Genomic DNA, 100,890 nt, shown 5'->3' with positions numbered 1-100,890 from the left:
TGCCCTAAGGTGCGCATCCGCCCGCAGCGATCCCGGACGGCGACCCGAGAATATTACGTCGCAGTTTATGTCTTTTATGTAAACACACTAATCATTAAATCGGTTTCCAGATCCTCTCCTATGTTAAAATTAACTTACTTAACTAACATTGAAAGGATGATTGTATATGACAACTTCGGTTAAGCTTACTTCATTATCTTCAAAAGGCGGATGCGGCTGTAAAATAGGGCCGGCAGATTTATCACAGGTCCTGCGCTCACTCCCTCCCGCTGCTGCAAACCCAAATTTACTTGTTGGACTTGACACAAGCGACGATGCCGGTGTTTACAAACTTAACGATGATTTGGCACTTGTCCAAACAGTTGACTTTTTCACACCAATCGTTGATGATCCTTATGCTTTCGGACAGGTTGCAGCAGCAAATGCAATAAGTGATGTATATGCAATGGGTGGAAAGCCAATAACTGCTCTTAACATCGTCGCCTTTCCAATATCCACTTTGGACAAAAGTATTTTGGCTGAAATTCTGCGCGGTGCTGGTGATAAACTGGCCGAGGCTGGTGCAGCACTTGTCGGTGGCCACTCAATCGATGATAGTGAACCAAAATTCGGACTTGCTGTTACAGGAACAGTACACCCGGACAAAGTAAGAACGAATACTGGAGCAAAGCCAGGTGATAAGCTAATTTTGACCAAACCAATTGGGGTAGGAATTTTAACAACATCCATCAAAAAAGATTTACTCGAGGAAGATGAAATTTCCCGAGTAACAAGCGTTATGACAACGTTAAATAAATCAGCTGCTGAGACTATGGAGGCGTATGATGTACATGCTTGTACGGATGTAACTGGCTTTGGTCTGCTTGGACATGCTTCGGAAATGGCTAAAGGAAGTGACGTCGAAATCCAAATTGCCTATAATCAGGTACCTATTTTGCCTCGAGTTAAAGAATTAGCAGAATCTGGGTCCGTGCCAGGTGGAACAAAGAATAATTATGATCACGTAAAAGATATCGTATCTTACCCAGATACTATGGATCAATTTGATAGATGGATTTTGTGTGATGCAGTAACCTCTGGTGGTTTACTAATAGCAGCAGCTAAAACGGATGCCGAATCTCTGCTTGATGATTTAAAGGCAAATGGTGTTGAAGCAAACATAATCGGTGATGTAGTCGAAGGAAAAAGCGGACACATTACTGTGAACTAGTATACGTGTTAGGAAGTGACGAAATTTATGTTCCATGATATAGCACTACATGACTTATTAGCTTTACAAGATAAGGAGAACCATACAATGATAGATGTACGGTCTCCAAAGGAATATAACGATGCCACTATCCCAGGCAGCATAAATATCCCTGTGTTTTCAAATGAGGAACGCGCTGAAGTCGGAACTATTTATAAACAAGTGGGGCCAGAAGCGGCAAGGGACCTGGGTCTAGCAATCTTTTCAGCAAAACTGCCTGCATTTATCGCGGAGTTTAAACAAATTCAAACACCTATGACTGTCTTCTGCTGGCGCGGTGGCATGCGGAGCAAGACGGCTGCCACCGTTCTCGACCTCATGGGTATTAGTGCATATAGATTAAGTGGCGGAATTCGTTCCTATCGCCAATGGGTCGTACGTGTTTTGGAAAGCACAGAAATCAAATCAAACCTGTTTGTGTTAAATGGATATACGGGTTCAGGGAAAACTGCTATTTTAAAAAAGCTTGAGCAAAAGGGCCACCCTGTCATGGACCTGGAAGGGATGGCAAATCATCGAGGCTCTATTTTTGGCCAAATCGGGCTTAAACCGAATAATCAGAAAAAATTCGATTCTATGCTTGTACAGGAACTGCTGCGTTATATAAATGTACCATACGTTTTCATAGAAGGGGAAAGTAAACGGATTGGAAAAGTACTAGTACCTGATTTCCTCTATGATAAAAAAGAAAAAGGGACACAGCTGTTCATCACGCTTCCCATCGAGGAGCGCGTACGAAATATTTTAGACGACTATCAGCCATGGAATTTCCCTGGCAAGTTTATAGACGCTTTTCAGGTTATTAAAAAGCGAATCCATACACCGATTGCTAAAGCTATTGATGATCACCTGCGAAGTGGAGACTATTTCCAGACTGTTAAATTATTGCTTGAATATTACTATGATCCACGCTACCAATATACAGCTGATAAGTACCCGGATAATAGAAAGATCACTATTCAAGCAAAAACGGCTGATGAAGCCATTCACAAAATTGAGGAAGCAGTAACACATATGTATAAAGGGATTTAATCATCGGAAACCGAAATGATGTAACAAGTTATTCATACTCTGTTCATATTATTACTATATACTGCAGATTATTGGCAAGTAACGTCTGTAGACTATGAACTAGGGAGAGATTAATTTTGAATAAATATAGTAAAACATTACTTCGATTTTCCGCTTTATTTGCTTTAGTAGGAGCATTTCTTGGTTCCCATATGGCAGGTGCAGGGAGCTATGCATTCAAGACGGTTCATGCTCATATTCTTGTTGTCGGCTGGTTAACTTTATTTGCATGGGCAGTCTACTATAAGGTTTTCACTCCGGCTAGAACAATGGTTGCTACGTTCCATGTTGCATCTGCTATTATCGGTGCAATTGGCTTAACGACTGGTATGTGGTTCTATTATTTAAAACCATTTGATTTGGCAGATACCATAACAACCGTTTTCTTTATTGTCGGCGGATCGATTATGCTTTTAAGCTTTGTCTTCTTTTTCATTCTGACATTTATGAAGACAGAGGAAAACAACTAGAGGCAGCGATATCCGAATTAAATGAAAAAACACCTGCTGTTGGATGGATGAGCAGGTGTTTTTCCTTTTCCGGTGGTCAATCGGTTTTTCAGGGGAGTGATTCATGAGTTAAATCTTATACAAATTATTGTATTCGATTTATATTATATCTATGTGAACAATTGCCAATTGACTTGGCTACTCCCCTATGTTACAAGCACATTTTTCTATTATCCCAAGACGGTTTACCCATTTTTAATAGAAAACCATTAACATAGGGCTGCTTCCCATTGTTAATTTAGGGTTAATATCCCTGCCAAAAAACCCGTATAACTAAAACTACAATGTGCAGCCTGCAGCACACCACCCAGCGCAAGAAAGCTTCTCAGCCATCTTCGGGGTCGTGCAGTATAGACGGAATCCGGGGACCGGAAGCAATAAAAAATAAAACTATACATACCGCATTTTATATTTTTTATGTCAAAAGCACAGTTTAATAGAACGGTTAGCACACTCCACTATTACAATAACCTATTTATTTATCCTCTGCAGATAATCAACAATCCCAAGTGCACTGACCTGCATATCTAAATTAATTAATACGTACACTGGATGTTCATCCTCTATTAGCAGCGTTCGCAAGTATTCTTTTACCCGATAAAGCATTCGCCCTGCGAGTTCGTCATACCCTTTTCCTTCCGCTGTAACCTGATGCCCTTCCTTTTCAAAAACGCTGAGCCATTCAGCTGCCTGCCTGAGTGCTTCTTCTACTTTTTCCGTCATGCCGAAATGACCATAATAAATTCGGTCTACATTCATCGCCTGTATCCGATCTATTGCAGTCCGCATCGCATCAGGATCAAATTGATTCGGTGATGTTGACGGCAGAAACAAATCCACCCCATCCTGAACTAATTGCTCATAACGTATACCAACTGTGTCTCCAGTAAATATTCCGTTACTAACAGGATCATAAATGCTGAAATGATGTTTGGCATGTCCCGGAGTATCTAAAAATTCCAGACTGCATGCTTGACCAATTTGCAGAATATCCCCTTCCCCTTTTACCAGAAGTTTTTCTCCAGGGATTGGAACTACGGGCTCGAACAATTCTTCAAAGCTATCCCCATAGACTGCTCTTGCACCTTGTTTCAACCGTTTCGGATCTATTAGATGGCGTTCACCTTTTGGGTGTACTACAACCTTGGCATTTGGACATTCCCGCAAGAGTAATCCCGCCCCGCCGGCATGGTCTAGGTGAATATGGGTAACAATAATATATTTTACATCTTCTAACGAAAAACCGAGAGAATCCAATCCTTCCTTAATATATCGAACTGAAGGACTTGGACCAGTTTCCACCAGCGTCAGCTCTTCTTCATCAATAACATATATCCCGGTGCGCTCTGACACACCAAGATCAAACCCATCAATAATATGTATTCTGTCATCCAGCTTGATTGGACTTTTGCTTTTCCCCATTAGCGGCCACCCCTTAATTTATACGTGTTCTTCTTTCTATCATAGCATAATTCCCGTGGGACAAGGGGTCTGACCCCTTGTCCCATGACCCCTTGTCCCACTATGCTTATTCTGCCTGAAGTGTATTCCTTATCGATTGATTTAACTTCTCAATATTAACTGCATTAACCTTATCATTAGTAAGTTCATAATTTCTTTTTAACGCTATAATTCGACTAACACTTTCATCAATTCTTTCCTCAGTCAGCTCTCCACTTTTAACAGCTGATTTTATAGCCTCAAACACTGCAACTACCTTGTTGTAGTCATGTGCCACCAATATAATATCACTGCCAGCCTTTATGGATTCCACTGAAGCACGAGCAATATCAAAGTTGTCTGTTATTGCCTTCATCGTCATGTCATCCGTAATTACAACCCCATTGAAATCAAGCTGCTTCCTTAACATGTCTGTAATAACCCTTTTAGACATTGTAGCGGGGTTTTCTGAATCAATCTTTGGCAGCAATATATGGGCAATCATGACAACATCCGCCCCATTGTTTATCGCATGCTCAAACGGTTTAAGCTCAAGGCTTTTTAACTCAGGAATACTCTTATTGACCCTCGGGAGCTGTAAATGCGAATCAACTGATGTATCACCATGCCCCGGAAAATGTTTAACAACGGAAATAATATGCTGTGACTGAATCCCTTTCATTGTTTGTGTACCTAATTTACCCACAATCTCCGGATTACTCCCAAAAGAACGGTCACCAATTACCGGATTATCCGGATTACTATTCACATCCAGTACAGGCGCAAAATCTAGATTAAAGCCAAACGCACGTAGCTGCTCCCCTAGTAGAGAGCCGATTTCATAAGAATACTGTGCATTATTTAGTTCGCCAATCCTTTCATTTGCCGGAATTTCCATTAAATCTCCTGGCAGTCTGGAAATCTGGCCACCCTCTTGATCTATCCCCAATAAAAGCGGTAAATCATTATTTTCATTTGTTGTTTTAATTTGATTTAACAATTTTACAGTCTGTTTTGGATTTACAAGATTTTCTTTGTAAAAGATAATCCCCCCGACTTTATACGTATTGATCAAGCTTTTTGTTTCGGCACCCATTGCTTCACCAGAAATACCCGCAAAAATCAGCTGTCCAATCTTTTCATCCAAACTCATAACTTCAATACTCTCACCATCCGTATCCATTCCTTCTCCATCGTTCATCATTTGTGCCACAACGGAAATGTGATCAGTACCGGGATTCGGATTCTCTTCAGTCGGTCTAGGCAAAATCCATTTTAGCTGATAGCTGGAACCAATGTCGTAAACAAGAATGATTTGATCATAACTATCATCCTTATAGTAACGTACTTCATCCGGCTCCCCTTTTGCTTTTTTGATATCATCAAAATGGATGATTTGCAATTCAGGAGCAAAGGACCTCACATCAAAAACGACATCATTTTGAAACCCGAGATCTATTCGATGCCCAGGATAGCTGACATATCGTTTATTTTTCAAATTGGTTATTTCCCCCGGTTGCCCCCACATTTCATTTACTTCCTGTATTGCGGTTTTTCCTGCGATAAACGGGACATTTGGAACTCTTCCTTGCTCAGATAGTGCGAATACCTTATTCACATCAACATTATTGTCATCAGATTCTGTTTGGTCCTGTTCCTCATCAATTTCGGAATTGGTATCGTTGGTCTGATTAGTTTCATTGATAAAAACCTTTACCATAACAATGGCAATAAGTACAATCAGGAAGGAAATAGAAATTTTCTTAACCATTAGATGCCCTCTCTTCAGTTGGGTAAAATCACATATAAAAATAGTAGCCTTAATAAATTTCATCTATATAAAGAGACGTATTTTTATTGTAATATGTTACATTCATTTTCACGTTATTATTCCTGCTGCTAGTTGTAAATATCCACGATTTTTGTGATGTATTCAGATCATAGTTTTCAACCGTAATTCAACTATTCCAATCGTATTCCCGAGAGTCAGGAAACGTAAACCCCTAAGCAAGCAATTATTAATTTAAGGCAATAAAAAAATACACAACAATAAGCTAATCTGTTTAAGCTTATTGTTGTGTATTTTTGTATACTTTAATTATTACTATTCTGCACAAACCCATTCTCTTTTAAAAATCCTATAATCCCGTCCATCAGTCCATCTGCTAAAGGGAGATCCGGGTTAGTGTATGTTTCCATGTTTGCCTTTCTGTCCTTTGGCGCTTCTTTTAGTACATGATTCATTTTTTCAACTAGCAGCAGTTCAGCGTCATCCTTTGCGCTCTTCAGTTTTTCCGCATCACTAACCGGAACCTGTATATCATGTTTACCATTAACAAGTAATACTGGTACCGTTAGCTTTTGTATTTCCCGGACAGGGTCATATTTCATCCACGACGATAAAAACGACTGAACAGATGGGCGGAACACACTTTCCAATTCCTTACTTACCTTTTCAACATGCTCATCCTGCTTCAGGATTTCCAAAATTTGTTTACTTTCCTCCAATAACTTACCTGAAAGGCTTTCACTTAACTGCTTATAAAGAACCTCATTTATCGGTCTGCCTGCTCCGGCAATTGACACAAACACATCAGCATTCCCTGATTGTGCAGCTATCATTCCGACCAGTGCCCCTTGAGAATGACCTATTACACCGACATCAGAAAATTGTTCATCCTGCTTTAGACTGCTAATCCAAGACTCGGCATCTTTATTCAATTGATTAAACGTTAACGCTGTTTCAGGAATAGCTGCCCCTTGATTTTTCCCAACACCGCGTTTATCGTAACGAACTGCTGCTATTCCGCGATCCGCTAATGCCTCCGCTAAAAGTTTCAAACTATTATTTTTTCCCGGCAAGCCAACAGAATTCCCATCACGATCTGTAGGTCCTGACCCAGGGATAATGATCATTACTGGAAATGGACCTTTTCCTTTAGGCTTTTCTAATTCACCGTAAAGTGTTCCATTATCTGTTTCAACACTTAAAAAATCCCCTTCATCTTTTTCTGAGTTCTCCATCCCGCTTCTTCTTTTTAATTCAAATGGAAATGTCTGTCCATGCTGTGTAAAGGAACCCTCTATTGTTTCATCATTAATTGTTCCATCAAATAGAAGCTTTTGCCCTGGAATTTCCATTACAAATGCAATATTAGATTGATCGTATGTAATGTTATTCAAAGGATGGTCCTTCACACCCTGAACAGGAATGCTAATAGTTCCGGTCCATTCCTGGTCCTTTTTAAAAGATACGAGAATCGATAACGGCTGGTTTGGTACGTTAATCGCCCCACTCCATTCACCGGTTAGCTTCTCCACTGCTACTCCTCCCTTACGTTTCGATTTATCATCATCTTTATGTTTAGAATCATCACTGCATGCACTAACCAAAAGTAAAACGAGTAATGATAACACAAGCTTAGTCAACACCGTCTTCACCATATAACCTCCCAACGGTCTTTTCCTACCTTACGAAATACGGTTGTATTAAGTTTCATTAATCCCCAAAACATGTTGTATAAAAGCTGCAAAAAATACCATACTAAGCAAATAAAACCAATTTTGGAGGTTCTTAAATTGAAAAAAATACTGTACTTTATACTAGCAGCAGGGACATTACTATTGGCTGCATGCGGTGCAAGTAACGATGAACAATCGCAGCATAATCAGGAACAAAGGAAGCATGAAGTGGATAAAAATTTGTCTAATGATTCAGTTAGACAAGTCGATAATATGGTTACGCCTGACTTAACCAGCGGATTGGATCAAGTGTTAGCATCTATAGATGAGTTAAAAACTGCAGTTGAAAATACACCAAGTGAAACGGAAAAAATACATGCTGCAGGAAAAGCTGTTGAAGAAAGCTGGGATCAAATTGAAAAGCAAGTAGAAGAAGTAAACCTTAAAGAATACAGCAACATCGAAAACAGTCTCTACCCATTATTCGATGAGGTTACAAAAGATAAACCAGATGTAGTCAAGCTAAAACAATTAATCGATGAATCAATTCCTAAATTAAAAAATTTTAAAGAAACTTTAGGAAATTAATCAAACGTTTGATCAACATAAGCGGGCAATGGTCTCCATTCCCGCTTAATACCTTCTGGCTAACACTACAAGGTTAATAAATACGGTCATCATTAAGAGTGAGGATAATAAGCATACTGTTTGATATCCATCAAGCTGTAACAGATCAAATTGGAACAATGACATTAAAATAATCATATACCCCAGCATAAAAAAGTAACTATAAAACATACCTTTTTCACGTATTCTCCTGGAACGCTCATCGTTTTCTTTAAACTGGGGATATAAATAAGCAAGGCAGAAAGACATTACCGAAACTCCAATCATAACAAGCTCATGCCCCGCCGGAAATATACCAGTTGATATAGTAGCCATAGTAAATAATGCACTAAATAACAAAAACAGAATCCCAAATGTCAGGTACGTTCTTTGACCAGTTTTACTATCCAAAGTAATTCCTCCCTTTTAACACCATCATAACGTAAAGCCCCCTTTACTGTAAAGTCAACTTTACAAGCATGTATATTATTCCAATATTAGTTCAAAATAACGTTGATTAAAATTCAAGGAGGTTTATATAGAATGCTAAATCAAAATCAGAATCAGCAGCAAAACATGCAAGGAACGTCACAAATGCCTCCACAGCAGCATTTTGGCGGACACGATATGTTTGATGCACACGAAGCTTTGTCAACATTAATCGGTGGTATGGAGCATTATCTATTATATGATCAGCACGTTCAAGATCCAGAGCTCAAAACAATGATGCAAAAACATCGCACATTTTTCAATCAATTGTACAACACACTAGTTGATACATTTAAAACTGGTCAAGATCCTGCTGTTCCAACACAAAGCTATGAAATGCAGCAGGATAATAATGTCATATATGGAATGCAGCCATCACCACCGAAGACACCAAGCCAAAATGTAACGGAAATTAATGATCAATGCATTTCCGGTTTTATGTTAGGTCAATTAAAATCTTGTGCTTCAGCATTTACAATGACAGCATTAGAAATGACAAACCCTGTCATGAGACGCATATTTGCGGACAGTGTCCCAAATATGATTGAAATGGCTTATGAAGTATTTTTATACCAAAACAAAAATCACTATTATCAAGTACCACAGCTTAACCAGCAAGACATGCAAGCATTCCAAAACAGTTACGCACCAACCCAAGGCACAATGCCACACTAAAATAACCTGGGACACGGGGTCAGACCCCGTGTCCCGCCATTTAGTCTATTACCAATCATGGTAATAACTGTATAGTTCAAAATACCTCTTGCATAATTATTGCATCTTCGCTATAATACACTTTTGACATACAAGTCACAATTTATAGAGGTGAAAAAAATGAAGAAAGTTATTTCTTCTAAAATGGGGTTCTTTAGTATTGCAGTAGTCTTGCTTTGGCTAAAAACCTATCTAATATATCTATTCGAATTCAATTTAGACATTCAAAATACGTTACAACAATTTCTATTATTCTTTAATCCGCTTAGTTCAGCAGCAATTTTTCTAGGCTTGGGTTTATTTGCAAAAGGCAGAAAAGCTGGTATTTGGATCATTCTCATTGATAGTTTAATGAGTTTCCTAGTATATGCAAATGTCGTATTCTACCGTTTCAATACTGATTTTATAACATTGCCTACACTTACCCAAACTAGCAACTTTGGCAGCTTAGGCGGCAGTATTGCTAGTTTAGTAGCTTGGCATGATTTATTTTATGCTGTGGACATCATTGTACTAATTGCTTTATTTGTATGGAGCAGAAAAGGCTGGTCAACAGAACGCATGCAAATCAGAAAGCCTATGACAGTACTTGCTGCAGGTGTTATCGCCTTCACGGTTAACTTGGGATTAGCTGAAATTGATCGTCCACAATTGCTGGAACGAACCTTTGACCGCAATTACATTGTGAAATACTTGGGTTCTTATAATTTCGCGATCTATGACGCAATTCAAACCATGCAGTCATCTACGCAGCGCGTTCTTGCAGATAGCAGTGATTTAACAGAAGTTGAAAACTATACCAAAAATAAATTTGCAGAACCAGATCCAGAGCTTTTTGGTGCTGGTAAAGGCAAGAATATTATTAAGATCCATCTAGAATCATTTCAGTCATTTTTGATTGATTACAAATTACATGGTGAAGAAGTAACACCATTCCTGAATTCATTAGTACATGATCAAAGTAAAGATTTCACATACTTTGACAACTTCTTCCATCAAACCGAGCAAGGTAAAACAGCAGATGCTGAGTTTATCCTTGATAACTCCCTATACGGGTTACCACAAGGTGCAGCATTTGTAACAAAGGGCAATAACACCTATCAGGCATTGCCAGCAATACTAAAACAACAGCAAAATTATACTTCAGCTGTATTACACGGTGATAACAAGTCATTCTGGAACCGTGATGAAATTTATAAAGAATTCGGTGTCGATAAATTTTTCGACTCTAGCTATTACGATATGAGTGAAGGACAAGTAATTAATTATGGGCTAAAAGACAAACCGTTTTTTGAAGAATCGATGCCATTGCTTGAATCAATGGAACAACCATTTTATGCACACATGATGACATTAACAAACCATCATCCGTATAAAATTGATCCGGAAGATGCAACAATTGAGCCAGCAGAAACAGGTGATCCATCTGTTGATCGCTACTTCCAAACAGCAAGGTATTTAGATGAATCATTAGAGCAATTCTTTAAAGACTTAAAAGAATCTGGCATGTACGAGGATTCCATCATCATGATTTATGGTGACCATTATGGAATTTCCGAAAACCATAACCGCGCCATGGAACAAATAACAGGCGAAGAAATTACTGAGTTCAAAAATGCACAATTGCAACGTGTTCCATTCATGATAAAGGTGCCTGGTGTTGATGGAAAAGGAACTGTTCATGAATATTCTGGACAAATCGATGTAATGCCGACATTGCTTCATTTAATGGGCATCAAGGCACAAAACTATATTCAATTTGGTACGGACCTATTTTCAAAAGGACACAAGGAATTTGTACCATTCCGTAATGGAGACTTTATCACACCGGAATATAGTCTGATAGAAGGTACCTATTATGACACAAAAACTGGGGAAGAAATTGAACCAACTAAAGAAATGAAGGCGATGAAAGAAAAGGTTGGACATGAGCTAGAGCTTTCCGATGATGTTCTTTATGGAGATTTATTGCGCTTCTATGAACCAACAGAAGAATGGGAACCAGTTGATCCATCAAATTATATGTATGGTAAAGACGTTAACAGCAATTAAATTAAAAAGTAATCAGGTGGGGCAGCCCCTCCCTGATTACTTTTTTTATATTCAATCCAATAAGCGGTTCATTTCATCCACTTCCATTATTCGCGTAGGTTCGCCGCTATTTACTCCATCCCCGCCGCAAACACTGCAGCGATATTGCCAGCCTTCATCGTCTGCCAGCATCCCGGTACCTTCACAGGCTTTACATGTATTTTCCCTATCAACCATTTTGCAATCCTCCTATCTTTAGATCGTTTTCTTCTGCCGGTCTTTTACCCAATTTATGATGCCGCCTTTCAGCATAATTTCTACCTGGCGCTCAGAAAGCAGGTGCTGTACCTTAATCGAATGACCTTTTCCTTTTACTGCAATTGTAAATTCATTCCCCTGTTTAATCTTATTTCTTAAATCGGTGAGCTCAAGTACATCTCCTTGCTCTAACAAGTCGTAGTCATCTTCATTTATGAAAGTCAGTGGCAATACACCGAAATTCACAAGGTTCTGCCAGTGGATTCGGGCAAAATCTTTTACTAAAGCAACCCGCAATCCAAGATACCTTGGTGCCAATGCAGCGTGTTCACGGCTGGATCCTTGGCCATAGTTATAGCCGCCAACAATTGCATGACCACCTTTATCGACCGATTCCTTCCCGCGTTTATAGTACGTTGTATCAATAATTTCAAAGGAAAATTTACTGATCTCTGGCAAATTGCTGCGATACGGTAGAACGCGCGCTCCACCTGCTAGAATTTCATCTGTAGAAATGTTATCGCCCATTTTTAACAGAATTGGCACCTCTAATTTATCAGGCATTTCATCCATTTTTGGAATTGATGCGATGTTCGGCCCTTTGTGCAGCTCAACCTTTCTTGCTTCTTCTAGCGGCAAAGGCTTATCAAGCAGTTTATCATCAATTGTTGGGTTCTTCGGTTCCTTGATACTTGGGTATTTAATATCGAGTGTCCGCGGATCCGTAATCTTTCCTTTTAATACAGATGCAGCAGCTGTTTCCGGACTGCATAAAAATACACTATCCTCTTTTGTACCGGACCGTCCTGGAAAGTTTCTAGGAGTCGTACGTAAACTATTCCGGCCAGTCGCTGGTGCCTGCCCCATACCAATACATCCGTTGCAGCCTGCCTGATGCAAACGTCCTCCCGCTTGGAGCAGACTTGCAACATAGCCTTCCTTTACTAGGTCCGTTAACATTTGTCTCGATGTTGGGTTAATATCGAATGAAACCCCGTCGGCTATTTGATTATCTTTAACGACTTCTGCAGCAACAGCAAAATCACGAAATCCGGGGTTTGCGGACGAGCCAATATACGATTGATATATTGGTGTACCAGCAATTTCGGAAACCGGTACCACATTTCCAGGACTGGATGGTTTTGCAATGAGTGGTTCAAGCTCGGATAAATTAATTTCTTCATGAATATCATATGTTGCATCTTTATCCGCTACTAATTCGATCCAGTCCTCCTCACGCTCCTGTTCCTTTAAAAATCGCTTAATTTCTTTATCAGATGGAAAAACGGTTCCTGTTGCACCTAGCTCAGCACCCATATTGGCAATAACATGACGATCCATTGCACTTAAACTGTCTAGTCCAGGACCGTAATATTCAATTACCTTTCCTACCCCGCCCTTTACATCGTATTTACGGAGCATTTCAAAAATAACATCCTTGGCACTTACCCAATCAGGAAGCTTACCAGTTAACTTCACTCCCCAGACTTTAGGCATTTTTACATAAAAAGGTTCTCCAGCAATGGCAAGAGCAACATCAATACCGCCCGCACCCATTGCCAGCATTCCCATACAGCCATTAGCACATGTATGACTGTCAGAGCCAAGCAGTGTCTTTCCTGGTTTAGCTAAACGCTGCATATGCACGGGATGACTCACCCCATTACCAGGTCGGCTATAATATAGTCCAAACCGTTGTGTTGCACTTAGCAAAAACAGGTGATCATCAGGATTTTTACTATCTACTTGAATTAAGTTGTGATCTACATACTGACAAGACGCCTCGGTTTTTGCACGATCCAATTCCATTGCTTCCAGCTCGAGCATAACCAGCGTACCTGTCGCATCCTGTGTTAAAGTCTGATCAATTTTAAGACCTATTTCCGTTCCAGGAACCATTTCACCAGAAACCAAGTGCTCTTTAATTAACTTCTGCGTAACATTTAATGGCATGGTATTCCCTCCTATTTGATTTACTCTTATTTATATGGTTATAAACACTTTTTTATAAGTTTCCAATATCTGAAAAAACTATGCACACTATACCTATTTCTCAAATAGTAAATTATTAAACACTTGCCTGAAACATTACTGAAAAAAAAACGCCACCTAATGGCGACGTTTTTCCATCTTCTTATTTTACTACAGCTTTTGTCCATAATACTTGTCCAATGAGAATCCTCTTCCTAAAATTTCTGATGCATTAATAAAGATAACAAAGGTAGAAGGCTCCTCTTGTTGAAGTACACGTTTTAAATACACTGCTTCCGATTGTTCGGCTACGCATAATATCATTGTTTTATCCTTGTTCGAATACCCACCTACTGAGCGCACTTTCGTAAGACCCCGGTCAATACCATTTTTGATAAGTGATTGGATTTTTTCTTCTTCCTCTGTGATGATTAATATAAGCTTTGTTGATGACGTACGCAATTGCACAATATCAATCACCTTGCTGGTAACATAAATACACATAAGTGCGAATAAAGTAAGCTCCAAATTAAACACAATGATTGAAGAAATCACAACAAATCCATCAACAATTAATTGTGAATACCCACTCGATATGCCAGTAAATTTCTTCACAATCTGCGCAATTGCAGCTGTTCCTCCTGTTGATCCATTTCCTTTGTATACAACACCTAAACCAACACCAAGAACGATACCACCATACAATGCTCCTAAAAAAGGATTTGTAATCGTGTACGGAATATCTGCACTCAGCCAAATCATGAATGGCACCCAAAATGTTCCAACCAGTGTTTTCCCGCTAAAATCTTTACCTAAAGCAAGCCAGCCGATAATAAATATAGGAATATTCATCAGAAATTGTGTATATGCCGGGCTCAAATCATACAATTCATATAAAATTGTGCTAATTCCCGAAAGCCCGCCTGCAGCAAGTTTAGAGGGTAATAAAAATATATTATACGATAACGCCACAAGAGTAGCACCTGCAATAATAAGTAAATATTCGATTAAAATCCGTTTACCATCTCGTTGTTTGCTCATTTCTTTTTTCCTTTCTTCTATACGTACTGAAAAGCACACCCCTAATGATTGTAAATTTGTACACGCAACCTGTCAATTTTCCTAAGCAAAAACATGAAGGTATATACACATGAATTACAAGAAACATCACATACTATGACTATAAGGTGGTGGATACTTTGGGAAGAGATGAGCACAACCATACTAAGGGAAAAAGAAGCAAACTCCAACAAACACCCAAATACGAAAAACAATCCGATGGAAGAGACATAGAATTTTCCGAGGAATTTGCTGACCAGGAAGATAAAGAGGCACAAGCAAGAAGCAAGGCCGCAGATAAACGGGCAAAACCAGAATAAATCTAACCGGCTGTCAGTATGGGGCTAATTTTAAGCCCTCCTGACAGCCGAATATTTTTTAAATGATACTCCATGCGAACAAAGCTTGTGCTGTAAAATATGTTGACATGACAATGTATTCGGCACTTGGGAATGGATGTTTAAATCTATTTACTGCTAAAACAGCATCCGAAATATAAAATAAAAGTGAACCAAAAATAAGAATAGTAACTCCTGCTAAACACGCACTCCAAACCATTAATGAAATTATGGCTATATAACTGGCTACCGCAATCAATAATGCAATACCTCCATGTGTCTTAACCGAATCAGATAAAACTAATAAGAACCAAATTGCTATAAACAGCAGCACGGCCCCCGTTAGCACAGACGTTAAGGTTGTAACGCTTTCTTCAACATCAAAACCACCCCAAAACCCGGCAATATAAACTAAATGAGCGATTAAAAAACTTGCTAATCCGTGGACAAACCATTTTTCCTTCAGCATCAGAAATATATCACCAAGCAAAGAAAAAATTAATGCAATAACCACCCACCTGCTAAGTGTGGTGCCCAGTTCCGATCCATATACAGCTAATACGATGATCAGCACCATTGTACCTGGCTTTAAAATATATTTAGCAATTCTTAGCTTACAATATATCGCCAATAGAAGGTATAAAAGTGCGACACAAATAATGAACCAAAACAGAAATGTGATCAAAACGGAAACACTCCATTCGTTTTATTAAACTAGATAAAATTTCGCTTTTTACCCAAGGAAATCCTCTTTTTAATTGCACAAATCCATTCAACTACATACAATTGAATGGACAAATGGAATGGGGTGTTTAGTATGGCAAAGAAAAATGCTGAGGATTACTTGAATGAAGGAATATATGGAAAACGATTGCCAAAGCAAGGTGAACGGAATAAATTCCTAGGCACACTCAGGGAGCGAATTGTAATCGCTCTTACAAAAGGACAGGTGATGTCAGATAAAGGTTTACAAGCCTTGGAAAAAGCAATGAATGAACACCGGGACGCGAGGTTATTGTTCAATGGGCACGTAGCATACAGGTTTCTAAATGAGGAAAAGACATTAGCTAATAAATACAATATACCTTATACAATAATTACAAATGAAGACAGCGAAACAGATATTGGTGCTGTACTAACATATGATCATGCAGTTGATTTAGAAACTATTTATATGGAAGAAGAAAAATTGGAGGACACTGCTGAAAAAACAGATGAAGAAACAGATTCATTTTTATCCAAAGTTAAAAAGTGGTTTTCTTCATAAGGAACAAAAGCGGTTATTATAGAAAGCATACAATTTCCAAGGTAAATGATAATAAAAGAGTAGCATCACACTACTCTTTTCGTCTCATATCCCTTTTTGCCTCTTTAAAAAATGATGCGCCCATTAGTAAAATCACGATCGAAAATGGCAGTGCAGCAATGATTAATACGTTTTGAAGTCCTTGTGTTCCACCAAAGTAAACAACAATTGCTGCCATTGCTGCTTGTGCAAGTCCCCAAATGATTTTTACCGAATTCGACGGGTTGATAAGACCATTCGTACTGAGCATCCCGAGCACAAAGGTAGCTGAGTCGGCAGAAGTAATAAAAAAGATTGCCACTACCACAATTGTAATAAGAGACATTATCTCGCCTAACGGGTAATGCTGCAGAACACCAAATGTCGATGTTTCCAGGGAAAAATCTGAGATTGCTGCAATGCCGTTTTGTTCCAGGTTTAGCGCGGATACCCCAAAGACGGCAAAAAAGATAAAACATACGAATGCTGGCACAACAAGAACACCAAGCATAAATTCCTTTACCGTACGGCCTTTGGAAATTCTCGCGATAAATATGCCAACAAACGGTGCCCAAGATATCCACCATGCCCAATAAAAAATTGTCCAGTTATTGATCCATGCCCTATTTTCCCCATTCAATGGGGCCAAATGAAAGCTCATATCAAAAAAGTTTGTGATATAACTGCCAAGTGTACTCGTAAACATGTTTAAAATGTACAATGTCGGCCCAATAATAAATAGCATTAATAACAATACAAACGCAATACCCATGTTAATGTTACTGAGATATTTAATCCCTCTGCCTATTCCCGACCATGCTGAACCTACAAACAATACTGTTGAGATGGCAAGAACGAGTAATTGAACACCAAATGTAGCCGGTGTCCCGAATAAAAAGGATAGCCCTCCATTAATCTGGGCGGATCCAAAACCAAGCGTTGATGCCACTCCTACTACCGTTGCAAAAACTGCCAATGTGTCAATCAATTTACCTGGTGTACCCCGCATACTTTTTTCACCAAATACAGGAGTAAGTGTTGCACTGATTAATCCAGGTGCGTTTTTATAAAACTTAAAGTAAGCAAGGACTAAGGCAACTATTCCATATACAGCCCATGCATGTACACCCCAATGAAAAAAGGAGTATTGAAGTGCTTCTTTAATAGCCTCATTTGAACCAATTTCAGCTTCCGGTGCCTTTTTGAATGCATGGGAGATTGGCTCGGCTGTTGTCCAGAATACCAATCCCATCCCCATACCGGCACTGAATAACATAGCAAACCATGTTGGTAAACTAAACTCTGGCTTGTCATCCTTTTGTCCTAACTTAATTTTGCCAAACCGTGAAAATATTAAATACACACAAAAGATAAGCATCATTACAATAATTAATAAGTAATACCAACCGAAGTTCACTGAAATAAATGTCGTAACACTTGAAGTTACCGATTGCAATTGATCAGGAGCAACCGAACCCCATATGACAACCGCAGCGCAAATAATAATTGCATTCCAAAATACTATCGTTACATTCTTCACCGTTTCACCTCTCTGAAATATTTACTGTTTTGTAGATTATTATGAACAAGTAAAGAATTAGCATACCAAAAAGAAGCATTGCCTGTCACACCCTGGTCAAACACCTAGCTGCTGAAATCCTTAAACTATTCATAAAGAGACCCAATACAGGAAATAATAGTATCGGAGGTGTTATAATGAGCCAAGCATTACGATGTCCAAATTGCAAAACAAATCGCTCCAGGTTCAACATTATTGAACAAGTAGCAAAGCCAGTAAAATTAGATTCACAGTCAGGCGAAGTGATTAACGATTATACAAATGAAAATACGGAAGTGTTCCACATATCCTACAACGGACCAAAATTCAAAATTCAATGTGGTGTATGCGGATTGATAGAAAATGAAAATACGTTTATCAAATTTGCCGAGTATGATGGTAATTAATGAACCATACGTGAACAGCTCCCTTTCACTTACTAGAGGGAGCCATTTTTTATATCTCTCCCATTACAGAGTGCATGCACTTTACACCCGGAAAACGGTTTCATATAATAGTAGTAGTTATAATTTGCTACTAGGAGGGATTGGATGAATCAGACAAAAGAAGGAACCCTGCTCTGGGAACCGAGTGAAAATCGTAAACGACAATCTAATATCTATAACTATATGAAATGGCTTAACCAGCATAAAGACGTTAATTTCACTGATTACCATTCACTTTGGAAATGGTCCGTTAATGAACTTGAACTATTTTGGGAATCTATTTGGGAGTACTTCGATATTCAAGCAAAGAGGCCCTATCAAACAATCTTAACTGCACATAAAATGCCGGGTGCGAAATGGTTCCCTGAAGCAACAATCAATTATACGGAGCATATATTCCGCAATCGTGACAATAACAAACCGGCGATCATCCATTCTTCGGAAATACGGGAAACATCCGAAATTACTTGGGGACGGCTATACCAAGAGACTGCGGCTTTTCAGCAAACATTGAAAGAACTTGGCGTCAAAAAAGGAGATCGAGTCGTTGCGTATGCTTCAAACATCTATGAATCTGTCGCAGCATTTCTGGCTACGGCAAGCTTAGGCGCCATTTGGTCAAGTGCATCACCTGAATTCGGCACTCAAAGTGTCATCGATAGGTTCAAGCAAATCGAACCAAAAGTGATGATTACTGTTGACGGCTATCGATTTGGGGGAAAAGACTTCGATCGAATGAATATTGTTGAAAGTATCCAGTCCCAGCTTCCGACACTAGAGGCAACAGTTGTCATTCCATATTTACACGCTGATCCAGATTGCAGTAACTTGAAAAATACAACTAAATGGAATGATGCGGTTAAGGGTAACGGACAGACCGAACTCACGTATGAACATGTGCCATTTAACGATCCGCTATGGGTATTATTCTCTTCTGGCACAACTGGAAAGCCAAAGCCAATTGTTCAAAGTCAAGGTGGTATTTTGCTGGAACATTTAAAATCATTAACCTTCCATGTTGATTTAGGAGAGGATGACCGCTTCTTCTGGTACACTACAACTGGCTGGATGATGTGGAATTTTCTTGTGGGCGGTCTCCTTACAGGCAGCACCATTGTATTATACGATGGCAGCCCTGGATATCCTGACAAAAAAATGCTCTGGAAATTTGCAGAACAAACAAAAATGACCGTGTTTGGAACAAGTGCCAGCTTCATAACCGGTTGTATGAAAGATGAAATCAAACCAAAGGATGAATTTGATATCAGTCATCTGAAAAATATTAGTTCTACTGGATCACCATTGCCTCCAGAAGGGTTTCTTTGGTGCTATGAAAATGTAAAAAAAGATCTTTGGATTGCCTCAGTAAGCGGCGGAACCGATGTTTGCACAGCATTTATTTTGGGCTCACCAATACTGCCTGTTTATGCTGGAGAGCTTCAATGCCGAGGACTGGGTGCTAAAATCGAAAGCTTTAATGACAATGCACTGCCTGAAATTGAAGCTGTAGGTGAGCTTGTTTTAACAGAGCCTTTCCCATCGATGCCGATCTACTTTTGGAATGATGATGACGGCAGCCGTTTACACGATAGTTATTTCGATGACTTCCCAGGTATATGGAGACATGGGGATTATTTGAAAGTAACCGATCGCAACACATGTGTCATCTACGGACGTTCAGATGCCACGATTAATCGTGGAGGCGTACGAATTGGTACGAGTGAAATATATAGTGCCGTTGATCAGGTAAAGCAAGTAGCTGATAGTTTAATAGTGGATGTGCCAGACAGTAATGGTGATTCATTCGTTCCATTATTTGTTGTCATGAAAGATGATCTGGAACTGACTGAGACGATCAAAAAGGAAATCAAGAAGCAGGTTAAAGAACATTGCTCACCAAGACACGTACCATCAGCAATCTATCAAGTGACAGATATACCAAAAACGTTAAATGGAAAAAAACTCGAAATTCCAATCAAGAAGATACTAATGGGTAAATCCATCGATAAAGTAGTAAATAAAGGTTCATTAGGAAATCCAAAGTCATTAGACTACTTTGTTAAATTTGCTGATGAACACTTGAAATCGGAAGTATAGTGTATATCTAGAAAAAGTGCTTGTGTCTATAACACAAGCACTTTTTCTAATACTATTTTTACAAGAAAAGGCTAATAATCCAGCATACTTATCCAATCAGAATCAATACAAACCAATACAATACTAGTACCAATACCAAAGAGGAGAGTATGCATATGCCTGGCCCTAAAAAACATAATAGAAAACCATCAAATAAGCATGATCAGGATGGTCTGATCATAAATATCACCATACACAATACGATAAGCATTGGCAACAAAGAGATCCATTTCGAGCAGCGGGCAGAAGGTGGCCGGCAGATCAACAAAGATGTTGGTGTCAATGCAAATCAAGGTGGACAAAATGCCTTAGACCATAGCAGGACTAAAAATGATCATTCCCAATTTGCCGATGGAAATGGAAGAAGTGGAATTGCCGGTAATAATAATGATGAAGCAGGCGGTCAGCAAGGTATCAAAATTAGAAACAGTAAATTAGTCGACAGTGAAGTTACATCCGGTTCTGAACACAGTGAAAGTGATGGTGAACCACCCGAGGAATAACATATTTCCGTAAAGAAAATGGCATAGTGAAAATTCGCAGCATTCAAAGGGAACTGCGGATTTTTTAATGCTTGCTGTTAAAAGTAGTTAGCGGCTTATTATGGTGCAGCAGATCAATAAAGACCTCTAATGCTTTTGTTTGAAAAGGTGAAGTCGTGATAATTGAAAATTGACGCTTGAACGGAAGCCCTTTAACATGGAGCATTTTTAATTCTTCATTCCGCAGTTCCTTTTGGATCGCCCATTTTGATAATAAACTGATCCCGAGTCCCGCTTCTACCCCTTCCTTAATAGGCTGTGTGCTTCCAAAATTCATTACCTTTTTCGGTGTTATTCCTAAACTATGAAACATGTTGTCAGTTGCTTCCCGTGTACCGGATCCTTGTTCCCTTATAATCCAAGTTACATCTTCCAAATCATCCAGCTGCACTCGTTCCTTGTTGGCCAGTTCATGATATGGTGAAGCAACTACAACCATATGATCCTCGGCGAATTTATCTTCTTTTAATTGCTGTTGCTTGAATTTGCCCTCAACAATCCCAACATCTAACTGATGGCTTGTTACCAATTCCGCTATTTCCGTCGTATTTCCAATCGTTACAGCAGGTTCAATCTCAGGATATGTTTCCTGTAATTTGGCAATTAATTTGGGCAGCACGTATTCGCCAAAGGTAAAGCTTGCACCTATGGCCAGCGGACCGCTTGCATTATTTGTTAAATCGTCGACTAATTTTTGCATTTTTGTATAGAGCCCTACTATCTCCTTAGCATGATGATATACAATATCCCCTGCCTTCGTTAGTCGTACATATTTATTCGTTCGTTCCAGCAGCCTGGCACCAATGTTTTCTTCTAATGTACGTATATACTGACTTACGGCTGGCTGTGTCATATGCAGTTCCTCAGCCGCCCGTGAAAAATTCTTCTTTTCCGCAACCATCACAAAAACCTGCAAATACTGATCCATTATCCATTCACCCACCTTTTGGGACAAGTGTTGGTCCCTGGAACAAGGGGTCAGTCCCTTAGTCCCGCTCCATTCTATAATAGCATTTACTTATCATGACTATTATAATGATTTATTTTTCTTATGGAAAGTATTCCAGTATCTTAATTATAGGAGGTGTTTTAATGGCAGCGGCAAATACAAAACAGAAAGAACATCCAATGCAATTCCCTTCATTTCAAAAATGGGTCGGTGGAGTCCTTTTTACCTTTTTCATTGCATTATTAGGTTACTTACTAGCTTTATTACCTGGATTTGATCACGTTGGACAATTAGCGTGTGCTATTATTATTGCAATCATCTACAGGCAATTCTTTGGCTACCCGGAAACAATTAGGTCTGGTATAGCATTTTCATCTAAAAGGCTGCTGCGGGCTGCAATAATATTGTATGGTCTTAAATTGAATATTGATGTCGTGCTTCAGGATGGAATCGGATTACTCATTCGCGATGCTGGAGTCATTATTTTTGCCATCGGTTTAACGGTATTGTTAGCAAAGATTTTAAAAGCAGACAAAATGATTTCTTTATTGTTAGGAGTTGGGACAGGTGTTTGTGGTGCTGCCGCCATTGCTGCTGTTGCACCGATTGTAAAATCAAAGGATGAAGATACCGCAATTGGTGTAGGAATTATCGCAATGATGGGGACAATATTCGCCATTGGTTATACGATTTTGATGCCTTTTTTACCCATTTCGGCAGTTGATTACGGTGTGTGGTCAGGAAGCAGTTTGCATGAAGTTGCCCATGTGGCCCTTGCCGCTGCACCTGGTGGCGAGGATGCGCTGGCAATTGCTTTACTGGCAAAATTAGGCCGAGTATTCTTACTAGTTCCGCTCTGCTTTATCTTTATTTTAATCATGAAACGTAAGAATAAAAACTCTGAGCAAACCGATGCCAAAATTGAATTCCCATGGTTTTTAGTTGGGTTTATTGCGTTAAGTATTTTAGGCAGCTATGTATTCGGTCATTCCGTTCCTGTTCCCGATAGTGTTATGAATGAAGTCTCCATGATTACAACCTGGCTTTTGACTGCTGCAATGGTTGGACTTGGATTAAATGTCAGCCTAAGTGATTTGCGGACGAAGGCATTGAAGCCACTAATCGCAATGGCAATTACTTCTGTTTTTCTATCGGTAATCGTCTATTTTATTATTTAAATGTGCTGGGATTTAGTATTTCTAAATCCCTTTTTCACTATAAATTTCTACACCATTTAATGCCTGCGTTGCAAGCCGATCCGCCTCCTTATTTTCGTTTCGGCCAATGATTTCGCAGTTCGGCTGAATTCCCAGTTCCCCCATTTTCCCCTCAATACGATCCAGCCATGCATTTAAGTTTTCTTCATAGCAAGGCCACAAACCTTCTAACTGTTTTAACACACCCTGCGCATCTCCCTTAAATGTACAAGGAAGATGATGTATGCCCATTTCCTCCAATTGCATCAGTGCAAAATGCAACGCTGCATATTCTGCCTCATTATTTGTCTCCATTTCTTCTATTTGCTGATTAACCCGTAAACGGTATTGAACACTATCCTTTTTATAATAAATAACTGCACCCAACCCGGCAGTAGCTGTGTGCCGGTCAAAACCTCCATCAAAATATACAACGATATCATGTGGCTCTTGTTCAATCTGTTCCTTCAGTTTGCTAAATTCCTTCTGGGTCCATTCATTACCCATTTCATCTATAATAACTAATTCCTTTACACGTCCAGTTTTTTCAATGTCTGCTAGTAAAACTTCCATTGACTCCTGTGTTGTCCATGCTGATCCAAACGCAACTTCTTCCGTCTTTTTGCCTTTATAAATCCATCTCATTTTAACCTTCACTTCACTCGGATCCCCTTCCATAGCTTTCTGCCTCACTTGAATCCTATTATTCAACACGTGTCAGGGAAATATGTAAATACCCAAATGATGCTATACATGCAATCACACCGCCGATTAAAATAGTAGTATTGGTTCCAAATACCCCTGCAGTTATACCAGCTAAAAATGCAGCAAAAGGCAGCAGTATACCAGTCATAAATCGACTAGTTGCTTGTACACGTCCCAACAGATAATCCGGAGTCAACGTTTGCCTAATTGTAACGATACAGGGATTCATCATGGCAGCAGCTACAGTGCCCATCGCATTCAATAGAACCAATGCTTCATATGTATTTGCAAAGCTAAACAAAACAATAGACGTCCCTCCAGCAAAGGAAGCCAAAAACAAAATTCGTTGATAGGAAAATCGTTTTCTTAAAAAATTTGTAACGAGTGCCCCGCAAATAGCCCCTATTCCTCCTATTGACAGTAACCAGCCGATTTGATTCGTAGTTAATTGTATTGTATCTTTCAGATGAAAAACCATCATCGTAAGAAAAAGTGTAGTACCAAAAGCCGATGCTAACATTGCTAGGTTAGTAAATAATATCGGCTTCGTATTTATAACAAACTGGAAACCTTCTTTAATATCGCCAACAACATTTCTCTTATCTTTTTTTAAAGGAGATATTGTAATAGTTATACTCAAAATAGCTAAAAAAGAAATTAAGAAACTTAGGCTATTCACTAATAACGCATACCCTGGATTGTATAAACTTATAATAATTCCACCAAGCCCCGGTGCTATTAAAACAGCTGTATTAAAAATACCCGTATTAATTGAATTTACAACGTGCAAATCTTTCCTTCTGACTAAACTTGGTACAGATGCAAATTGCGACGTATTGTAGATTTGACTTAACAATCCTATGAGTAATGCTCCACTATACAACTGCCACATTTCTAACTGTTCCATTATAAAAAGCCCACCAATTAATCCAACAATCAAGCTCCTTCCAAAATCACATAACAACAGCAGATTCTTTCTGTTAAATCGATCCGAAAGAATCCCGGTGATTGGTTGTAATAGGACAGGCAGGCGCTCTAACGCTGCAGCAATTCCCATACTCAAAGGTGAACCAGTTATGGCAAGCACAATGAGCGGGATTGCAATCAGATAGATTTGATCACCAAAAAAGGATATAAGATTTCCGCCGATGAATCTAAAAACGGTATAGTTTCTTGAAAGCTTTGGAATTTCATCATTTTTTTCCAACTCTATTACTGGCATCCCCATTTTGAAGTCCCCCATTACTTCCATTCCTGCAGTGCATGATCCATCTTTCCTTGTCCATTATACACTTTCATTGTTATATTTTTTGATTTTTATAAAAATAAATCCATAAAAAAAGGATCCAGCCACTTGACTGAATCCCCTTTTCAAATTCTTCTATTCTTCCAAACTAACCTTCAACACTTTATCCGTAACATCCCGCATCACAAATGTTTTAGAAATCTCACCATTTGTCACAACTAATGTCACGTCTTTTCTTTTCAAAATATCTACCTGTTTTTTGTTTAGCAGCAACGACCTTGGTTTCTTCTCGTTGTAGATATTAATAACAACACGTACACCATCGTCAAGTGCTTTCAAATCCTTTGTATGAACCGTAGCCCTGCCATTGTTTTTCTTTGGCTCAATTTCTACTACTGGCTGCTCTTCTTCAGCAGTGCCTTGTGTTATACGTCCTTCTGGTCCATATTCAATAGGATTTGCTTCAGAACTGTTCAAGCTTTCCACAAAGTCTACTGTAGCATCTAAATCGGATGGTCCCATTATAGGATTTTTACCTAGTTCACCAATCGGCGCATATTTTTCACCAGTTGATGTTCCCATATAGTTATTCACCGTAAGTGTATATGTTTTATCCATATCAATTGGTGAACCATCCGGGAATGTCACTTCAACAACCTTCCCTGTATCCGGATCCCACTTATAATGAAATCCGCTTATACTATAATCTGGTCCATACACAGGAGAAAGTTGTGCTTCAATTATTGGATAAAGGTCAGCACCCTTAATTTCAAACATCATCAATGTATTTCCGAAAGGCTGAATGTTGTACAAATCGCCCCACGTTACTTCACCTGCAAGTAAGTCATCCCGAATTCCTCCACCATTCATCATGGCAAAATCACTGTTCATTGCATAATTCATACCATCCGCAAGCAAATTGCCTAGCCCATGATCACCATCATTGGAATAATCACCAGTCAAATCGGTTGCATTGTAGCCTAAAACTTCATTCATAATCGGCGCAATTTGCTCAGCATATTTGTCTAAAATTGCTGTCACAGCTGGGTCTGGCGTTACTTGAGCCTGATCGACAAACACCACTTCCGCTTCTTTTTTCACAATATCACCAGTTGCACGGTCAATCTCTAAATCGACATCGGCAAAAGCTTTTCCATATTCGGATGCTTGAACAATAAGTTTGTTATCAACAATTCCATCATTAACGACATGGTTATGGGCGGAAAAAATTACATCGACTTCATCATCAACAGCATTCGCTAAATCTGCTGCCTGACCTGTCACCGCATCCCCATTCTGTTCACCTGGAATGTGTGCCAATAAAACAATAGCTTCAACACCCTGTTGTTTAAGCTCTGCAACAGATTCATTCACAGCATTGGCGGCATTCGTAAACGCAATATCCTGAATTCCAGCGGGCATAACCATTCCAGCTGCTTCCTGTGTGATAACGCCGACAAAGCCTATATCCACGCCATCTACTTCTTCCACATAATACGGAGGCAGGAACGTATCACCCGTATCTTTATATACGCAATTTGCACATAGCAGCGGGAAATCCATTCCGTCATAACCTTCAGTTCCATTCGGATGCTCTCCACCATTAACCATGCGTAACAATTCATCCGTACCTTCATCAAATTCATGATTTCCTACCGTACCGACGTCAAACCCGATTTCTTCCATAATTTCAACAGTTGGTTCATCCTGTAGCAAGCCTGATACCGGTGAGCTTCCACCAATCATATCACCAGCATGCACAATTAACGTATTTGGATTTGTTTCCTCTCGGGCTTTAATCGCACCGGCAGTATAATCCATTTTTCCATACGTACCAAACGTTCCATCACCATCCGGATCTAGCTCATATTGCTGGTCAATTTTCCCATGTAGATCGTTCATACTCAAAAGCTGTACCTGCAAATTGCCTTCATCAGACCCGTCATCACCAACATACGTATAGCCGTAGTCCTGTGCTGTTTGTTCATCCCAGAAAAATGCTCTATTTTCTACTGGCACATCAGCCCAGTCATCTGGCAAAACATATTTCATCGTATCGGAATTTCCAACATATTTTGAAAAACCTTTTTGATCATCATTTGCCCGGAATTCAAATGGAAGCTCGAGTAACGGATCTTCCGGATTCCAAATCCCAAGTCCGGCATTCTTTGCTTGTTTGACCACATTTTGATAAGTAGGATATACTTCCTTATCGAATGGTGCGATAAAATAAGTCACCGCAAGTCCTTGCCTTACCATTTCAAGGTTTACATTTAAATTATCTTCTTTACGAATAACCTCGGCCAGCAATCTGCCATAATCATCAGTAGGCTCTTCCCCAATTTTTACTAATACCTCATCACCAGGCTGGAGAAGCTCATTCATATATTCCTTTGCTACCTCGCCAAAAGCTTTTTGATTTGCATTTATTTCATCTCTTGCAGGATCATCATTATGTGCTGTATACGTTTCAGCAGTATCCATATTTAAGAAACGTACTTTTGTCCCACCTAAAACCGGTGTCTCTAAATGAATCGTATCACCGTCTGTAACACTTTTAACAGTAGATTCATAAACCCCTGCCGCAGATGGCGGGTCAGGCTGTTCGTCAGCTAATTGAATGTCAGCTTGTTCCGTCGGGATTAACTGATAAGTATTATATTGACTGACGATAGCGGTAACGTCATACCATTTATTTTCTTCAATTAGTGAAATATCAAGTGCATTTTCCATTACGCGAAGTGTCGTTCCATTAAAATCTGCATCAATTAATGATACATTGTAGCCGCCGCCAGCTGGGCTTCCAGGGATATCGTTGATAAAACCTGTAACCTGTACCAATTCACCTTCGTAGGACTCCGCAATTGCAGGATCCTGGAGGTCTTGAAGTGTAATCGTCCGTACTTCCGGCAGTGCTTGCTCTTCCGCCACTATCTCAATCGAGGACGGTACAATTTCTTTTAAACCATTATAGGAATCTAATACACCAGAAACCTTTACCTTATCCCCTTTTTTTAAATCAGGTATATCCCCTTGTTCGAATGCAAAAAGATTAATGCCGCCTGTCTCATCTTGTATGTATGTCGTGAATTGCGCGCCATTACTGATTGCATTGTTATTTACTGTGACAATTCCCTCTACAGTTACAGCTGTACCGTCACTCAAATCGCGGGCATCACTTATTAGATATTCCTCGCCGGGTTCACCCGGTTCTTCTGGCGGATCTTCTCCACCTGCACCATCCATCGTGTGATTACCAAGATATGCGAATGTGTCTTTAGCATATTCAATCCATTCTGCATCATCATATGTTTCACTAGCACTGGTGACAGAAGGATCTCTTACTAATGTAACGTCTTTAGCAAAATCACTATTCGTGCCAATTTCACCTAACACATCAATCGCTTCATTGTTCTTCTGCAAAACAACTACATCATCACCATTAAAATTAACAACAGCAGAGTTTTCCAAATCGGTCTCAGCCATAATTTCCGGATCAGCACTTTGATGGGAAATGACATATACATCATTATGCTCCAACGTACCGGATAGTGTCACAGATTGACTTGGTTCCATTGCCCCATTACTATACAATTCTAATGTATAATTCGATAAATCTACTAAATCTCCTGTACCATTATAAATCTCGATTGCTTTGTTATACGAGCTGCCTTCAACGTATTCCGAAATAAATAAGTCCCTAGCTGCTACTTCATTACTTTCCGCATTTACAAGAATCATAGAATAGTTCATAAACACGAGCGTGAAAATAAGAAATAGGTTCAGCACTTTCCTAACAGTCGATTTCTTCATAGTACCCTCCTAGTTAATTAATATGACATAATTTGAATATGACACACTATTAATATGGCACACTGGAATAGCTGAGACAATTGGTTTTTTGTAAACATTTTGTAAATTGATACTATTGTAATAGCCATTTACATAAAACAGTAAAATAGACTTATCTAATCAATAGGTATTTAGGATTGTTTATAGACAGCAGCAGCAAGTAACATCAAGCCAACATAACGTTGGCTTGATATTTTAAATTTAATTCACTAATTTTGCAGCATTTAAATAGCCGTTTCCTTGAACATTGGGAGGTTGTCCTATATCTTCACAAGCGTCAATGAGTTTTTCCTTGACCTGTTCTGGGGAAAAATTCGGTTGATACTGGAGCAGCTGTGCAACAACACCTGCGCAGATTGGTGTTGCCATTGAAGTTCCTGATAAGGAGAAGTAGTTTGAATCGATACGTGCCCCTGCATTTGTTTTATCGAGGAAAGACCCCGGAGAGCGTAAAGATATAATATTCACACCTGGTGTTAACAGATCTGGTTTAGTTAATCCATCGATAGTTGGACCGCGGCTAGAGAATTCTGCTACCGTGTCATCTGAACGAGTAACTGTATTATTATCATTTGCAGCGCCTACCGTAATAACTTTGGGACTTATTCCAGGGCTGGCAATTGTTGACGGTGATGGTCCGGAATTCCCTGCAGCAACACATACAACGATTCCCCTATTCCATGCCTCCTCAACAGCCCTAACAACAGGATCATCTTTAGCAGATTGCTGCGCTTCTGATCCTAAAGACAGCGACAGGACATTAATATTGAGTTTCGATTGATTCTGAATACACCAGTCAACTCCAGCAATAACTGTAGAAAGTGAACCAGATCCCATTTTATTGAGCACTTTAACGCCTACCAAATTCGCATCACTAGCTGGTCCTTGATATTTCCCGCCAGATGCAGAACCATTACCTGCCGCATCTCCTGCACAATGCGTACCATGTCCATTATCATCATAAGGCTCTGTCTTGTTTTTAACAAAATCTTTAAATCCCGTAATCCGCCCTGCTAAGTCAATATGCGGGTATATACCTGTGTCGATCACGGCAATAGTTACATCCTTTCCAGTTAATCCAGACTGTTTTAACTGATCAGATTTAATCGACGGTGTAGCAGTATCCAGCAATGCTGTAACTTTTCTATCATAATATACCTTTTTGATGTGGTTACAGTTGTCTAGTAGATACTCTATCTTTTTAACTGATAGTTTGGCAGAACAACAGCCGATGGATGGGTATTGATGAAGGTTACGGCGTTTCATATCCTTAACGTCATTCATTCCATGTGCAAAACAATCCTGCTCAAATTCAATGATTAGCGGCAGCCTTTTAACCTTTTTCCTTACAAACTCTAATGGTCGATGCAAAAAGCATGGTACGGAACGAAAAGGGTGATAAAAATGAACGAGCTCCCGGCGGACGTTCTTATCTAGTTTATTCCCCATTCGCCGAACCAATTGAATAACAGAAAACCCTAGCATATTTTTCTTCCTCTCTTAGAATTTACGTGACAAGATAGCTTACGTATATTTCTAAAAGAGTAGTAATTAATTGGCGCAATAATAGTTAAAAGAGGCTTAAAACCAGGTAGATTAATAGGTTATACTTGTATATCCTGCAAGATTTGCTCTAACTTTTGTAAAGTAGATTCAACCATTCTTTCATATAGATTCAATATCGACTGCCCATAGTTGCTTCCAGGAACAGCCCATTTTCCATTTAATCCAATCCATTCAGTGGCGGAACCTCTCGTAACTAAATCAAAACGAGGATCAATTTTAGGATAATCAGCTGGCAGTGGATTAGTGGAAGCATATGCAAAAAGATGCTGCATGTGTGCACGTACGCCTTCTTCTGGTGTTGCAAAACTTGCACCGGGATTGTCTGGACCAGTTGCACCTAGCCCGCAAAAATTGTTCTGCTCTGGCTTCACTACGCCCGTAAACCTAAGATAATCCGTTTCATGCATTGCTTGGGCAAAAGCAATGTCCCCTCTAATCCCGTAAAATTCACCCAGCGTCGCATAATAGCTTCCTAACCTAGCAGCATTAGGGTTTATTTCTTTCACATATTGATTCATGTTTTCCGGGGATAAAAACGTTGGTCCCAATATAGAATACCCCTCCGCATTCTCCTTTCAAGGCTCACCTTCAACAGTTATAAACGCATCTTTAATACCTGCCTGCTTGACCTTTGCCAATCGTTGTTCTGCATTATCCCGATTTGCAAAAGCCCCAGCCTGAACACGATACCATCGTTCACCGGAAATAGTGGCGGCATATACAAAGGATTCAATTCCTTTAGAATGCAAGAAGGTTGCCCTTTCATCCGCATTTTCTTTTGACTTAAAGGATCCGGCAATTATCTTGTAAATAGTTCCGGAATCACCCTGTTTACGCTTTAGACTAAATGCCTTTGCAAGCCCATTAACATGACCCTGTGCAACTTTCTGGCGCCATGAAGAACTTTTCATCAGGGAGCCATCATGTCCATGATCAATAAAACCATTTTCAGTTAATAGCGCAGGCATAGTTGATTCTCGCAGAACATGGAAATTGGCCGATTTTCTTCCACGATCAATTAGCTGGTTAACCTTAATGACTTCCGCATGAATAATTTTCTGGTATTTAGCTGTTGTTGATGAGCCGGATAACCCGCTATAAATATAGTCTTCATATCCTCGTGCAGAACCATTAAATGCATTGCAATGAATCGACAGAAAGTAGTCTGCCCCCCAAGAATTTGCATCATTTGTTCGTTGGCTCAGACTTTTATAAACATCAGTGGTACGGCTCAATCTAACTACTGCGTTTTCATAATCGTTTGTCAAAATGCTCCGTATTCGAAGTGCAATATCTAACGTAATATCTTTTTCCTTCAACCCATTTCCCCCGGCACCTGGATCTGAACCACCATGACCCGGGTCCAAATAAAGCTTCATTAAATATCCTCCATTTCTATTAAATTGATATTACATAATATAGTATGTAAAATATTGATATTGAAATGGACAAACGCTTTTTTTATTGAAATTCAGGTGAAAAATAGTGTGATTTACTATTAAAAAATGAGCTTGTTACCTACAACCAAACCTTAGACCTAGATAGTTTAATAAGATTGCTATTGAAAAAGAACAGAATAAGTACTATAATTAGTATCGACTTCAAGGGGCATTAGCTCAGCTGGGAGAGCGCTTCGCTGGCAGCGAAGAGGTCAGCGGTTCGAGCCCGCTATGCTCCATTAAATTGAGACAGGGGAGGTGATTATCCCCCGTCCCCGTACGTACGGTCCCGTATACGGCAATTTCATCTAAGTTCAACGTAAAGTTTGATGTCTATAAAATAGACCTTTAGCCCTTGTTTTGACCAATACTGGTCATCAGGGGCTTTTTGTAAGATTGAGTTTTTAGCTACTCGCCAATATGTGTTTGCCCATTCACACGCTTTTCCTTTCTTAACTCTGCATTGAATGAGATTCTTATACTTTGTTTTAACTTTCTTCCGTGATCTAGCTTTTTTCCTCGGTATTATTGAAAAATTTGATTTGAATACACGTTTGTGAAATAAATCATAAATGGAATCCAGCATTGATTAATCAATGCTGGATTTTTACATTTATATGATAGTATCCTAATCATAAAACTAAATATTCCGTCTATTGGAGCTATTTTAAGAAATAAATAACTTTTCAAAGCGCCAATAATTTAGTATACTTTTCTTTGTGACTCAAGGAGGGGACAACATGAAGAATGATAATCAGAATTTTCGGAGTATTCCACAGAAGGGGTTCTTTGGACATCCTAAAGGGTTATTCACACTCTTTTTCACAGAATTTTGGGAGCGCTTTTCTTATTATGGAATGCGTGCAATTCTCCTATACTACATGTATTATGAGCTGTCAGAGGGCGGCCTTGGAATTGATCAGGGGAAGGCAATGTCAATTATGGCAATATATGGATCACTTGTATATATGTCAGGTATTATCGGCGGATGGATCTCCGACCGATTACTAGGCGGTACCCGTACTGTTTTTTATGGTGGAGTACTAATCATGTTCGGACATATTGTACTTGCACTGCCAGGAAGTATCACCGGACTATTCGTATCTATGGCATTGATTGTTCTTGGTACAGGACTATTAAAACCTAACGTATCAAATGTTGTTGGGGATTTATACAGTAAAGAAGACCCACGAAGAGACTCGGGCTTCAGTATCTTTTATATGGGAATAAACCTAGGTGCTCTTATTGCACCATTAATTGTCGGAACTGTTGGACAAGAATATAACTTTCACTTAGGATTTAGTCTAGCCGCAATTGGAATGTTTCTTGGACTAATCGTGTTTATCTTTACCAAAGGAAAATACCTTGGTTCTGCGGGATCAACCGTTCCAAATCCACTTACTAAGGGTGAAAGAAAGACTGTTTTCACTCGATTTGGAATTGGAGCCGTCATCATTATTATTATTGGTGCACTTACCATCCCGACCGGTATCATGACAATAAACGTATTTACAATGATTATCAGTATACTTGGTATCATTATTCCAACTGCCTACTTCATTGTCATGTATCGAAGTAATAAAACAACCGATGTAGAGCGTTCACGCCTGCTTGCATATATACCAATGTTTATCGCAGCTATCATGTTCTGGGCAATCCAAGAACAAGGTTCCATTATCTTAGCACTGTATGCAGAAGAACGAACAAATCTTAGCTTAGCGGGATTTGAACTGCAATCTTCATGGTTCCAATCATTAAATCCATTGTTTATTGTATTTTTGGCACCAGTATTTGCTTGGCTTTGGATCAAATTAGGCAAAAGCCAGCCATCAACACCGAAAAAATTCTCACTAGGATTGTTCTTTGCAGGTCTATCTTTTATCGTTATGATCCTGCCTGCTGCCATTAATGGAACTGACACACTTGTTAACCCATTATGGTTAGTGCTTAGCTTTTTCTTGGTTGTTCTAGGAGAATTATGCTTATCACCAGTCGGATTATCAGCAACAACAAAACTAGCACCTTCTGCATTTTCAGCACAAACGATGAGTCTTTGGTTTCTATCAAATGCATCTGCACAAGCAATTAACGCACAAATTGTAAAATTGTATTCACCAGATACAGAAATTTTATATTTCGGTGTTATTGGTGGAGTATCCATCCTATTAGGAGTAATCCTATTTGCAGCATCGAAGAAAATTCATACGTTTATGAGAGGGATTAACTAAGAAATCCTTACTCTTTGAAAAACCAGCTCTTGTATCGGACAAGAGCTGGTTTTTTTATTTATTTATTCCTTTCAGCATAAACTGCCATTGCATCACGCATAAATTCTGCCAACCCTTCACCGAATTGATCGATGTTTTTGGTGAAACGTTCATCATCGACATACATTTGGCCAAGTCCTTTGAACGCATCAAGTGAATAGTTCCCCATTCTGTTCAGGAAATCGTACCATACTTTAATTCCTTCTTGTGCCAATTCTGAACCTGGTGCCTCATGGCGAATCTCAGCTAACTTTCGATAAATACCATTAAACTCATCTTCAAAAGCTTTTTTCTCAGCTTTAGACATGCTGTTCATTTTTGCATTTGATTCGTCAACAGCTTTATCCCCCCAGCGTTCACGTGCTTCTTGTTCATATGGGTTATGGCTAAAGTCAAAGCCTTCAAATTTTTCTTTATCTGACATATTAATTTCCCCTTTCGAGTGTTTGATTGTTTTATCAATTGTCGAAATCATTATATCGAGGCGGCTCCTTTTTTCAAGCAACATTTTTCGATGTAACGTTAAAGCCTCTTCCCGATCAAATGACGGACTGCTGATAATTTCCTTTATTTTTTTCAAAGGGAAGCCAAGTTCTTTAAAAAACAGTATCTGTTGTAATGTCTCAAGGTCATTATTAGAGTATAGCCGATATCCTGATTCAGTTGTCTCTTCCGGAATTAACAACCCAATTTCATCATAATGATGCAGTGTGCGCACACTAATACCAACTAAATCTGCAACCTCTTTAACTTTCATTGCTGTAACCTCCCTTCAAACATTACTATAAGGCATAACGTAACGTGAGGGTCAATATGAATTTTAAATTTTTTTATAGATTTTATTGATGCTTATTTAAGCACCATTTCTAAGATAAGTGAAATTAAGCAAATCATCACATGGAACGTGAAAGATTTTAAACGTTTGGGATGCGGATTCTATACTTCGGAACAACTATTTCCATAACAAGAGCCACTATTCATAAGAACAATGGCTCTTGTTATTCATTTAACACTATAATGTTTTATATCATTCCTTATAAGCTCTTATTCATCCTCTGTTGATAATTCCCCTTCTCCCTTTGCCACCGCCCGATAAACAAACAATGACATGATAAATGCGATCGCCGATATACCAAATGTGATAAAATAGACAAGCTCTACACCCGATACAAGCGCCTCGCTTATTGTTATCGGGTCGGTTGGTTCAGAAGCTTTATCCAAATAGCTCTTTTGTTTTGCACTCATGATACTAATGAATACTGATACACCAATAGCACCAGCGACAGGCTGCAGTGTTGTCATAACAGCAGTTCCATGTGGATATAAATGTTTAGGCAATTGGTTTAACCCATTCGTCTCTGCTGGCATCATAATTGCCGAAACAGATAGCATCAATAAAATGTATCCAACGATGACTACCCAAAATGGTGTATTCATATCCAATCGACTCATCATAAACATCGTACCACTTAACACAATTGTTGCAGGAACCATCATTACTTTTGGTCCATATTTATCAAAAAGGGAGCCCATTACTGGTGACATTAGTCCGTTCAAAATACTTCCAGGAAGCAGTACCAATCCTGCTGTCGCAGCTGTCAATGCTAACGGCCCTTGCATATAAATAGGCAAAATAATTTCCGATGCAAACATAGCCATGATAATAATTAAAAACATAATTACCGCATGTGTATACATTGGAAATTTGAAAACCCTCAGATTCATAATTGGTTCATCCAGTCTTAACTGCCGGATTGTAAATAACAAAATCCCAACGAATCCTATTATTATCGGAATATAAGCATTCGGATTAAGAAACCCGGCCTCGCTTTGACCCGCAGAGCTGAATCCATATACAACGCTGCCAAATCCAATTGTTGAATACACAAGTGATAGTATGTCTATTTTAGGTTTTGTAACCTCTGATACATTGATTAGATATTTATATGCAAACGCAATTGAGAATACTGCAAACGGGATTACCGTGATAAATAAATAACGCCATCCTAAATGCTCCACAATAACTCCTGAAAGCGTCGGTCCGATTGCTGGCGCAAACATAATAACAAGACCAACAAGCCCCATTACCTTTCCACGCCTATGCGGCGGGTAAATAAGTAAAAATACATTAAAAATAATTGGAATTAAGAGTCCGGTCCCAATCGCCTGTACTAATCGACCGGCTAATAAAATCGGAAATGTAGGTGCAACTGCACAAATTATCGTTCCGACTGAAAAAACAGCCATCGTCCCTAAAAATAACTGTCTTGTAGTAAACCATTGCAATAACAGGGCTGACGCCGGAATTACAATCCCCATCATTAACATAAATCCAGTTGCCATCCATTGAACAGTCGTGACAGAAATATTGAATTGTTCCATTAATGTTGTAAGGGCAATATTCAATAACGTTTCATTTAAGATTGCAAAAAATGCACCAATCATTAATGAAATCATTATTGGCATCACTTTAACATTTGGATCTTCCGCTAAATATTCATATTTCGTTTGATTATCATTTGTCATACATTCGTACCCCTTAAATCACTTTTGATTTTAAAAATATGACTTTGCCTCAGTTTGCGGTAGTAAGGGATATCATAAATCCGCCCTTGTTATGGATAAATATTCCATTTATCTTAAACAACAAAAAACGAGGAAGACTCAGCTCTCCCCCTATTTATATACATTTTATATAGTTTTTAAAAGGCAGACTAATCCCGAATACTCCGCAAGCATGCAGAAGCCTTTGCGCTATTCAATTAGCCAAGCAAAGTAGTTAATCGGAATTTAATGAATGCCATTTTAAAAACCTCCGTTCGAAAATTGTAGAACAATATTATCATGCTTAATACATAATAGCAAGTGTTTTTGTATGCAATTAAAGTTGAAAGGGAAATAAATTGTTTAATGATACCTAAACCACACAAACCAGCCCTTTTCCTTACTTTTGGCCGCGAAAATTTGTCCTTCTAACGCACTTGCGCTTTTTCCTTCCCATTTAGGAAAATAGAATCTTGCTAACCATGACTTATCCGCAACTTCCTTTCCACAAAAATTCTTGGCCATTTCATAATATACCTCGTTCTTTTTATTATTGACGGTATTTGGAAAAGGAACGGCTGCTTTTACCTCCCATTCGGTGTACATCTCTGCATAATCACCTTGCTCGTAGATTTTGGGAACTAATTTCTTTAATGCATCAAGAAATTCTGTTTTATCCTTTGCTGGGACTTTTACAAGTTCACCTGACTTTGGACATTGAATAAATGATTGTGCACTAATTTCTACTCCGTTAAAAGAAATTGCAGAAAGAAAAAGTATAAGTATAAGTAATTTATTCAAGAACTTTCACCTCCATATGATTACTATCCCCTTATTCCATTGATAATTATTCGGTCAAGTGCCCATACCACAATAGACGAATAACCATATAGTGAAGAGAAGGATTTTTCGAGGGAGGAAGTTTTTCAAATGAATTATGATCAATACCCATATTATGAAGATGAGAGACAATTTAACATTCCCGGTTTTCCTAATAACCAATTTCCAGGCGGGGGACAATCAGGGTTCCCTGGCGGTGGTCCGTCTGGATTTCCCGGTGTAGGTCCAGGAGGTTTCCCAGGATTTCCAGGAAGTGGTCAATTTCCAGGAGGAGGGCAGCCTGGTCCAGGAGGGGGTGGATTTCCCGGTGGAGGTCAGTCTGCTAATGCACCAACCTCTCCACCGCCATCGTTCACGCCAGAACAGCCGCAATTTCAAACCTTTGCAGTCGACCCGGGAGCAATTAGAAGATGTTTATTCCGCTTCACTTATATTTGGCTAAGAAGAGATGCTTTTTGGTTTTACCCTGTTTTCCTAGGCAGGAATTCAATAGCTGGATTTAGATGGACCGGATTTCGGTGGGTCTACTTCGGAATAGATTTAGACAGGGTTGAGGCGTTCCAGTGCTTTTAATCCTTACTAATGGTTAAATTATGTGAGTGTGTATCCCTAAGCGTATACACACTCTATTTACCTCAAGCATGAACTTGTAATGCTACATTATTTTTCATTAGGTCTTCATTTGAATGAACTGGATACAAACTAAGGTTACCCTGATAAATTAGACGAAGCTGTTTCAATTTCATTAAATCTCCAGGTTTAATTAAATTTGGTGATTTGTTAAGTAAACCCCTTTTTTCCTTTAATATGGTTGCAACAAACTGAGAACAAAAGAAGGCATTTTTCCGACTCAAGTTTAAATTGAAAATGATTGCAAAAAGACCGAATAAATTATATTTATACATGTCTTTCTTTAATTCTATTTGCCTAACCTTATTGCGCATTTGTTCAAATTCTGATTCTGTAACTGTGCAGCTATATATTTTGCATACTGCCTTTTCAAACAATCCCATATCAATTTTTTCTTGGATAAATCCGCCAACAAAAGGATTTGAAGGGTTTAAACGACCAAAACTGTATATATCGTTTAGATGATCGCAAAAAGAAATGGATACATGATTATATGATTGTTTGGTGTACAACTTTATCAATCTTGTAAATAATGTTCCCGTATCCGTGAATAGGATATAAATCTCTTTCTCTCCCACAACCGTACAACCTCCAATCAGTTTTTCAAATTTCTTTTATACACAAAATAATACATACTTAATGGCCACCACAGCACACAAAATATCGGATAAACTGCCCAAATAGTATCTGGAGTCGAAACGGCATTTACAGCAATAAAAAATACACTAATAAAGATGCTTGCATGAATAGAGAATAGAAAGTACGTTTTCCTCTTAGCATGATATAAAGAAAGTGGCCACCATAACACGACGAAAGCTGGATAAATTGCCCATGGATATTGCGGTGACAGATTGATATTTAGGACAGCATAGTAAAGAATTATGCTGATACTTCCTATCCATGCAACAGGCATCGCCTTTGCACGTTTTCCCAAAAACACAAGGATTGGCCACCATATAATTGGGTAAACAATATATAGTACCCACGGGTGATCGGGTGAATTTGTATAATTCTCGAATATCAAATATGCAATTATGAGCACACTATAGCAAATTGACAGCAGTCTTTGTCTCTTCCTTTGGACACAATACAATCCGATTGGCCATAACAAAATGGCAAACGAGGGATAAATGAACCACAAATAACCTGTACCTGTCAAAAGATTAACGAGCACTAAAAAGACTATAGTCATTACACTTCCAGCAACTGCAAAACCTGCATCAAGTTTTTTCATTAGGAATCCCCCCTTACTTGCTGCGCTGCCATTTAAAATACATGGTTAACGGCCACCATAATACAGCAAATGTTGGATAAACAAACCAAATAATCTCTGGTGTGTAGTAAAAGTTAATAAAAACAAACAGCGAAATAATTAAAAGACTGCCCCATACGGAATAACCGAGATTTAATTTTGTATGATCCTTTTTTGCAGGCGTTTTAATACCAAGCTCTTTTTTCAAATCTCCAATATCACCAAAATCAACAATTGCTTTATTGATCGCATCTTCTTCTCCCTTTCCTTGTTCCATCAAATCCCACACTTTTTCTTCCAGGTTCTGCATCACTTCCTGCATAACTGCATTTTTTTGCTCACTTTCCGGAACATCCCGAAATAACTCCTGCACATGATTATTTAGCTTCCTCAATTTAATCCCTCCATAAATAGATCAATGATTTCTTTGGTTATTTCCCATTCAGCAACGGTTTCCTTTAAATATGCTTTACCAAGCGTGGTAATTCTGTAATACTTCCGCTTACCGCCTTTAGAAACCTTCCCAAAATACGACTCAATTAGTTCCTTTTTTTCCAGCCTCTGAAATACCGCATATAATGTTGCTTCTTTAATTTGAAATCGATTATCTGTACGTGTGCTGATTTCTTTAGATATTTCGTAACCGTATCTATCCTTTTCTAAGATTAAGCGCAAAATAATCGAATCCAAATGCCCGCGAATAATATCGCTTCTAATCATATTGACACTTCCTTACCTTTCACTATTCTACCTGATAGAGTAATCATACTTAATATTACTCTATCTGTCAAAGTAATATTTAAAAAATTGACACACAAGCACAGAAAGCAGCCCGTTCATAGATTATAAAAAGGAGGGAATGGTTATGCATCACTTAGCTTTAGTCTATTTATACTGTGTAGTGGCGGGGTTTGCACTTGCCAATGTTCCGACTTCGGCTGTCATAACTCCAGCTGTAGCCGATTTTCTTGGATTAGTTGGCGGAATTGCCATGGTTGTATTTTCTGCCGCACTGCTTGTACTTGGTGTAAAAGCATTGCTTAAACAGTAAGAAAGCTTAGGAAAGTGTTTTTAAATAAGCATCATCTGAAAACGGATTTGATGAAATTGGAGGATTGGCCGATTTCATCAAATCCGTTGCTATACTTTTAAAATAGCCTGAGAATCGACTGTTGGAACTGCCGTATCGGTCGATTGCTCTGCTTCTGGTATGAGAATTGAGAATCACCATCTCCCATCTTCAGACCGCCATTTGGGAAGTTCTATATATACCATTAAAACGCTTGGATATAATATCCAAGCGTTATCGTTTGCTAATTTTATTAATTACTCCTTTTTCCACTTCCGCTTTTTTGGTCAATTACCGGAACCAGTACAGCACAAATTATCGCAGTATAATATGGCAAAAATTTAATACCCATTGGTAGATCAAATAAAGTTAAACCAATAATCCCGATAAAGCTTGATAATGCAATCCCCAGAATGAATCCCCCAAATAAACCAATGATAACAGCTAAAAACAATCTCATTTTAATTCTCACCTTCTCCTTTATTAAAAATAAATTTCCATGACTGTGATACCATTACACAGGACTGGAAGAATAATAATGCAGCTATTACTGGATGCACCGCACCTATCCACGGAAAATCAGCGATCATATTCGCTGTGAAATACATTGAAAAAATGAGTACGAGCAGACCAAACACCTGCCAATATGCCCATCTTGGCAGCCCTCCTATAAATGCAAACAAAAGCATAAAAATAGGGATATTGAATCCAAACAAATGAATAAAAGTGGTATGGCGCATCCAGTTCAAAGGACTTACAAAGGTTGCAGCTCCAGCTAAAAAGAACTGTAATACAACACTACAAGTAAACAGGATTGCTAATAGAAGATAGATGGTTCTCCCAACACCAATTTTTGTAAACCTTCCCATGAGCGTTGTTCCTCCTAATAATATGATTAATGATGACTTGTTTCCTAACCCTTTTTATAGCTTACAATCCATTTATAAAATAACAATTAGATATTTATTAACTATTTCTTAAGAATGAATGGCACATTAATTCATGAAAAAACACGGAAGCTCAAAGTTGAACTCCCGCGTTTTTCCAGTCATATTATTTTTTAAAGCGATACCCAACACCCCATATTGTTTCAATGTATTTTGGGTTAGACGGATCCGCTTCAATCTTTTCCCTGATTTTTCGAATGTGTACGGTAATTGTTGAAATATCCCCCATCGAATCAATTCCCCATATCCGTTCAAAAAGGTGGTCTTTACTGAATACTTGATTTGGATTTGTCGCTAAAAAGGTTAATAAATCAAATTCCTTTGCAGTAAATATTTTCTCTTCCTCGTTAACCAGCACCCTTCGCGAATTACGGTCAATAAATAAATCTTTAACCTGAATATCACCCTGCTTTTTTTCGCGGTTGGTTAAACGATTATATCTTGCTATATGAGCTTTCACCCGTGCGACTAATTCATTAGGGTTAAATGGTTTTACGACATAATCATCTGCACCGCGATCAAATCCCCTAATTTTGTCAATGTCCTCCTTTCTAGCTGTTACCATTAAAATAGGAATATCGACTGACTTCCTGATTTTTTTACAAAGCTCGAAGCCATCTATTCCCGGAAGCATTAGATCCAGTAGAATCAAATCATAGGATTCTGCCAATGCTTTCCTTAATCCCTCCTCACCCGTCATGGCAATATCACTGGATAACCCGTTTACTTCTAAATAATCCCTTTCCAATTCAGCAATACTCTGTTCATCTTCAATAATTAAAACCTTCTGCATTATGTCACCTTCTTGTTAAAAGGTTTTTTCAAGGTGAAGTAAACACTTGTCCCTTCACCAGGTTTACTTTCAGCCCGAATAGTTCCGCCATGCCCTTCTACAATTCTTTTAGCAATGGCTAACCCAAGTCCACTGCCTCCAGTTGTTGAATTTCTTGAGGAATCAGTCCGATAAAAGCTATCAAAAATGAATGGAATAACCATCGCATCCATCCCTTTCCCGTTATCTTTTATTCCTACAACAACCTGGTCTGATTCGGATTGTAAAATAAATTGCATCTCTTTCTTTTCTTTATCCATATGCTTTAAACTATTTTGAACAATATTCATTACGACACGTTTTAATTTTTCTCTGTCCGCCATAACAATATAAGAATCCTCTGTGTTTACAGTATATGACACCGCCCAATTATCCCGCTCTAAATCAAACCTCAATTCATCGATAAAATCTTTAAAATACAGATGGAGATCAATATTTTCAAACTCAAAAGGAATCCCCTGAAGATCCAATTTCGAATATAAAAATAGTTCATCAATTAATTGATCCATATCATTCGCCTTTGTATAAATGATATCCATATAATGTTCCATCTTTTCCGGTGTATTAGCTACACCATCGCGAATCCCTCTCACATATCCTTTAATCGAAGTCATCGGTGTTTTCAGATCATGCGATATGCTTGCAATCAATTCTTTACGGCTTTCCTCATAGCGTTTCTTAAGTTCTTCAGCCTCTTTAAGATTTACACGCATTGATTCAAAAGTGTTAGAAAGCTGACCAAGTTCATCATTTTTCGTTGACTTAATACTAAATTCCAGATTCCCATTACTAATTTCTTTTGCAGCCCTAGAGAGCTTCCTTATAGGATTAATAATACTTTTTGAAACAAAATACGTCAGCAGGCCGTTCGTAATTACTAGGATAAGCAACAATCCAATAAATCGTAACTTGATAAACGTACCTAAATATCCTCCCTCCGGATCTCCGTCAGCTATATAAAAGATAACGTATCCTAATATCAGTTCAATAAGGAAGAAAAACACAATTGGAATAATAATCATTGCTATATTCGAGAATAATAATCGCTTCTTAATAGACAAGTTATCACCTGCTGGATACTATATTATATTTTATTATGAACGATAAATCTTAATGGAGTCTATAAAAATTATTAAATTTTTATTAAAAAACCACCATTCCAAAGAATAGTGGTCCTTCACATTTATTCATTTGTAATCTGTTCAACAACCTCTTCCACTTCATTACGGGACATCTTTTCCTTTCCGCTTTTTAATGCTTTAAGCGTTCGCTTGGCTAGTGCTAACGGTATTTTACAAAACAACAGAATATTTTTAGTATGAATAGCTTTCATATATTCATCAGCTAGTGCTAAATTCTTTTCCGTATACGCAAACAAATCTCCCCTGGTCCATCCATCCGGAACAAATTTCACGCCTCGTTCACTATCTTCCTGCTGATTTCGTAAAATATTAACTGCTTGTAAACCTCGTCCATAAGCAATTGCCAAATCACGATTGGTTGATGTTCCGTCATGCCACTCCCATATATCAGAAAGCATTACACCGACCAATCCAGCAACATAATATGTATAATCGTCCAGGTCTTGTTTGTTTTGGATATGCCAATCTTTTTCAACCCAATCGGCCATACCAGAAGCCATAACACTGGTTGATTCCTTGATTTTTTCTACAATTTCTATTGGACAAAAAGCAATCCAATCCCCAAGCCGTAACGTCACTTCCGGCAAAAATGCTTCATATGGCTTCAGGAGCTTACGATAAGCTTCATTATCAAAATCAGTTTTTAAAAGATCGCTAGTTGACCTAAGTAATTCCTGCTTCGTTTCAGATTTCAGTTCTTCGTGATCTTCAATCTCATCTATCGCTCGCATACATAAATATGCAGAGGCAACTGTTTTCTTTAATGTAGGCTTTAATAGTGTTATCGGTATGTAAAAGGTTCTGCTAGTATCTTTAAGCACTTGCATAGCTTCTTTTTGCAATTTAGCACCTTGATTCAACTGGGTGTTCCTCCTTTTGAAACTATTGAGGTACTTTTAAGTATAACAAAAAAAATTGTCTATTAATACGAAATGAATCTGGAAACACCTTTTAAAATGGAATTTTCCTTTTAGTTCGACTATAATTTAGTTAATCTAGGGGGATCAAAGATGAAAACAAGTCGATTTATGAAATTTATTGGCGGCCGTGATTTGCTTTTTGGATTAGTTATTCTGATCTTAATCGGAATTATGATATACATATATGATAAAATAGCGTTTATATTTAACCCTGTTATTATCATTTTCTCAACCATTGTTCCACCCGTTATTCTCGCGTTTATAGCGTATTATCTGCTGAATCCAATCGTACATTTTTTAGAAAGATATCGTATTAAACGTGTATGGGGAATTATCATCATCATTTTGGGAATCAGCGGATTGCTGACGGGTATCATTCTTTTATCAGCGCCGGCTATCGAATCCCAGGTTAAAGATTTAGTAAACAATTTTCCAAATTACGTCAAACAAATGGGAGACGGAATTACGTCATGGGTGCAGCATTCCTTTTTAGCCCCTTACTACGAACAAGGCTATCAATGGCTATCAACCAATTTAAGTGATTTATCAAGTAAAATTGGTGATTATTTAGGTGGTGCTGTTGAAGGTTTGCGTAATGTGGCCAGTACACTTACAAATGTAGTAGTTGCCATTTTTACATTTCCATTTATTCTGTTTTTCTTATTGAAGGATGGCGACAAATTCAAACGGTATTGCCTGAAATTGCTGCCGCCGAAATATAGGGATGATGCCAATCAGATTCTTCATAATATGGACGTTCAGGTTGGTTCCTATATTCAAGGACAAATCATCGTGGCTTCTTGCATCGGTGTACTATTATATATTGGATATCTGATTATTGGCCTCGAATATGCGATAACGCTTGCTATTATTGCTGCTGTAACGAGTGTAGTACCTTACCTTGGACCAATGATCGCAATATCCCCAGCTATTATTATTGCGATAGTTAATTCACCGCTTATGCTATTAAAACTAGCCATCGTGTGGGCAGTGGTTCAATTTCTAGAGGGCCATTTTATCTCGCCGAATATTATGGGAAGAACGATGAAAATTCACCCATTGACCATTATTATCGTGCTGCTGTCGGCAGGAAACTTATTTGGGATTGTCGGTGTAATTCTCGGGATTCCGGGATACGCAATTCTGAAAGTGATTGTCGTTTATATTTTCGGCAAGTTTAAATCACGCTATAATCGATATTATGGCGAGGAGTATGGGGCATACGATAAAAATTAAAGATTGGGACGAGGGCCAGACATCTTGTCACATAACAAGATGTCTGGCCCTCTATCTCGCTAATACCTCAATTTCAGTAATACCTCCCGTATATCCTTATCCCTCATCACTGTGTCCCTGTACTTCTCAGTTATTTCGGTCAATGCAACATCATGGTAAAAAAACTCCGTAAAAAACTTAACTAATGGACGTGACTGCGTTCGAATAGCCTGCCATTTTTCATCCTCTATTCCAGCAAACAGCATCTCCATATTATCTACTATAAGAATACGGCTTCGTTCAAGTGTCTCATGTTCAATATCTGGGACAAGCGTTGAAATGGTAGGTATTGCTGACTTTATTTCACCGATTACGTGTATGTTAACAGGTATGCCCGACCTGTACTTTCCTTCTACTATTGGCAGATATTTTGCAATATCATCTGCCCATCCAGATAGGAAAATAGATGTTTCCGCATTTTCCAGTAAGTCCTTCATAAAAGCTTGTATGGATTGATCATCCTTTAATGTCCAAACACGGTCATCCACCGGCGTTTCCTTAACCTTCGTATTCCTTAATTGCTGTACATTCATTTCAAAATCGGCTTTTAGTTTTTCAACCATCGAATCGATTGGAAGTGCTGTATAGAGCCGTTTTTTCTCAATGGTGGTTTCTAAAATGATACCTTTTTCAATCATGCGATGAAGGACCTCATACACTTTGGAACGTGGTACTTTAGACCGTTTAACAATACTTGTCGCATCCAAAGGCTGATCCACTGTTATCAATGATTGGTATACTTGACTTTCATACTGGGTGAATCCGAATTGCTGAAGCATAGTTAAGACTCCTTATATATCAATCTTGTTTCCATCATAGCATAATCAACGCTTTTCGTAATAAGCATTAAATTCTCTCTTGCCAATCCGCCTATTAAAAGTTACTATTATAGTGGTAACCTAATGGAAAGGGTGTCATCATATGGATAAACGTGTTTACTTATTAACAATTGTGTCTTTTGTAGTTGGAATGGTTGAATTAATTATCGGAGGAATTTTAGATATTGTCGCAAACGATTTAAATATTAGCATTGGACAGGCAGGACTCTTGATAACCATATTTTCACTGGTTTATGCTATTGCAGCTCCCATCCTTCTGATCCTAACATCAGGTATCGAACGTAAACGACTCACATTATAAGCACTTCTCGTCTTTCTATTAGGAAATGTATTGGCGGTTATTAGCCCTTCCTATAGTATGCTGATGGTCGCACGTATCATCGCTGCTGCTAGCGGATCTTTATTAGTCGTTCTTTGTGTAACATTGGCTTCTAACATTGTAGCCAAGGAATATCGCGGTCGCGCTATTGGAATTGTGTTTATGGGAGTCAGCGGCTCGCTTGTATTGGGTGTACCGATTGGATTGATGCTGGGCAATGCATTTGGTTGGCGTGCACCATTTGTTTTTATTACGTTCTTAACAGTTGTTTCTATAGCCGGTGTATACTTTTTTATGGGCAAAATTAATCCAAAACCAGCCGTTTCACTTAGAAAACAATTAGCAACATTGAAAAATCATAAAATACTTTTTGCCCAATTAACAGCATTTTTATTTCTAGCAGGTCATTTAACATTATATGGGTATTTAACACCTTTTTTAAAAACTACTATGGGGTTAGATGGTACGTGGGTGAGTGTCGTGTATTTACTATTTGGAGTTGCAGCAGTATTTGGCGGTGGAATCGGCGGGACGTTAGCCGACCGATTTGGTTCTAAATCTACCATTCTAACCGTTATTGTTATGTTTGGAATTTCTATATTCACAATTCCCCATACAACAGCTGTCTTTCCATTATTTTTAGCAATAATGATTATATGGAGCATGATGAGCTGGGCAATTACACCAGCAATGCAAAGCTATCTTATCGAGGCATCACCCGAAACAGCTGATATTCAGCAAAGCTTAAATAACTCCGCACTTCATTTAGGAATTGCGTTCGGATCTTTAATCGGCGGGATTGTAATTGAACATGCAACTGTTGAATTAAATGCAACTGTTGGCGGCTTATTTATTATTGTAGCGCTTGGAACAGCAATTTTCTCCATGACCAATGAAGGTGCATTGTTTAGGAAATACGGAAAGACACGAGTATGAGCTCGTGTCTTTTAAAGTGTACGGTTACCTTAAATAATTGGTAGAATATTAGATTCAGGCTGATATGATTTATATTCAGTAGATTTATCAAATTTCAGATCGATATAAATTTATTTTAGTTCATACATCAACAATTCATTTAAGTTCCTGTTTCCCCGCCTGCGCACTATAATTACGCACGATCATTCCATTTGCCTTAATCATGCCAAAGTGCTGATAATAAGGCTGCAGCTCCTTATCACACATCAGGTCAATCATATAAATACCATCCAATTCATCCAGCATCATTCTAACAAGCCGCTTTCCAATGCCTTTATTTTGATACGATGGCAGCACTTCCAGAAACGGAATATACGCGGACAATATAGTATCACTAATAGCAGTTATGAAACCAACTACTTGATTGCTAGACTCCTCTATAGCAATAATTCGCTTGGTACTTTGCTTTAACAGCTGTAAATGTATTTCCGGTGAAGGTGGATTTGGCCAGCCCGCGAAGAATCCTTGAAGCTGGCTGGATTCGATACCTTCAACAGTATTTTTATATTTCATTCTAGGTTTCTCCTCTCACCCTTTTATTTATCTTTTCTTATGGGACAATCGTTCAATTAGTGTCGCATCATTACCTTTTATTGAAAAAAGCCAAAGCTAAAAAACCTACTCCAAGTCCAATCGTTGATCCCGCAGCCGTATTGTCAAACAGCATACCAATCCCCGATCCCAAAATTAAACACCCTACAAACGCAAGACCTCCCCCATCACGATTCATTTTCCCACCTCCAATTAATACTATATGAAAATAAATACGTCTTAATTGGAAAAGGGTTCCATAACTCAATTTATCTCCCAATTTGCAAACCCTTACATTAAATAAATCTAAAAATTACTTCCAAACCTATTGTTATTATTCACTTTTCGTGTTTATAATGTCTATTAACAGAATACAAATGTATATTTAAAACGGACAATGAGGTGGGAATGTGAAAAACGATGTATCAATAGGATTATTAGGTTTAGGTGTAGTCGGTTCCGGGGTTATTAAACTCATCGAGAACCATCGGAAAGAACTCGTTCATCAAGTAGGATGCGATGTAAACATTAAACGTGTGTTAATCCGCGATCCGGAGAAGATACGTAATGTTCAACTAGACCAGACCCTTCTCACCACTGACCCGGATGAAGTTTTAAAAAACCCGGAAATCGATGTCATCGTTGAAGTGATGGGTGGAACGGAGCAAGCACGACATTATATATTAGAAGCATTTCAAGCAAAGAAACATGTGATAACTGCGAATAAAGATTTAATAGCATTGTATGGACCAGAGCTTGAGGACGCTGCAAGCAGAAACCAGTGTGATTTATTTTATGAGGCAAGTGTTGCTGGAGGTATTCCTATTTTGCGCGGGCTTTCAGACGGGCTTGTATCAGATCGTATTCATCAGGTAATGGGAATTGTAAATGGTACAACAAATTATATACTTACAAAAATGAACGAAGAAGGCACAACCTATGAGGATGCACTCAAAAAAGCACAGGAGCTTGGTTTTGCAGAAGCCGATCCAACTGCAGACGTAGAGGGATTAGACGCCGCAAGAAAAATGGCGATACTTTCAAGACTTGCCTTTTCAACGGATATTGAATTGGAGGATGTGGAGGTTAATGGCATATCTAACCTCACATTAAGTGATTTGCAATATGGAAAACAACTTGGATATACAATGAAATTAATTGGTTTTGCCAATTGTCATAATCAAAATGTTGAGGTTAGTGTCCAACCAACATTTCTATCAAATGAACACCCATTAGCTGCCGTAAAAAATGAATACAATGCTGTTTATGTAAACGGGGAAGCAGTAGGAGAAACAATGTTTTACGGACCGGGTGCAGGGAGCTTGCCAACAGCAACAGCCGTAATGTCAGATGTCATCAACGTTATCAAAAACATGCGATTAGGTGTTAATGGAAGACAATTTATTAAACCGCGCTTTAAAAGTGTAATAACACCTCCAGATCAGCGTTTTAGCCAGCATTATTTACGACTGGATGTCAGAGATGAGGCCGGTGCGTTATCTGCCATTTCACATCTTTTCAACGAAATGGATATAAGCTTCGAAAGAGTTCTGCAAATACCAAGCAGTAAAAGTAATCTAGCTGAAATCATCTTTGTTACACATAGAACATCGCTTGAGAAATTTGAAAAGGCTATGTTTGAGCTGGAAAGACTAAATGTTGTGGAAAGTATACATAGCTCTTATCGAGTAGAAGGAGATGTTGAGGAATGAATTGGCCAGGACTGCTAAAGCAATATCAGGATTTTTTACCTGTAACAGATAAAACTCCTGCCCTTACGCTTAAAGAAGGGAATACACCACTTATTCATTTTCCACATCTATCAAGCCAATTAGGTGTGGATCTATACGGCAAAGTGGAAGGTGCCAACCCAACTGGTTCATTTAAAGATAGAGGAATGGTGATGGCTGTTGCCAAAGCAGCCGAAGATGGAAGTACATCTGTCATTTGTGCTTCAACTGGAAATACATCAGCATCAGCCGCCGCGTATGCCGCAAAAGCTGGAATGAGTGCGGTTATTGTCATTCCAAAGGGAAAAGTAGCATTAGGCAAGCTTGCACAAGCAATGATGTATGGAGCAGAGATTGTCGAAATTGATGGAAATTTCGATGATGCACTGAAAATGGTGAAACATGTAAATGAAAATGCACCTGTTACACTTGTCAATTCGGTAAATCCATATCGACTAGAAGGGCAAAAGACAGCTGCATTCGAGATTTGCGAACAGCTTGGTGCTGCCCCAGAAGTCCTTGCAATACCAGTGGGCAACGCCGGAAACATTAGCGCCTATTGGAAGGGCTTTAAGGAATTCCACGACAAAAAGCAAACAGGACTGCCGAAAATGTTTGGATTTGAAGCTGAAGGAGCGTCAGCCATTGTCCAAAACAAAGTAATTACAGACCCAGAAACAATTGCAACTGCCATTCGAATCGGTAATCCAGCAAGCTGGAATCTTGCAGTAAATGCAAGAGACGAATCAAGTGGAAAGATTGGTGCTGTTACAGATAAGGAAATTGTGCATGCATTTAAACTATTAGCACGAAAAGAAGGTATTTTTGCTGAACCGGGATCCTGTGCTTCGATTGCGGGTGTCATTCAGCAATGTGCGAACGGAGATATTAAGCCTGGAAGCAGGATTGTAGCTGTGTTAACCGGAAATGGCTTAAAAGACCCACAGACAGCGATTGAGCAATTAAATACTGAACCTGTCTCTCTCCCAAATGACTTAGATGCTGTGACCGCCTATATAGAAGATGTGGTGGGGGCATGGTAGGTTTTAAACTTTCACTTCCCGCAAGCTCGGCAAACATCGGTCCAGGATTTGATTCAGCTGGAATTGCCTTAAATCGTTATCTGACATTACAAGTGTTTGAAAATGATAAATGGGAGTTTGAACATAACTCCCATTTACTGCCTTCATTTACTGACTATAAGGATCATTTTATTTATCAAATCGCAAAACGTCTTGCGGATAGGCATAATAAGTCTTTACCGGCATGCAGGGTGAAAATAGATAGTGAAATCCCATTGGCTCGCGGACTCGGCAGCAGTGCTTCAGCAGTAATAGCTGGAATTGAACTAGCGAATCAATTATGCTGCCTTTCCTTAACTCCTGAGGATAAGCTTGCATTCGGGACTGAGATAGAAGGACATCCCGACAATGTAGCTGCCGTTTTATTTGGAGGATTTGTCATTACGGTTAAAACCCCTAAAAATGAGATTGACTATTTTCAATTACCAGCATTAAATTTAGATATTGTTGTCTATATACCCACGTTCGAACTAAAAACAGAAGATGCCAGGAAAGTACTGCCAAAAAGCTATTCCCGTAAAGAAGCGGCCACGGCTAGCGGGATAAGCAATCTAGTCATGGCATCACTTATATCGGGTAATTTCGAGCTAGCGGGAAGAATGATGGAACAAGATCTATTTCATGAACCTTATAGGGCAGAACTAATACCGAATTACCAATTCATTAAACAGGCTGCTAAAAATGCCGGCGCATATGGTACCGTTATTAGCGGGGCTGGTCCAACAATGATTTCCATTGTGCCAAAAGGAACTGGAGAAACTACTGCAAACCACATTCAATCATTGCTGCCTGATTATCAAGTAGAGGCACTGATGGTTGATACAAACGGTCTCCAAATTAAACTAGCCGCGGAATAATCCGCAGCTGGTTTTTTCTTTTAGAGTTCTTAAAGCGGAACTTCCCTATCCGTTTTTTTCACAAAACACATAATACCTGAAACTAAATATAATAAAGATTGAAAAGAGCCTATCGTAAACAGGAACCAGCTACTTATTACTGCACCAGCAATGAATAACGACCCAGCTAATTTGGCGTTCGTTTTGACTTTTACTACGGCAATTAAACCAAGCGTAAGTGTAACCAATGAACTAATAATTGGAATCCATAATAATTGTGCAAATATAAATAAGAAGTTATTTATAAATTCGAATTGTGTAGAAATAGGATCAATAATCCAATCAATGCTGCTTGTAACAACAATCAGCAGAACCAGCGCAAATATTGCGATTAATACATCCATGGCTATTCCAATTATACCTAGTATTCTTTCAACGGTACGATTCATCCATATCCTCCTGTAACAAAATGATTTACCACTAGTATATGTTTAATCACGTAAAATATCGATAAAGCCCGCCTCCGTAAAATACCAAAAACGGACCCTGCCTTTAGAACTATTTCTGCTTCCTTACGATTACTACTTTTAAATAGTCACCTTGGGGATAGTTTTGCTGCGTTTTAAAATCTTCCGGCAACGTAAATTCCTCCACTATTTTATACGGTATATTCATTTCACGGAATGCCTTATTAATAAAACCTTTAAACCTTTTCATTCCAAATGCTGCGTTGTTAGTAGACGCAACAATCAGACCATTTTTCTCTGTAATCCCGATTGTGTCTTTTATCAAAGCCGGATAATCCTTTGACGTACTGAATGTATGCTTTTTCGTACGTGCAAAGCTTGGAGGATCAAGGATAACCAAATCAAATTTTAAATTCTTGCGCTTTGCATATTTAAAATAGTCAAACACATCCATGACAATGATATCCTGCTGTTCAAAGTCAATGCCATTCACACTAAATTGCTCAATCGTTTTAGCCTTACTTCGTTTGGCCAGATCAACACTTGTCGTCTTTGCTGCGCCGCCAACTGCTGCAGCTACTGAGAATGCACCTGTATAAGAAAAGGTGTTTAACACGTTTCTACCATTCGCATATTTATCACGAATAGCCTTTCTGACATCCCGTTGGTCTAGAAAGATTCCCACCATGGCACCGTCGTTCAAATAAACAGCATAATTCATCCCATTTTCCTTTACAATTATAGGAAACTCTCCACGCTCACCTTTTACAAAATCGTCATCATCAATATATTGACCGTTCGTATTAAATCGTTTCTTTTGATATATCCCTTTGTATTGACCTAGTACATCCAAGGAACGTATGACGTATTCCTTGAACGCATAAATTCCTTCACTATACCAGTTAATCAGATAAAAGCCGTCAAAATAATCTATCGTTAACCCGCCAATTCCATCCCCTTCACCATTAAAAATACGAAAGGCATTTGTATTTGGATCAGTATATAACGATTGCCGCTTGTTTACTGCAGTTTCTATTCTTCCTGCAAAAAACCGAAAATCAATCCGCTCTTCCTTTTTACCTGTCAGTACCCATCCGAATCCTTTGTTTTGCTTACCATAATAACCCTTTGCAATAAATTGGCGATTATTGTCCAGTAAATGAAAGATATCTCCCTCATTAACTAACGCATCTGTACTTTTAATTGCATCTTTTGTAATCAACGGGAATCCGTTCTTATATTTTTTTATTTCACTCGTTTTCACATGCAGTTCCATTATTTTCGTCATAATTACATCCTTATCTGCCATTTTCCCCATTATCGCATGCCATGAATTTAATTAAAAGAGTAAGCTATGGGATTATATTCCCAATAGTACAGGGATTCCAACCGCCAATCCGATAATAACCAGAAACATAATCCACGCTGATGGACGAGCAAAATTAATGGTCCAGCCAACTCCAAAGCGTTTTTCTAAAAATAATGCCGGATCGTTTTTGTTAAAATAAAATTGCCCCAGCTTCCAATAGCGATCATCGTCACGATCAATAACATTGCCGTTTATGTCTTCACTTGTCTTCAGCCTGCTGCCGCCTTGCCCAGTTGTAAAGGATAAAACAATAGCACCAGCAATTATACCGATACTAATTACAAGCGGCAAAATCGTCAGCAGTTGCTGATTAATAGGATAAATAAAGGATAGCTGAATAAAAGAAAATAATAGTGTAATGGCTATTCCAGTAATAATAATGTAGGCTGACCATCTTTTTCTAAAAATCACGTTTTTCCGCATCGATTCTTTAGGGTTTTCGGCACTTACCTGCTGCTTTGCCTTGGCAATCATTGTATTTATAAAAAGAAACAGCAAAATTAAATAGACCTGCATAATTGGCATCATCAGAACGGACTTGTATGTCTTATCCGTCCAATTTGTAACTTCACCATCTAAGTTATATTGCATCGGAATTTTGTCAGGTATTAGATGATAATTTTGGAACGTAATAACCATTGTAGCGATTGCAGCAAAAAACGGAATAATAAACCAGAGATTAGAATGGTTAAGCTTTTGTTTACGAAAGCCAGTATCAATAACCACAAGCTGCGACTTCTTCTCTGACCAGTCCTCATTATGTTTCATTTTTTTCATATTATGATGAAATACCAAATAAACGATAAAGCTGCAAACAATGTATGCTCCAATCAATATTCCAAACCAGATGCTCATCATTTCTTCATTATTTTCAAACATTGAACCTAGCAGGAAAAAAACAATCATCACTAGAGTACTCAATATACCCGTAACGAAAACATACTGCTTACGCATACTCTTTATTTCTGGATAATGATAAACCTCCTCTGGAATGGTTACTCCAAAGCTTTCCGTTTTCCTAGTTAAATATGGTACAAACATCAGTGAAATGAAGACTGGAATCATAATTGCTATAAGCAGCAGGATATTCAATGAATCCATTTACTTCTCCTCCTTTGCAAATTCTTGAAATTGTTTACTGCAAAGCTTCACAAATTCTTCTTCACTAATGCCACGACAGACAGATTCTGCAATTAAAGGATGTAACGTATTTTCCAACCTTGCACGGTGACTTTCGTCGGCCTGTGGAACGCCATCAGGATTTACCACCACACCTTTTTGCCTGTGAATTAAAATAAATCCTTCTTGTTTGAGCTGCTGATATGCTTTATTTACAGTGTGAAGGTTAATGCCGATGTCCGCTGCCATAGCTCGAACAGATGGGAGCCCTTCACCCGGCGCAAGTTCTTTTCTTGCAATACCGGCAATAACTTGATGTTTTAATTGTGTATAAATTGGTTCGTTTGATTCAAAATCCAGATTTATATACACATCAAACCACTTCCTTTCCTTATTTTTGTAATAACTGTTATATTAATAGTATAACAATTATCACAAAATAGCAATATACTTTTTAAAAAACCTATTTAAAAGTTTGCTGTTAGTACATAAAATACATATAATGCGACGTAATATTCTCGGGTCGCCGTCCGGGATCGCTGCGGGCGGATGCACACCTTAGGGCACGGCCTCAGCCTCCTCGAGAAAACCACTCTTTGGTGTCATCGGACTCGTGCTTTTCTGAGCAGGAGTCACCGCCCGCAGCGATGCCGGACTAGTGAAGTGGAATTAATATATATCGGTACATGCATAGATTGTAATTATTAAATATAAAGTATCTATAATATCTTTAAGAAATCATGATTACGTTATAAATACACTTACTAGCAGCCCGTATACACGGAGACTCCTGTGGGAGATGAGGCATCGGTGAGACCCCGGAGCGACGAGCAAAACATCCACCGAATTAGCTACGAGTTGTGAGGAGTGCAGCATCACCGAAAATGCTTGCAACACGACGAACACCCAGCGTGAGGAGGCTCATCAGCCGCCCACGGAAAGCGAAGTGTATACGGGCTGCGGGACCAAAGAGCGTCCAAAATAATGCAAAATCACCACAAGTATTTACGTCGCATTTTACGGATGCTGTGTAGTAAAAGGCAATAAAATTTACCAACAGGAACATTTCAATAAATACAAATATTGAATCATGGGATGTACTTGCAAGTTAAATGGAACACCATCCTTTTTTTGCAATCCTCTTGTGTTTCCATCTAAATGAGTTTACTATTGTATTCGTAACTTCAAGAAGAAAGGCGTCATCGAATGGATAAGCGTGTATACTTTTTAATGATTGTCTCATTTGTAGTTGGGATGGTTGAATTAATTATAGGTGGATTATTAGATTTAATCGCAATTGATTTACATGTCAGCCTTGGTCAGGTTGGGCTTTTAATAACAATTTTTTCCTTTATATTTGCAATCGCATCCCCAATTCTGTTAATTCTAACTGCAAATATAGAACGGAAAAAACTCACGTTAATTTCTTTATTGATATTTTTGCTTGGAAACATCATTACGGTTTTCAGTCCTACATACAGCATACTCTTTGCAGGACGTGTCATCTCCGCACTAAGTGGTGCTCTCCTAATTATTTTATGTTTGACGATAGCTCCAACCATTGTCGATCACAAATACCGCGGACGTGCGATTGGCATCGTGTCTATGGGTGTTAGTGCATCACTCGTATTAGGTGTTCCAATTGGGTTAACCCTTGGAAACGCTTTTGGCTGGAGGGCTCCCTTTGTACTTATAACCGTATTAACGATCCTCTCGATTGCCGGTGTGTATTTATTAATGGAAAGAGTCGAACCAATACCATCCATTCCAATAGGAAAACAACTGGCAACCTTAAAAGACCGCAAAATATTGTTCGCCCAAGCAACAACATTTTTATTTATTGCAGGGCATACAACATTATATGCCTATTTAACACCTTATTTAAAAACAGTGTTGGGGCTTGAAGGAAATTGGGTCAGTATTATCTATCTCATTTTTGGAATTGCAGCAGTAAGTGGCGGCGGGATCGGTGGTACATTTGCAGATCTCTTTGGAACCAAACGTACGATTCTTAGTTCTATTGTTATATTTGCTGTAGCAATTTTTACAATTCCATATACAACTTCTATATTAGCCGTATTTTTATTTGTACTTGTTATTTGGGGAATGATGAGCTGGGCAATTTCTCCAGCCATGCAAAGCTACCTTATCGAAGCTTCACCTGAAACATCTGCCATCCAGCAGAGTCTAAATAACTCATCACTTCATTTAGGAATAGCAATCGGATCCTTAATTGGCGGTGCCGTCATTGAACAAGCCTCCATCGAACACAATGTAACTGTCGGCGGGCTGCTCGTAATTATTTCACTTGGAACTGCTTTGGTTTCCATGTATGAAAATCAATCTATTACAAAAAAGATGAATAAAAGTCGAATTTAATACACTTTATAAACACACCCATCAGCTAGATACTCTGCCCTGATAGGTGTGTTTTTAATGTATCTTGCATGACTCAATATGCAATTTACCTCTCTAATTCAACGTGTCCCCCAGATTATAAAGACATAAAGTTAAAAAAGAAATACAATACGAATAAGGTGACAGATAGGGGTGTTTAAAAATGAAGGTATCACTTGATATTGACAGTAAACATAAAGAAACTCATGTTACGATCCAATGTAATGAAATGGATGACACTATTAAGGAGATTCTGGATTTCCTAAAAGGGAAAGAAACGGAATTTATCGTAGGAAGAAATGGTGACATGCAGCACATTCTGCGACCAAATGACGTTCACTATATTTATTCCAGGGAGGATATTGTCTTTGCAGTTACCTCAAAGGGGGAATTTAAATTAAAACAAAAGTTATTTGAGCTCGAAGAAATGTTACCTTCCAAACAGTTTATTCGGATTTCAAAGTCGGTTATCGCTAATCTTTATGAACTAAGTCGTTTCGAAGCTTCATTTAACGGTACACTCTGCGTTTATTTCAAATCAGGTGTGAAAGAATACGTCTCAAGACATTATGTTCGTCAAATTAAAGAATCATTAAAAATGAACAGGAGGATTAAGAAATGAAAACCTTTTTATTCAGAAGCATGATTGGAATCTTTTTCGGTGCTTTCGTATCTGTTTTGATAACATTTGCCTTCATTTATTTTGGCGGCTATGAAACGATTGACAGTGGAACATTTTTTAAGAATTCATTAGGTTCTATTTTCTGCGGATGGTTTTTTTCAACTTCACCACTCTATTTTGAACTACCCTTTCTTAAACTGCATCACCAGACAATACTTCATTTCATTACCGTTACGATACTATTTTTTATTTTATCTGTAGGAATTGGGTGGATTCCATTTAATGTAACAAGCATCCTGATTACAGCCATATTATTTATTGTTGGTTATGTAATTATGTGGTTATGTTTTTACCTTTATTTTAAACATGAGGCAAAGAAACTAAATGAAGAATTGAGGTAAATCAACACTTATAGTAACGCATTCCCTAATTATGCCAGGGGGGATTAGTATAGAATATATTAGAGATTATGTTATGTACATGGCGATTTTCGGTATATTTAGTTTAAGCTGGTTTGGCTGGGCTCAGGAAAACCCTAGAAAATCCTGGAGAAAATATCTTGGAATTGCTGCAGGTCTTTCACTATTGATTGGTTTACTAGGAATCTGCCTAAGTGTGATTCATTGGGATAAACCCTCTGTACTGTCGGATTCAAGTGTATTCAGCAATTACTTAACTTTCGTTTACATTGAATTTCTTATTGCGGGTATCGGGGCAATCTTATTCATAAAATATAAGAGAAAAGACTATGTATCCCCATGGATTGCTTTTGTAGTGGGTATTCATTTTATCTGGTTAAAGGGCATTTTTCAAGACTCCAGTTTATATGTTTTAGCTGCACTGATGATTGGAACTTCTGTTGTTTCCTTATTTCTTTCCAAAAAGCTAAACGTTCCTAATAGTGCTATAACTGGCATCGGTGCTGGAGCTGTTCTGTTTTGTTTTGCGATAGCAGGACTAATTCGATTCTTAACGCATAAATCAACGCTTGGGTTATGTAGAACGCACATAACCCAAGCGTATTTTAAATAAAAGAAATACATTCAAAAGTTTTATTATTTTGTTACTCTACTACCCCAAGCGTCTGCTTTGCCATTTGTTCATATTCCTCTAATCCAGACTTCATGGCAAATTCTGCTATACCAACAGGATATGCTGCTGCCAGTTCTACAATATGCTCAAGCATAAATGGCCAAACATACCCTCCAGCAAGTTCATAAGCTTTAACCAATTTCCTTAAAGCATCTTCTCCAAACGTACTTAAGTGTCCAACAAAATCATTCGCTGGATCCGTTACATGCGCCTCTGTCCAGTCAATCAAACCTGTAACGCGTGCATATTCATCAATTAAAATATGACCGGCATGTAAATCACCATGAATTAGCGCTGTTTGTTTTGGCCAAAGTAAATCATTTGCTAGCCACCTTTGCCAACGGTCCCACAATTCCTCACTAACACCATACGCAGACTTCACATTAACCATTCTTTTTGTCATAGACGCTTTTGCTTCTTCAGGGGTTTGCACAGTTAGTCCCGCGTTTCTCGCTGCCTGATGGTCAATTGAGTGTAATGCCGACATTGCACTTCCCAACGTATTATGAAAACTGTTTGGAACATTCTTCTCGTCAATCTCCCATACATATGCCTTCGCTTTGACATCAATTGTTCCTGCTGGGATACCGTGCAGGAGCTTATAAGCAATTAATTCATCAGAATAGATTGCCCATTTCGGAGTTTGTACTGGAAGTTTCCCACCTACCACATCCAAAATATCTTTTTCTTTCTTTGCCATCGGAACTACATCACGCCGCCTTGGAAAACGTAATACCCACTTTTCCCTTTTTGCATCTGTGGCAAATACCACCTGAAAATCAAGACCCGATTCATTGCGCTTCAGAGAACTTTCCTGAACGAATAAACCATGTCGTTTAGCTATTTCTATTACTTGCTGATTTGTTAATGTCATCTATTTCATTTCCTTTTCAGTTGATTCCAACTTATTACTAACATATTGCTGAAACCTTTCAGCATCCGACTTTTTACAATCAACCATCAATTTTATCCCATCCGTTTCATATTCCTCAGATAAAACATGTGCATTCTCATTGAAATACGAAACAATCTGACCGTCTGAATAAGGTATAAACAACTCACATTCAACATAATTTGAGAAAATTTCCCTACTTATCTCGTGCAATAATTCATCTAATCCAATTCTTTTTTGCGCTGAAAGATAGATATTATTGTCCTCAATCCCAGGAAATTTCCTATTCGTTAAATCTGCTTTGTTGTATGCATAAATAACAGGAATAGTAAGCACTCCAATATCCTGTAAAATTTCATTGGTCAGCTTTATCTGCTCCTTATGATTTGGATTCGAAAAGTCTACCACGTGAATTAGAACATCTGCCTCTACCACCTCTTCAAGTGTCGATCGAAATGCTTTTACCAGATGATGCGGAAGTTTATTTATAAAGCCTACCGTATCAGTCAGTAAAAAGGGTTGATTTGTATCCAGCTTTACCTTTCTTACTGATGTTTCAAGCGTCGCAAATACCATATCCTTTTCCAACACCTGCTTATCTGCCTGCTGATGGGACAGCTCAAGTACCGCATTCATAATGGTTGATTTTCCAGCATTTGTATATCCTACTAGAGAAACAACGGGTAAACCTTTTTTATTACGCTTTTTCCTTTGTGTCTTACGTTGAGCAACTAAATCCTCAAGCTCTTTATTCAATTGTGCTATTTTTCCCTCAATCTTTCGACGGTCCAATTCTAATTTTGTTTCACCTGCACCCCTATTCTTAAGTCCAGAACCTCCACCTTGACGACCTAAGGACTCGCGGCTGCCGATCAATCTTGGAAGCATATATTTTAATCTGGCAACTTCAACTTGCAGCTGTGATTCTCTCGTTCTTGCTCGTTTTGCAAAAATTTCAAGTATCAGCATCGTGCGGTCCATTACGTCACATTCCAATACCGCTTCCAAATTCCTAATTTGTGATGATGTTAGTTCGTCATCACAGATAATCGTATCTGCATCTGTTGAATCAATCATCTCTTGGAGTTCATCAGTTTTCCCTTTACCAATATAGTGTGTTTGATTAATACGCTGTAAATTTTGTGTAAGCTGGCCGGTAATATCCACATTGCAAGCAGCCGCTAAATTTCCTAATTCTTGCATCGAATAATTGAATTCATCTTGATTACCAAGATTTACTCCTACCAATATAGCTTTTCTTCTCATATCCATTTCCCTCCATAAATCGTGCATAATAAAAACACAGGTTATTCTGCCTGTGTTCGAGTAACGAGAATAGTTATACTGGAAGATTTTATATCAACTATTTGCATGCATGTTGAATTAAAAATCAGCAGCACTTCATAAAGTAGTATGAATATTGTCATTATTACTTCCATTAATTTGGACAACAAAAAAGAGGGCAGATTCCTCTCCCTCTTTTTATAAAATCGCCGTATAAAAAGGTTTTCCTAAAAGGGCAGACTAATCCCGCTTACTCCGCAACACAAGCAGAGCGTTTGAACGTATTCAGTTAACGGTTCAAAGCTTGGAATCGAAGTCTAATAGATGCCACTAGGAAAACCTCCGTTCAAATAAGATTATCGAAAGCATACCATAGAAAATTCAGAAAGGCAACTAAATGATGCTTATCTGTAAGTATCATGGATAGGCTTAAATAAATCCTCATCGGCTTTTCTAACAATTGAAAAGTGCTCAACTTTATAATGGCCATGAAGGGTATGATTATGATGGTCAATAATTTGCTGCGCATTTAAAACCGTTTTATCCGATGTTGAATGACCATCTCCTACCAGGGTTACGTCAAAGCCATTTACAGTAGCCGTCCTTACAGCTGTATCAATGCAATGCTCTGTCTGGCAGCCCATGATAACAAGGTGTTCAATTTGATTTTCCTCTAAATAACTTTTCAATCCTGTACCATGAAAAGAATTCGTTGCTTCTTTATTAAAAATCTTAGCTTGTTCAGGAACATGGATAGCTTCGTGGACCTGAAATCCTTTACCTTTCCCTTCACTTATATCAAGATCCCGTACAAATACAATTAAAGCTTGTTCACGCAGTGCCTCTTTTATAACTGAGTTAATATTTGCAAGCAGCTGCTGTTGATTGATGACACCTTTTTCTTCTTTGCTGCCGTTTATTAGATCTGACTGAGCATCAATAACTAATAAAGCTTGATTCAATAAAAACACCCCTTCTGATAATAATTCTAAATTTTATTGACCTGCACCTTAACTAATTTATTTATCATATAAACCGCCTCCTTTATAGTTTGATATTATCACATTTTCCGTCTAACTAAGAGATTATTTTTTATTTTCTATCATTTTAATACTCAGATACGTCCTAAGGCTTACTAATAATTATTGCTAAGGGTGCTTATACAGCCAAAAATTTCCCGTTATGATAAAGAGGAAATTAAGGCATTCTTAAGATTCTCTTAACAATTCCTTATGTTTCACTCATTATACTTTGTACATATGTGAAAATTTGGCATTAACAGGAGAGGGTTAATATGGGGGATGAAAAAGTATATATACTTCTGACCGACACAGGAACAATTTTTACTAGAATGATAAAGTTCTATACAAAAAAGCCATACAATCATGCATCCATTTCTTTTGATTCAAAATTAGATGAAGTATACAGTTTTGGAAGAAAAAATGTTAATAACCCTTTTATAGGCGGATTTGTCATAGAAAATATTAAAGAAAGCATATTTAAAGAAGCGACATGCGCCGTTTTTTGCTGCCCAATTACAGGATTGCAAAAACGTAAAATGGGTCAGTTTATTCAAAAGATTAAACAAAATGAGCATCTTTATCATTATAATTTTCTAGGGTTATTTGCCGTTATCCTAAATAAACAACTAAGAAGAGAGAATGCTTTCTTTTGTTCACAATTTGTTGCATCTGTATTAAAAGAATCTGATACGATTAATTTCTCGAAACCCCTTTCACTTATAACCCCGCATGATTTGCAGGAGTCACCAGGCTTTCAATTAGTTTATAAAGGTAAGCTTCGTAATTATTTATCTGAATCGGACCAAGAAACTTGCGGTATACACACTTCCAAGGAGGCAATTTCTATGTGATAATCCCTTCAAACTTTGTTATAATCAGTCATAGCATCAATTTAATGGGGTGATAGAAGTGAAAATTGTCTCAATCGAACCAACGCCAAGTCCGTACTCTATGAAAATCAACCTGGATGAACAATTGGCTGATGGTAAAACAGAAAATTATAAACTTGATGACGATCTTAGTACTGCACCTAGTTATATACTAGAGTTGTTTAATATAAATGGAGTAAAAGGTATTTATCGGGTAATAAACTTTATCGCACTTGAACGTAATCCACGTGTGGCATGGGAAGAAATATTGCCAGATGTACGCAATGTTTTGGGTTCTAGAGAGGATTCTTCAGAGGAATTTTCAAATGCACCCGCAGCGGCAGATGAACACTTTGGGGAAATTAAGGTTTTCATCCAAACGTTTCGAAACATCCCTATGCAGGTAAAATTGGAAGACGGGGAATCAGAACAACGATTTGGGTTACCGGAAAGATTTATGAATGCAACAATGGAAGCATCTGTGGCATCTGATAATATGCTAATGGAAAGGAAATGGGTGGAACAAAACCCGCGCTACGGTGATGTAGATGAAATAGGTCAGGAGATTGTTGAGGAATTAGCTGCAAGTTACGATTCCGAAAGACTTTCCATGCTGGTAAAACTTGCCGCTGAAAATGACCTGTCCCAAGAACCAAAAACAGGGAAAAAGGTTACATTAGACATGCTTGATAACCCCAGCTGGAAGGATCGTTATGCCGCCTTGGATCGAATGGACCCAACAATAGATGACTTGCCTGTACTCGATAAAGCACTAGATGATGAAAAAGCTTCCATCCGAAGACTCGCTACCGCCTACCTTGGAATGATAGAAGAACCTGAAGTACTCCCCTTTTTATATAAAGCTTTGAAAGATAAAGCGGTAAATGTCCGACGTACTGCAGGTGATTGTTTATCAGATCTCGGTTTTAAACAAGCTATTCCGGAAATGATACATGCACTGGGAGATTCAAGCCGTCTTGTTCGCTGGCGCGCTGCCATGTATTTGTATGAGGCAGGGGACGAAACTGCTGTACCCGCCTTGAAACAGGCTATGGAAGACCCGGAATTTGAGGTACGCATGCAAGTGAAAATGGCATTAGCAAGAATAGAAGGCGGAGAAGAAGCAAAGGGTTCGATTTGGCATCAAATGACCGAGGCAACTAAACAGAAATAGAATGAACTACCATCTGGCATGAACCAAATGGTAGTTTTTTAATTCATTCTCTTAACTTATAAGCGAATCCAATTGCATGTTTCTATCTTGTTGTTCACTTTTCGATGCTAAATCATACTTTTTTAGCAGATGAAAAATTTTGTTTAATGTATCCTGGCTAAGCTCAGTTTGTAAAAACCGTTGCAGCTTTTCATTTAATTCAATTGGTAAGAATGCTTTTTGACTAGTAAGCTTTGTTTTAACATCTTCGTGTGAATGATCAATATTACATATTCCCACTTGTATCACCTCTTTTTTAAAACTGTCTTTATCATAGTATATCATCTACTAGTTGACACATATCATAATAACCATTAAAATTATTCTTAATTCAAAATACCTTAATTCATGGTAAAGTACGGAGGTGACATTATGAGTGAAAATTTATCATTAAAAGCTTTTGTTGTCCTGATGAAATCTGCCAAATCTGTTGAAGAGAGAATTAAAAAGGATATTAAAAGTTATGGTTTAAGCACAACAGAATTTGCCATTTTAGAGGCATTATACCATAAAGGCAACCTAACCGTTCAGCAAATATGCGACGCAGTGCTTATAAATAGCGGGTCCATCACCTACGTAATCGATAAACTGCAAAAGAGAGATTTACTGGGGCGTACTGCCTGCAGTGAAGACAGACGGGTTGTTTACGTACAAATAACGACACAGGGAAAGAACATGATGGATGAAATTTTTCCAAAGCATCGAAAGGTAATCGAAACAATATTTGAAGATATAAGCACCAAGGAGCAACAGGCCATGATTGACACGTTGAAAAGAATTGGCTTAAAAAAAGAAAAGGAGAAAAAATAATGAAGCATATTTTCAAAAAAGGAAACGATCCGTTGAAACCAACATTGCTATTACTGCACGGTACAGGTGGAACCGAACGGGATCTTCTACCACTTGCAGAGAAAATTGACAAGGATGCAGCTATTTTAAGCGTGCGTGGAAACGTTCTTGAAAATGGTATGCCGCGATTTTTCAAACGTTTAGCTGAAGGGGTTTTTGACGAAGAGGACTTAATTTTCCGCACGAATGAATTAAATGAATTTCTAAATGAGGCGGCAAATGAAAATGGCTTCGACAGGGAAAATATTATAGCAATTGGGTATTCCAACGGAGCAAATATCGCAGCAAGTTTGTTATTTCATTATCAAAATGCATTAAGCGGAGCAATTCTGCACCATCCAATGGTTCCAAGGAGTAACATGGCTTTACCTGATCTTTCGGGTAAAAACATATTCATCGCCGCCGGTACAAATGATCCTATTTGTCCGCCTGAAGAGTCTAAAGATCTATATTCATTATTGGAACAGGCTAAAGCGAATTTAGAACTTCATTGGGAAAACAAAGGACATCAGTTAACATATGCTGAAGTAGAAGCTGCCGCTGAGTGGTATCGAAATAAATAGTTCTTGGAAAAAGGAAACTGATTTTTCAGCTTCCTTTTTCCGAGTAAAATCATACCGTTTTTGGAGCAGTTTTATCTAATTATCTTACAGTACCAACTGATCTCCCGAGTGAAGACACTGCTTCGTGTTCGCAACGTTTGTGCTGCACCTTTATTAGTCAACACCTACAACCTCGCTTCTTCTTTCCAAAATGGCAACATCACGCCAAATCCCATTGAGTTTCCCAATTCGCTCCTGTCTTCCAGCTAATTTAAAGCCGAAATTAGTATGAAGCTTTATACTGTGAGCGTTTTCCGGAAAAATACCTGATCGCAATGTCCAAAATCCATTCCTTTCACTCGTTTCGATTAATACTTTGAGCAGTTTACTGCCAATCCCCTTACCGGAACTATCTTGACGAATATAAATGCTAACCTCTGCCACACCTGCATACGCACTTCTATTCGATACAGGACTTAATGCTGCCCACCCTGCTACTTTACCATCTTCGCGCGCAACTAATCTGCATTGTGCTACATGTCCTTCGTTCCATTCTTCCCAATTCGGTGCTTTTTTTTCAAACGTTGCATTCCCAGAATTTATACCTTCTATATAAATATCACGTACCTGCTCCCAATCTGAATCTAGCATATTATCTATTAAAACCATTTATATCACCTATATCACTTTATGTGTTTTCTCTAATACTAGTTTAAAAACCTCTTCACCGCCAAAAATTTGACCAGTGGCTTCAAAACCTTGGCTCTTATACAGATTTTTTGCTACATAATTATCTGGAAATACAGTCAAACGTACTTCTTCACATTGAGGAAATCTATTCTGAATCCACTTGATCATTTCTATCATTGCACACTTTCCATAACCTCTGCCCTGATATTTTTCATCAATAATAAAACCGTTTATCCAGTAAGAATCAGTTGTTATTTCCTCATAGGCATGCATCAAAAATCCTACCATTAAGTCATTAACATAAATAGCAAATGGGATATATTCCACACCTTCTCCATCTGGTTTAATGTAGACCTTGGCTAGTGACACTGCCGGAGTTGGGACAAATCCCTGCTGCTGTTTACCTACCTTTAAAGATAAAGCTTCTTCCCAATTATCCCTAGTAACAATTCTCAAGTCCACTTTCATTTTCCGTTTCTCCCTTTTGGTATCCTAATTATTTATCCAAAATCTCCGCTTAACCGTTCCATCTGAATCGGTATAACTTTCATCTTCAACTCCACTGTTATGAAGAATTACTTTTGCAGAACCAATATTATCCTCATCACACGTCACAAGCACCTGATTAATATTTAACTCTGTACATTTTTTTAGTGCTTCCGACAGAATTAATGTCGCATATCCTTTTTTCCGTTCAGATGGCCTTGTACTATAGCCAATGTGACCGCCGACATTTCGCAAAAAGTCATTCAGCTTATGACGAATATCAACCATCCCAACAATACGGTCATTATTCGTAATCAAAAAATAACTCGTGCTTGGCAGCCACTTTTCATTGCCCGCTTCCCTTAATGCTAGTGCCTGCAAATATGCTTGATAAGTAACATGACCTGACAAATCAAAACTGCTCGGCACCATTCTGGATGGTCCCCATTCCTTTACATAGCCTTTATGTTCCACTTCCCACTCTAATGATGGTCGGACTAAGCGCATACTTATCCCCCATTTCAAAATAGAATAACACGTTATTGATTATAATTAATCATAATCAATAACATGTTAATTGAAAATACCTTTTTACTTACTTTTGCGAATTTTAATGAATCCATCAATAGCATCCCATATTAAGCCAATCACTAAAACAATGACAATCCAAAATGTGGACTGTTCCCAAATCCTGCTAACTGTCTCGTATGTCTCACTGCCTTCAGAAAGCAGGCCAGCTTGAGTTAACTGAAGCATGAATTCCGGGTTCCAAAATTCAGGTCCATTAATCATAATTACCACAGCTATTAATGAAACCAAATTAGTCAGGGCGGTAAAAATGACTAGTTTAAACGTCCACTTCCCATAAACAAGTTTTAAACATTCCTTTATTATTCCAAAGCCTAATATGAGAATAAACAAGTAAGTACCATACGTTTCCTCGTTTAAAAAAGGAATAACACCAGAAAATTCATCATCATAAACCCAGATACCGAAATATTCATTGGAAATGGCAAGAACCATGATTAACAATGTGTAAAATACAATCCCTGCTATTGGTTCATAGCGTTTAATTTGTCGTTTTTCATCCGGGATGGGTGCCAGTTTTGATGGATTCCATTCCTTATCAATTTGTAAATTTTTCGAGTTGAACCCTCCAGCATATTCTCCGATCGCAAACCCAAATGTAGTCCATCCGAATGCTGTTGGAATCGCGGTAACAAATGAAACAATAAATTCGACGAAATGATCCAGTATAGAAATTGGATCCATAATTATTTGGATAATAAATCCTATACTTAACGCTGCAGCAACTGAAATCAAAACAATCTTTAATACCATCATGTACGAATCATAGATTTCTGGACCAATTAAATATTTTTTTGTTCCACGGTATTTTTGTGCCAAATGTCTCGGATTTCCCAATTCAATTAACACTTGTTCAACATCTATATCAGTAATTTTTCTGCCCTCAGTACGTTCCTCTAACATATCTTCAATGAGACTGCGAAGCTCTTCAGCAATGTCCTGCCTTTGCTCAGGCGGCAGTTTTTGAGTTACCGCATAAATATACCTTTCAATCATCTCCATTTCCCTTTCCTCCCTTTTCATCAATTAAATGATTTAAACTTGAAACAATATCTCTCCACTCAACACAAAGCTGTTCATACACTTCTTTTCCTGTTGAACTTAATAAATAATACTTTCGGGGACGTGCCTCTTTGGTGTCCCACTTACTGTCCAATAACCCTTGCTTTTCCAACCTTCTGAGCAGCGGATATAGTGTACCAGGCTCGACATCTACTCCTTTTTCCCCTAATAAAGAAACAAGGGAATAACCATACTGAGGTTCCGACAATTGACTCAGTACACCAATCGTGATTGTTCCACGCCGCAATTCCTGCATTAATTTATCAATTTGTTCGTTTGCATCGCTCATGTTTATCAACTCCTGTTTTCATTATAGTGTATATCGCACACTATTGTAAAGTGCATATTATTATATATCGCATTTTATTTTAATTAAAAATGCTCCAGGATTGATAACCCTAGAGCTGACACAGTATTTCTGCTATTATTATCACTAACAAATAATTTCAGGAGAGATAAAATCATTGAAAATTTACGTAGATGCGGACGCCTGTCCAGTAAAAGATACCATCATTTCTATAGCAAAGGATTTCCGGATTCCAGTTATTCTTGTGAAAAGCTTTGCCCATTTTTCCAATACAGAACAGCCACCAGGTGTAGAAACAATTTATGTTGACTCTGATGCGGAGGCTGCAGATTATCGGATTATGCAATTAGCCAAAAAAAATGATATTATTATCACACAGGATTATGGTCTTGCTTCATTGGGATTAGCAAAGGGATGTGCAGTCCTTCATCACAAAGGATTTAGCTATACGAATGAAAACATTGATCAGCTTTTGCAATCACGCTATGCAAGTGCCATGGCTAGAAAAAGCGGCAAACGCACAAAAGGACCAAAGGCGTTCACCGTTGAAGATGAGAAAAAGTTTAGAGAGCTTTTTATAAAAACAATTCATGATATGGAAAGATTATAGGAAAGAAAAGCGAATATTATTTAAACAACCCAACTTCTTTCAGACTAGTTTGAAGTCTATCCAAAAATTTCTTCAATTTGGTCCGTCGATCCGGAAGCAATTCAATACCAGTTAACATTCCAATAGTTTTTACAACCTCTTCTATTCTCATTGTGTCGGTTTGAATATGCTCCTGGAATTTATCTTTTGATAACCGTTGCATTCGTTTCTCAGCCTGCTGATAAGCCCAGGAATTTTTCCCTTCAAGTCTTTTTCGCAGCCGTTTTTGAATTGTTTGCATTGATGCGGATAATGTAAAATGCTTTATCTCAACCCCATTTTCTCTCAACCTACCAATTATTTCTTCAAAAAAGTCCTCGCTTGTAAGTGTCATAGGCACAATAATAATTCCATCGTATTCCTCAGAAATCTGCTTTAATAATTTAAAGTTTGCTTCTCGCCATAGGGGGTAATCCTGAAAATCATCCATTGAAATATCTGGAGGTACATTCCGCATTAATACATATCCGAATCTTTCCGGATCATATACAAATGAATTTGTTAATCTCTTTTGCAGTTCATAGGCAGTAGTGGTTTTACCCACTCCAAAAGTTCCGTTAATCCATATAATCAAAACATCATCCCTTTGCCTAAAGGTTAGCCATCTTCCCTATTATAATTTATTTCACCTTATCTTTGTTCGTCTTTCACGATTTTCCTTTCTCGAAGGTGCTGTCATATATAACCTCTTTTCCTCTTTCGTTTTTGGATATCTTTTGGTACCGGTATTGGTTTTCCCGCCTTATTTACCGCTACCATCGTGAGAAAGGATTCTGTTGTAAGTCTTTCTTCATTTTTTATTAAGTCATGTGCAGTCACTTTCACATAAATCTCCATCGAGCTTGTCCCTGTATAGGTTACAATTGCCTCTAAAGTCAAAGAATCCCCAACTTTTGCTGAAGACAAAAAGTCAACCGAATCAATGGATGCAGTCACTACAGCACTTTTAGCATGCTTCATTGCAGTTAAGGCCGCAATCTCATCAATATAAGCCAGCACCTTTCCACCAAAAATTGTATTCAAATGGTTTGTATCTGGTGGCAGTACTAAACGGGTTTGAACAGTTTTAGAATCCTGTATAGCTATTTTTTCCACTATTAGTTCCTCCTTAAAAGTAAAAAAACATCTCCCAAAAAGAAGATGTTAAAAAATGCACACGAAAAAGTCTTTCAAAATCCGATTAACGCGTTCATCCTCCTATCTCCCGTAGGATTAAATGCACTTCCTTATGGCAGGTTTCCTGGCTGGGAATCATCAAATTCTTTTCCTTCCCGTCTCATTTCGAAACAGTGGCTATAAAGAATTCTCCTCGTTACAGTGGCGGGACCGCGTTGGAATTGCACCAACTTCCCTTTTCAACTTTTAAAAGTCACCATAAGGCAAAAATATTTAACTTTTTTTAGTATACCATTATTTATTGGCACCCGCTTATTAGCTTAATCGTGACATGTTGCACATTGGCGGTTTTTATCAGTGAAATTAGACTTTTATCAGCGCATTCGAAGCTTTTATCGGCGGTTTCCGTATTTTATCGGCAACTATAAGTTATCTATCAGCGAACTCTCCTATTGTCATAACTATCTAATTAGATTATAATCTAATTAGATGATTAATGGAGGGTACCTATATGCAGCTGAATCGGATTGTTAATTTTCACAAAACCATTGGAGACAAGACAAGAATTCAAATCATTGCCCTTTTAAAAGATGGTCCACTTCACGGGCAAGCAATCGCTGGAAAACTGGGACTGACACCACCTACTATCTCCTACCATATTACAAAGCTGCGAGAGAATGATATCATTTTTCAGCGGCGGGATAAAAATACAATTTACTTTCATTTAAATGAAAAAAAGCTTGAATTAATGGCTCAAGCAATTCTAATGATAGGGGGAGAAAAAGAATTGGATCCATTCAAAGTTGACGATGTAGAAAAATATAAAGTCATTCAGAACTTTCTTGATGCAGATGGGAAGTTAAAAACAATCCCCGCACAACGCAAGAAAAAGCTTATCATTCTAGAGCACCTTGTAAAGGGATTAGAAAAAGGCAGAACATATAGTGAAATAGAGATCAATGAACATATAAAGCAATTTCACGAGGATTATGCAACGATTAGAAGAGAATTTATTATATGCCAATTTATGTTCAGACAAAACGGAGAATATGAATTGAATCCAAAAGAAATGTGGCTGATCTAGTCAGTCATTTTTTTAGCAATCTAATTAGATATTTATTAAATTAGATGAATTTAAAAGCAGGTGAATTAAATGACCAATTGGACTGTTTGGAAACAAGAAAAAAATTATCAAAAGCTTTTCTTTTCTGGCATTGTTAATGGAATAGGAAATCGATTTACCCAGGTGGCCATACTTACACTGCTCTATCAGATTACCGGGTCAGGTGTTGCAATTGGGCTTCTCTTTGCAATCCGTATGGCACCATTTTTGCTTCTTGCACCAGTGGGAGGAATGCTGGCAGATCGATTTTCAAAGAAAAAAATTTTAATTACGATAGACTTGCTTAGGGTCCCATTTGCATTGTCTCCTGTACTTGTTCAAGGTCCCGAACACTTATGGATTGTATATGTTGGCGCTTTTTGCCTTGCAGCAGGAGAAGCATTATACGTACCAACAAGAATGTCTTCCATTCCGGCATTGGTAAAAAATGATCGGCTATTATATGTTAATGCCATTGAACAAATTATGGTGGGTGTGGTTCTAGTTGCGGGGTCAAGCACCGGGGGGATTATTTCTTATTTGTTTGGATTAGATGTACCGTTTATTTTGGATGGGATATCATTTCTTATTTCAGCGCTTTTGTTATGGCAGCTTAGGATTTCAGAACCTGATGATACTGTGCCTCAATTAGTAAGCAAAACTAAATCATCATGGAAACTTATTATTAGTTCATCCGCTCTTATTATCTTTATCATTATTAGTCTTACAATGCCTATTGCAAATGGGGTAGACAATGTTTTGATGAGTGTGTATGCACTTGATGTCTTTAAGATGGGTGATTTGGGAGTTGGCTTGATCTACGCTTTTCTTGGTTTAGGTTTTATAGTCAGCTCATTTTTTTCAAATATGCTTAAGCGAAAACTAGTGCCGCTTATTGTTATTTTTATAGCACTTGAAGGCAGTGGACATATTTTGCTTAGTGCTGTCCCAAACTTTGTGACGGCACTTCTGACAGTTCTGTTTATTACCTTTGTTGGAGGAATTAGTAACATTTGCCTGAGTACGTTAACGATGAAAATAGTGCCAAGATCAAAGCAAGGTACATTCTTTGGCTTAACTGAAATGCTTTCAAATACTGCTTTGGGGGTATCAATGGGAGCAGCAGGGTTTCTGTTGGAAGTATTTGACCCGCGGAATTTAAGTTTACTCGCAGGAATGACGTATATCCTTTTTACCGGGGTTTATGCAGCAATGTTCTTGAAGGTAGATTTAGTAAAAGAAAAAAGGAAGTTAGCGGGACAGAGGGACTGACCCTCTGCCCCATCAGTTCATTTCACCGATATAGTTGACATTCATCTCGGTACTAAATTTCAGTTCTAATCCATTAGGAACTCGGATTAAAATAATCTGCTCTCCTAAATTGATATGGTCGTCCCACCAGTTCTCACCAGTAAATTGAGTATATGGGAACTCTTTTTTAAATAATGAAAAGTCAATTTCAGTTTGTTCAGGATTGTGAATTGTCATTACATTTGAACGCATTTCGATTTGCGGAATGGGAAGCTGTGTAACCTTCCTTCCAAAAACTGCAACCGGGGTTTGATAATACATTGCTTCAATGGTATTCTTCAGTTCAGTTTTGTCATCCACAAATAGGTTAACATCAAACATACCTTCCTGATTCGGCAGTCCCTTCAACGTAATTTGTTCACCCTTGTATACATAACTCTTCTTTTCCTTAATGTACTTGTCATAACTTGCGGGGATATTCCCTTCTAAGAAGGATTCAAATAAGTACCTGCTATCTTCATTGCCAATTTGCTCATGAACAGCAGATTCCCCTTCAGATGGAATAAAAAAATACACTCCCGCCGAAATAATTAAAACTGAAACATAAATGGCAAACATGATTTGGACTCGTTTCACAAAATTTAGTTGAGTCCCTTTCATCATTCGCTGGTTCTTATGTCTGCCATATCGCATGATAATAAAAATAATTAAACCGATAATGGCGGCCATTAGCACGATTGGAAGAATTTGAATTAGTTCGCTCATCGTTTAACCTCCATTCGATTGGAGATGATGATTGATCCCGAAAACAACAATCCAGCTGAAACAATAACCTTGCATAGTAATAATAAAAAAGATGTTTCCTGGAAGTAAATTGCCGTTAAGTCCAATAAAAGGTAATCATTTGAAAGAGAGCCTTGAGCAATTAAGAACCCGATGATTATAACAGGAACTAAAACTACCAGTGATTTATGAAGCTGCACGACCGTTCCAATAAAATAACCAAGGGAGCTAAGCAGTAAAATGAACATGATGGTTGCTCCAAGCCCCATAAACATCTCCTGGACATTCGAAACATTACCATAATAGATAACAGTTGAATCAAACACAAAATACCTGATCACCCGAATAAAACAGCCTGCCAATATCGCGGTAATCCCTCCAATAACACTACCCGAAACTAAAAAAAGCATGTTCGATACATTACTGCTTAGACGATTTGTAATAAGCACAAAATCATCTTCCCGGTATGCCTTTGTCGTGATAATAATCGCACTGATAAAGCCCCAGATGATTGTAAATCCAATTACTGTGTCCCCAGAATAGTAATCCACGTTTATACTGATCCAGGAATTGCTGCTTCCTCGCCCGCCAGTTGCCCCCAAGGAAATAAGAATCGCCAAAACCTGGAGCATCATAAGGGAGTTAAACATACCAATATATGACCTTAGTTTATACTTATACTGTTTCCTTATAACACTAGCCATACTAGGCGTGGTTAAAGACATCGTCAATTCCCCCTTTTCTTTTATCTGTTAGGTACAGGCACAAATCGTTTGGTGATACTGATGATATTCCACACCCGAATCCCTTAATTTTTCAATTTGTTTTGAAGACAGATCTTTTTTCAGAACAACACTATACGAATGGTTCCCTTCACCGTTTGTTCGATACAATACATCTTGATCAGCGACTAAACCAGTAATTATTTCCTTATCACCACTTAGACCAATTGCAGTTTCTTTCAGTTCCTCTATTGGAGTATGAAAGTATTTCTCCCCATTTTCAATCAGAATAACATCCTCCAGCAAATCCTCTATTTCATCTAAATAATGACTCGATAGAATGATAGAGCGAGGGTGGGCAAGATAATCCTTTAGAAGCGCTCGGTAAAAATCCTTCCGTACTGCAGCATCCATTCCGGTTGTCGGTTCATCAAATATGGTAAGAGGACAATGTGCGGAAATACCTACAATCATATTAAATGTACTTTTGTTCCCCTTTGATAAGTTATTATGTACCTGCCTTGAATCAAAGGAAAAATAGTTAAAAAGTTTAAGCGCAAGTTCCATGTCCCAGTTCGGATAAAAGTTCCCCGCTTCTTCAAGAACCTGTTTTAACGTTAACGCTGTGGGAAAATTCATTTGATCGTCAATGAATATTGTATTTGCGGAAACGGAAAGATTATTAAATGGCTTATTTGAAAAAACCTTAACCTCACCGGCTGTCTCCCGCCAATACCCTGCAATTATTTTTAATAAAGTTGTTTTACCAGCGCCATTTCTTCCTATCAAACCAGTAATTTTGTTTTCTGTAATCGTTAAGGAAAGGTTATTTAGCGCTTTTCTTGATCCATGATTTTTGATTAAAGCATGACATTCGATAACATTCACGTTGCATCCCCCTTACGTTCCTTATTGATTGTCTTAATCATGTCAATCAGTTCATTTTCACTTACATCCAAACGTTCTGACTCCAAAACAACCTCCTGAATAAGCCCTTTAAGTGTTTGATTTTTTCGTTTATCCAGGATGAGTTCCTTAGCATCATTTGAAACAAACTTGCCAAGGCCCCTTTTGTTATAAAGGATATTTTCTTCATAAAGTATATTTAATCCCTTGGCCGCAGTAGCGGGGTTAATGTTAAACAACTCCGCAAGCTTGTATTGAGAATAGACCTTTTCATCTTTAGTAAAATTTCCGTTTAAAATTTCCGTTTCAATCCATTCGGAGATTTGTATATATATCGGTTTCGAACCATCCGCATTAATGAACAAACTTGCAACCTCCTTCAAGGGGATTAGTGCATTAGTGTTGTAATGTACTATATTACATAATATTAGAAAAAGCAATGAAAATTACCTGAAAGTATGAAACCTAAATTTGCTGTAGAATTTTTATGTTAAACTAAATGTAACAAGGCTGATGTATGTAGTCTCGCTAGGAGGGCAGCTATTTTGTACGGGGCACGGTGCTATTTGAAAGGAAATATAAACGAATCGATTTCAGAATTATCAAAATATTAATGACATGGAAATGAGGAATAGCTATGCCCACCAGAAAACAGCTAGCAGAAATTAAAAAGCTTCAGCATATTTGCGAATCACACGAGGCTATCCAGCTGAAACTAAACTGGGATATGCTTAGAACACGTGAGGAAAATGAGAATGCGGATTTTTTTCATTATAAAAATGGAGAACTAGTTGGATTCCTGGGACTCTATGGGTTTGGAAACAAAATAGAGCTATGCGGCATGGTACACCCCCAATTTAGAAGAAAGGGTATATTCTCAAACCTTCTAGCGAATTCCATGAAAATTATATCCAAGCTTAATTACACAACTATCTTATTAAATGCACCCTCAGAGTCAGCTACAGCTAAAGCTTTCCTGGAAAAGTTCCCGTGCGAATATGCAATCACTGAATACCAGATGAAATGGTCAGCAGCCGATCTTAATCTTAATCGAGATGTTACATTAAGAAAGGCTGAACTAGCTGATTTTGATACAGAGATTCAATTAGATGTTCAATGCTTTGGATTTTGCGAAACAGATGCAAAACAATACAATGAACGGACCAAGCACGATGAGACACAGCAATTTTATATGATCGACTATCATGAAAACACAGTTGGCAAGTTGCGCATCGGACACATAGATGGTGAAGCATGGATTTACGGATTTGCCGTCCTCCCGCAATTTCAAGGTATGGGTATTGGACGAAAAGCATTGAGTAATTCTGTAATCGAGGAAAACCGAAATGGGTATCCGATTTTTCTGGAGGTTGAAGCTAAAAATTTGCACGCCCTAAGACTCTATGAATCTTGTGGATTTAAAACATTTCATTCGCAGGATTACTATATTTTGAAAAAGTGACGAGGCGGATTCGGATTCCTCGTCACTTTTCATTTTTACCAGTCTTGACACACCATCAGCATATTTCCATCAGGATCCTTAAATACAAACCATTGATTATGCTTAATTTCTGTAACCAATTCCACACCATTATCCTTCATAAATTGATAGGATGCGTTTATATCATCCGTTCCAAACTGGATTGCTGGGACATTTAATACAGCAAGCCCGCCATTGTCATTGCGCCACTTCGGCATTGTATCCAACACCATTCCCGTACCATGCATATCCACTGCAAACAGATGGTCAAAAATCACTTCCCCATCTTCTAATCCCAGCATTTTTGAGTACCATTCTTTTGCTTTTTCGATGTCTTTTACAGGTATAAAAATAGTATTAATCTTGTTTTTTATTGGACTGTTCATTCTGGCCCTCCCTTACTATCATATATTTCAATATACCTATTATAAATTCCTTCATAAAGAACAAAATTAATTCAGTTTAAGGGAAGTTTTTCTCTTACCACTTTCTAACTCTAAAGTTATCCTGGAGAACCGGCCAATTTTGCGGAAATGGATTCCCCAACACCCAGTAGCTGCCACCTCTTAAACCGTATTCCTTCATGGTATCGTATTTGGCTTGCATACTTCGTGCATCCTCAAACCACACTTCATGCCCCTGACCCTCTTCATCAACATAGCGGAAGAAAGGTGCCTGTGAGGTATTGTCATATTGAATAGCCACACCATATCTTCCCGCAAGCTCAACTGCCTCTTGTGGACTGATCGTCCTGGCAAGTGTCCCTTCAACCCAAGGGATCTCCCAGTCACGTCCGTACAATGGAATTCCCATCACGATTTTATTACGCGGAATTACCGTAATCGCATAATCCAGGACATCACGGACTTTATTAATTGGCGCTATTGCCCTTGGTCTTCCGCCAGCCCAGCCCCACTCATAGGTCATCAATATAATAAAGTCAACAATTTCTCCCTGTGCAGCGTAATCGTGCGCTTCATACAACAATCCCTCCTGCTCACCTGTTTCCTTAGGTGCCAGGGCTGTGGATACACTTAATCCCTCAGGATGCAGCCTCCCGACGACACGGCGCAAAAAGTTATTGTAATTCTCCCGATCTTCTGGGTAAACATATTCAAAGTCAATATTTAATCCTGTGTAGCCTTTTGTACGAATTTCTTCTAATATGTTTGTAATTAGCGTATCCTGCAAATCTGGATTTCGCAAAATAGCTGCTGCTAAATCTGAATTGAAACCTCCTTCCTGGAAATTTGTAATAACAAGAAGCGGTGAGGTATTAGTGGCTCTGGACGCTTCTAATAATGGGTACTCTTGCATTTCTGTAATACTTCCATCTGCTGTAATGCTGTACATAAACGGCGAAAGATAGGTTAAATGCCTGCCCACAGTTAACACTTCTTGACCTCCCTGCTCATTAATCTGCGTTGAATATGCATTAATTTCCGTAATTGGCTTTAACGCTGCTGGAATTCTTAATGTTTGACCCGGATATATAAAGGAAGGATTCGTGATATTGTTAGCCTGTTGAATTCGATTAACCGTTACCCCATAATTCCGTGCAATAGTCCACAACGTCTCACCTGCTTGAACAAGGTGATTTGAATATGGCAGTTCCAGCATATCACCAACAAAAATGAGTGCCGGATTCGAAATATTATTAACCGCTGCAAGTTCTTCGGCTGATACACCAAACCTGTTAGCAATGGCCCATAAATTGTCACCTGCTTGAACAACATATTCACGATTTAATTCTGGAATGACTAGTGACTGACCAACTACAAGCATATTAGGGTTCTGAAGCTCATTCGCTAATATAATTTGATTGAGATCAGCACCATAATTCCGTGCAATTTGCCATAACGATTCTCCACGCCCCACTACATGTATTTGCATTTCTATTCTCTCCCATTTTTAAGCTATATCTATACTATTCTTTAGGTGTTTGTCCTGTTCTGAATCCGGAAAATAGATAACGTCACCAGGCAATCAGCGTTTATAAACGTTTATTCGGCAAACAAAAAGGTATCTCCACTTGCATTTGGAGATACCTCTTATCAACAGCTTATTCATCGCTCGTCTTAATACTAATAAACTTCTCCTCCATCATTTCATTCATTGCGTATTTAACACCTTCTCTTCCAACACCACTATCCTTCCAGCCGCCGTATGGCATATTATCAATCCGGTATGTCGGTATGTCATTGATAATAACGCCACCTGTTTCAAGCCGTTCAGCCGCGTAAAATGCACGTTCCAAACTTGGGGATATAAACCCTGAGTTCAATCCATACCGGGAGTCATTGGCATCCTCAATTGCTTCATCTAACGTATCAAATGGGAAAATGCAGACAATTGGACCGAACACTTCATTTCGAAACACTTTTGAATCACGGTTGACATTTGTAAGTACAGCAGGTTTCATTACATTGCCTTTAACCTTACCGCCACATTCAAGTTTAGCACCCTCCTGCACCGCCTCTTCCAGCCATTCTTGCAAACGTTCCAATGACTTTTTGGAAATAACAGCTGTAATATTCGTCTTTTCATCCATTGGGGACCCCGCTACAAGCTGTTTCGTACGGGCGACAAACCGTTCTAAAAACGCTTCGTATAGTGATTGATGGACGTAAATTCGCTGAATCGAAATACACACCTGACCATTATAGGAAAAAGCCCCCATCACACTGCGTTCAATAATTTTATCGATGTCCACTCCTTCATCGATAATAAAAGGGGAGTTTGATCCAAGTTCAAGTGTTAATTTACGAAAACCTGCCTGCTGCTGGATAAGATGCCCTACCTCAACACTCCCCGTAAATGTCACTTTTTTGACATGTGGGTGAGTTGTTAATGCTTCGCTCAGAACATCCCCTTTACCAGGAATTATGTTTAGTACTCCATCGGGAAGTCCCGCTTCTTTAAAAACCTCTGCAAGAAATAGTGAACTCAATGGAGTTTGTTCAGCAGGTTTTAGTACAATTGAATTTCCCGCTGCAATTGCAGGACCAACTTTATGTGCAACTAGATTAAATGGAAAATTAAAAGGAGTTATTGCCGTAACCACGCCAAGTGGAGTTCGTTTTGTAAATCCAAAACGGTTTTCCCCTCCTTCAGCGGCATCCATCGGAATTCGTTCACCATAATTACTTTTTGCCGCTTCTGCTGAGAAACGGTATGTCTGTACGGTTCGGCTAATTTCCTCCCGCGCATTGCGAATTGACTTCGCTCCTTCAAGTGCAATAATTTTTGCACATTCTTCACTGCGCTCTTCCATAATTGTTGCTGCTTTTGCTAGTATTTTGGCACGGGCGTGGGCTGGATAATCCCTGAACTTTTGAAAAGCAGCATGCGCTTCGACAATTGCCTCTATTGCATCTGCTGGCTCAGCCTGCCCGATTTGCGTCAATTCTTCTTCCGTATGGGGGTTATTTAACGGTTCATATGATTTTGCTTCACGCCATTTTCCGCCAATCCATAATTGCCACTTTTTCTTCATCTGATTTTCCTCCTTACACTACAATTTGCATATATAATCGCCAAGTGTTTTCGACAGCTCTACATTTTCCGAATAATCGACGTCAACATCGACTAAAACAATATCATCACTAGCAAGCGCTTCCTCCAAAGCGGGTAATAATTCATCTGAATGCTTTACCTTAATTCCTTTAGCTCCAAAGCTTTTGGCAAACTCCAAGAAATCTGGATCAGTAAATTCAATAGCATTTGACCGATCATATTTGTTCAATTGCTTCCACTCTATCAATCCATATTTAGCATCGTGGAAAATGACTATTACTATGGCTACCCCAAGGCGTTTTGCAGTTGCTAATTCAACCCCATTCATAAGAAACCCTCCATCGCCAGTAACCGCTATAACTGGCTTCCGGGGATTGGCAAGTTTAGCTGCAATTGCACCTGGAACAGCGATGCCCATCGATGCCCAGCCGTTGGAAATAAGCGTATGATTTGGCTTTTCCGGCTGGTACATACGGGCAACCCACATTTTATGTGCACCTACATCTGAGATAACAATAGCTTCACCTTTCTCTGCCTTTTTTATATCTGCAATAATCCGCTGTGGTTTCACAGGACTTCCTGACACTTCGTCTGACGTATGCAGCTTTTCTACAAGCTGGGATTTTAACTGCTTTACCTCTGGCCAAAGCACCTTTTTGTCAACGTAAGAATCTAAGGCCTTTAATGCTTCTTTTACATCCCCTACCACCTCTGCTTCAAGGGGGTAATAGACATCAATTTCAGCTGGCTGCGTATCAATGTGAACAATTGGATTCATCGCTTCATCATTCCAATATTTTGGCAAATACTCGACAAAATCATATCCAACCGTAATGATGACATCCGCCTGGTCAAAACCGCACAATACATAATCCTTTGCTTGCATTCCGACTGTATACAATGTCAGTGGATGGTCAGACGGTAAAACACCTTTTGCCATAAATGTGTTTACAACAGGAATGTTTTTTGCCTCAGCAAATTGCCGTAATGCATCTGATGCACCATCACGAATTACACCATTACCCGCAAGCAGAATCGGTCGCTTAGCACGATTGATCAATTGAGCAGCCTTTTTAACCTCAGCTTCAGCTGGACTAGATATAGGCAACGGTGTAACAGGAAGTGGTTCACCATCTGTATCCATCATCGCAATATCTTCCGGTAATTCAATGTGAACAGCACCTGGTTTATCAAGAACTGACTTTTTAAACGCTTTACGAATAATTTCCGGAATAGTGTGAGCAACCCTAATTTGCTGGCTCCATTTCGTTATTTCCTCGAACATTCCTACAATGTCAACATATTGGTGGGACTCTTTATGAATACGTTCAAGACCAGCTTGACCTGTAATAGCGACAACGGGTGAGTAATCCAAATAAGCATCACCTATTCCAGTCATAAGGTTAGTCGCACCCGGACCGAGAGTTGCCAAACAAACACCTGGTTTTCCAGTTAATCTTCCATAGACATCCGCCATAAATGCGGCAGCCTGCTCATGGTGTACAACGACAAATTCAATATCAGAGCCAATTAATGAATCAATCAGATCCGTATTCTCCTCCCCTGGAATACCAAAAATATACTTAACACCTTCATTCTCTAAACACTGTACAAACAAATCCGAAGCTTTCACCACTTCGCCTCCTTTAGTGCCCGTTATTTCTCGATTTGTTGCCTGAATAAAGCGCAAGACACGTTTTTGTTTATTATGGATAAGTTGGTACAAAATATGTACAGGAGGTGATATGATGGCTGACTCAACTATCAAAGTGAGTGACAATGGTCCTTATGTTGTGACTGGGTCATACGAGGTAGTGGATGCAGAAGGAAACACTTTTAAAACGAAAAAGGTGGTTTCCCTGTGTCGCTGCGGGCATTCCTCCAACAAACCTTTTTGTGATGGTACACACAAGGAAATAGATTTCGACAGCGCACCACGTGCAGATAATAGTTAATCCAGACTCCCTAAATAATCCTAACCGCCATTCCAAAAAAGATTGGCGGTTAAATAATTTGTCTTCCTTTTTTTTTCTCGTATACTTTAGTTAAGTTCAATAAAAAAGGATGACTTAGTATGATTATCAGAGAACGTCAAAATGGATTTGTCATGATAGAACAGGATAACCATGCAGCTATTTCCGGTCAGCTGATAACAAATTGGAAGGATTCACTTTTCGAAGGACATGAATTTAGGAAATCTGTAGAATATGCCATTTATAAGCATGATTGTGGATGGGTTCCATTTGACAAAGAACCCTTTTGGAACGATTACCAGCAAGCCCCTTACTCATTTGTCGATTTTCCAACTTTACCAAAGCTTGTATTTTATAAAAACGGAATCGATGAAGTGGAATATGCTGATACCTATGCTGCGCTTTTATCCAGCAACCATTACATGCAGTTTCTATTACATGACAACTCACCGGAAGGACAAAAGTTTGTACAGCAGGAAAAAGACCGTCAGAAAAAAATAATCCATACATTAACGAATTTTGATCAAAGCTTATTTGAATTTCATTATGGGCTGCTAAAATTATGCGATAATGTATCATTATATATTTGTTTAAATGAACCGGAATCGTCAACGGAAACCACGCATCATTTCTTTAAAGATGGTGTACCAATTCCATCTACTCTGCCTATTTACGATGACTACAATTTAAAATTGCATTGGAAAGATGCTGGGACAATAGAAATGAGCAAGTTCCCTTTTAAAGCACCAATTACGATTAGGCTGAAACAAAAGATTTTAACAAAAGATATTATTACAAGATATGGGCTATTAAAAAGCTATCAGAACAGTCATTTTCAGGAAATTAAAATACGTCTAGTTCCTGCAGAATGAATAAATCACACTATCAAACAAAAAATAATACAGGGAAAGGTACTCACCATTGCTTAATATTGACATATGATTAATAAAATGATTAAATAATAATAGAATTTCAAAGGGGAGTAGCTTTAACAGTATAGTCGTCATTACAGAGTGTTCGTTTGACTCTCGGCTTTACTGGCAACTTACGGTGTTGTTAGCAAGACCTTTGCCAATGATGGTAAAGGTCTTATTATAATTTAGAGGCCTTTACCACATTGATTGGTAAAAGCCTCTATTTTTTATTTTGGAAGGGAGTATTCTACGTGGAATCAATTTGGCTAGAATATGGATGGACATTATTAATACTAATTGGACTAGAGGGTATTTTGTCTGCTGACAACGCACTCGTTCTGGCAGTTATAGCAAAACACCTGCCAGATGACCAAAAAAAGAAAGCAATCAATTACGGTATTATTGGGGCATTTGTTTTTAGATTTGCTGCCCTTTTTGCGATATCCTTTATAGCAAATGTATGGCAGGTACAGGCAATCGGTGCAGCATATTTGATTTATTTAGGCTTAAAGCATGTAATCGGAAATGTCTTCGGTTCAGATAAGGATGAAAAGGATGATGTGGAGGAGGAATCCGCTGGTAAAGGCTTCTGGCCAACAGTAGCCAAAATCGGTTTAGCGGACCTTGCCTTCGCGATCGATTCAATTCTTGCAGCTGTGGCACTTGCTATCGTGCTGCCACCAACCGATCTGCCGCAATTTGGCGGAATGGATGGCGGACAATTCCTAATCGTCGTGATCGCAGGAATTGCTGGTTTAATTTTAATTAAATTCGCTGCTAACTGGTTTGTTAAACTTCTTGATGACAGGCCAGGTCTTGAAACAACCGCTTATTTGATCGTTGCATGGGTTGGGGTCAAACTCGCTGTTATTACACTAAGTCATGTAGAAATCTTACCAAAAGACTTTCCGCATAGTACCGGATGGACACTTACCTTCTGGGGAGTCCTTCTTGCAATCGCCATTATCGGGTGGTTTGTTTCAGGTAAAACTGGTCCAAAAAAAGATACAAATAATTAATCCTATCTCTGAACATCCTAACATGATCTTTCTTGTTAGGATGTTCTTTTCTTTCTGAACAAATTGAATTTGTTCGCTCTATTGATCTTTTTCCTTCCGTATGTCATCTTTTTAATCCTTTCAATACGTGCTTCCGAAATGCTTCTAATCAATTCTTCATTAAATCCCATCGAAAATTCCTCCCATTCTTAACTTCCTTACAATTGTTATGATATATCGAAATAAACTCCCAGTCGTCGGCTTCCTGACCGAAATTCACGTACAAAAAAGCCCCACCCTCAAAGTAGAACTCCTACGACTCCAGACTGATTTTATACATCATTCATCATATTACCTTTACTGTCACAGTATTATGTTATATGCAAGGAGATGATGAATTGATTCAGGGAAAACTATCGTCCGACCTTCTTCGCGGGCATACTGACACCATGATTTTAAATCTTTTGCTTAGCGGAGATAAATATGGCTATCAAATTACAAAGCTAATTTACGCAAATTCAGGTGAAAATTATGAATTAAAAGAAGCAACAATGTACTCAAGCCTTAAACGTCTGGAAAAGGAAGGAAATATCACTTCCTATTGGGGTGATGCCAATCAAGGCGGGCGAAGAAAATATTACAAAATTACCCCAATCGGCGAAAAAACGTATAAGCAAAATAAAAGAAACTGGGAGCAGGCAAAATTTATTCTGGAAAAACTGCTCTAAGGAAGGAAAGGTGAACAAGAACGAACAACTAAAGGCGTATGTCCACACTATTTTTGCACCTTATCAGGATATAAAGAGTGCAAATGAATTTGAGGAAGAACTATTGCAAAATTTGTTAGAGAAATATAGCGAGCATAAACAAAATGGTTATAGTGACCAAGATGCATACCAAATGACAATAGATTCTGTCGGAGATGTATCAGAGCTTATTGATACACTGAACCTTTCGTACAATGAGCTAGAGGAAGCGATTCAAATGAATTTTTCCAAACAGCGCTTAACAGATTCAGACTTCCAATCTGTTTCCGTCCATGATGGCAAATTTAATTACAGTAATTTAAAACGCTCCGATTTCAGTAATTCTGATTTAAAAAATAGTACCTTTAAAGGCAGTGATTTAACGGAATGCACATTTGAAAACGCCAATTTGACCAAAACATTATTTAGAAATTCAAATTTAAACAAAGTTACCTTTAACAATTGTATTTATGTTGGGACTTATTTTAAAAGATGTAATTTAACTGGTCTGGTTTTTGACGGTGAAACCTTCAGGTCAAATGTCCAATTCCGTGGAAACGATCTAAAAAAGGCCGATTTTAATGGAGCGACGATGGATCAGCTAACATACAACTTTCTAAAGGCTTCTGACGCTGATCTCAGCAATGTAATAATTCATAAAGGAGGATTATAAGTATGGGCTTGCCAACAGCACTAATAGTTTGTACCGCAATTATTTGTGTGACTGTATTTATAACCGTTGTAACTGTTAAAGGAATGGATATGGGAGATTAGACTATTGGCACCTTTCCGATTATGGAAGGGTGTTTTCTAATTTTCGCAAATTTTATTTCTGCAATTATGGTCAGGCATTTATATAGGGGAGTGATTTTCCTTGTCATATTACTTTTGCCTGCCTGCTATTTCACAAAGTTTATATAAATAATACTGACCACGGAGCTGTTCCTTAATCAAATTATCCATATGGAATAAGGAATCCCTGACTATTTTTATTGCGTGTGAAATACTATTATGGTCCACTTCCTTAAGGACATTTCGAACAATATCAAGGGAATATACCGCGGTCCTTAATGTACGGATGATCAGCAATTTGCGCAAATCACTTTGACTGTACATCCTGTATCCATTTCCCTGATCGCGCTTGGGTACAATTAATCTTTCTTTCTCCCAATGCCGTAATGTCGAGTTAGTCACCCCAATTTCTTCTGCCGCTTCTTTTATCGTATACCATTTCTTGTCATTTCGGGCGTCAAACTTTTCTAACTCTTCATGACTAAGTACCTTCATTGCCTGCTCAGCCTTTTGTTTCTCTTTAAATAAATTCACCTGTACATTATTAACAATCCAAAGTGCATCAGCAACTTTGTTTTCATGGATTAATGGCATAACCTTCCGGACTACTTCCATCCCAAACCCTGTACTCATTGATCGAATACATTCAAAATATGCTGCATGCACTTCCGTATATATTCGATATCCATTTGCTGCACGCTCGGCTTTTGGGACGATTCCCCATGATTCATAATGCCGTAATGCACTTGTACTAATATTTAATTTTCGTGCAATATCAATCGGTTTAATCATTGGAATTCCTCCTTAATAGCAGTTTAAAACATTATTAAAAAAGATTAAAGTCCAATGACGGATAATTAGCTTCTAAGCCCTTTGTTTCAACATTAATTTTTATCAACCTTTAGACTTGCATTAATGTTATACAATTAATTTATAAAAGCGTTAAAAGGAGGAATTACCTTGAAAGACACTATTATTATCAAAGGTGCACGGGAGAATAATCTTAAAAATATTACACTTTCGATTCCCAAGCATAAGCTCGTCGTATTGACTGGACCATCCGGATCTGGAAAATCGACGTTGGCAATGGATACGCTGCAAAGGGAAAGCCAAAGACAATATATGGAATCGATGGGGATGGCAACAGATGGATTCAGTAAACCAAAAGTTGATTCCATGATTGGCTTGTCCCCCTCTATTAGTGTCGGCCAGCATGTGACAAACCGGAATCCCCGTTCCACAGTTGGAACCATAACAGATATGTATACGTATTTACGATTGATCTATGAAAAATTGGGTGAACGCCTTTGTCCTAACTGTCAAACTGCAATTTTTCCTACCCTTGAAAAAGGTGAAGACCATGAAGACTCATCTAAACAATATATTCACTGTCCAAATTGCCATCACCTTATAGAAAAACTTACACGTTCACACTTCTCGTATAATACATTGGAGGGTGCATGCACGACATGTGGTGGTCTTGGCAATGTAGTGGACATTCATTTAGAATCTGTTTTCGATGAAGATTTGAGTTTACGTGAAGGCTGTGTCAGGATCAGCATTTGGAATGGAACATACGGTGATTACCAAAGGAATATTTTAAAGGCAGCTGCCAATCATTACGGAATACCGTTCGATGAGAATCTGCCTTTGAAGGATTTTGACGATGTACAACGGGACTTACTGTATTATGGCGTGGAAAGTGAAGTCTTTTCTTCCCATTTTCCAAATGTAAAGCCACCTAAAACTGTTGGGAAAGGAAAGTTTGAAGGAATTCTTACTGGTATGTGGAGAAGATACAAAGAAAAAGATGGTCATTCAGGGGAGGCTGCTTATTTCTTTTCCCAGTCTTGTCCCGATTGTAATGGTAAACGGCTTAAAAAGGAAAGCAGGGAAGTACTAGTCGCGGGTGCCCCAATCACAGATGTTTCAACCTTATCTATTGAAGCAATGCATTCTTGGTTGTTAAAACTTCAAAAGTCACTTGATTCAGATGATTATGCGGTTGTAGAAACGTTTTTACTAGACTTAATTTCAAAGGTAAATCGAATTGTCCATGTAGGTTTAGGATATTTATCACTCGACAGACAGACAATAACACTTTCTGGAGGGGAAGCGCAGCGGCTGAGGTTAGCATCCATTCTCGGTTCAGGACTGACAGGGGTCCTCTATATTCTAGATGAGCCAACTTTGGGCCTTCATCCAAAAGATACAAAAGGGTTAGTAACCATTATGAAGCAGCTCAGAGACTTAGGAAATACTGTTCTTGTCATTGAGCACGATTTAGATGTAATGAAAGAGGCGGATCATATTATTGACATAGGACCTGGTGCGGGTATACACGGCGGGACTGTAGTAGGAGAAGGAACATTGGACAGACTAATGACACAAGAGCAGTCCATTACAGGAGCATTTTTAAGAGAAAGACCTTTACCATCTAAGAATCGCCGAAAAGGTACCGGACAGTTTTTGACCATTCATAACACTACGAAACATAATTTAAAAAATGTAACGGTATCCATCCCATTAGGTTGTCTTGTTTCTGTCACGGGTGTTTCAGGATCCGGGAAATCTACGTTAATTTTCGATGTACTTGCTTCTTTCGAGGATGGTATATATCAGGATTGTGATAGCATTTCTGGTTTCTTGGCGGTTAATAAAGTAATTAAAGTTAGTCAGTCACCGCTAAGTCGCATGCAGCGCTCAAATGTTGCCACATACACGGAGGCTTTTACATTAATACGAAATCTGTTTGCCAGTCTGCCTGAAGCGAAAGAAAATAAACTGAAGCCAAAAGACTTTTCCTTTAACACTCCTGGCGGGAGATGTGAAAACTGTCAGGGACTTGGATTTGTTTCGATAGCCATGTATTTCTCCCCAGATATAGAAGTACAATGTCCTGTTTGCCATGGCTCACGTTTTAAAGAAAATATATTACAGATCACTTACGAGGGTTGTTCCATTTCTAACATTTTGGATATGTCAATCGAAGAGAGCTTGCCTCTTTTTAAAGATCATAAAAAATTATTTCCAATTGTTCAATTATTAAATGAAATTGGGCTTGGTTATCTGAAATGGGGACAATCACTTACAACATTATCTGGTGGTGAAGGACAGCGTCTAAAGCTAGCAAAAGAATTAAATAAACAAACAACCAACCACACACTCTATTTGCTGGACGAACCATCAACAGGTCTGCATCCGACAGATGTTAAACAGTTACTGTTACTTTTAAATAGACTTGTAGATGCAGGAAATACTGTTATCGTTGTTGAACATAACAGTGATCTGATTAGTGAATCGGATTGGGTAATTGATCTTGGTCCAGAAGGCGGAAGTGCTGGAGGAAGAGTCGTTGCTGAAGGTACCCCAGAAGAAATCGCTGATGCTAAAGACTCTCATACTGGTGCTTATCTGAACTTAAAGTAAGACAGGAAAGGGAGAAAAACGGCGTTTAAGGTTGTGGTTATTAGGATAGCTCATCCAGGCAAGCATAAACGCCCTTACCTTCTCTTTTAATAAATGACGACAGGAGTACAAACAATGGAAAAATCAAAAAACGAAAGCCTAAAACCTTTTTTATCCCTGCTAATGTCAACCAACATTCCTAAAATTGCACTGACAATAGGTCTCATAGGCAGTGTTTTTACAACCCTTGTTGGTCTTTCTATACCGTTATTAACAAGGGAATTGGTAGATGGCTTCTCCGTTGAATCGCTAAGTATCACGCTCATCATTGCGATTGGAGTTGTGTTTATTTTGCAAGCTGTTTTAGATGGTGTATCTACGTATTTGCTTGCTGCAGTTGGCCAAAAGATTGTTGCCAGATTAAGAGAGCTGATGTGGCTAAAGCTAATTCGGCTGCCGGTCAGCTATTTTGATAAGAAAAAAAGCGGTGAATCAGTAAGCCGTGTTGTTAACGATACAGGCATCGTAAAAGACTTAATTTCACAGCATTTTCCACAATTCATAACAGGGATTATTTCGATTATCGGTGCGATTATCATTTTACTTATTATGGATTGGAAAATGACACTATTGATGCTGCTCTCCGTTCCTGTAACAATAGCTATTATGATGCCCCTTGGCAAGCAAATGGCAAAAATCTCACGTGGCTTGCAAGATGAGACAGCTGGTTTCCAAGGTGATATCCAGCAAACATTAAGTGAAATCCGCTTGATGAAATCCTCGACAGCAGAACAGTCCGAACAATCAAAAGGTATTTCCGGAATTGGGAAATTACTGAACTTCGGCTTAAAAGAAGCACGTATTTTTGCCCTGATTGGTCCACTGATCTACCTTATTATCATGGTAGTTATTGTCGTTATTATCGGTTATGGAGGAATACGAGTCGCAGAAGGCTCCATGTCTACTGGTTCACTTGTTGCATTTTTGCTCTACCTGTTTCAAATCGTTTTTCCAATTACATCATTTGCAATGTTTTTTACCCAATTACAAAAAGCCAAAGGTGCAACGGAGCGGATTATTGAAATACTGGATGTATCACTGGAAGAGGGGCAGGATGGCATCCATAAAGATATTACGAATGAAACTGTTTTTGTCCAGGATGTTTCATTTTCCTATAGTGATGATGAACCAGTGCTAAAAAATATTTCACTTGAAGCCCGTCCAGGTGAAATGATTGCTTTTGCCGGACCAAGCGGCGGGGGTAAAACGACGATGTTCGGTCTGCTCGAACGCTTTTACGAACCAGATTCGGGAGAAATTCGAATTGGTACGATTCCTATTAAAGATTTATCGATGGAATCGTGGCGCAGTCAAATTGGCTATGTTTCACAGGAAAGTGCGATGATGGCAGGTACAATCCGGGAAAATCTATGCTATGGTCTAAACGATCAGGAAATTTCTGATGAACGATTGTGGGAAGTAGCTGAAATGGCCTATGCTTCCCAATTTATCAAAGCATTTCCGAGTGGATTGGACACAGAAGTTGGAGAACGAGGCGTAAAATTATCTGGTGGTCAGCGACAGCGAATTGCCATCGCACGTGCTTTCTTGCGTGATCCTAAGATTCTTATGATGGATGAGGCAACGGCAAGCTTAGATAGTCAGTCAGAAGGTATTGTCCAACAAGCATTAACACGTTTAATGGAAGGACGAACCACCTTTGTCATTGCCCATCGATTATCAACAATTGTTGACGCTGATAAGATAATTTTTATCGAGAACGGGCAAGTAACCGGCAGCGGAACTCACCAGGACCTAACAAAATCCCATCCATTGTACCGCGAATTTGCAGAACAGCAATTGACATAGCAAAACTAAAATTGGTGGCTGGGAAATTACGTTCGGCTCAAAAAACGAACGAATACAGGACAGGAAATTTAGAATGTTACTTTTTAAAATGTGGGATCTTAATACGTATTTGACGTAAACTGCGACGTAAGGAATAATTCATATTCCGTTAAATTAAAACTAGCTTGAGAATATTATAAAATAACCGACAATATCATATGTAGTGCATTATAATCTCATTGCAATGATGAGTAGAACGAAATAGAAAAATCATTTACCCTTATACTAGCAGCCCGTATACACGGAGACTCCTGTGGGAGATGAGGCATCGGTGAGACCCCGGAGCGACGAGCAAAACATCCACCGCATAAGCTACGAGTTGTGAGGAGTGCAGCATCACCGAAAATGCTTGCAACACGACGAACACCCAGCGTGAGGAGGCTCATCAGCCGCCCACGGAAAGCGAAGTGTATACGGGCTGCGGGACCAAAGAGCGTCCAAAATAATGCAAAATCACCACAAGTATTTACGTCGCATTTTACGGAAACTACGACATTAAAATGCAAGAATTCTTCCCTTTTCGCTAGAATTATACTATACTTAGATTTGGCTTTTCTGAAATACGTGGTTCGAAACCATCCCACGAAAAAAAACTAGGGAGCGATTTATTATGAATATCAGAACATTAGTCGTAAATGCCTTAATTGCTGCATTGTATATTGCAGTATCTGGGTTAATCCAGCCAATTGCATTTTCGAGTATTCAGTTTCGCATTCCGGAAATGTTTAATCACTTAATTGTATTTAACAAAAAGTACTTTTTCGGAATTGTACTAGGTGTATTTTTAGCTAATTTATTCTTTTCACCATTGGGAATATACGACCTTACTTTCGGGGTTGCCCATTCTGCAATTTCTTTGGGAATCGTTATATTATTATCTAAATATATCAAAAATGAATGGTTTTTATTGATAGCTAACACACTAGTATTTACGTTCAATATGTTTATTATTTCATTTGAACTTAATTTAGCTTTAGAACTGCCATTCCTCGTAACATGGTTAACAACCGCTGCTGGCGAGTTTGTTGTCCTGGCAGTTGGTATACCAATTATGTATGCTTTAAATAAACGAATTCAGTTCAATAAGCTAATATAAAATAAAACTCCATTTATCGAGGATTTTACTGACCGTTAACCCAGGATAGAATTAAGGAGCTGCAAACTATAAAGTTGCAGCTCCTTTTTCTTTAGATTATATATGATACACATCGCGCAAATCCGTTAACCCGCAATGTATTTATAGAACTGACTATTATAAAGGCCAGCAAAGAAACCCTTTTTCGATAAAAGTTACGAAAATTATCCTTGTTCAATCATCTTTCCTTGATCACCAAAAAGAAATATCCGAACTAATACAAATTCTAAGTAAGAATGAATAAGCAGACTCATCCTTCAATATCCCGCTTTTTATATCCAATAAAACCGAAAACCACCAAAACTAACGCCATTATCGTTAGAGCAATTATTGGCATCCACTTCATATCCTCAACCGGCAGCTGCGGAATATAACCGAACGGAGAAAGCTTTCCAGCCCATTCTGGAAATTGGAACAACCCTCCCAAATAAAGAACAATAAAAGAATAAAATACATATAACCAGATTAGACTAGTCAATTTGGGAAGAATGCCGATTAACAAAACAGCAGCACCAATCATAACAAGAATCGCAGGATAGTACACTAGTGCCGCTCCATAAATCGTGTCAAATGAAAAACTATCTTCCATAACGGCTGTTCCTGCTGACCAAAGACCAATCGCAGCGAGTGAAATCATGATAAACCCATTTACAGCGGCAGCAATAAAATAGCTGCCTATAAGTCTAGTACGAGAAACCGCCCTGCTTAGCAAATGTTCAATGCGATTCTTTTTCTCCTCGCTATTTAATTTAACCATTGCCATTACAGGAGGAACAGTTGAAAGTATCCCCATTATAATCATTAACATCGGAATAAATTGTTCCGTTAATGTATACCCTTCCTTAGCCACAAGCATTTGCTCCAGCATCTCATTACCTTCAAAGAAAGTTTCCAAGTCACCTAAAACAGATCCGTAAGAAAGACCCATCACAAGCATGCCAATTGCCCAAGCGATTGTTCCAGTTCGCTGCAATCTTACGGCTAGACCGATTGGGCTTTGCAAAAAGGCAGTTGCGTTTTTTCTTCCAGGTCTTGACGGAAAAAAGCCTGCTTCTAAATCCCGAATTGCATTTAAATAGCCTGCTAGTATAAATAGAATAATAGATACGCCAATCATCAATAAAACTGGCCACCAGTTATTAGCAGAATATGCCTCTGTTTGTGTAACCCATCCCAGAGGCGAAAGCCACGATAACGCTTCATTGCTAACATCACCTACAGCTCGAACAAGATATGCGATTAAAAGAACCGCAATCGAATAACCAACCACCCCGCGGGAACTTTCTGAAAGCTGTGCAAATACAGCTGTTACACCCGTAAAAAATATCCCGGTTACCCCTAAGACAGCACCATAAAGCAAGGAACCCTCAAGCCCCATACTTTCTATACCTAATGCATACAATCCAAAACCAGTGGTAAATGCCAATACCACATTCGTTGCAGCTAAAACTAAAATAGCAGCATTCACATTAGATAGTCGTCCTACCGGCAGTGAACGGATCATCTCAATACGTCCATCTTCCTCATCTGCTCTTGTATGCCGGTTGACAAGAAGAATACTCATCAGCCCAACAACAATCGCTGTAAAAAGCAGCATTTGATGAGTCGTCATGGCACCAGTAGTGTAATTATTAAGATCACCAGGTCCTACCATTGCTGTCATTGCGGGGTTTTGCATTGTTTCCGCCATGGTATCCCTTTCTTGTTGGGACGAATACATACCATCAAATGCAATTGGAATAATCAGCGTAAAGAAGGCAATTCCTACTAACCATAAAGGAATACGAATACGATCCCGTCTTATTATCATTTTAGACAAAGACCCGGTATTTTTATAAATTGATCCAGCCATCAGGATACACCTCCTGCTCCTTTACTTTCATAATGACGCATAAATAAATCCTCCAATGTCGGTGGTGTACTTTCCAATTTCACAATGCCAAATTGAGTCAAATGTTTTATAACTGAATCTAATTCTTCCGTATCCACCTGGAAGGAAAGGTCCTTATCCCGTTCTTCAATATCATGTACACCTTTTAATTCATTTAAAGAAGTAAGTGGCTGCTTCGTTTCAACAAGCAGATTTGTTCGTGTTAAATGACGCAGTTCACTCAACGAGCCAGTTTCAATGATTTTGCCTTGACGAATAATACCCACCCTGTCACATAATTTTTCAACCTCAGATAAAATATGACTGGAAAGCAAGACACTTTTCCCTGCTTTCTTCGCATCCTTCACACATTCCTGGAAGACCTGTTCCATTAACGGATCAAGCCCTGAGGTTGGCTCATCCAAAATATATAAGTCGGCATCAGATGAGAATGCCGAAACTAACGCAACCTTCTGTCTATTTCCTTTTGAATAGGTACGGCATTTTCTAGTTGGATCCAGATCAAATTTCCTGATCAATTCTTCTCGTCTGCTTTGATTATTTCCCCCGCGCAGCTTTACAAAGAGGTCAATAACCTCCCCACCAGTTAAATTCGGCCACAAATTAACATCACCCGGAACATATGCAATACGTTTATGAATTTCAACAGCCTCTGCCCAAGCATCCTTGCTGAAAATTCTTACCTGACCTCCCGTTGCCTTTATAATCCCCAGCAGTACACGGATTGTAGTTGACTTACCAGCACCATTTGGACCGATAAATCCAAAAACCTCTCCTTCTTTAACCTCAAGATTAACGCCGTCAAGTGCCGTAAACTTTCCAAACCTTTTCGTTAAGTTATCGACCTTTAATACAGTCATTTTCTAGAACCCCCTATTTTCTGTAAAAGCTCAATTTCAAAATATCCATATACTCATAGAACTCTTCCCAGATTGGATCATAATTAATGGTTGTTAAATTTTGGCCATGAAGTCGTTTTTTTAAGTCATTCTCATAGCCTTCCATGGACCATCGGATAATCTGAAATATTTTATCTACATCAGCATCATCACGGAACATTGTTTTATCGATATTCTCATAGATAATGGAGTGTCCTCGTGCATAAAGCTCTTCAAATTTCCTTTTTAACGGTAACGGCAAATCCAGCTCATCCTCTAAAAGAAAAGTACCCGCAAAATAAAAAACTTCAGCATTTTCTGCAAAGCATTTCATTTTTATTTGCCCTGCTTTTTTCATACGTTCAATCATATCGGGGTCATCTATATCAATCATATTTAAATACTTATACATTACGATATCAAGTGCGTAATCAATTAAATAATGGTAAAGCTCTTTTTTATTAGTGAAATAATAAAATAACATTCCCTTTCCGATTCCAGCGCTTTTTACAATTTGATTCGTTGACGCCCTTTCATATCCATTCTCTGCAAATTCTTTTAGTGCAGCATTTAAAATGCGCTGTTGTTTATTTTCATCGAGGTTTTTAAAAGTTTGTGTAATGCCCATCACCCCATTTAATTATTTTTATTCATGTTTCCAGCGAGTAGACCAATTCGGTCGATTCAAGGATAACATCGTAGACCACCCCGGTCAATGAGTTTTTTTGTCGATAAAAGACAAAAAGAGTGGACTGATTATAGTCCACTCCTCACTATTTTAATTCATTAAGTTACGTAAGGTTCAAGTGTATATGTAAAGTTTTTTATAAAAAATATTCCTATGATATAAAGCAATAGTGCCATCCCTTTATATATGGAATGACACTATTGCTCACTAAATTAATCTATTTCATTGTAACTGCAAACAACCTGCGCAACTGATTTTGCCGCAACAAGGAGCGCATCTTCATTAATATCAAATTTAGGATGATGATTAAAATATGGCTCCTCCACCCCTTTTGGCGTACAGCCAATATAAAAGAAGCAGCCAGGAATCTTCTCTAAATAGTAAGCAAAGTCTTCCGAAGGTGAAAGCTTTGGAAACTCTCGCACTTCTTTAATATCTTTATCGTTCATACTTTGCAGACTTTCAGCAACCATTCCTGTTATTTCCGGATCATTGTATAACGGCGGGTAGTCAGCAGCATAATCAAGCTCACACTTCACACCAAATTCTTCTTCTATTCCTCTTACAATTCGCTTAAATTCTTTTTCAATCGTTTGACTGGTTTCATCACTCATATAACGAATATCGCCCTCAAGCTCCACACTATCTCGAATAACATTGAACGTGCCTTTACCATCAAATGAACCTATCGTGACAACTCCTGACTCAAAGGGATTTAACCTTCTGCTGACAATTGTTTGAACCGCAGTAACAAAATAGGAACCAGCTACAATGGAATCATTAGCCATATGCGGGGAAGAACCGTGACCACCAATCCCTTGAATTACTAATTTAAAATGAGTCCTCCCGTTAAACGAATAACCGCTATGGTATCCAACAACGCCAGCAGGAGCAAGCGGTAATACATGTGTACCGAAAATAGCATCCAGGTCGTTTAATATCCCCGATTCAACAATACTTTTTGCCCCACCCGGAGGCATTTCTTCAGCATGCTGATGAATTATCTTTATTGTACCTTTAATTGAATCCTTAAATCGAATTAAACAATCAGCAAGGATGAGCATATAGGCTGTATGTGCGTCGTGGCCACATGCATGCATGACGCCATCATTTTTCGACTTAAATGGAACATCAGCTTCTTCCGTAATCGGCAGTGCATCAAAGTCTGCTCTGAGTCCAATTGTTTTTCCGGGTTTACCACCCTTAATGGTGACAATAATACCATAGCCATTCCCTACATTTCGCTCCATTTCAACATCTTTTCCCTCATAAAAATCAGCGATGTACTGAGCCGTATTTTCTTCCTTAAAAGACAATTCAGGGTTTTCATGTAAAAAGCGACGAATTTCGATCATTTCATCTTTACGTGACGCTAACATTTCCAATAGCTCGTTTCTCATTTTTATGACTCCTTCTTTTGCATGTATTGATGATCATTCTAAACAAAAATAAAGAGGTTATCAAAATCTAGTTTTGACAACCCCTGCCTATTTTAATTAACCCTTAGTTGTATTCCGTTTCCAGAAGGGTCTTCCGTACTGTAATAATCCTGTCCTTTTACAACACTGACACCCATTTGTTCCAACCGGGCAATCACCTGTTTTCTAGTTGCTTCATTTGGAAAAACAAGCGAATACCAGTTAAGCCCTACGCTGTTCTTGGCAGGTGTTCTGGCACCTATACCGTTCCATACATTTAACCCTATGTGATGATGATAGCCACCCGTCGAAGTAAATAATGCACCAGGGTATTTCGTAACTACAGTAAATCCAAGACCATTTGTGTAAAAGTCATTCGTTTTCTCCAAGTCCTGAACGTGTAAATGTATGTGTCCCATCACGGTATCCTTTGGCAGTCCATCCCATTCATGATTACTTTCTGCAAGGAGTCCATCTCCATCTAATGGGTCTGTAGCCATCGCAACTTCACCACCCTCTGACCAGGTCCATTCTGATGAAGGACGATCATGGTAAACCTCAATCCCGTTTCCGTCTGGATCAGACAGATAAAGAGCTTCACTGACAGTATGATCGGATGCTCCCAACCGGACTTTTGAATTGATTATGTGTTTTAAAAACGCTGAAAGATCTGCACGTGTTGGCAATAGAATTGCAAAATGATATAAACCAGAAGTCCTTTCTTCTTTAGGGACTACATTGCCAGGCTGTTCCAATGTTAGAAGCGGCGTTTTGCCATCTGCTGTTAATACCGCTTTACGATCAGTCTGCTCTAGTACCTGAAATCCAATAGCAGCTTGATAAAAAGCAAGTGATTTATGCAGATTGATTACATTAATACTAAGTTCCCCAACAAATATGGCCGGTTTTTCAAAAAATTTCTTTTCCATTTATATCTTCCTTTTTTATTTTTGTCATTATCTATTACTATTCGATACAAGGTTACTTTATGTAATTAATTATACTTCTAAAATATCTTTTTGTCAAAAAAATAAAGCAGGAAATCAAGTCCCCGCTTTAACAAAGCCATCAACTATCTTCACGAAGCATTTGCTGTAAATGATTTAATTCTTTGTTCAACTCATCCATCATGATTTCCATACCTTCTTTTTTGGAAATGTTTTCTGGTAAATGAATTGGCTCTCCATAAATTATTTTTGCCTTCTTGCGTTTAAGGAGGTCTTTGAAGTTATTCGGTCCGACATATGCAACAGGAACAATAGGAGCTTTTGAATACCCCGCAATGGTTACTGCTCCCCTTTTTAACGGGACCTCTTCACTTGTTCTTGTTCCACTGGGAAATATACCAACTACCTTCTCTTCCGATAGCAATTTGCGAGGAATTTTTATCGAACTTGGCCCAGGGTTTTCGCGATCAACTGGAAATGCATTCAACTGCTGCATCAGCCATTTAAGTGAACCCCTTTGAAACAATTCCTTTTTGGCCATGTAATGGATTTTAATTGGTAATACCGAAATTCCAAGCCATAATATATCAACCCATCCTGTATGTGTACAGGCAATTACATATCCGCCTGATTGCGGAAGGTTATCTTTTTGATAAACTTTTAGTCTGCCAAATATACTGAGGAAAATTTTTAGAACATACGCTGCAAAATAATACATGAATGATTCCTTCTTCCAATATATTTTTAGGTTTCTATATTATTTTAGCACAAAGTATTATTACCTGGTACTAAAATTTACTTAATTTTACTGGTTTTCATTCAACGACAGGAATTAATTTTATCTTACTGGGCAACGTAAATAAAAGATTAATTAAAATAAAAAGGATGATAATCAATGAACAAAGATCACCAAACAAATATCGAGAATGAGGACACTTTAACAACCCGGCAAGGCCACCCCGTTACGAACAATCAAAGCATTCGAACAGTAGGAAATCGGGGACCTGCTACACTAGAGAACTATGATTTTATTGAAAAAATCAGTCACTTTGATAGGGAGAAGGTTCCTGAACGCATCGTGCATGCACGTGGTGCTGGTGCGCATGGTTATTTTGAAACATATGGAACTGCAGGAGATGAGCCTGTTTCGAAATATACAAGGGCAAAGGTTTTTCAGGAAAAAGGGAAACAGACTCCAGTGTTTGTCCGATTTTCAACAGTTGTGCATGGCCTGCATTCTCCTGAAACGGTTCGCGACCCACGTGGATTTGCGATTAAGTTTTACACAGAAGATGGAAACTGGGATTTAGTAGGAAACAATTTAAAAATCTTCTTCATTCGTGATGCTATGAAATTTCCTGATATGATTCATGCATTTAGACCTGATCCCGTAACAAATATTCAGGACAGTGAACGATTCTTTGATTTTTGCGCAAATTCGCCGGAAAGCTTTCATATGGTTACATTTGTTTATTCACCATGGGGAATCCCTGCAAACTACCGAATGATGCAAGGATCTGGTGTGAATACATACAAATGGGTAAACCAGGAAGGTGAAGCGGTCCTTGTGAAATACCACTGGGAACCGAAACAAGGAATCAAGAATTTGACTGTAAAAGAAGCGAGTGAGATTCAGGCAACAAACTTTAACCACGCAACACAGGATTTATATGATGCAATTGAACGCGGAGAATATCCAGAGTGGGAATTATTTGTACAAATTATGAGTGATGATGATCATCCCGAGCTCGATTTTGATCCGCTTGATGATACAAAAATATGGCCCAAAGATCAGTTTCCATGGCTACGAGTAGGAAAAATGGTTCTAAACAAAAACCCTGAGAACTATTTTACGGAGGTCGAACAAGCGGCATTTGGTACAGGAGTATTGGTTGATGGACTTGATTTCTCCGATGACAAAATGCTGCAGGGTAGAACGTTCTCCTATTCAGATACACAGCGTTACCGTGTAGGAGCTAATTATCTTCAGCTTCCTGTTAATGCTGCGAAGAAACGGGTGGCCACCAACCAAGCTGGCGGGAATATGCGATATGAGGCAGAAAATTCATCTGCAAAAAATCCTCACGTCAATTATGAACCATCCATTCTTGGGGGATTAAAAGAAGCGAAACAGACTGGGAAGGAATACACTCCAAAAGTCGAGGGCAATCTTGTTCGCGAATCAATTGATCGTCAAAGCAATACGAAACAAGCTGGTGAAACCTATCGTGAATTTGAGGATTGGGAAAAGGATGAATTAATCTCAAACCTTGTAGGTGACCTTTCCCAATGTGATAAGCGATTGCAGGATAAAATGGTCGCACTTGCTGAAGAAGCGGACGAGGAATATGGACGTCGTTTAAGAGAGGGCTTGGCTAATGCGGTGAAAGATGGATCGAGTAAAAATCCGCTCGGAAATAAGGACAGTGAGAAAGCACCAGAACAAGCCGTAGAAAAAGGACACGATGCTGATCCATACTAATGGTTAATAATAAAGAACAGGGAGCACACCCACCTGTGATCCCTGTTCTTTTTCATTAGCTGTATTCAAAATGATTTTTGTTCCTGCACAAAAGACATAAAATGCGACGTAATATTCTCGGGTCGCCGTCCGGGATCGCTGCGGGCGGATGCGCACCTTAGGGCACGGCC

The 100,890-nt window shown here is 38.5% G+C and carries 100 protein-coding genes, 1 tRNA gene, 3 pseudogenes and 2 riboswitches; of the genes and pseudogenes, 42 read left to right on the top strand and 62 right to left on the bottom strand.

The window, feature by feature from the left end:
- Window positions 1-166: 166 nt before the first annotated feature.
- The 3 genes from selD to IEV74_RS14025 all read left to right on the top strand — a co-directional run bounded on the left by selD (window position 167) and on the right by IEV74_RS14025 (window position 2,790).
- Complete coding sequence (gene selD, locus IEV74_RS14035; protein WP_188456003.1) at window positions 167-1,210, top strand: selenide, water dikinase SelD; 1,044 nt, start codon at window positions 167-169, stop codon at window positions 1,208-1,210.
- Window positions 1,211-1,237: 27 nt separating this feature from the next.
- Entirely contained in the window at window positions 1,238-2,281 is a 1,044-nt protein-coding gene (gene mnmH / locus IEV74_RS14030) for a tRNA 2-selenouridine(34) synthase MnmH (RefSeq protein ID WP_188456002.1), read from the top strand.
- 116 nt (window positions 2,282-2,397) lie between these two features.
- Window positions 2,398-2,790 carry a hypothetical protein gene (locus IEV74_RS14025; RefSeq protein ID WP_188456001.1) on the top strand — a complete coding sequence of 131 codons (393 nt, stop codon included), beginning with the start codon at window positions 2,398-2,400 and terminating at the stop codon, window positions 2,788-2,790.
- A 510-nt stretch (window positions 2,791-3,300) separates the two neighbouring features.
- Here the strand turns inward: IEV74_RS14025 and IEV74_RS14020 are convergent.
- From IEV74_RS14020 to IEV74_RS14010, 3 genes are all read right to left on the bottom strand, one after another.
- Window positions 3,301-4,251 (bottom strand): MBL fold metallo-hydrolase, encoded by a 951-nt coding sequence (locus IEV74_RS14020; protein ID WP_188456000.1) that lies wholly within the window; start codon window positions 4,249-4,251, stop codon window positions 3,301-3,303.
- Window positions 4,252-4,357: 106 nt separating this feature from the next.
- A complete protein-coding gene (gene nagZ / locus IEV74_RS14015; RefSeq protein ID WP_188455999.1) occupies window positions 4,358-6,040 on the bottom strand; it encodes a beta-N-acetylhexosaminidase in 1,683 nt (560 codons plus the stop codon).
- 323 nt (window positions 6,041-6,363) lie between these two features.
- On the bottom strand, window positions 6,364-7,710 hold the full coding sequence (locus IEV74_RS14010) for an alpha/beta hydrolase family protein (protein ID WP_229683203.1): 1,347 nt from the start codon (window positions 7,708-7,710) through the stop codon (window positions 6,364-6,366).
- A gap of 138 nt (window positions 7,711-7,848) precedes the next feature.
- Here IEV74_RS14010 and IEV74_RS14005 point away from each other — a divergent pair, with 138 nt between their 5' ends.
- Complete coding sequence (locus IEV74_RS14005; RefSeq protein ID WP_188455997.1) at window positions 7,849-8,319, top strand: hypothetical protein; 471 nt, start codon at window positions 7,849-7,851, stop codon at window positions 8,317-8,319.
- 45 nt (window positions 8,320-8,364) lie between these two features.
- On the opposite strand, the gene IEV74_RS14000 is transcribed toward IEV74_RS14005, so the two are convergent.
- Window positions 8,365-8,754, bottom strand: a complete 390-nt coding sequence (locus IEV74_RS14000) for a hypothetical protein (protein WP_188456008.1) — start codon at window positions 8,752-8,754, stop codon at window positions 8,365-8,367.
- A 126-nt stretch (window positions 8,755-8,880) separates the two neighbouring features.
- Here IEV74_RS14000 and IEV74_RS13995 point away from each other — a divergent pair, with 126 nt between their 5' ends.
- Window positions 8,881-9,501: a spore coat protein gene (locus IEV74_RS13995; protein ID WP_188455996.1), complete on the top strand. Its 621-nt coding sequence runs from the start codon at window positions 8,881-8,883 to the stop codon at window positions 9,499-9,501.
- Window positions 9,502-9,660: 159 nt separating this feature from the next.
- Window positions 9,661-11,592 carry a lipoteichoic acid synthase gene (ltaS, locus tag IEV74_RS13990; RefSeq protein WP_188455995.1) on the top strand — a complete coding sequence of 644 codons (1,932 nt, stop codon included), beginning with the start codon at window positions 9,661-9,663 and terminating at the stop codon, window positions 11,590-11,592.
- A gap of 51 nt (window positions 11,593-11,643) precedes the next feature.
- On the opposite strand, the gene IEV74_RS13985 is transcribed toward ltaS, so the two are convergent.
- From IEV74_RS13985 to IEV74_RS13975, 3 genes are all read right to left on the bottom strand, one after another.
- Window positions 11,644-11,808, bottom strand: a complete 165-nt coding sequence (locus tag IEV74_RS13985) for a hypothetical protein (RefSeq protein ID WP_188455994.1) — start codon at window positions 11,806-11,808, stop codon at window positions 11,644-11,646.
- A gap of 18 nt (window positions 11,809-11,826) precedes the next feature.
- On the bottom strand, window positions 11,827-13,782 hold the full coding sequence (locus tag IEV74_RS13980) for an aconitate hydratase (protein WP_188455993.1): 1,956 nt from the start codon (window positions 13,780-13,782) through the stop codon (window positions 11,827-11,829).
- A 189-nt stretch (window positions 13,783-13,971) separates the two neighbouring features.
- Window positions 13,972-14,841 (bottom strand): YitT family protein, encoded by an 870-nt coding sequence (locus tag IEV74_RS13975; protein ID WP_188455992.1) that lies wholly within the window; start codon window positions 14,839-14,841, stop codon window positions 13,972-13,974.
- A gap of 158 nt (window positions 14,842-14,999) precedes the next feature.
- On the opposite strand from IEV74_RS13975, the gene IEV74_RS13970 reads away from it, so the two are divergent.
- A complete protein-coding gene (locus IEV74_RS13970; protein WP_188455991.1) occupies window positions 15,000-15,179 on the top strand; it encodes a YfhD family protein in 180 nt (59 codons plus the stop codon).
- A gap of 58 nt (window positions 15,180-15,237) precedes the next feature.
- On the opposite strand, the gene IEV74_RS13965 is transcribed toward IEV74_RS13970, so the two are convergent.
- On the bottom strand, window positions 15,238-15,882 hold the full coding sequence (locus IEV74_RS13965; RefSeq protein WP_188455990.1) for a lysoplasmalogenase: 645 nt from the start codon (window positions 15,880-15,882) through the stop codon (window positions 15,238-15,240).
- 132 nt (window positions 15,883-16,014) lie between these two features.
- Between IEV74_RS13965 and IEV74_RS13960 the strand changes: the two genes are divergently transcribed.
- Window positions 16,015-16,464 carry a YueI family protein gene (locus tag IEV74_RS13960; RefSeq protein ID WP_188455989.1) on the top strand — a complete coding sequence of 150 codons (450 nt, stop codon included), beginning with the start codon at window positions 16,015-16,017 and terminating at the stop codon, window positions 16,462-16,464.
- Window positions 16,465-16,534: 70 nt separating this feature from the next.
- On the opposite strand, the gene IEV74_RS13955 is transcribed toward IEV74_RS13960, so the two are convergent.
- Window positions 16,535-18,022: a BCCT family transporter gene (locus tag IEV74_RS13955; RefSeq protein WP_188455988.1), complete on the bottom strand. Its 1,488-nt coding sequence runs from the start codon at window positions 18,020-18,022 to the stop codon at window positions 16,535-16,537.
- 176 nt (window positions 18,023-18,198) lie between these two features.
- Here IEV74_RS13955 and IEV74_RS13950 point away from each other — a divergent pair, with 176 nt between their 5' ends.
- The 3 genes from IEV74_RS13950 to IEV74_RS13940 all read left to right on the top strand — a co-directional run bounded on the left by IEV74_RS13950 (window position 18,199) and on the right by IEV74_RS13940 (window position 21,125).
- On the top strand, window positions 18,199-18,447 hold the full coding sequence (locus IEV74_RS13950; protein WP_188455987.1) for a DNA alkylation repair protein: 249 nt from the start codon (window positions 18,199-18,201) through the stop codon (window positions 18,445-18,447).
- 144 nt (window positions 18,448-18,591) lie between these two features.
- Window positions 18,592-20,583: an acetoacetate--CoA ligase gene (locus IEV74_RS13945; protein ID WP_188455986.1), complete on the top strand. Its 1,992-nt coding sequence runs from the start codon at window positions 18,592-18,594 to the stop codon at window positions 20,581-20,583.
- A gap of 155 nt (window positions 20,584-20,738) precedes the next feature.
- The gene (locus IEV74_RS13940; RefSeq protein WP_229683201.1) at window positions 20,739-21,125 is read left to right on the top strand and encodes a hypothetical protein; all 387 of its coding nucleotides are present in this window, start codon (window positions 20,739-20,741) and stop codon (window positions 21,123-21,125) included.
- Between the two features lie 64 nt (window positions 21,126-21,189).
- On the opposite strand, the gene IEV74_RS13935 is transcribed toward IEV74_RS13940, so the two are convergent.
- Window positions 21,190-22,092, bottom strand: coding sequence for a LysR family transcriptional regulator (locus IEV74_RS13935; RefSeq protein ID WP_188455984.1), 903 nt, complete (start codon window positions 22,090-22,092; stop codon window positions 21,190-21,192).
- Between the two features lie 164 nt (window positions 22,093-22,256).
- Between IEV74_RS13935 and IEV74_RS13930 the strand changes: the two genes are divergently transcribed.
- Window positions 22,257-23,291 carry a YeiH family protein gene (locus IEV74_RS13930; protein ID WP_229683200.1) on the top strand — a complete coding sequence of 345 codons (1,035 nt, stop codon included), beginning with the start codon at window positions 22,257-22,259 and terminating at the stop codon, window positions 23,289-23,291.
- Between the two features lie 21 nt (window positions 23,292-23,312).
- On the opposite strand, the gene IEV74_RS13925 is transcribed toward IEV74_RS13930, so the two are convergent.
- The 6 genes from IEV74_RS13925 to IEV74_RS13900 form a co-directional block, all read right to left on the bottom strand.
- Window positions 23,313-23,966: a reverse transcriptase-like protein gene (locus IEV74_RS13925; protein WP_229683199.1), complete on the bottom strand. Its 654-nt coding sequence runs from the start codon at window positions 23,964-23,966 to the stop codon at window positions 23,313-23,315.
- Between the two features lie 46 nt (window positions 23,967-24,012).
- Window positions 24,013-25,242 carry an MFS transporter gene (locus IEV74_RS13920; protein WP_188455981.1) on the bottom strand — a complete coding sequence of 410 codons (1,230 nt, stop codon included), beginning with the start codon at window positions 25,240-25,242 and terminating at the stop codon, window positions 24,013-24,015.
- Between the two features lie 153 nt (window positions 25,243-25,395).
- On the bottom strand, window positions 25,396-29,073 hold the full coding sequence (locus tag IEV74_RS13915) for a 5'-nucleotidase C-terminal domain-containing protein (RefSeq protein WP_188455980.1): 3,678 nt from the start codon (window positions 29,071-29,073) through the stop codon (window positions 25,396-25,398).
- A gap of 240 nt (window positions 29,074-29,313) precedes the next feature.
- Complete coding sequence (locus IEV74_RS13910; RefSeq protein ID WP_188455979.1) at window positions 29,314-30,597, bottom strand: S8 family peptidase; 1,284 nt, start codon at window positions 30,595-30,597, stop codon at window positions 29,314-29,316.
- Between the two features lie 119 nt (window positions 30,598-30,716).
- A complete protein-coding gene (locus IEV74_RS13905) occupies window positions 30,717-31,226 on the bottom strand; it encodes a glucosaminidase domain-containing protein (RefSeq protein ID WP_229683198.1) in 510 nt (169 codons plus the stop codon).
- A gap of 27 nt (window positions 31,227-31,253) precedes the next feature.
- Window positions 31,254-32,057 carry an N-acetylmuramoyl-L-alanine amidase gene (locus tag IEV74_RS13900; protein WP_188455978.1) on the bottom strand — a complete coding sequence of 268 codons (804 nt, stop codon included), beginning with the start codon at window positions 32,055-32,057 and terminating at the stop codon, window positions 31,254-31,256.
- A gap of 226 nt (window positions 32,058-32,283) precedes the next feature.
- Here IEV74_RS13900 and IEV74_RS13895 point away from each other — a divergent pair.
- Both IEV74_RS13895 and IEV74_RS13890 read left to right on the top strand, forming a co-directional pair.
- Window positions 32,284-32,356 (top strand) — tRNA-Ala (locus IEV74_RS13895).
- A gap of 501 nt (window positions 32,357-32,857) precedes the next feature.
- On the top strand, window positions 32,858-34,345 hold the full coding sequence (locus IEV74_RS13890; RefSeq protein ID WP_188455977.1) for a peptide MFS transporter: 1,488 nt from the start codon (window positions 32,858-32,860) through the stop codon (window positions 34,343-34,345).
- A gap of 58 nt (window positions 34,346-34,403) precedes the next feature.
- Here the strand turns inward: IEV74_RS13890 and IEV74_RS13885 are convergent, their stop codons facing one another.
- The 3 genes from IEV74_RS13885 to IEV74_RS13875 all read right to left on the bottom strand — a co-directional run bounded on the left by IEV74_RS13885 (window position 34,404) and on the right by IEV74_RS13875 (window position 37,729).
- Window positions 34,404-35,141 (bottom strand): MerR family transcriptional regulator, encoded by a 738-nt coding sequence (locus IEV74_RS13885; RefSeq protein ID WP_188455976.1) that lies wholly within the window; start codon window positions 35,139-35,141, stop codon window positions 34,404-34,406.
- 287 nt (window positions 35,142-35,428) lie between these two features.
- Window positions 35,429-36,910 carry an MDR family MFS transporter gene (locus IEV74_RS13880; protein WP_188455975.1) on the bottom strand — a complete coding sequence of 494 codons (1,482 nt, stop codon included), beginning with the start codon at window positions 36,908-36,910 and terminating at the stop codon, window positions 35,429-35,431.
- A gap of 381 nt (window positions 36,911-37,291) precedes the next feature.
- On the bottom strand, window positions 37,292-37,729 hold the full coding sequence (locus IEV74_RS13875) for a hypothetical protein (protein WP_229683197.1): 438 nt from the start codon (window positions 37,727-37,729) through the stop codon (window positions 37,292-37,294).
- 129 nt (window positions 37,730-37,858) lie between these two features.
- Between IEV74_RS13875 and IEV74_RS13870 the strand changes: the two genes are divergently transcribed.
- Window positions 37,859-38,341: a hypothetical protein gene (locus IEV74_RS13870; RefSeq protein WP_188455974.1), complete on the top strand. Its 483-nt coding sequence runs from the start codon at window positions 37,859-37,861 to the stop codon at window positions 38,339-38,341.
- 62 nt (window positions 38,342-38,403) lie between these two features.
- Here the strand turns inward: IEV74_RS13870 and IEV74_RS13865 are convergent, their stop codons facing one another.
- Genes IEV74_RS13865 through IEV74_RS13850 form a run of 4 tightly spaced genes read right to left on the bottom strand, consistent with a single transcriptional unit; the run spans window position 38,404 to window position 40,370 of the window.
- Window positions 38,404-38,976, bottom strand: a complete 573-nt coding sequence (locus IEV74_RS13865; protein WP_188455973.1) for a hypothetical protein — start codon at window positions 38,974-38,976, stop codon at window positions 38,404-38,406.
- A gap of 17 nt (window positions 38,977-38,993) precedes the next feature.
- The gene (locus IEV74_RS13860; protein ID WP_188455972.1) at window positions 38,994-39,632 is read right to left on the bottom strand and encodes a 2TM domain-containing protein; all 639 of its coding nucleotides are present in this window, start codon (window positions 39,630-39,632) and stop codon (window positions 38,994-38,996) included.
- 13 nt (window positions 39,633-39,645) lie between these two features.
- Window positions 39,646-40,044, bottom strand: coding sequence for a permease prefix domain 1-containing protein (locus IEV74_RS13855; protein WP_188455971.1), 399 nt, complete (start codon window positions 40,042-40,044; stop codon window positions 39,646-39,648).
- A complete protein-coding gene (locus tag IEV74_RS13850) occupies window positions 40,041-40,370 on the bottom strand; it encodes a PadR family transcriptional regulator (RefSeq protein WP_188455970.1) in 330 nt (109 codons plus the stop codon). The genes IEV74_RS13855 and IEV74_RS13850 overlap by 4 nt, the downstream gene beginning before the upstream one ends.
- A 145-nt stretch (window positions 40,371-40,515) precedes the next feature.
- Here IEV74_RS13850 and IEV74_RS13845 point away from each other — a divergent pair, with 145 nt between their 5' ends.
- Window positions 40,516-40,701, top strand: coding sequence for a hypothetical protein (locus IEV74_RS13845; RefSeq protein ID WP_188455969.1), 186 nt, complete (start codon window positions 40,516-40,518; stop codon window positions 40,699-40,701).
- 271 nt (window positions 40,702-40,972) lie between these two features.
- On the opposite strand, the gene IEV74_RS13840 is transcribed toward IEV74_RS13845, so the two are convergent.
- The 5 genes from IEV74_RS13840 to IEV74_RS13820 all read right to left on the bottom strand — a co-directional run bounded on the left by IEV74_RS13840 (window position 40,973) and on the right by IEV74_RS13820 (window position 44,500).
- Window positions 40,973-41,179: a DUF5957 family protein gene (locus IEV74_RS13840; RefSeq protein ID WP_188455968.1), complete on the bottom strand. Its 207-nt coding sequence runs from the start codon at window positions 41,177-41,179 to the stop codon at window positions 40,973-40,975.
- Between the two features lies 1 nt (window position 41,180).
- A complete protein-coding gene (locus tag IEV74_RS13835; protein WP_188455967.1) occupies window positions 41,181-41,588 on the bottom strand; it encodes a DUF6220 domain-containing protein in 408 nt (135 codons plus the stop codon).
- A gap of 184 nt (window positions 41,589-41,772) precedes the next feature.
- Window positions 41,773-42,459, bottom strand: coding sequence for a response regulator transcription factor (locus tag IEV74_RS13830; RefSeq protein WP_188455966.1), 687 nt, complete (start codon window positions 42,457-42,459; stop codon window positions 41,773-41,775).
- A complete protein-coding gene (locus IEV74_RS13825; RefSeq protein WP_188455965.1) occupies window positions 42,459-43,559 on the bottom strand; it encodes a sensor histidine kinase in 1,101 nt (366 codons plus the stop codon). Before IEV74_RS13825 ends, IEV74_RS13830 begins: the two co-directional genes overlap by 1 nt.
- Before the next feature lie 122 nt (window positions 43,560-43,681).
- Entirely contained in the window at window positions 43,682-44,500 is an 819-nt protein-coding gene (locus IEV74_RS13820) for a squalene/phytoene synthase family protein (RefSeq protein ID WP_188455964.1), read from the bottom strand.
- Between the two features lie 150 nt (window positions 44,501-44,650).
- Between IEV74_RS13820 and IEV74_RS13815 the strand changes: the two genes are divergently transcribed.
- The gene (locus IEV74_RS13815) at window positions 44,651-45,796 is read left to right on the top strand and encodes an AI-2E family transporter (RefSeq protein ID WP_188455963.1); all 1,146 of its coding nucleotides are present in this window, start codon (window positions 44,651-44,653) and stop codon (window positions 45,794-45,796) included.
- A 59-nt stretch (window positions 45,797-45,855) separates the two neighbouring features.
- Here IEV74_RS13815 and IEV74_RS13810 read toward each other — a convergent pair whose 3' ends face one another.
- Complete coding sequence (locus IEV74_RS13810) at window positions 45,856-46,614, bottom strand: TrmB family transcriptional regulator (RefSeq protein ID WP_188455962.1); 759 nt, start codon at window positions 46,612-46,614, stop codon at window positions 45,856-45,858.
- 142 nt (window positions 46,615-46,756) lie between these two features.
- Between IEV74_RS13810 and IEV74_RS13805 the strand changes: the two are divergent.
- Window positions 46,757-47,929 (top strand): annotated as a pseudogene (locus IEV74_RS13805) (MFS transporter).
- A 135-nt stretch (window positions 47,930-48,064) separates the two neighbouring features.
- Here the strand turns inward: IEV74_RS13805 and IEV74_RS13800 are convergent.
- Both IEV74_RS13800 and IEV74_RS13795 read right to left on the bottom strand, forming a co-directional pair.
- Window positions 48,065-48,481, bottom strand: a complete 417-nt coding sequence (locus IEV74_RS13800; protein WP_188455961.1) for a GNAT family N-acetyltransferase — start codon at window positions 48,479-48,481, stop codon at window positions 48,065-48,067.
- Window positions 48,482-48,551: 70 nt separating this feature from the next.
- Entirely contained in the window at window positions 48,552-48,698 is a 147-nt protein-coding gene (locus IEV74_RS13795) for a hypothetical protein (protein ID WP_188455960.1), read from the bottom strand.
- A 211-nt stretch (window positions 48,699-48,909) separates the two neighbouring features.
- Between IEV74_RS13795 and IEV74_RS13790 the strand changes: the two genes are divergently transcribed.
- The 3 genes from IEV74_RS13790 to thrB are packed head-to-tail and all read left to right on the top strand — an operon-like array spanning window position 48,910 to window position 52,168.
- Window positions 48,910-50,211, top strand: a complete 1,302-nt coding sequence (locus tag IEV74_RS13790) for a homoserine dehydrogenase (protein ID WP_188455959.1) — start codon at window positions 48,910-48,912, stop codon at window positions 50,209-50,211.
- Window positions 50,208-51,272, top strand: coding sequence for a threonine synthase (gene thrC / locus IEV74_RS13785; RefSeq protein WP_188455958.1), 1,065 nt, complete (start codon window positions 50,208-50,210; stop codon window positions 51,270-51,272). The genes IEV74_RS13790 and thrC overlap by 4 nt, the downstream gene beginning before the upstream one ends.
- A complete protein-coding gene (gene thrB, locus IEV74_RS13780; RefSeq protein WP_188455957.1) occupies window positions 51,266-52,168 on the top strand; it encodes a homoserine kinase in 903 nt (300 codons plus the stop codon). The genes thrC and thrB overlap by 7 nt, the downstream gene beginning before the upstream one ends.
- A 29-nt stretch (window positions 52,169-52,197) precedes the next feature.
- Here thrB and IEV74_RS13775 read toward each other — a convergent pair whose 3' ends face one another.
- From IEV74_RS13775 to IEV74_RS13760, 4 genes are all read right to left on the bottom strand, one after another.
- The gene (locus IEV74_RS13775; RefSeq protein WP_188455956.1) at window positions 52,198-52,596 is read right to left on the bottom strand and encodes a DUF4064 domain-containing protein; all 399 of its coding nucleotides are present in this window, start codon (window positions 52,594-52,596) and stop codon (window positions 52,198-52,200) included.
- A gap of 109 nt (window positions 52,597-52,705) precedes the next feature.
- Window positions 52,706-53,932 carry a class I SAM-dependent rRNA methyltransferase gene (locus tag IEV74_RS13770; RefSeq protein WP_373284354.1) on the bottom strand — a complete coding sequence of 409 codons (1,227 nt, stop codon included), beginning with the start codon at window positions 53,930-53,932 and terminating at the stop codon, window positions 52,706-52,708.
- Between the two features lie 42 nt (window positions 53,933-53,974).
- Entirely contained in the window at window positions 53,975-55,084 is a 1,110-nt protein-coding gene (locus tag IEV74_RS13765) for a DUF1648 domain-containing protein (protein ID WP_188455955.1), read from the bottom strand.
- Complete coding sequence (locus IEV74_RS13760) at window positions 55,085-55,474, bottom strand: GntR family transcriptional regulator (protein ID WP_188455954.1); 390 nt, start codon at window positions 55,472-55,474, stop codon at window positions 55,085-55,087.
- Between the two features lie 834 nt (window positions 55,475-56,308).
- On the opposite strand from IEV74_RS13760, the gene IEV74_RS13755 reads away from it, so the two are divergent.
- From IEV74_RS13755 to IEV74_RS13740, 4 genes are all read left to right on the top strand, one after another.
- The gene (locus tag IEV74_RS13755; protein ID WP_188455953.1) at window positions 56,309-57,481 is read left to right on the top strand and encodes an MFS transporter; all 1,173 of its coding nucleotides are present in this window, start codon (window positions 56,309-56,311) and stop codon (window positions 57,479-57,481) included.
- Window positions 57,482-57,662: 181 nt separating this feature from the next.
- Entirely contained in the window at window positions 57,663-58,121 is a 459-nt protein-coding gene (locus IEV74_RS13750; RefSeq protein WP_188455952.1) for a LytTR family DNA-binding domain-containing protein, read from the top strand.
- Window positions 58,118-58,522, top strand: a complete 405-nt coding sequence (locus IEV74_RS13745; RefSeq protein WP_188455951.1) for a DUF3021 domain-containing protein — start codon at window positions 58,118-58,120, stop codon at window positions 58,520-58,522. The genes IEV74_RS13750 and IEV74_RS13745 overlap by 4 nt, the downstream gene beginning before the upstream one ends.
- 31 nt (window positions 58,523-58,553) lie before the next feature.
- A complete protein-coding gene (locus IEV74_RS13740; protein ID WP_229683196.1) occupies window positions 58,554-59,153 on the top strand; it encodes a hypothetical protein in 600 nt (199 codons plus the stop codon).
- Window positions 59,154-59,184: 31 nt separating this feature from the next.
- Here IEV74_RS13740 and IEV74_RS13735 read toward each other — a convergent pair whose 3' ends face one another.
- The 3 genes from IEV74_RS13735 to IEV74_RS13725 form a co-directional block, all read right to left on the bottom strand.
- Entirely contained in the window at window positions 59,185-60,087 is a 903-nt protein-coding gene (locus tag IEV74_RS13735) for a macrolide 2'-phosphotransferase (RefSeq protein WP_188455950.1), read from the bottom strand.
- Window positions 60,088-61,377, bottom strand: coding sequence for a GTPase HflX (gene hflX, locus IEV74_RS13730; protein ID WP_229683195.1), 1,290 nt, complete (start codon window positions 61,375-61,377; stop codon window positions 60,088-60,090).
- Window positions 61,378-61,793: 416 nt separating this feature from the next.
- Window positions 61,794-62,351 (bottom strand): cysteine hydrolase family protein, encoded by a 558-nt coding sequence (locus tag IEV74_RS13725; protein ID WP_188455948.1) that lies wholly within the window; start codon window positions 62,349-62,351, stop codon window positions 61,794-61,796.
- Between the two features lie 332 nt (window positions 62,352-62,683).
- Here IEV74_RS13725 and IEV74_RS13720 point away from each other — a divergent pair, with 332 nt between their 5' ends.
- Window positions 62,684-63,262 carry a hypothetical protein gene (locus IEV74_RS13720; protein WP_188455947.1) on the top strand — a complete coding sequence of 193 codons (579 nt, stop codon included), beginning with the start codon at window positions 62,684-62,686 and terminating at the stop codon, window positions 63,260-63,262.
- A 58-nt stretch (window positions 63,263-63,320) separates the two neighbouring features.
- Window positions 63,321-64,454 (top strand): conserved virulence factor C family protein, encoded by a 1,134-nt coding sequence (locus IEV74_RS13715; RefSeq protein WP_188455946.1) that lies wholly within the window; start codon window positions 63,321-63,323, stop codon window positions 64,452-64,454.
- Window positions 64,455-64,505: 51 nt separating this feature from the next.
- On the opposite strand, the gene IEV74_RS13710 is transcribed toward IEV74_RS13715, so the two are convergent.
- A complete protein-coding gene (locus IEV74_RS13710; protein ID WP_229683194.1) occupies window positions 64,506-64,733 on the bottom strand; it encodes a group-specific protein in 228 nt (75 codons plus the stop codon).
- Window positions 64,734-64,865: 132 nt separating this feature from the next.
- Between IEV74_RS13710 and IEV74_RS13705 the strand changes: the two genes are divergently transcribed.
- On the top strand, window positions 64,866-65,303 hold the full coding sequence (locus tag IEV74_RS13705) for a MarR family winged helix-turn-helix transcriptional regulator (protein WP_188455944.1): 438 nt from the start codon (window positions 64,866-64,868) through the stop codon (window positions 65,301-65,303).
- Entirely contained in the window at window positions 65,303-65,905 is a 603-nt protein-coding gene (locus IEV74_RS13700) for an alpha/beta hydrolase (protein ID WP_188455943.1), read from the top strand. Before IEV74_RS13705 ends, IEV74_RS13700 begins: the two co-directional genes overlap by 1 nt.
- A gap of 153 nt (window positions 65,906-66,058) precedes the next feature.
- Here the strand turns inward: IEV74_RS13700 and IEV74_RS13695 are convergent, their stop codons facing one another.
- From IEV74_RS13695 to IEV74_RS13675, 5 genes are all read right to left on the bottom strand, one after another.
- Window positions 66,059-66,535 carry a GNAT family N-acetyltransferase gene (locus IEV74_RS13695; RefSeq protein WP_229683193.1) on the bottom strand — a complete coding sequence of 159 codons (477 nt, stop codon included), beginning with the start codon at window positions 66,533-66,535 and terminating at the stop codon, window positions 66,059-66,061.
- Window positions 66,536-66,562: 27 nt separating this feature from the next.
- On the bottom strand, window positions 66,563-67,042 hold the full coding sequence (locus IEV74_RS13690; RefSeq protein WP_188455941.1) for a GNAT family N-acetyltransferase: 480 nt from the start codon (window positions 67,040-67,042) through the stop codon (window positions 66,563-66,565).
- A gap of 24 nt (window positions 67,043-67,066) precedes the next feature.
- Complete coding sequence (locus IEV74_RS13685) at window positions 67,067-67,567, bottom strand: GNAT family N-acetyltransferase (RefSeq protein WP_188455940.1); 501 nt, start codon at window positions 67,565-67,567, stop codon at window positions 67,067-67,069.
- Between the two features lie 84 nt (window positions 67,568-67,651).
- Window positions 67,652-68,650, bottom strand: a complete 999-nt coding sequence (locus tag IEV74_RS13680; RefSeq protein ID WP_188455939.1) for an HAAS signaling domain-containing protein — start codon at window positions 68,648-68,650, stop codon at window positions 67,652-67,654.
- Window positions 68,637-68,999, bottom strand: a complete 363-nt coding sequence (locus IEV74_RS13675; protein WP_188455938.1) for a PadR family transcriptional regulator — start codon at window positions 68,997-68,999, stop codon at window positions 68,637-68,639. Before IEV74_RS13675 ends, IEV74_RS13680 begins: the two co-directional genes overlap by 14 nt.
- A gap of 175 nt (window positions 69,000-69,174) precedes the next feature.
- On the opposite strand from IEV74_RS13675, the gene IEV74_RS13670 reads away from it, so the two are divergent.
- A complete protein-coding gene (locus IEV74_RS13670; RefSeq protein ID WP_188455937.1) occupies window positions 69,175-69,627 on the top strand; it encodes a YaiI/YqxD family protein in 453 nt (150 codons plus the stop codon).
- A gap of 16 nt (window positions 69,628-69,643) precedes the next feature.
- Here IEV74_RS13670 and IEV74_RS13665 read toward each other — a convergent pair whose 3' ends face one another.
- The gene (locus tag IEV74_RS13665; protein WP_188455936.1) at window positions 69,644-70,240 is read right to left on the bottom strand and encodes an AAA family ATPase; all 597 of its coding nucleotides are present in this window, start codon (window positions 70,238-70,240) and stop codon (window positions 69,644-69,646) included.
- A 51-nt stretch (window positions 70,241-70,291) separates the two neighbouring features.
- Window positions 70,292-70,761, bottom strand: a pseudogene (locus tag IEV74_RS13660) (acyl-CoA thioesterase).
- Window positions 70,762-70,879: 118 nt separating this feature from the next.
- A riboswitch (cobalamin riboswitch) is annotated at window positions 70,880-71,058 on the bottom strand.
- A 235-nt stretch (window positions 71,059-71,293) separates the two neighbouring features.
- Here IEV74_RS13660 and IEV74_RS13655 point away from each other — a divergent pair.
- Window positions 71,294-71,866: a DUF2087 domain-containing protein gene (locus IEV74_RS13655; protein WP_188455935.1), complete on the top strand. Its 573-nt coding sequence runs from the start codon at window positions 71,294-71,296 to the stop codon at window positions 71,864-71,866.
- A 69-nt stretch (window positions 71,867-71,935) separates the two neighbouring features.
- Entirely contained in the window at window positions 71,936-73,156 is a 1,221-nt protein-coding gene (locus tag IEV74_RS13650) for an MFS transporter (RefSeq protein ID WP_188455934.1), read from the top strand.
- Between the two features lie 12 nt (window positions 73,157-73,168).
- Here IEV74_RS13650 and IEV74_RS13645 read toward each other — a convergent pair whose 3' ends face one another.
- Genes IEV74_RS13645 through IEV74_RS13630 form a run of 4 tightly spaced genes read right to left on the bottom strand, consistent with a single transcriptional unit; the run spans window position 73,169 to window position 75,911 of the window.
- Window positions 73,169-73,900, bottom strand: coding sequence for a hypothetical protein (locus IEV74_RS13645; RefSeq protein ID WP_188455933.1), 732 nt, complete (start codon window positions 73,898-73,900; stop codon window positions 73,169-73,171).
- Complete coding sequence (locus IEV74_RS13640) at window positions 73,897-74,643, bottom strand: hypothetical protein (protein ID WP_188455932.1); 747 nt, start codon at window positions 74,641-74,643, stop codon at window positions 73,897-73,899. The genes IEV74_RS13645 and IEV74_RS13640 overlap by 4 nt, the downstream gene beginning before the upstream one ends.
- A 27-nt stretch (window positions 74,644-74,670) precedes the next feature.
- Entirely contained in the window at window positions 74,671-75,528 is an 858-nt protein-coding gene (locus IEV74_RS13635) for an ATP-binding cassette domain-containing protein (protein ID WP_308418999.1), read from the bottom strand.
- A complete protein-coding gene (locus tag IEV74_RS13630) occupies window positions 75,525-75,911 on the bottom strand; it encodes a GntR family transcriptional regulator (protein ID WP_188455931.1) in 387 nt (128 codons plus the stop codon). Before IEV74_RS13630 ends, IEV74_RS13635 begins: the two co-directional genes overlap by 4 nt.
- Window positions 75,912-76,183: 272 nt before the next feature.
- On the opposite strand from IEV74_RS13630, the gene IEV74_RS13625 reads away from it, so the two are divergent.
- Window positions 76,184-77,008: a GNAT family N-acetyltransferase gene (locus tag IEV74_RS13625; RefSeq protein ID WP_188455930.1), complete on the top strand. Its 825-nt coding sequence runs from the start codon at window positions 76,184-76,186 to the stop codon at window positions 77,006-77,008.
- Window positions 77,009-77,043: 35 nt separating this feature from the next.
- Here the strand turns inward: IEV74_RS13625 and IEV74_RS13620 are convergent, their stop codons facing one another.
- The 4 genes from IEV74_RS13620 to IEV74_RS13605 form a co-directional block, all read right to left on the bottom strand.
- Window positions 77,044-77,412, bottom strand: a complete 369-nt coding sequence (locus IEV74_RS13620) for a VOC family protein (protein WP_188455929.1) — start codon at window positions 77,410-77,412, stop codon at window positions 77,044-77,046.
- Between the two features lie 94 nt (window positions 77,413-77,506).
- Window positions 77,507-78,919 (bottom strand): glycoside hydrolase family 18 protein, encoded by a 1,413-nt coding sequence (locus IEV74_RS13615; RefSeq protein WP_188455928.1) that lies wholly within the window; start codon window positions 78,917-78,919, stop codon window positions 77,507-77,509.
- A 169-nt stretch (window positions 78,920-79,088) separates the two neighbouring features.
- The gene (locus IEV74_RS13610; RefSeq protein ID WP_188455927.1) at window positions 79,089-80,522 is read right to left on the bottom strand and encodes an aldehyde dehydrogenase family protein; all 1,434 of its coding nucleotides are present in this window, start codon (window positions 80,520-80,522) and stop codon (window positions 79,089-79,091) included.
- An 18-nt stretch (window positions 80,523-80,540) separates the two neighbouring features.
- Window positions 80,541-82,175 (bottom strand): acetolactate synthase large subunit, encoded by a 1,635-nt coding sequence (locus tag IEV74_RS13605; RefSeq protein WP_188455926.1) that lies wholly within the window; start codon window positions 82,173-82,175, stop codon window positions 80,541-80,543.
- Between the two features lie 115 nt (window positions 82,176-82,290).
- Here IEV74_RS13605 and IEV74_RS13600 point away from each other — a divergent pair, with 115 nt between their 5' ends.
- The 3 genes from IEV74_RS13600 (at window position 82,291) to IEV74_RS13590 (ending at window position 84,448) form a co-directional block, all read left to right on the top strand.
- Window positions 82,291-82,497, top strand: coding sequence for a CDGSH iron-sulfur domain-containing protein (locus IEV74_RS13600; RefSeq protein WP_188455925.1), 207 nt, complete (start codon window positions 82,291-82,293; stop codon window positions 82,495-82,497).
- A 119-nt stretch (window positions 82,498-82,616) separates the two neighbouring features.
- Window positions 82,617-83,387: a DUF3891 family protein gene (locus IEV74_RS13595; protein ID WP_188455924.1), complete on the top strand. Its 771-nt coding sequence runs from the start codon at window positions 82,617-82,619 to the stop codon at window positions 83,385-83,387.
- Window positions 83,388-83,680: 293 nt separating this feature from the next.
- Window positions 83,681-84,448, top strand: a complete 768-nt coding sequence (locus IEV74_RS13590) for a TerC family protein (RefSeq protein ID WP_188455923.1) — start codon at window positions 83,681-83,683, stop codon at window positions 84,446-84,448.
- A 35-nt stretch (window positions 84,449-84,483) separates the two neighbouring features.
- On the opposite strand, the gene IEV74_RS19885 is transcribed toward IEV74_RS13590, so the two are convergent.
- Entirely contained in the window at window positions 84,484-84,618 is a 135-nt protein-coding gene (locus tag IEV74_RS19885; protein WP_268233841.1) for a hypothetical protein, read from the bottom strand.
- A gap of 258 nt (window positions 84,619-84,876) precedes the next feature.
- Between IEV74_RS19885 and IEV74_RS13585 the strand changes: the two genes are divergently transcribed.
- Window positions 84,877-85,155 carry a PadR family transcriptional regulator gene (locus tag IEV74_RS13585; RefSeq protein WP_373284358.1) on the top strand — a complete coding sequence of 93 codons (279 nt, stop codon included), beginning with the start codon at window positions 84,877-84,879 and terminating at the stop codon, window positions 85,153-85,155.
- Window positions 85,156-85,165: 10 nt separating this feature from the next.
- Window positions 85,166-85,846 (top strand): pentapeptide repeat-containing protein, encoded by a 681-nt coding sequence (locus IEV74_RS13580; RefSeq protein ID WP_229683192.1) that lies wholly within the window; start codon window positions 85,166-85,168, stop codon window positions 85,844-85,846.
- Between the two features lie 209 nt (window positions 85,847-86,055).
- Here IEV74_RS13580 and IEV74_RS13575 read toward each other — a convergent pair whose 3' ends face one another.
- The gene (locus IEV74_RS13575) at window positions 86,056-86,757 is read right to left on the bottom strand and encodes a MerR family transcriptional regulator (RefSeq protein ID WP_188455920.1); all 702 of its coding nucleotides are present in this window, start codon (window positions 86,755-86,757) and stop codon (window positions 86,056-86,058) included.
- Window positions 86,758-86,925: 168 nt separating this feature from the next.
- On the opposite strand from IEV74_RS13575, the gene uvrA reads away from it, so the two are divergent.
- From uvrA to IEV74_RS13560, 3 genes are all read left to right on the top strand, one after another.
- Entirely contained in the window at window positions 86,926-89,394 is a 2,469-nt protein-coding gene (gene uvrA / locus IEV74_RS13570) for an excinuclease ABC subunit UvrA (RefSeq protein ID WP_188455919.1), read from the top strand.
- Between the two features lie 114 nt (window positions 89,395-89,508).
- Window positions 89,509-91,242, top strand: coding sequence for an ABC transporter ATP-binding protein (locus tag IEV74_RS13565; RefSeq protein WP_188455918.1), 1,734 nt, complete (start codon window positions 89,509-89,511; stop codon window positions 91,240-91,242).
- A gap of 597 nt (window positions 91,243-91,839) precedes the next feature.
- Window positions 91,840-91,884, top strand: a riboswitch (PreQ1 riboswitch).
- Between the two features lie 7 nt (window positions 91,885-91,891).
- Window positions 91,892-92,377 carry a QueT transporter family protein gene (locus IEV74_RS13560; RefSeq protein WP_188455917.1) on the top strand — a complete coding sequence of 162 codons (486 nt, stop codon included), beginning with the start codon at window positions 91,892-91,894 and terminating at the stop codon, window positions 92,375-92,377.
- A gap of 289 nt (window positions 92,378-92,666) precedes the next feature.
- Here IEV74_RS13560 and IEV74_RS13555 read toward each other — a convergent pair whose 3' ends face one another.
- From IEV74_RS13555 to IEV74_RS13530, 6 genes are all read right to left on the bottom strand, one after another.
- Window positions 92,667-94,268 (bottom strand): ABC transporter permease, encoded by a 1,602-nt coding sequence (locus tag IEV74_RS13555; RefSeq protein WP_188455916.1) that lies wholly within the window; start codon window positions 94,266-94,268, stop codon window positions 92,667-92,669.
- Window positions 94,268-95,167, bottom strand: a complete 900-nt coding sequence (locus tag IEV74_RS13550) for an ABC transporter ATP-binding protein (protein WP_188455915.1) — start codon at window positions 95,165-95,167, stop codon at window positions 94,268-94,270. The genes IEV74_RS13555 and IEV74_RS13550 overlap by 1 nt, the downstream gene beginning before the upstream one ends.
- 13 nt (window positions 95,168-95,180) lie before the next feature.
- Window positions 95,181-95,813 carry a TetR/AcrR family transcriptional regulator gene (locus tag IEV74_RS13545; RefSeq protein ID WP_188455914.1) on the bottom strand — a complete coding sequence of 211 codons (633 nt, stop codon included), beginning with the start codon at window positions 95,811-95,813 and terminating at the stop codon, window positions 95,181-95,183.
- A 272-nt stretch (window positions 95,814-96,085) separates the two neighbouring features.
- Window positions 96,086-97,273 (bottom strand): amidohydrolase, encoded by a 1,188-nt coding sequence (locus IEV74_RS13540; RefSeq protein WP_188455913.1) that lies wholly within the window; start codon window positions 97,271-97,273, stop codon window positions 96,086-96,088.
- A gap of 92 nt (window positions 97,274-97,365) precedes the next feature.
- Window positions 97,366-98,220 carry a VOC family protein gene (locus IEV74_RS13535; protein WP_188455912.1) on the bottom strand — a complete coding sequence of 285 codons (855 nt, stop codon included), beginning with the start codon at window positions 98,218-98,220 and terminating at the stop codon, window positions 97,366-97,368.
- Window positions 98,221-98,359: 139 nt separating this feature from the next.
- Complete coding sequence (locus IEV74_RS13530) at window positions 98,360-98,956, bottom strand: lysophospholipid acyltransferase family protein (RefSeq protein ID WP_188455911.1); 597 nt, start codon at window positions 98,954-98,956, stop codon at window positions 98,360-98,362.
- A gap of 160 nt (window positions 98,957-99,116) precedes the next feature.
- Between IEV74_RS13530 and IEV74_RS13525 the strand changes: the two are divergent.
- Window positions 99,117-100,720 (top strand): annotated as a pseudogene (locus IEV74_RS13525) (catalase); the annotation flags it as partial.
- Window positions 100,721-100,890: the final 170 nt, after the last annotated feature.

The organism is Virgibacillus oceani (assembly GCF_014638995.1).
In the GTDB taxonomy this organism is placed as follows: Bacteria; Bacillota; Bacilli; order Bacillales; family Amphibacillaceae; genus Virgibacillus_E; species Virgibacillus_E oceani.
Note: the sequence above shows the minus strand (reverse complement) of the source record. Positions and strands in the feature narration are given on the sequence as shown.

Coding starts and splice junctions, on each gene's coding strand:
- selD (WP_188456003.1), top strand. CDS start 167: ATGACAACTTCGGTTAAGCTTACTTCATTATCTTCAAAAGGCGGATGC.
- mnmH (WP_188456002.1), top strand. CDS start 1,238: ATGTTCCATGATATAGCACTACATGACTTATTAGCTTTACAAGATAAG.
- IEV74_RS14020 (WP_188456000.1), bottom strand. CDS start 4,251: ATGGGGAAAAGCAAAAGTCCAATCAAGCTGGATGACAGAATACATATT.
- nagZ (WP_188455999.1), bottom strand. CDS start 6,040: ATGGTTAAGAAAATTTCTATTTCCTTCCTGATTGTACTTATTGCCATT.
- IEV74_RS13995 (WP_188455996.1), top strand. CDS start 8,881: ATGCTAAATCAAAATCAGAATCAGCAGCAAAACATGCAAGGAACGTCA.
- ltaS (WP_188455995.1), top strand. CDS start 9,661: ATGAAGAAAGTTATTTCTTCTAAAATGGGGTTCTTTAGTATTGCAGTA.
- IEV74_RS13985 (WP_188455994.1), bottom strand. CDS start 11,808: ATGGTTGATAGGGAAAATACATGTAAAGCCTGTGAAGGTACCGGGATG.
- IEV74_RS13980 (WP_188455993.1), bottom strand. CDS start 13,782: ATGCCATTAAATGTTACGCAGAAGTTAATTAAAGAGCACTTGGTTTCT.
- IEV74_RS13975 (WP_188455992.1), bottom strand. CDS start 14,841: ATGAGCAAACAACGAGATGGTAAACGGATTTTAATCGAATATTTACTT.
- IEV74_RS13960 (WP_188455989.1), top strand. CDS start 16,015: ATGGCAAAGAAAAATGCTGAGGATTACTTGAATGAAGGAATATATGGA.
- IEV74_RS13950 (WP_188455987.1), top strand. CDS start 18,199: ATGAGCCAAGCATTACGATGTCCAAATTGCAAAACAAATCGCTCCAGG.
- IEV74_RS13945 (WP_188455986.1), top strand. CDS start 18,592: ATGAATCAGACAAAAGAAGGAACCCTGCTCTGGGAACCGAGTGAAAAT.
- IEV74_RS13940 (WP_229683201.1), top strand. CDS start 20,739: ATGCCTGGCCCTAAAAAACATAATAGAAAACCATCAAATAAGCATGAT.
- IEV74_RS13935 (WP_188455984.1), bottom strand. CDS start 22,092: ATGGATCAGTATTTGCAGGTTTTTGTGATGGTTGCGGAAAAGAAGAAT.
- IEV74_RS13930 (WP_229683200.1), top strand. CDS start 22,257: ATGGCAGCGGCAAATACAAAACAGAAAGAACATCCAATGCAATTCCCT.
- IEV74_RS13920 (WP_188455981.1), bottom strand. CDS start 25,242: ATGGGGATGCCAGTAATAGAGTTGGAAAAAAATGATGAAATTCCAAAG.
- IEV74_RS13915 (WP_188455980.1), bottom strand. CDS start 29,073: ATGAAGAAATCGACTGTTAGGAAAGTGCTGAACCTATTTCTTATTTTC.
- IEV74_RS13910 (WP_188455979.1), bottom strand. CDS start 30,597: ATGCTAGGGTTTTCTGTTATTCAATTGGTTCGGCGAATGGGGAATAAA.
- IEV74_RS13900 (WP_188455978.1), bottom strand. CDS start 32,057: ATGAAGCTTTATTTGGACCCGGGTCATGGTGGTTCAGATCCAGGTGCC.
- IEV74_RS13890 (WP_188455977.1), top strand. CDS start 32,858: ATGAAGAATGATAATCAGAATTTTCGGAGTATTCCACAGAAGGGGTTC.
- IEV74_RS13885 (WP_188455976.1), bottom strand. CDS start 35,141: ATGAAAGTTAAAGAGGTTGCAGATTTAGTTGGTATTAGTGTGCGCACA.
- IEV74_RS13880 (WP_188455975.1), bottom strand. CDS start 36,910: ATGACAAATGATAATCAAACGAAATATGAATATTTAGCGGAAGATCCA.
- IEV74_RS13870 (WP_188455974.1), top strand. CDS start 37,859: ATGAATTATGATCAATACCCATATTATGAAGATGAGAGACAATTTAAC.
- IEV74_RS13860 (WP_188455972.1), bottom strand. CDS start 39,632: ATGAAAAAACTTGATGCAGGTTTTGCAGTTGCTGGAAGTGTAATGACT.
- IEV74_RS13850 (WP_188455970.1), bottom strand. CDS start 40,370: ATGATTAGAAGCGATATTATTCGCGGGCATTTGGATTCGATTATTTTG.
- IEV74_RS13845 (WP_188455969.1), top strand. CDS start 40,516: ATGCATCACTTAGCTTTAGTCTATTTATACTGTGTAGTGGCGGGGTTT.
- IEV74_RS13840 (WP_188455968.1), bottom strand. CDS start 41,179: ATGAGATTGTTTTTAGCTGTTATCATTGGTTTATTTGGGGGATTCATT.
- IEV74_RS13835 (WP_188455967.1), bottom strand. CDS start 41,588: ATGGGAAGGTTTACAAAAATTGGTGTTGGGAGAACCATCTATCTTCTA.
- IEV74_RS13830 (WP_188455966.1), bottom strand. CDS start 42,459: ATGCAGAAGGTTTTAATTATTGAAGATGAACAGAGTATTGCTGAATTG.
- IEV74_RS13815 (WP_188455963.1), top strand. CDS start 44,651: ATGAAAACAAGTCGATTTATGAAATTTATTGGCGGCCGTGATTTGCTT.
- IEV74_RS13810 (WP_188455962.1), bottom strand. CDS start 46,614: ATGCTTCAGCAATTCGGATTCACCCAGTATGAAAGTCAAGTATACCAA.
- IEV74_RS13800 (WP_188455961.1), bottom strand. CDS start 48,481: ATGAAATATAAAAATACTGTTGAAGGTATCGAATCCAGCCAGCTTCAA.
- IEV74_RS13795 (WP_188455960.1), bottom strand. CDS start 48,698: ATGAATCGTGATGGGGGAGGTCTTGCGTTTGTAGGGTGTTTAATTTTG.
- thrC (WP_188455958.1), top strand. CDS start 50,208: ATGAATTGGCCAGGACTGCTAAAGCAATATCAGGATTTTTTACCTGTA.
- thrB (WP_188455957.1), top strand. CDS start 51,266: ATGGTAGGTTTTAAACTTTCACTTCCCGCAAGCTCGGCAAACATCGGT.
- IEV74_RS13775 (WP_188455956.1), bottom strand. CDS start 52,596: ATGAATCGTACCGTTGAAAGAATACTAGGTATAATTGGAATAGCCATG.
- IEV74_RS13770 (WP_373284354.1), bottom strand. CDS start 53,932: ATGGGGAAAATGGCAGATAAGGATGTAATTATGACGAAAATAATGGAA.
- IEV74_RS13765 (WP_188455955.1), bottom strand. CDS start 55,084: ATGGATTCATTGAATATCCTGCTGCTTATAGCAATTATGATTCCAGTC.
- IEV74_RS13755 (WP_188455953.1), top strand. CDS start 56,309: ATGGATAAGCGTGTATACTTTTTAATGATTGTCTCATTTGTAGTTGGG.
- IEV74_RS13750 (WP_188455952.1), top strand. CDS start 57,663: ATGAAGGTATCACTTGATATTGACAGTAAACATAAAGAAACTCATGTT.
- IEV74_RS13745 (WP_188455951.1), top strand. CDS start 58,118: ATGAAAACCTTTTTATTCAGAAGCATGATTGGAATCTTTTTCGGTGCT.
- IEV74_RS13740 (WP_229683196.1), top strand. CDS start 58,554: ATGCCAGGGGGGATTAGTATAGAATATATTAGAGATTATGTTATGTAC.
- IEV74_RS13735 (WP_188455950.1), bottom strand. CDS start 60,087: ATGACATTAACAAATCAGCAAGTAATAGAAATAGCTAAACGACATGGT.
- hflX (WP_229683195.1), bottom strand. CDS start 61,377: ATGGATATGAGAAGAAAAGCTATATTGGTAGGAGTAAATCTTGGTAAT.
- IEV74_RS13720 (WP_188455947.1), top strand. CDS start 62,684: ATGGGGGATGAAAAAGTATATATACTTCTGACCGACACAGGAACAATT.
- IEV74_RS13705 (WP_188455944.1), top strand. CDS start 64,866: ATGAGTGAAAATTTATCATTAAAAGCTTTTGTTGTCCTGATGAAATCT.
- IEV74_RS13700 (WP_188455943.1), top strand. CDS start 65,303: ATGAAGCATATTTTCAAAAAAGGAAACGATCCGTTGAAACCAACATTG.
- IEV74_RS13695 (WP_229683193.1), bottom strand. CDS start 66,535: ATGCTAGATTCAGATTGGGAGCAGGTACGTGATATTTATATAGAAGGT.
- IEV74_RS13690 (WP_188455941.1), bottom strand. CDS start 67,042: ATGAAAGTGGACTTGAGAATTGTTACTAGGGATAATTGGGAAGAAGCT.
- IEV74_RS13685 (WP_188455940.1), bottom strand. CDS start 67,567: ATGCGCTTAGTCCGACCATCATTAGAGTGGGAAGTGGAACATAAAGGC.
- IEV74_RS13680 (WP_188455939.1), bottom strand. CDS start 68,650: ATGGAGATGATTGAAAGGTATATTTATGCGGTAACTCAAAAACTGCCG.
- IEV74_RS13675 (WP_188455938.1), bottom strand. CDS start 68,999: ATGAGCGATGCAAACGAACAAATTGATAAATTAATGCAGGAATTGCGG.
- IEV74_RS13655 (WP_188455935.1), top strand. CDS start 71,294: ATGCAGCTGAATCGGATTGTTAATTTTCACAAAACCATTGGAGACAAG.
- IEV74_RS13650 (WP_188455934.1), top strand. CDS start 71,936: ATGACCAATTGGACTGTTTGGAAACAAGAAAAAAATTATCAAAAGCTT.
- IEV74_RS13645 (WP_188455933.1), bottom strand. CDS start 73,900: ATGAGCGAACTAATTCAAATTCTTCCAATCGTGCTAATGGCCGCCATT.
- IEV74_RS13640 (WP_188455932.1), bottom strand. CDS start 74,643: ATGTCTTTAACCACGCCTAGTATGGCTAGTGTTATAAGGAAACAGTAT.
- IEV74_RS13625 (WP_188455930.1), top strand. CDS start 76,184: ATGCCCACCAGAAAACAGCTAGCAGAAATTAAAAAGCTTCAGCATATT.
- IEV74_RS13620 (WP_188455929.1), bottom strand. CDS start 77,412: ATGAACAGTCCAATAAAAAACAAGATTAATACTATTTTTATACCTGTA.
- IEV74_RS13615 (WP_188455928.1), bottom strand. CDS start 78,919: ATGCAAATACATGTAGTGGGGCGTGGAGAATCGTTATGGCAAATTGCA.
- IEV74_RS13610 (WP_188455927.1), bottom strand. CDS start 80,522: ATGAAGAAAAAGTGGCAATTATGGATTGGCGGAAAATGGCGTGAAGCA.
- IEV74_RS13600 (WP_188455925.1), top strand. CDS start 82,291: ATGGCTGACTCAACTATCAAAGTGAGTGACAATGGTCCTTATGTTGTG.
- IEV74_RS13595 (WP_188455924.1), top strand. CDS start 82,617: ATGATTATCAGAGAACGTCAAAATGGATTTGTCATGATAGAACAGGAT.
- IEV74_RS19885 (WP_268233841.1), bottom strand. CDS start 84,618: ATGGGATTTAATGAAGAATTGATTAGAAGCATTTCGGAAGCACGTATT.
- IEV74_RS13585 (WP_373284358.1), top strand. CDS start 84,877: ATGATTTTAAATCTTTTGCTTAGCGGAGATAAATATGGCTATCAAATT.
- IEV74_RS13575 (WP_188455920.1), bottom strand. CDS start 86,757: ATGATTAAACCGATTGATATTGCACGAAAATTAAATATTAGTACAAGT.
- IEV74_RS13565 (WP_188455918.1), top strand. CDS start 89,509: ATGGAAAAATCAAAAAACGAAAGCCTAAAACCTTTTTTATCCCTGCTA.
- IEV74_RS13560 (WP_188455917.1), top strand. CDS start 91,892: ATGAATATCAGAACATTAGTCGTAAATGCCTTAATTGCTGCATTGTAT.
- IEV74_RS13555 (WP_188455916.1), bottom strand. CDS start 94,268: ATGGCTGGATCAATTTATAAAAATACCGGGTCTTTGTCTAAAATGATA.
- IEV74_RS13550 (WP_188455915.1), bottom strand. CDS start 95,167: ATGACTGTATTAAAGGTCGATAACTTAACGAAAAGGTTTGGAAAGTTT.
- IEV74_RS13545 (WP_188455914.1), bottom strand. CDS start 95,813: ATGGGCATTACACAAACTTTTAAAAACCTCGATGAAAATAAACAACAG.
- IEV74_RS13540 (WP_188455913.1), bottom strand. CDS start 97,273: ATGAGAAACGAGCTATTGGAAATGTTAGCGTCACGTAAAGATGAAATG.
- IEV74_RS13535 (WP_188455912.1), bottom strand. CDS start 98,220: ATGGAAAAGAAATTTTTTGAAAAACCGGCCATATTTGTTGGGGAACTT.
- IEV74_RS13530 (WP_188455911.1), bottom strand. CDS start 98,956: ATGTATTATTTTGCAGCGTATGTTCTAAAAATTTTCCTCAGTATATTT.